The sequence below is a fragment of the Nocardia lasii genome (assembly GCF_042658545.1).
GTDB lineage: Bacteria > Actinomycetota > Actinomycetes > Mycobacteriales > Mycobacteriaceae > Nocardia > Nocardia lasii.
Map to the genome: position 1 here is coordinate 471,356 of NZ_JBHSQN010000001.1, position 104,347 is coordinate 575,702.

91 protein-coding genes, 5 tRNA genes and 1 pseudogene are annotated in these 104,347 nt (G+C 68.8%); 43 read left to right on the plus strand and 54 right to left on the minus strand.

What is annotated here, in order from left to right; genetic code table 11:
• Window positions 1–24 precede the first annotated feature (24 nt).
• The gene (locus ACFP3H_RS02105) at window positions 25–216 is read right to left on the minus strand and encodes a hypothetical protein (protein ID WP_378598645.1); all 192 of its coding nucleotides are present in this window, start codon (window positions 214–216) and stop codon (window positions 25–27) included.
• Between the two features lie 59 nt (window positions 217–275).
• Here ACFP3H_RS02105 and ACFP3H_RS02110 point away from each other — a divergent pair, with 59 nt between their 5' ends.
• The 3 genes from ACFP3H_RS02110 (at window position 276) to ACFP3H_RS02120 (ending at window position 3,326) form a co-directional block, all read left to right on the plus strand.
• Entirely contained in the window at window positions 276–2,567 is a 2,292-nt protein-coding gene (locus ACFP3H_RS02110) for a helicase-associated domain-containing protein (RefSeq protein ID WP_378598648.1), read from the plus strand.
• Window positions 2,568–2,643: 76 nt separating this feature from the next.
• Complete coding sequence (locus ACFP3H_RS02115; RefSeq protein ID WP_378598651.1) at window positions 2,644–2,901, plus strand: FitA-like ribbon-helix-helix domain-containing protein; 258 nt, start codon at window positions 2,644–2,646, stop codon at window positions 2,899–2,901.
• A complete protein-coding gene (locus tag ACFP3H_RS02120; RefSeq protein WP_378598654.1) occupies window positions 2,898–3,326 on the plus strand; it encodes a type II toxin-antitoxin system VapC family toxin in 429 nt (142 codons plus the stop codon). The genes ACFP3H_RS02115 and ACFP3H_RS02120 overlap by 4 nt, the downstream gene beginning before the upstream one ends.
• 5 nt (window positions 3,327–3,331) lie before the next feature.
• Here the strand turns inward: ACFP3H_RS02120 and ACFP3H_RS02125 are convergent, their stop codons facing one another.
• Window positions 3,332–3,835: an LppU/SCO3897 family protein gene (locus ACFP3H_RS02125; protein WP_378598657.1), complete on the minus strand. Its 504-nt coding sequence runs from the start codon at window positions 3,833–3,835 to the stop codon at window positions 3,332–3,334.
• A 76-nt stretch (window positions 3,836–3,911) separates the two neighbouring features.
• Between ACFP3H_RS02125 and ACFP3H_RS02130 the strand changes: the two genes are divergently transcribed.
• Complete coding sequence (locus tag ACFP3H_RS02130; protein WP_378598660.1) at window positions 3,912–4,757, plus strand: hypothetical protein; 846 nt, start codon at window positions 3,912–3,914, stop codon at window positions 4,755–4,757.
• Between the two features lies 1 nt (window position 4,758).
• Here the strand turns inward: ACFP3H_RS02130 and ACFP3H_RS02135 are convergent, their stop codons facing one another.
• From ACFP3H_RS02135 to ACFP3H_RS02145, 3 genes are all read right to left on the minus strand, one after another.
• On the minus strand, window positions 4,759–6,150 hold the full coding sequence (locus ACFP3H_RS02135) for a M1 family metallopeptidase (RefSeq protein WP_378598663.1): 1,392 nt from the start codon (window positions 6,148–6,150) through the stop codon (window positions 4,759–4,761).
• Window positions 6,151–6,216: 66 nt separating this feature from the next.
• Window positions 6,217–6,882 carry a DUF3239 domain-containing protein gene (locus ACFP3H_RS02140; RefSeq protein WP_378598665.1) on the minus strand — a complete coding sequence of 222 codons (666 nt, stop codon included), beginning with the start codon at window positions 6,880–6,882 and terminating at the stop codon, window positions 6,217–6,219.
• Between the two features lie 99 nt (window positions 6,883–6,981).
• Window positions 6,982–8,649, minus strand: coding sequence for a DNA repair helicase XPB (locus ACFP3H_RS02145; protein ID WP_378598668.1), 1,668 nt, complete (start codon window positions 8,647–8,649; stop codon window positions 6,982–6,984).
• 185 nt (window positions 8,650–8,834) lie between these two features.
• On the opposite strand from ACFP3H_RS02145, the gene ACFP3H_RS02150 reads away from it, so the two are divergent.
• Together ACFP3H_RS02150 and ACFP3H_RS02155 are read left to right on the plus strand one after the other, a co-directional pair.
• Window positions 8,835–9,479 (plus strand): LysE family translocator, encoded by a 645-nt coding sequence (locus ACFP3H_RS02150; protein ID WP_378598671.1) that lies wholly within the window; start codon window positions 8,835–8,837, stop codon window positions 9,477–9,479.
• A gap of 174 nt (window positions 9,480–9,653) precedes the next feature.
• Entirely contained in the window at window positions 9,654–10,247 is a 594-nt protein-coding gene (locus ACFP3H_RS02155) for a trimeric intracellular cation channel family protein (protein ID WP_417629255.1), read from the plus strand.
• 118 nt (window positions 10,248–10,365) lie between these two features.
• Here the strand turns inward: ACFP3H_RS02155 and ACFP3H_RS02160 are convergent, their stop codons facing one another.
• A complete protein-coding gene (locus tag ACFP3H_RS02160; RefSeq protein ID WP_378598677.1) occupies window positions 10,366–11,544 on the minus strand; it encodes a pyridoxal phosphate-dependent aminotransferase in 1,179 nt (392 codons plus the stop codon).
• 174 nt (window positions 11,545–11,718) lie between these two features.
• On the opposite strand from ACFP3H_RS02160, the gene ACFP3H_RS02165 reads away from it, so the two are divergent.
• On the plus strand, window positions 11,719–11,934 hold the full coding sequence (locus tag ACFP3H_RS02165) for a hypothetical protein (RefSeq protein WP_378598680.1): 216 nt from the start codon (window positions 11,719–11,721) through the stop codon (window positions 11,932–11,934).
• A 55-nt stretch (window positions 11,935–11,989) separates the two neighbouring features.
• Here the strand turns inward: ACFP3H_RS02165 and ACFP3H_RS02170 are convergent, their stop codons facing one another.
• Complete coding sequence (locus ACFP3H_RS02170) at window positions 11,990–12,892, minus strand: sigma factor (protein ID WP_378598682.1); 903 nt, start codon at window positions 12,890–12,892, stop codon at window positions 11,990–11,992.
• 163 nt (window positions 12,893–13,055) lie between these two features.
• Here ACFP3H_RS02170 and ACFP3H_RS02175 point away from each other — a divergent pair, with 163 nt between their 5' ends.
• Window positions 13,056–13,616, plus strand: a complete 561-nt coding sequence (locus tag ACFP3H_RS02175) for a GNAT family N-acetyltransferase (RefSeq protein WP_378598685.1) — start codon at window positions 13,056–13,058, stop codon at window positions 13,614–13,616.
• Window positions 13,617–13,680: 64 nt separating this feature from the next.
• Here the strand turns inward: ACFP3H_RS02175 and ACFP3H_RS02180 are convergent, their stop codons facing one another.
• From ACFP3H_RS02180 to ACFP3H_RS26300, 6 genes and pseudogenes are all read right to left on the minus strand, one after another.
• Complete coding sequence (locus ACFP3H_RS02180) at window positions 13,681–16,734, minus strand: ATP-dependent RNA helicase (RefSeq protein ID WP_378598688.1); 3,054 nt, start codon at window positions 16,732–16,734, stop codon at window positions 13,681–13,683.
• Between the two features lie 231 nt (window positions 16,735–16,965).
• The gene (locus ACFP3H_RS02185) at window positions 16,966–18,054 is read right to left on the minus strand and encodes a 3-deoxy-7-phosphoheptulonate synthase (RefSeq protein ID WP_378598691.1); all 1,089 of its coding nucleotides are present in this window, start codon (window positions 18,052–18,054) and stop codon (window positions 16,966–16,968) included.
• A gap of 277 nt (window positions 18,055–18,331) precedes the next feature.
• Window positions 18,332–18,802, minus strand: a complete 471-nt coding sequence (locus ACFP3H_RS02190) for a carboxymuconolactone decarboxylase family protein (protein ID WP_378598694.1) — start codon at window positions 18,800–18,802, stop codon at window positions 18,332–18,334.
• Between the two features lie 86 nt (window positions 18,803–18,888).
• On the minus strand, window positions 18,889–19,749 hold the full coding sequence (locus tag ACFP3H_RS02195) for an oxidoreductase (protein WP_378598697.1): 861 nt from the start codon (window positions 19,747–19,749) through the stop codon (window positions 18,889–18,891).
• Window positions 19,750–19,863: 114 nt separating this feature from the next.
• Window positions 19,864–23,313, minus strand: coding sequence for a non-ribosomal peptide synthetase (locus tag ACFP3H_RS02200; protein ID WP_417629256.1), 3,450 nt, complete (start codon window positions 23,311–23,313; stop codon window positions 19,864–19,866).
• Window positions 23,314–23,478: 165 nt separating this feature from the next.
• Window positions 23,479–23,685 (minus strand): annotated as a pseudogene (locus ACFP3H_RS26300) (phosphopantetheine-binding protein); the annotation flags it as partial.
• Between the two features lie 178 nt (window positions 23,686–23,863).
• Between ACFP3H_RS26300 and ACFP3H_RS02205 the strand changes: the two are divergent.
• Window positions 23,864–25,615, plus strand: a complete 1,752-nt coding sequence (locus ACFP3H_RS02205; protein WP_378598703.1) for a (2,3-dihydroxybenzoyl)adenylate synthase — start codon at window positions 23,864–23,866, stop codon at window positions 25,613–25,615.
• Between the two features lie 123 nt (window positions 25,616–25,738).
• On the opposite strand, the gene ACFP3H_RS02210 is transcribed toward ACFP3H_RS02205, so the two are convergent.
• Entirely contained in the window at window positions 25,739–26,995 is a 1,257-nt protein-coding gene (locus tag ACFP3H_RS02210; RefSeq protein WP_378598706.1) for a salicylate synthase, read from the minus strand.
• A gap of 105 nt (window positions 26,996–27,100) precedes the next feature.
• A complete protein-coding gene (locus ACFP3H_RS02215; RefSeq protein WP_378598709.1) occupies window positions 27,101–27,889 on the minus strand; it encodes a DUF2127 domain-containing protein in 789 nt (262 codons plus the stop codon).
• Between the two features lie 96 nt (window positions 27,890–27,985).
• Between ACFP3H_RS02215 and ACFP3H_RS02220 the strand changes: the two genes are divergently transcribed.
• From ACFP3H_RS02220 to ACFP3H_RS02230, 3 genes are all read left to right on the plus strand, one after another.
• Window positions 27,986–30,403 carry a glycerol-3-phosphate 1-O-acyltransferase gene (locus ACFP3H_RS02220; RefSeq protein ID WP_378598711.1) on the plus strand — a complete coding sequence of 806 codons (2,418 nt, stop codon included), beginning with the start codon at window positions 27,986–27,988 and terminating at the stop codon, window positions 30,401–30,403.
• Window positions 30,403–31,818, plus strand: a complete 1,416-nt coding sequence (locus ACFP3H_RS02225) for a 1-acylglycerol-3-phosphate O-acyltransferase (protein WP_378598714.1) — start codon at window positions 30,403–30,405, stop codon at window positions 31,816–31,818. The genes ACFP3H_RS02220 and ACFP3H_RS02225 overlap by 1 nt, the downstream gene beginning before the upstream one ends.
• A 69-nt stretch (window positions 31,819–31,887) precedes the next feature.
• Window positions 31,888–32,322 carry a DUF6069 family protein gene (locus ACFP3H_RS02230; protein ID WP_378598717.1) on the plus strand — a complete coding sequence of 145 codons (435 nt, stop codon included), beginning with the start codon at window positions 31,888–31,890 and terminating at the stop codon, window positions 32,320–32,322.
• 55 nt (window positions 32,323–32,377) lie between these two features.
• Here the strand turns inward: ACFP3H_RS02230 and ACFP3H_RS02235 are convergent, their stop codons facing one another.
• Together ACFP3H_RS02235 and ACFP3H_RS02240 are read right to left on the minus strand one after the other, a co-directional pair.
• Window positions 32,378–33,097 carry a polyprenol monophosphomannose synthase gene (locus tag ACFP3H_RS02235; RefSeq protein ID WP_378598720.1) on the minus strand — a complete coding sequence of 240 codons (720 nt, stop codon included), beginning with the start codon at window positions 33,095–33,097 and terminating at the stop codon, window positions 32,378–32,380.
• 121 nt (window positions 33,098–33,218) lie between these two features.
• A complete protein-coding gene (locus tag ACFP3H_RS02240; protein WP_378598723.1) occupies window positions 33,219–33,902 on the minus strand; it encodes a GAP family protein in 684 nt (227 codons plus the stop codon).
• 149 nt (window positions 33,903–34,051) lie between these two features.
• On the opposite strand from ACFP3H_RS02240, the gene ACFP3H_RS02245 reads away from it, so the two are divergent.
• From ACFP3H_RS02245 to ACFP3H_RS02255, 3 genes are read left to right on the plus strand one after another with little or no spacing between them, the layout of a single operon-like run.
• Complete coding sequence (locus tag ACFP3H_RS02245; protein ID WP_378598726.1) at window positions 34,052–34,369, plus strand: hypothetical protein; 318 nt, start codon at window positions 34,052–34,054, stop codon at window positions 34,367–34,369.
• Window positions 34,369–35,622, plus strand: a complete 1,254-nt coding sequence (locus tag ACFP3H_RS02250; protein ID WP_378598729.1) for a hypothetical protein — start codon at window positions 34,369–34,371, stop codon at window positions 35,620–35,622. The genes ACFP3H_RS02245 and ACFP3H_RS02250 overlap by 1 nt, the downstream gene beginning before the upstream one ends.
• A 9-nt stretch (window positions 35,623–35,631) precedes the next feature.
• Window positions 35,632–36,654, plus strand: coding sequence for a DUF8176 domain-containing protein (locus ACFP3H_RS02255; RefSeq protein WP_378598733.1), 1,023 nt, complete (start codon window positions 35,632–35,634; stop codon window positions 36,652–36,654).
• Between the two features lie 169 nt (window positions 36,655–36,823).
• Here the strand turns inward: ACFP3H_RS02255 and ACFP3H_RS02260 are convergent.
• Window positions 36,824–36,897 (minus strand) — tRNA-Asp (locus tag ACFP3H_RS02260).
• Window positions 36,898–37,042: 145 nt separating this feature from the next.
• Here ACFP3H_RS02260 and ACFP3H_RS02265 point away from each other — a divergent pair.
• From ACFP3H_RS02265 to ACFP3H_RS02285, 5 genes are all read left to right on the plus strand, one after another.
• Window positions 37,043–38,764, plus strand: a complete 1,722-nt coding sequence (locus tag ACFP3H_RS02265) for an AMP-binding protein (RefSeq protein ID WP_378598736.1) — start codon at window positions 37,043–37,045, stop codon at window positions 38,762–38,764.
• On the plus strand, window positions 38,761–41,946 hold the full coding sequence (locus tag ACFP3H_RS02270; RefSeq protein WP_378598739.1) for an acetyl-CoA carboxylase family protein: 3,186 nt from the start codon (window positions 38,761–38,763) through the stop codon (window positions 41,944–41,946). Before ACFP3H_RS02265 ends, ACFP3H_RS02270 begins: the two co-directional genes overlap by 4 nt.
• A gap of 137 nt (window positions 41,947–42,083) precedes the next feature.
• Window positions 42,084–43,481 (plus strand): MFS transporter, encoded by a 1,398-nt coding sequence (locus ACFP3H_RS02275; RefSeq protein WP_378598742.1) that lies wholly within the window; start codon window positions 42,084–42,086, stop codon window positions 43,479–43,481.
• 66 nt (window positions 43,482–43,547) lie between these two features.
• Window positions 43,548–44,756, plus strand: a complete 1,209-nt coding sequence (locus tag ACFP3H_RS02280) for an acyl-CoA dehydrogenase family protein (protein ID WP_378598745.1) — start codon at window positions 43,548–43,550, stop codon at window positions 44,754–44,756.
• 8 nt (window positions 44,757–44,764) lie between these two features.
• The gene (locus tag ACFP3H_RS02285) at window positions 44,765–45,445 is read left to right on the plus strand and encodes a TetR/AcrR family transcriptional regulator (RefSeq protein ID WP_378598748.1); all 681 of its coding nucleotides are present in this window, start codon (window positions 44,765–44,767) and stop codon (window positions 45,443–45,445) included.
• A gap of 16 nt (window positions 45,446–45,461) precedes the next feature.
• Here ACFP3H_RS02285 and ACFP3H_RS02290 read toward each other — a convergent pair.
• From ACFP3H_RS02290 to ACFP3H_RS02305, 4 genes are all read right to left on the minus strand, one after another.
• A tRNA-Phe gene (locus ACFP3H_RS02290) sits at window positions 45,462–45,535 on the minus strand.
• Window positions 45,536–45,565: 30 nt separating this feature from the next.
• Window positions 45,566–45,639: transfer RNA gene (locus tag ACFP3H_RS02295), tRNA-Asp, on the minus strand.
• 41 nt (window positions 45,640–45,680) lie between these two features.
• A tRNA-Glu gene (locus ACFP3H_RS02300) sits at window positions 45,681–45,753 on the minus strand.
• Between the two features lie 91 nt (window positions 45,754–45,844).
• Window positions 45,845–46,516, minus strand: a complete 672-nt coding sequence (locus ACFP3H_RS02305; RefSeq protein WP_378598751.1) for a TetR family transcriptional regulator — start codon at window positions 46,514–46,516, stop codon at window positions 45,845–45,847.
• A gap of 627 nt (window positions 46,517–47,143) precedes the next feature.
• On the opposite strand from ACFP3H_RS02305, the gene ACFP3H_RS02310 reads away from it, so the two are divergent.
• From ACFP3H_RS02310 to ACFP3H_RS02320, 3 genes are all read left to right on the plus strand, one after another.
• Window positions 47,144–47,219: transfer RNA gene (locus tag ACFP3H_RS02310), tRNA-Lys, on the plus strand.
• A gap of 136 nt (window positions 47,220–47,355) precedes the next feature.
• The gene (locus ACFP3H_RS02315) at window positions 47,356–47,961 is read left to right on the plus strand and encodes a DUF937 domain-containing protein (protein ID WP_378598754.1); all 606 of its coding nucleotides are present in this window, start codon (window positions 47,356–47,358) and stop codon (window positions 47,959–47,961) included.
• A gap of 229 nt (window positions 47,962–48,190) precedes the next feature.
• Window positions 48,191–49,147 (plus strand): acyl-ACP desaturase, encoded by a 957-nt coding sequence (locus ACFP3H_RS02320; RefSeq protein WP_378598757.1) that lies wholly within the window; start codon window positions 48,191–48,193, stop codon window positions 49,145–49,147.
• Window positions 49,148–49,201: 54 nt separating this feature from the next.
• Here the strand turns inward: ACFP3H_RS02320 and ACFP3H_RS02325 are convergent, their stop codons facing one another.
• On the minus strand, window positions 49,202–49,780 hold the full coding sequence (locus ACFP3H_RS02325) for a hypothetical protein (RefSeq protein ID WP_378598760.1): 579 nt from the start codon (window positions 49,778–49,780) through the stop codon (window positions 49,202–49,204).
• Between the two features lie 238 nt (window positions 49,781–50,018).
• Here ACFP3H_RS02325 and dusB point away from each other — a divergent pair, with 238 nt between their 5' ends.
• The 3 genes from dusB (at window position 50,019) to phoU (ending at window position 54,138) form a co-directional block, all read left to right on the plus strand.
• Entirely contained in the window at window positions 50,019–51,140 is a 1,122-nt protein-coding gene (gene dusB, locus ACFP3H_RS02330) for a tRNA dihydrouridine synthase DusB (RefSeq protein ID WP_378599615.1), read from the plus strand.
• 121 nt (window positions 51,141–51,261) lie between these two features.
• Window positions 51,262–53,382, plus strand: coding sequence for an LCP family glycopolymer transferase (locus ACFP3H_RS02335; RefSeq protein WP_378598764.1), 2,121 nt, complete (start codon window positions 51,262–51,264; stop codon window positions 53,380–53,382).
• A gap of 90 nt (window positions 53,383–53,472) precedes the next feature.
• On the plus strand, window positions 53,473–54,138 hold the full coding sequence (phoU, locus tag ACFP3H_RS02340) for a phosphate signaling complex protein PhoU (protein WP_378598767.1): 666 nt from the start codon (window positions 53,473–53,475) through the stop codon (window positions 54,136–54,138).
• Between the two features lie 120 nt (window positions 54,139–54,258).
• Here phoU and pstB read toward each other — a convergent pair whose 3' ends face one another.
• The 6 genes from pstB to ACFP3H_RS02370 form a co-directional block, all read right to left on the minus strand.
• Window positions 54,259–55,035 (minus strand): phosphate ABC transporter ATP-binding protein PstB, encoded by a 777-nt coding sequence (pstB, locus tag ACFP3H_RS02345; RefSeq protein WP_378598770.1) that lies wholly within the window; start codon window positions 55,033–55,035, stop codon window positions 54,259–54,261.
• 20 nt (window positions 55,036–55,055) lie between these two features.
• The gene (pstA, locus tag ACFP3H_RS02350; protein WP_378598772.1) at window positions 55,056–55,961 is read right to left on the minus strand and encodes a phosphate ABC transporter permease PstA; all 906 of its coding nucleotides are present in this window, start codon (window positions 55,959–55,961) and stop codon (window positions 55,056–55,058) included.
• Window positions 55,961–56,932, minus strand: a complete 972-nt coding sequence (gene pstC / locus ACFP3H_RS02355) for a phosphate ABC transporter permease subunit PstC (protein WP_378598775.1) — start codon at window positions 56,930–56,932, stop codon at window positions 55,961–55,963. Before pstC ends, pstA begins: the two co-directional genes overlap by 1 nt.
• Before the next feature lie 91 nt (window positions 56,933–57,023).
• A complete protein-coding gene (gene pstS / locus ACFP3H_RS02360) occupies window positions 57,024–58,133 on the minus strand; it encodes a phosphate ABC transporter substrate-binding protein PstS (protein ID WP_378598778.1) in 1,110 nt (369 codons plus the stop codon).
• 292 nt (window positions 58,134–58,425) lie between these two features.
• Window positions 58,426–59,334 (minus strand): mycothiol synthase, encoded by a 909-nt coding sequence (gene mshD, locus ACFP3H_RS02365; RefSeq protein WP_378598781.1) that lies wholly within the window; start codon window positions 59,332–59,334, stop codon window positions 58,426–58,428.
• 4 nt (window positions 59,335–59,338) lie between these two features.
• Window positions 59,339–60,100: a winged helix-turn-helix transcriptional regulator gene (locus tag ACFP3H_RS02370; RefSeq protein WP_378598784.1), complete on the minus strand. Its 762-nt coding sequence runs from the start codon at window positions 60,098–60,100 to the stop codon at window positions 59,339–59,341.
• 220 nt (window positions 60,101–60,320) lie between these two features.
• Here ACFP3H_RS02370 and ACFP3H_RS02375 point away from each other — a divergent pair, with 220 nt between their 5' ends.
• The 6 genes from ACFP3H_RS02375 (at window position 60,321) to ACFP3H_RS02400 (ending at window position 64,377) form a co-directional block, all read left to right on the plus strand.
• The gene (locus tag ACFP3H_RS02375) at window positions 60,321–61,166 is read left to right on the plus strand and encodes an LmeA family phospholipid-binding protein (RefSeq protein WP_378598787.1); all 846 of its coding nucleotides are present in this window, start codon (window positions 60,321–60,323) and stop codon (window positions 61,164–61,166) included.
• On the plus strand, window positions 61,163–61,597 hold the full coding sequence (locus ACFP3H_RS02380) for a thioredoxin family protein (RefSeq protein WP_378598789.1): 435 nt from the start codon (window positions 61,163–61,165) through the stop codon (window positions 61,595–61,597). The genes ACFP3H_RS02375 and ACFP3H_RS02380 overlap by 4 nt, the downstream gene beginning before the upstream one ends.
• Before the next feature lie 257 nt (window positions 61,598–61,854).
• On the plus strand, window positions 61,855–62,328 hold the full coding sequence (locus ACFP3H_RS02385) for a DUF4395 domain-containing protein (protein ID WP_378598792.1): 474 nt from the start codon (window positions 61,855–61,857) through the stop codon (window positions 62,326–62,328).
• A 32-nt stretch (window positions 62,329–62,360) separates the two neighbouring features.
• On the plus strand, window positions 62,361–63,194 hold the full coding sequence (locus ACFP3H_RS02390; protein ID WP_378598795.1) for a sulfurtransferase: 834 nt from the start codon (window positions 62,361–62,363) through the stop codon (window positions 63,192–63,194).
• A gap of 5 nt (window positions 63,195–63,199) precedes the next feature.
• Window positions 63,200–63,505, plus strand: coding sequence for a DUF1416 domain-containing protein (locus ACFP3H_RS02395; RefSeq protein ID WP_101464578.1), 306 nt, complete (start codon window positions 63,200–63,202; stop codon window positions 63,503–63,505).
• 179 nt (window positions 63,506–63,684) lie between these two features.
• On the plus strand, window positions 63,685–64,377 hold the full coding sequence (locus tag ACFP3H_RS02400; protein ID WP_378598798.1) for a heme-binding beta-barrel domain-containing protein: 693 nt from the start codon (window positions 63,685–63,687) through the stop codon (window positions 64,375–64,377).
• A gap of 72 nt (window positions 64,378–64,449) precedes the next feature.
• On the opposite strand, the gene ACFP3H_RS02405 is transcribed toward ACFP3H_RS02400, so the two are convergent.
• Window positions 64,450–64,692 carry a hypothetical protein gene (locus ACFP3H_RS02405; RefSeq protein WP_378598801.1) on the minus strand — a complete coding sequence of 81 codons (243 nt, stop codon included), beginning with the start codon at window positions 64,690–64,692 and terminating at the stop codon, window positions 64,450–64,452.
• A 400-nt stretch (window positions 64,693–65,092) separates the two neighbouring features.
• Here ACFP3H_RS02405 and ACFP3H_RS02410 point away from each other — a divergent pair, with 400 nt between their 5' ends.
• Window positions 65,093–65,368 (plus strand): FitA-like ribbon-helix-helix domain-containing protein, encoded by a 276-nt coding sequence (locus ACFP3H_RS02410; RefSeq protein WP_378598804.1) that lies wholly within the window; start codon window positions 65,093–65,095, stop codon window positions 65,366–65,368.
• 69 nt (window positions 65,369–65,437) lie between these two features.
• On the opposite strand, the gene ACFP3H_RS02415 is transcribed toward ACFP3H_RS02410, so the two are convergent.
• The 5 genes from ACFP3H_RS02415 to ACFP3H_RS02435 form a co-directional block, all read right to left on the minus strand.
• Window positions 65,438–67,126, minus strand: coding sequence for an ATP-binding cassette domain-containing protein (locus tag ACFP3H_RS02415; RefSeq protein WP_378599622.1), 1,689 nt, complete (start codon window positions 67,124–67,126; stop codon window positions 65,438–65,440).
• A 176-nt stretch (window positions 67,127–67,302) separates the two neighbouring features.
• Window positions 67,303–69,174, minus strand: a complete 1,872-nt coding sequence (cydD, locus tag ACFP3H_RS02420; RefSeq protein WP_378599625.1) for a thiol reductant ABC exporter subunit CydD — start codon at window positions 69,172–69,174, stop codon at window positions 67,303–67,305.
• Between the two features lie 126 nt (window positions 69,175–69,300).
• Entirely contained in the window at window positions 69,301–70,329 is a 1,029-nt protein-coding gene (cydB, locus tag ACFP3H_RS02425) for a cytochrome d ubiquinol oxidase subunit II (protein ID WP_378598807.1), read from the minus strand.
• 9 nt (window positions 70,330–70,338) lie between these two features.
• Window positions 70,339–71,784 carry a cytochrome ubiquinol oxidase subunit I gene (locus ACFP3H_RS02430; protein WP_378598810.1) on the minus strand — a complete coding sequence of 482 codons (1,446 nt, stop codon included), beginning with the start codon at window positions 71,782–71,784 and terminating at the stop codon, window positions 70,339–70,341.
• Between the two features lie 126 nt (window positions 71,785–71,910).
• A complete protein-coding gene (locus ACFP3H_RS02435) occupies window positions 71,911–72,816 on the minus strand; it encodes an aminodeoxychorismate lyase (RefSeq protein ID WP_378598813.1) in 906 nt (301 codons plus the stop codon).
• A gap of 122 nt (window positions 72,817–72,938) precedes the next feature.
• On the opposite strand from ACFP3H_RS02435, the gene ygfZ reads away from it, so the two are divergent.
• From ygfZ to ACFP3H_RS02455, 4 genes are all read left to right on the plus strand, one after another.
• A complete protein-coding gene (gene ygfZ / locus ACFP3H_RS02440; RefSeq protein ID WP_378598816.1) occupies window positions 72,939–74,045 on the plus strand; it encodes a CAF17-like 4Fe-4S cluster assembly/insertion protein YgfZ in 1,107 nt (368 codons plus the stop codon).
• Between the two features lie 211 nt (window positions 74,046–74,256).
• Window positions 74,257–74,940 (plus strand): MOSC domain-containing protein, encoded by a 684-nt coding sequence (locus ACFP3H_RS02445; RefSeq protein ID WP_378598819.1) that lies wholly within the window; start codon window positions 74,257–74,259, stop codon window positions 74,938–74,940.
• Between the two features lie 67 nt (window positions 74,941–75,007).
• Complete coding sequence (locus tag ACFP3H_RS02450) at window positions 75,008–75,958, plus strand: asparaginase (protein ID WP_378598822.1); 951 nt, start codon at window positions 75,008–75,010, stop codon at window positions 75,956–75,958.
• Window positions 75,959–76,133: 175 nt separating this feature from the next.
• On the plus strand, window positions 76,134–76,361 hold the full coding sequence (locus ACFP3H_RS02455; RefSeq protein WP_378598824.1) for a DUF3073 domain-containing protein: 228 nt from the start codon (window positions 76,134–76,136) through the stop codon (window positions 76,359–76,361).
• 235 nt (window positions 76,362–76,596) lie between these two features.
• Here ACFP3H_RS02455 and purM read toward each other — a convergent pair whose 3' ends face one another.
• The 6 genes from purM to purF all read right to left on the minus strand — a co-directional run bounded on the left by purM (window position 76,597) and on the right by purF (window position 84,940).
• Complete coding sequence (gene purM / locus ACFP3H_RS02460; protein WP_378598827.1) at window positions 76,597–77,673, minus strand: phosphoribosylformylglycinamidine cyclo-ligase; 1,077 nt, start codon at window positions 77,671–77,673, stop codon at window positions 76,597–76,599.
• A 163-nt stretch (window positions 77,674–77,836) separates the two neighbouring features.
• Window positions 77,837–79,492: an ABC transporter ATP-binding protein gene (locus tag ACFP3H_RS02465; RefSeq protein WP_378598829.1), complete on the minus strand. Its 1,656-nt coding sequence runs from the start codon at window positions 79,490–79,492 to the stop codon at window positions 77,837–77,839.
• Window positions 79,485–80,426, minus strand: a complete 942-nt coding sequence (locus ACFP3H_RS02470; RefSeq protein WP_378598831.1) for an ABC transporter permease — start codon at window positions 80,424–80,426, stop codon at window positions 79,485–79,487. The genes ACFP3H_RS02465 and ACFP3H_RS02470 overlap by 8 nt, the downstream gene beginning before the upstream one ends.
• On the minus strand, window positions 80,426–81,466 hold the full coding sequence (locus ACFP3H_RS02475) for an ABC transporter permease (RefSeq protein WP_378599628.1): 1,041 nt from the start codon (window positions 81,464–81,466) through the stop codon (window positions 80,426–80,428). The genes ACFP3H_RS02470 and ACFP3H_RS02475 overlap by 1 nt, the downstream gene beginning before the upstream one ends.
• 53 nt (window positions 81,467–81,519) lie before the next feature.
• A complete protein-coding gene (locus ACFP3H_RS02480; RefSeq protein WP_378598834.1) occupies window positions 81,520–83,127 on the minus strand; it encodes an ABC transporter substrate-binding protein in 1,608 nt (535 codons plus the stop codon).
• 232 nt (window positions 83,128–83,359) lie between these two features.
• A complete protein-coding gene (gene purF / locus ACFP3H_RS02485) occupies window positions 83,360–84,940 on the minus strand; it encodes an amidophosphoribosyltransferase (protein ID WP_378598837.1) in 1,581 nt (526 codons plus the stop codon).
• Window positions 84,941–85,210: 270 nt separating this feature from the next.
• On the opposite strand from purF, the gene ACFP3H_RS02490 reads away from it, so the two are divergent.
• Window positions 85,211–86,488, plus strand: a complete 1,278-nt coding sequence (locus tag ACFP3H_RS02490) for a YhgE/Pip domain-containing protein (RefSeq protein ID WP_378598840.1) — start codon at window positions 85,211–85,213, stop codon at window positions 86,486–86,488.
• A gap of 5 nt (window positions 86,489–86,493) precedes the next feature.
• Here ACFP3H_RS02490 and ACFP3H_RS02495 read toward each other — a convergent pair whose 3' ends face one another.
• Genes ACFP3H_RS02495 through ACFP3H_RS02505 form a run of 3 tightly spaced genes read right to left on the minus strand, consistent with a single transcriptional unit; the run spans window position 86,494 to window position 89,250 of the window.
• A complete protein-coding gene (locus ACFP3H_RS02495; RefSeq protein WP_378598843.1) occupies window positions 86,494–86,889 on the minus strand; it encodes a sterol carrier family protein in 396 nt (131 codons plus the stop codon).
• Between the two features lie 10 nt (window positions 86,890–86,899).
• On the minus strand, window positions 86,900–87,523 hold the full coding sequence (locus ACFP3H_RS02500) for a CPBP family intramembrane glutamic endopeptidase (protein ID WP_378598846.1): 624 nt from the start codon (window positions 87,521–87,523) through the stop codon (window positions 86,900–86,902).
• A complete protein-coding gene (locus ACFP3H_RS02505; RefSeq protein ID WP_378598849.1) occupies window positions 87,520–89,250 on the minus strand; it encodes an alpha/beta hydrolase in 1,731 nt (576 codons plus the stop codon). Before ACFP3H_RS02505 ends, ACFP3H_RS02500 begins: the two co-directional genes overlap by 4 nt.
• A 141-nt stretch (window positions 89,251–89,391) precedes the next feature.
• On the opposite strand from ACFP3H_RS02505, the gene ACFP3H_RS02510 reads away from it, so the two are divergent.
• Window positions 89,392–89,682 carry a YiaA/YiaB family inner membrane protein gene (locus ACFP3H_RS02510; RefSeq protein WP_378598852.1) on the plus strand — a complete coding sequence of 97 codons (291 nt, stop codon included), beginning with the start codon at window positions 89,392–89,394 and terminating at the stop codon, window positions 89,680–89,682.
• 48 nt (window positions 89,683–89,730) lie between these two features.
• Here ACFP3H_RS02510 and ACFP3H_RS02515 read toward each other — a convergent pair whose 3' ends face one another.
• Together ACFP3H_RS02515 and purL are read right to left on the minus strand one after the other, a co-directional pair.
• The gene (locus ACFP3H_RS02515; RefSeq protein WP_378598855.1) at window positions 89,731–91,425 is read right to left on the minus strand and encodes an alpha/beta hydrolase; all 1,695 of its coding nucleotides are present in this window, start codon (window positions 91,423–91,425) and stop codon (window positions 89,731–89,733) included.
• A gap of 142 nt (window positions 91,426–91,567) precedes the next feature.
• The gene (gene purL / locus ACFP3H_RS02520; RefSeq protein WP_378598858.1) at window positions 91,568–93,862 is read right to left on the minus strand and encodes a phosphoribosylformylglycinamidine synthase subunit PurL; all 2,295 of its coding nucleotides are present in this window, start codon (window positions 93,860–93,862) and stop codon (window positions 91,568–91,570) included.
• 161 nt (window positions 93,863–94,023) lie between these two features.
• On the opposite strand from purL, the gene ACFP3H_RS02525 reads away from it, so the two are divergent.
• The gene (locus tag ACFP3H_RS02525) at window positions 94,024–95,277 is read left to right on the plus strand and encodes a glycosyltransferase 87 family protein (RefSeq protein WP_378598862.1); all 1,254 of its coding nucleotides are present in this window, start codon (window positions 94,024–94,026) and stop codon (window positions 95,275–95,277) included.
• Window positions 95,278–95,524: 247 nt separating this feature from the next.
• On the opposite strand, the gene ACFP3H_RS02530 is transcribed toward ACFP3H_RS02525, so the two are convergent.
• Window positions 95,525–96,817 carry a M18 family aminopeptidase gene (locus ACFP3H_RS02530; RefSeq protein WP_378598865.1) on the minus strand — a complete coding sequence of 431 codons (1,293 nt, stop codon included), beginning with the start codon at window positions 96,815–96,817 and terminating at the stop codon, window positions 95,525–95,527.
• A 44-nt stretch (window positions 96,818–96,861) separates the two neighbouring features.
• A complete protein-coding gene (locus ACFP3H_RS02535) occupies window positions 96,862–97,299 on the minus strand; it encodes a MarR family winged helix-turn-helix transcriptional regulator (protein WP_378598868.1) in 438 nt (145 codons plus the stop codon).
• Window positions 97,300–97,365: 66 nt separating this feature from the next.
• Here ACFP3H_RS02535 and ACFP3H_RS02540 point away from each other — a divergent pair, with 66 nt between their 5' ends.
• Window positions 97,366–98,439 carry a substrate-binding domain-containing protein gene (locus ACFP3H_RS02540; protein ID WP_378598871.1) on the plus strand — a complete coding sequence of 358 codons (1,074 nt, stop codon included), beginning with the start codon at window positions 97,366–97,368 and terminating at the stop codon, window positions 98,437–98,439.
• A 2-nt stretch (window positions 98,440–98,441) separates the two neighbouring features.
• On the opposite strand, the gene purQ is transcribed toward ACFP3H_RS02540, so the two are convergent.
• The gene (gene purQ, locus ACFP3H_RS02545) at window positions 98,442–99,119 is read right to left on the minus strand and encodes a phosphoribosylformylglycinamidine synthase subunit PurQ (protein WP_378598874.1); all 678 of its coding nucleotides are present in this window, start codon (window positions 99,117–99,119) and stop codon (window positions 98,442–98,444) included.
• Complete coding sequence (gene purS, locus ACFP3H_RS02550; protein WP_218718741.1) at window positions 99,116–99,352, minus strand: phosphoribosylformylglycinamidine synthase subunit PurS; 237 nt, start codon at window positions 99,350–99,352, stop codon at window positions 99,116–99,118. Before purS ends, purQ begins: the two co-directional genes overlap by 4 nt.
• Before the next feature lie 148 nt (window positions 99,353–99,500).
• On the opposite strand from purS, the gene ACFP3H_RS02555 reads away from it, so the two are divergent.
• A complete protein-coding gene (locus ACFP3H_RS02555; RefSeq protein WP_378598879.1) occupies window positions 99,501–100,145 on the plus strand; it encodes an MBL fold metallo-hydrolase in 645 nt (214 codons plus the stop codon).
• A 19-nt stretch (window positions 100,146–100,164) separates the two neighbouring features.
• On the opposite strand, the gene ACFP3H_RS02560 is transcribed toward ACFP3H_RS02555, so the two are convergent.
• The 4 genes from ACFP3H_RS02560 to ACFP3H_RS02575 form a co-directional block, all read right to left on the minus strand.
• Complete coding sequence (locus tag ACFP3H_RS02560) at window positions 100,165–100,812, minus strand: hypothetical protein (protein ID WP_378598882.1); 648 nt, start codon at window positions 100,810–100,812, stop codon at window positions 100,165–100,167.
• Between the two features lie 159 nt (window positions 100,813–100,971).
• Window positions 100,972–102,318, minus strand: coding sequence for a dipeptidase (locus ACFP3H_RS02565; protein WP_378598885.1), 1,347 nt, complete (start codon window positions 102,316–102,318; stop codon window positions 100,972–100,974).
• A gap of 10 nt (window positions 102,319–102,328) precedes the next feature.
• On the minus strand, window positions 102,329–102,766 hold the full coding sequence (locus ACFP3H_RS02570; protein WP_378598888.1) for a hypothetical protein: 438 nt from the start codon (window positions 102,764–102,766) through the stop codon (window positions 102,329–102,331).
• Complete coding sequence (locus ACFP3H_RS02575; protein ID WP_378598891.1) at window positions 102,763–104,121, minus strand: APC family permease; 1,359 nt, start codon at window positions 104,119–104,121, stop codon at window positions 102,763–102,765. Before ACFP3H_RS02575 ends, ACFP3H_RS02570 begins: the two co-directional genes overlap by 4 nt.
• Between ACFP3H_RS02575 and ACFP3H_RS02580 the strand changes: the two genes are divergently transcribed.
• The coding region (locus tag ACFP3H_RS02580; RefSeq protein ID WP_378598894.1) for a hypothetical protein at window positions 104,114–104,347 on the plus strand (234 nt) is incomplete at its 3' end. The two genes, ACFP3H_RS02575 and ACFP3H_RS02580, sit on opposite strands and share 8 nt — an antisense overlap.

The window sequence follows — 104,347 nt, forward strand, 5'->3', positions numbered from 1 at the left end:
GGGCTCTTGTTTTTCTCGTCCGAATTACACCCGGTTGATAACGGTGTGCGGGTGCACGTACGGCAGCGTTGCGGCCGGGACGGGAAACACGGTGTCCTCGCCGTAGGGCGAGAGGTTACCGGCGCGGGTCGACGACAGTTCGGTCACGGCGTGCTCGCCTTCGGCCACATCGGGCCAGCCGTTGTCGACGTAGGGTTTCTTCGATTTGTTCACCACGCGCTCATTCTGGCATATGGGTGCCCTGTGGCGACCGGCGCCGCAGTAGGCTCGATCGGATGATCGCGACGGACTCTCTCGCCGATTGGCTCGGTGCGCGCACCGATGCCCAGCTGGTGAAATTGCTGCAGTTGCGGCCCGACCTGGCGGTGCCGCTGCCCGCGTCGATGTCGGTGCTCGCGGTGCGGGCCCAGCAGCGCGCGTCGGTGTTGCGCGCCGCCGATGATCTGGACACGTTGGAGTTCGCGATCATCGAGGCGCTCGCCGCGAACGCCGACGCCCGCACGCTCGGCACCGAGCGCGATCACCTCACGCGCACCACCCTGCACGCGCTGCTCGAGGATCGGGTCACCAAGACCGCGTTCACCGCGGCGCTGAATCGGCTGTTCGATCGGGCGCTGGTCTGGCAGAGCGGGGACGCCCTTGACCTGACACCCAGTGCCGCCGAAGCGCTCCCGTGGCCGTTGGGCGCCACCACGGCGCTGCCCGACGCGCTCACCGAGCCGGAGGTGGGCGTCGCGCTGGCCAAGGCGAGTCCGCCCGAGCGCGCGCTGCTGGACAAGCTCGCCGCCACCGGCCCGCGCGGTCGCACCCGAGATGCCGCGCCCGGCACCGACCCCGCGCGCCCGGTCCCCCGGTTGCTGGCCGCTCGGCTGTTGCAGTGGGTCGACGACGAGACCGTGGAGTTGCCGGTCACGGTGGGGCAGGTGTTGCGCGGCGAACCCGTCACCGACCCGCACGCGCTGGCCCCGCCCAAGCCAACGCTGACCAAGAACGCGGCCGCGGAGGTGAATGCCGTCGGCGCGGGTGAGGTGGGCGAATTGTTGCGCGACGCCACCGATCTGCTCGACGCGCTCGGCCGACTCCCCGCGCCCGCCCTGCGCGCGGGCGGACTCGGGGTGCGCGAACTGCGCAGGCTCACCAAGCAGACCGGCATCGACGAACAGCGCACCGGCCTGCTCCTCGAACTCCTCGCCGCCGCGAAACTCGTCGAGAAGGGTCTGCCGGAGCCGACTCCCGATCTCGACTCCACCGACGACTTCTGGGCACCCACCCCGGCCGCCGACGCGTGGCTCGACGCCTCGCCCGCGACCCGCTGGGTGACCCTGGCGCAGGCGTGGCTCGAGCTGGATCGGATGCCGTGGATGATCGGGCTGCGCGACGCGGCCGACAAGCCGATCGCGGCGCTGTCGGCGGAGTTGCGGGTGCCGCACGCGGTGCGCGACCGGCTCTCGATTCTGGGGTTGCTCGCCGAGTACCCGACGGGGACCGCGGTGTCGCCCGCCGATATCGGCAAACTGCTGGCCTGGCGAATGCCGCGCCGCCGCAGGCACTTCCGACTCGAAGCCGTCACCGCGACGCTGGCCGAAGCGGCGGTGGTGGGCCTGCTCGGTCGCGGCGCGCTCGACTCCGCCGCTCGGGCGCTGTTGCACGGGTCGATCGCCGACGCGGAGTCGGAAATGGCCGCGGCGCTGCCGAAACCGGTCGACCATGTGCTCGTCCAGGCGGATCTGACCGTGATCGCGCCCGGTCCGCTCGTGCCCGAGCTGCGTGCCAAGATCGCCCTGGTCGCCGATGTCGAATCCGCCGGTGCGGCAACGGTTTACCGGGTCAGCGACGCGTCCGTGCGCCGGGCGCTCGACGCGGGCCTCACCGCGGCCGAACTGCACGCCCTGTTCGCCACCCACTCGCGCACGCCGGTGCCGCAGTCGCTGACCTATCTCATCGACGATGTCGCCCGCCGCCACGGCCAACTCCGGGTGGGTATGGCCCAGTCGTTCCTGCGCAGCGACGATCCCGCCCTGCTCGCCCAGGTCCTCGCGGCCCCCGTCGCCGAGACCCTGGCCCTGCGCGCGATCGCCCCCACCGTGGCGATCGCCCTCGCGCCCCTGGCCGAGATGCTCGACCAACTCCGCAAGGCGGGCTTCGCGCCCGCGGGCGAGGATTCCGGCGGCACGATCGTCGACCTGCGCCCTCGCGGCGCCCGCATCACGGTCCGCCCCCTGGCCCGCAGGCCCTACCGCCCCACCCCGCCCAGCGAGGACCAGCTCGTCGGCCTGGTCACCGAACTCCGCGCGGGCGAACGCGCGGCGGGCGCGCGCACCGGCCAGTCCGTCCGCACCGACGGCACCCGAACCGGCACCGCCGCCACCCTGGCCCTGCTCCAGCTCGCGGCCCGCGTCGGCCGCCCGGTCAACATCGGCTACGTCGACGCCCAGGGCGTAGCCAGCCAACGCGTCGTCGAACCCCTGCGCGTAGGCAACGGCCAACTCGACGCCGTAGACCCCATCAGCGGCGCCACCCGCCACTTCACCCTCCACCGCATCGCATCGGTGGCACTACTCGACTGAACCCGGCCGGATCGCAGTTGATATCACAGTTCGACACATGACATCATTGATATCAACTTCGAGGAGTTGATGGCAGATGAAGAATGTGACGATCCGAAATCTGAGCGACGAGGTCCATCGCGCGATCCGTCAGCGCGCCGCGACCCACGGACGCAGTGTCGAAGCCGAGATGCGCGCGATTCTCGCCGAGGCGGTACAGCCGGCCGAGCGGGTCAAGCTCGGCACCCTGCTCGCGAGCGTCATCAGCGAGGAGAACAGGCTCACCGACGACGAGCGGGCCACCTACTTCGGCCGTGACGAGACGCCCGCCGAACCCATGGCGTTCGACCGGTGATCATCCTCGATACCAACGTCATCAGCGAACCGACCACCAAGGCGCCGGATCAGCGCGTCATCGAGTGGCTCGACGCCCAATCCACCGACACCCTGTTCCTGTCGGCGGTGACCGTCGGAGAACTCCGATTCGGCATCGCGGCGATGCCACTCGGCCGTCGTCGCGACGAGTTCACCATTTGGCTAGAGGACTACACCGTGCCGGCGTTCGCCGACCGCGTCCTGCCCTATGACCTGGCTGCGGCCGCCGAGTACGGGCGGCTCATGGCGCGTGCCCGCGCCACCGGGCACGCTATCGCCGCCGCTGACGGCATGATCGCCGCTACCGCCGCTGCCGCGGGGTTCGCCGTCGCTACCCGCGACACCGCACCGTTCGAAGCTGCCGGGATCCCCACCATCGACCCATGGCGTCGGGCCGGGTCGTAGCTCGTTTACGGCCTGGCCATGCAGAAGGTGGTCTTCGGGTCGAGGACGGTCCGGTACATCGTCGCGTCCGACTCGCACAGCAGTTCGTCGGTCTCGCCGTCGATGCGCTTGACCACCTTGAACGTGGCCTCGGGCGCGGTGCAGGCCACCGCTTCGGCGGGGCGCTTGCCGGCGTCGGCGTAACAGGTGTCCTGGGCGAAGTTGGGGGCGAGGCACAGTGTGGTGTTCGCGTCGCCGACGCTGCCGGTGAATACCGAGTTGTCGGCCGCGCAGTCGGCGCCGACCTGCACGATCCGGTAGTTCGATGTCGCCGCCGAGCAGTCCCCGACCGTGGCCCGCATCGCGTCGGCGGTGTTGTCACTGACCTCCACGCACGAGCCCGCCGCGACCGCCGACGCCGACGCCGCGGTGTCGTCCGACGAGCACGCCGCCAGCGCACCGACCAGCGCGAAGGCCGCCACCGGCCCGAGGACGATCCGCGCCAACAGTCGCTTCTCTGGGAAAATCACTGAAAACCTCACTCACCGAACAATTCAGGCGAACAGAACCCCCGGTGACGATACCCAACGTGGTTACGATCACAAGATGACCCTCGACGACGTCGCAGGCGAGCTCTACAGCCTCGACCCCGGCGACTTCGTGGCCACCCGCGCCGAACGCGCCGCGCGGGCCCGCGCCGAGGGCGACCGCGACCTCGCCAAGGCCATCACCGCCCTGCGCAAGCCCACCATCGCCGCCTGGACGGTGAATCTGCTGGCCCGCCACGCCCCGGCGGAGATCACCGCGCTGCTCGATCTCGGCGCCGCCCTGCGCTCGGCCCAACGCCAACTCTCCGGCGACAAGCTGCGCACCCTGGGCACCCGACGCCAACAGGTCGTCACCGCGATGACCAAGCGCGCCGCCGAACTGGCCGCCGAGCACGACCGCCCGGCCGGTGAGCAGGTGCTGCGCGAGGTCGGCCAGACCCTCACCGCGGCACTGGCCGATCCCGAGGTCGCCGACCAGGTTCGCGCCGGGGTGCTGTCGTCCACCGTCACCTACGACGGATTCGGCCCGGCCGGGTTGGTCGCCATCACCGGCGGCAAGGCGGCCCCGAAGAAGCAGGCACCGCGCGCGAGCACGTCCGAGAAGAACGCACAACGCGAGGCTGAAGCACGCAAGGAACTCGACGACGCGGAATCCGGGCTCGCGACCGCCCGCGCCGAGCGCGATGCCGCCGAAGCCGCTGCCGCGCAAGCCAAGTCCGATCTCGACGCGATCGAGACCAAGATCGCTGACCTGCGTGCCGAACTCGAACACGCCGAACAGCAACGCCACTTCGCCCACACCGCCGAGCACCGCGCCCGCACCGAATTCACCGCCGCCCGAAGCCAATTCGACCGCATGCTGAAATGGGTGGAACGCTTGCGCACCCGCCTCGAAGACGACTGACTCAGCCCGCCAAGGTCCCCGGATAGAGGAAGGCGTCACGCGGAGCCCTTGTGCCGTCCAACCATTCGGCCAGGAAGTCCTTCAGCGGCATGGACGTTCGGGTCTGGAGGAACTCCCGAAACTGCGGCATCGAGGCGTTCCCCGCGCGGTGCGCGTTCACGAAATCCTTGACGGCGCCGAAGAACACGTCCTCGCCGATCAGTTTGCGCAGGGCGTGCAGGAACAGCGGTCCCCGGTAGTAGACCGAGGTGAACTCGGCACCCGATCCCGGATCGGCGAGCGCGATCTTCCAGAACTTGGCATTGTCGAGCTGTTCGGCGATCTGCTCGCGGTAGGCGGCATCGATATCGGCCCCCTCCATCCGTTCGGGCCACAGATAATCGGCGGTGTAGCTGGCGAAGCACTCGTTGAGGCAGATGTCGGACCACTGCCGCACCGACATGCTGTCGCCCCACCACTGGTGGGCCTGCTCGTGCACGACGGTGTTGAGATCGGCCCACGGCGCGTAGACGGGGCGGGTCTGGGTTTCCAGCGAGAACGGCAACTTCGCGTCGAGGTAGATCCCGCCCGCGGTGTCGAACGGGTAAGGCCCGTAGAGGTTTTCGAGGAAGTCGAGGATCTCGGGAACCCGCCGCTCGTCCTCGCGATGGTCGTCGGACCCCGGCGCGAACGCGCTGAGCACCGGGGTTCCGTCGGCCCGCCGCTGCTCGAGGAAGGTGAACCGGTCGATGGCCACGGTGGTGAGGTAGCCGATCGTGGGTTGGCGGGTCTCCCAGGTGGTGAACAGTCGGCCCTCGCGCACCACGTGTTCGGTGCGGACGCCGGTCGAGGCGACCTCCCACTCGGCGGGCACGTCGGCGTGCAGGGTGAAGGTGGCCTTGTCCGCGGGGGTGTCGTTGAGCGGGTACCAGGTGCTCGCGCTGTGCGGCTCGCCGAGCGCGAACGCGCCGCCGCCCGCCGCGTGCGTCCAGCCCTCGCCGTCGGTGTCGACGGTCTCGCCCGCGTAGTCGACGACGACGCGCATCGGCAGTCCCGGCAGCAGCGGCAGCAGCGGGGTGATCACCAGTTCGTGCTCGCCGTCGCGGGCGAAGCCGGCAGGTTGGCCGTTGATGGTCGCCATCAGGATCGGCGGTCCGCTGTAGTCGAGGTTGAACTGGGCCAGCGGTTGGGTGGCGCGGGCATCGATGCGGGCGGTGCCGCGCAGGTGACGGGTCGCGGGTTCGTAGTCGATCGAGATGTCGTAGTGGGTGACGTCGTAGCCGCCGTTGCCGTCGAGTGGGTAGTACGGGTCACCCAGTCCCGGCGCGCCGATCTCGGTCGAATCCGCCGCTGCCGGTGGGATTTCCAGCGCTGTCAGCGCGAGAACCACGCACAGCCCGGCCGACCATCGCATGGGTGGGGACACCTTTCATCGACCGGATTCACACACAGGACGCGACCATCGTCGCAGTCGCGTGGTTCAGCCCAGGTCGGAGGGCAGGTGCTGGGGGTCGAGCAGCAGTCGTTTGGTGGGGGTGCGCTTGACGCGCGCGGCCAGTGCCAGGTTCTGCGCGAGCAGGCTCCACTCGGCTTCGGCGATGGCCTCGCGAGCGCGCTCGATCACGGCGTCGTCGCGGGTGCCCCAGGCGATCGGCATCGCGGTGACCAGCTGCCAGCGTTCGCCGACCTGGCGCGGGGCCCGATCCGTGCGCACCGCCACCGCGGGCACCCGCTCGCCCGGCTGCGGGCTGTGACCGGGCAGTGCGCGCACCTTGCGGGTGATCAGCGCCCAACTGCGCACCGGGGCGGCCGGTTCGGCGATATCGACCAGTGCCAGCAGCACGATCCCGCGCGGATCGGCGTCGCTGACCACCGCGGGGACCAGCACCCCGTCCTGGTACAGCTTCTCGATGCTCGACCGGTGCGGCGTCCACAGCGCCACCCACAGCGCGATCACCGCGACGAGCACACAGACCCCCGCGAGCAGGAAACCCCACGCCTGCCCGCTCCACACCAGGGCGGCGGTGGCCGCGATGGCGAGCCCGGCTACCAGCAGGGCGACCAGGCGTAACCGGCGTAACCCGGTGAAGGTCTCGTTGACCGCATGAGCGTGTTCACGGTCGACCACGAATTCGAAGCGGCGCACGCCTTCCTTCCTAGCACAAGTTGCGGAGGGATTGCCTCCACTTATTTGCCGAGAGGTAGCTTCTCCGCACGGTACCTCGCGACGACCTGGACACCGGTCCTACACGCCGTCGCCGATGGGCGGACCGAGCAGGTCGTCGGCATCGACTATGCGGTAGGCATACCCCTGTTCGGCCAGAAAACGCTGCCGGTGGGCGGCGTACTCGGCGTCGAGGGTGTCGCGCGCGACCACGGAGTAGAAGTGCGCCTGGCCGCCGTCCTGCTTGGGGCGCAGCAGTCGACCGAGCCGCTGGGCCTCTTCCTGGCGGGATCCGAAGGTGCCCGAAACCTGCACCGCCACCGAGGCTTCCGGGAGATCGATGGAGAAGTTGGCGACCTTGCTCACCACCAGCACCGGGATCTCCCCGGACCGGAAGGCGTCGAACAGGGTTTCGCGCTCCTTGTTCCTGGTGGCGCCGGTGATCACGGGGGCGTTCAGGTCGATGCCCAGTTCCTCGAGCTGGTCGAGGTAGGCGCCGATCACCAGGGTGGGCGCGCCGGGGTGGCGGGCCAGGATGGACTCGACCACCGGGATCTTGGTGCGGGCGGTGGAGCAGAGCTTGTAGCGTTCCTCCGGCTCGGCCGTGGCGTAGGCCATGCGCTCGGCGTCGGTGAGCGTGACCCGCACCTCCACGCAGTCGGCGGGCGCGATCCAGCCCTGCGCCTCGATGTCCTTCCACGGCGCGTCGTAGCGCTTCGGGCCGATCAGGGAGAACACGTCGCCCTCGCGGCCGTCCTCGCGGACCAGGGTGGCGGTGAGGCCGAGGCGGCGACGCGATTGCAGGTCGGCGGTCATCCGGAAGACCGGCGCGGGCAGCAGGTGCACCTCGTCGTAGATCACCAGGCCCCAGTCGCGGCTGTCGAAGAGTTCGAGGTGCTTGTACTCGCCCTTCGATTTGCGGGTGATGACCTGGTAGGTGGCGATGGTGACCGGGCGGATCTCCTTGCGCTCGCCGGAGTACTCGCCGATCTCGTCCTCGGTGAGGGTGGTGCGCGCGAGCAGCTCACGCCGCCACTGCCTGCCCGCCACGGTATTGGTGACCAGGATCAACGTGGTGGCCTTGGCCTTGGCCATCGCGGCCGCGCCGACCATCGTCTTGCCCGCACCGCACGGCAGCACCACCACGCCCGAACCGCCCGCCCAGAACGAGTCGGCGGCCATCTCCTGGTAGTCGCGCAGGTGCCACTTGCCCTCGGTGTAGTCCAGGCCGATGTCGTGCGCCTCGCCGTCGACGTAGCCGGCCAGGTCCTCGGCGGGCCAGCCGATCTTCAACAGCATCTGCTTGATGTGACCGCGCTCGGACGGGTGCACGATCACGGTGTCGTCGTCGACGCGGGCGCCGAGCATGGGCGCGATCTTCTTGTGCCGCAACACTTCCTCGAGCACCGCGCGATCCAGACTCACCAGGCTCAACCCGTGCGCGGGGTGCTTGACCAGCTGCAACCGGCCGTAGCGGCCCATCGTGTCGACGATGTCGACCAGCAGCGGCTGCGGCACCGCGTAGCGGGAGAAACTCACCAGCGCGTCGACGACCTGCTCGGCGTCGTGACCGGCCGCGCGCGCGTTCCACAGCGCCAGCGGGGTGATCCGGTAGGTGTGCACGTGTTCGGGCGCGCGCTCCAACTCCGCGAACGGCGCGATCGCCTGCCGCGCGTTCCCCGCCAACTCGTGGTCGACCTCGAGCAGCAGGGTCTTGTCGCTCTGCACAATCAACGGACCGTCGGTCACACGTGCTCCTGTGTTCATCGGCGCCTGGGAGGTTCAGCGGCCCTATCTATGGTACGGACCGGCACCGACACGATCCGAACGGTGAACCGGCGCCGCGGCCGCCGGGGTCGCGGTGCGCACCCACCGGTCCAGCAGGTGCTGACTGGACCGCGACAGGGCGGGTGTGACCGGGTCAGACTCGGTGAATGGTGCAGACGACGGCGGTTCTCGGGGTCGGTGCGGCGGCGCTGGGGATGGTGCTGACGCCGGGGCCGAACATGATGTATCTGGTCTCGCGGACGGTCGCGCAGGGGCGGCGGGCGGGGTTGATCTCGCTGCTGGGGGTGGCAGCCGGGTTCGGGGTGTATCTGATCGCGGCGGCGGCGGGGATCACGGCGGTGTTCGCGGTGGTGCCGGGCCTGTACACGGCGATCAAGCTGGCCGGGGCGGCGTATCTGCTGTGGTTGGCCTGGCAGGCCGTTCGACCGGGCGGGGTGTCGGTGTTCGCGCCCGCCGAGCTTCCGCACGATCCCGCGCGGCGGCTGTTCACGATGGGGTTGGCGACGAACCTGCTCAACCCGAAGATCGCGATCATGTACATGGCGCTGATCCCCCAGTTCGTCGATCCGGCGCGCGGTGCGCTGTGGTTGCAGAGTCTGTCGCTGGGGGCGATTCAGATCACCGTCGCGCTCACGGTCAACGCGCTGATCGTGCTCGGCGCGGCGGGGCTGGCGGGGTTCCTCACCGCGCGGCCGCTGTGGCTGCGCACCCAGCGTTATCTGATGGGGACGGCGCTGGGCGCCATCGCGGTTCTGCTCGCTACCGACAAGGCCCGCCCGAGCCCCGCCTGAGCCGTGGTAAGCCAGTACCCCACGGGTCTAGTGTCCCGACTTGAGCGCACCAGCGCTCCGAAGGCTAAGGAGCGGGCGGTGAGTGTTGGGGTGTTGGCGGCGGCCTTGGTGGCCGCGCCCTCGGTGACCGAGTTGGATTCGGCGGTGACCGCGGTGCATCGGGGCGGCGAGCTGATGGGGGTGATCTCGTTCGCCGCGTCGGGGGCGCTGGTCGCCGTGCGCAAGCGGCTCGATCTGTTCGGGATGGTGGTGCTGGCGTGTGCGACCGCGCTGGGCGGCGGAATCGTGCGCGACCTGCTGATCGGCCGCACTCCCCCGGCCGCGTTCACCGACCTCACCTATCTATCCGCGTCGATCGTGACCGCGCTGATCCTGTACTTCATCGCGCCGTCGCGCCGACTCACCAAGGGCCCCTTGGAGATCGCCGACGCGATCGGCCTCGGCCTGTTCTGCGTGACCGGCACGGTGATCGCTTCCTCGGCGGGCGTGGGCGCCCCCACCGCCGCCCTGCTCGGTATGACCACCGCCATCGGCGGCGGGGTGATCCGCGACGTGCTCAGCGGCGAGGTCCCCAGTGTCCTACGCCCCGACCAGGACCTCTACGCCATCCCCGCCCTCTTCGGCGCGGCCGCCACCGCCACCCTGCTGCACTTCGACGTCTACGCCGCCTGGACCGGCCTGCTCGCCGCCGCGGGCGCGGTGGGATTCCGCCTGCTGGCCCGTCACTACCAGTGGCACGCCCCACTGGCCCGCCACGCCCGCGACTGATCCGCGCGATCATCCGTGGCCGGCCCCGGCCGCGCGGTCCGTCCATCGGGCAACGCGGTTCGGATCGACGCGCGCGGCGACCTGGGTGGTCGCGGCCAGATCGGCAACAGCGAGCCGCTCAGTGGGTCGATCCCCCGGCGCGCAGGCGACGGATTCCCTCATCGATCGTCTCGTCGCGCTTGCTGAAGGTGAAGCGCACCAGGTGTTTCCAGTCCTCGGGGTGGTCGGCGAAGGCGCTCACGGGGACCGCCGCGACGCCGAGGCGGGCCGGGAGTTCGCGGCAGAAGGTGAGGCCGTCGTCGGCGCCGAGGGGGCGGATGTCAGCGCACACGAAATAGCCGCCGAAGCTGTCGGCCACCCGGAATCCGGTGTCGCGCAAGGCAGCCGAGAGGCGGGTGCGCTTGTCGGCCAGGCCGTCGCGCTGGGCCAGCACCCAGTCCGATTCCTCGTTGATCGCCGCCGCGACGGCGGGCTGGAACGGTCCGCCGCCGACGAAGGTGAGGAACTGCTTGGCCGCGAGGACCGCGTCGAGCAGCGGCGCGGGCGCGCACGCCCAGCCGATCTTCCAGCCGGTCACGTTGAAAGTCTTTGCCGCACTGGACACCACGATGGTGCGCTCGCGCATGCCCGGCAGCGTGGAGATGCTGATGTGCTCGGTGCCGTCGTAGACGAGGTGCTCGTAGACCTCGTCGGTCAACACCACCAGATCGTGTTCGATGGCCAGTTCCGCGATCGCGGTGAGGTCGGCGCGGTCGAGCACGGACCCGGTGGGGTTGTGCGGTGAATTCACCACCAGCATGCGGGTTTTCGGGGTGATCGCGGCGCGCAGGCTGTCCAGGTCGAGCACGAAACGGTCGCCGTCGGGGACCAGGCGGGCGGTGCGTCGGCGCGCACCGGCCAGCGCGACGGCGGCGGAATACGAGTCGTAGTACGGCTCGATCAGCACCACTTCCCGATCGGCCTCGACCAGGCCGAGTACGGCCGCGCTGATCGCCTCGGTGGCGCCGACGGTCACCAGAATCTCGGTGGCCGGGTCGTAGGCGGTGCCGTAGCGGCGGGCGCGGTCGTCGGCGACGGCCTGCCGCAGCACCGGCATCCCGCGACCGGGCGGGTACTGGTTGAGCCCGTCGGCGATGGCGGCCTGGGCGACCTCGAGCATGCGGGCCGGGCCGTCGGTGTCGGGGAAGCCCTGGCCGAGATTGACCGCGTGGTGGCGGACGGCGAGTTCGGTCATCTCGGCGAAGATGGTCGATCCGAACGGGCGCAGACGGGCGACAGTGGGCGACTCGAGCGACATACCCGCAGCGTATCCCACCGATCGACAGCGTTGCCGAACGATAGCGAACACGCATGTTTCACAAACGTTTTCCCATGTTGACCTGCACTATTGTGCGTTGACCCAACCTCAGCTAGCCTCGCCGTGTTCTACCTCACACACCACACTGACGTGGTATATCGAAAGGGGCGCTCGATGGCCTCACCTCTGCTCGATTTCATCTCGCAACCGGCTGCGTCGGAGGTAGCCGGTTCGGCCCTGCGGTTCATCCATGATCATCTCGTCGGCAGCCCGATCGTCGACTGGTTCACGGGTTCGGCGACGCCGGACAACAACATGGGTTCCTCGACCGGCGATTTCAATCTCGGATCGTCGACCGGCAACCACAATTTCGGGTCCACCTACCCGTAAACACGCGGCATCCGCGAATCGGACCACGGTTACGACTGTGGTCCGATTCGCTGTCTCAGGGGCGGGCGCCGGAGAGTTTGCGCGGGTTGGCGAAATCGTAGACGGCCCTGATCATGTCGTCTTCGACGGTGAAGCCGAGGATTCGCACGGGGCGTCCGAACGGGGAGTTCGGGTCCAGGGAGATCAGGCCCGATCGGCCGTTCACCGCGACCAGGGCGAATTCCAGGCCGGGGGTCAGGTCGTGTTCGCGCCAGCGGGCGATCAACAGGTCGGCGACGGGCTGCTGTCCCTCGACGGCGACGCCGGTCTCGGTGCCCGAATCGACGGTGAAGCTCGCGCGGGGGTGTACGGTCGCGACGACGGCGGCGGGATCATCGGCAGCCAGTGCCGCGAGAAGGCGCCCCAGGGTTCGATCGTGCTCATCGCCTGCGACGGGTTCGGCAACCTCGGCCGACCGCGCCTGTGCCACGAATTCGCTTGCGGCGTCGGCGGATACACCGAGAATCTCGGCGATGCGGTCGAACGCCATACCCAGCATGTCGTGCAGCACCAGCGCCACGCGCTGCGGCGGGGTGAGGGCATCGAGGCCCACCATCGCCGCCAATCGACTGCCGTCAGCGCCGACCAACGCATCCAGCTCGCGCGGCCTACCCGCCACCGAGACGATCGGTTCAGGAAGCCACTGCCCCGCATAGGTTTCCCGGCGGGTGGCCGCATTGCGCAGGTGATCGAGGCAGATCCCGCTGACCTCGCCCACCAGCCACACGGACAGCTCGTCGATCTCCGACTGGTGCACGCCCGCCAGGTGCAGCCAGCTCTCCTGCACCGCTTCCTCGGCGTCGCCGACGCTTCCGGTGAGCCGGTAGGCGACCGAAAGCAGGTGTGTTCGATGCGATGCGAACAAGTCGGCGAGTAAGGGGGAGACCATCGGGGCGAATCCTACGGACGAGGTGGTCACACCCCGCATCATGGGTCCGCGATGTCGCGCTCATCGCCGGCCGACGCGGTGATCGGCCTGACGGATCCGCGGTTTCGTCCGGGCTGGGCGGTACGACGGCGGCGGTGCTCGGCGCCGCGAAAACCCATCGTGGGATGGGGTGGCGAGGTGTCAGGATGGCCTGATGTACGAGCACACGCTCACCGACGGCACCCTCTGGCTCACCCGCCCGACCGGCGCCGATATCGACCGCATCGTCGAGTGCTGTCAGGACCCGGATGTGCAGCGCTGGACCACGATTCCCGTCCCGTATCAGCGCGGCGACGCCGAGGATTTCCTCGATCGTGTGGTGGCGCCCAGCTGGGCCGACAACACGCCGGTCTGGGCGATTCGCACCGTCGAGGGCGGGCAGGTCGACGGGATGATCGCCCTGCACGCGCGCGGACCCGGCACCTGCGAGATCGGCTTCTGGCTCACCCCCGACCACCGTGGGCGCGGGCTGATGTCGCGCGCGATCGCCCTGGTCTGCGAGTTCGGTTTCGCCCCCGACGGATTGGCACTCGAGCGGATCACCTGGCGCGCGATCGTCGGCAACCACCCCTCGGCCGGTGCCGTCCGCCGCAACGGTTTCCACTACGAGGGCCTCGGCCGCTCGGCGGGAATCCAACGGGGCGAGCGGGTCGACGAATGGTTCGCCGCCCGCCTGCGCACCGACCCCGCCGAGCCGACCACCTGGCCGAGCTGATCAGTTGATCACCAGGCACCGGTGGCTTTTCCACTCGGGCGATGTTTGCGTGGTTGCCTGGTGATCAACTGTCCAGTCGGGTGGCGCGGCGGGCGGTGCCTCGGTGGGCGGGGATGGTGGTGGGGTCCTCGGGCCAGGCGTGTTTGGGGTATCGGCCGCGGAGGTCGGCGCGGACCTGGGGCCAGCCGTTGCGCCAGAAGGACGGGAGGTCGGCGGTGACGGCGACGGGGCGTTGGGCCGGGGAGAGCAGGTGCAGCAGGATCGGGGCGCGGCCGTCGGCGAGGGTGGGCGGGTCGGTCCAGCCGAAGATCTCCTGGACCTTGACCGCGAGAACGGGCTGGTCGGCGGAGTAGTCGACGCGCACGCGGCTGCCGGAGGGGACTTCGAGGCGTTCCGGGGCCAGCTCGTCGAAGCGGGCGGCGGTTGGCCACGGGAGTAGGCGGCGCAGGGCGGTGCCCGCGTCGATGCGGGCGAGGTCGGATCGGCGGCGGGCGGTGGAAAGCTCTGGACCGAGCCAGGTGTCGAGGTTGTCGAGGAGGGTCTCGTCGTCGACGGCGGGCCAGGGTTCGCCGAGGGTCCGGTGCAGGAAGTCGAGTCGTTGACGCAAGGTGCGGGCATCGTCGGTCCAGCGCAGCAGATCCAAGCCTTCGGTCCGAAGTCCCTGCCGCACAGCCTGTTCCACCAGTGCCGGATCGGGATCGCGAAGTCCCTTCTCCGACAGGATGATCGCGCCCAACCGCTCCACCCGCCGAGCCACCACCTCCCCGCCGTCCCAGCGCACCTCCTCGCCCACGAACACCAGCCCCGGCGCGGCTTCCCGCGCGAGCTCCTCATCAGCGATGGCCGCCAACCGAATCCGCCCCTCGGCCCGCCCCGGCTCCCGATCGGCGACCGCCACCGCCAACCACTCCGCCGCCGCCAGCCCCGACCCCGGCGGCAACGTCACGGCTGTCCCACCCGCCATCAGATACGTCGACGACCCACTCGCCCGCCGCCGCGCCAACCGCTCCGGCTGCGCCAACGCGATCAACAAGGCCGCGGCACCCCACTCATCAACACCCGATACGCCGATCTGTCCACCCGTGTCACCCGACCTGTTTCCGTCGCCCGCTGAGCCGCGACGTCCACGTTCCAGCGACGCGCCATCGCCTGCACCGACACCCGACTGACTTCGACGTCCACGTTCCAGCGACGCGCCATCGCCTATGTCGGCACCCGACCGACTTCGACGGTCGTCGCGGCGGTCAACTCCCCGGATCGGACGATCATCGACACCAGCCTTCTCCGGGTGATCGCGGCCGACCTCCTCCGAGCTCGCAGTGTCGGCCGAGCGGTCGAGGCGGGAGGTCGAGGCGGCGAGGAGGCGGGTCAGGCGCTGTACTTCGCGGGTCCAGCGGGGTGGGCGTTCGGTGCGGAGAGTGCGCAGGGCGGCGGTCGCGTCGATGCCGGGGGCGAGGGTGTCGTCGTCCATCAGGGCCACCATTTCGGCGGCGGCTTTCGGGCCGAGGCGGGCGGCGCCGTCGAGGAGGGCGCGTGCCAGGCGGGGGTGCAGGCCGAGGGCGGCCATGGCTTTGCCGCGCGGGGTGATGTGGTCGGTGGCGTCGAGGGCGCCGAGGGTGCGCAGGACCGCGCGGGCCGCGGCGAGGCCGCCCGCGGGCGGGGCGTCCCACCAGGCGAGGCCGGTGCCGTCGGGGGTGCCCCAGCACGCCAATTCCAGTGCGAGGCCGGTCAGTTCGGCGGTGCGGATCTCCGGCTCGGGGTAGGCGGGCAGGGTTTGGTGCTCGTATTCGGGCCAGCAGCGCCACACTCGACCGGGCGCTTCTCGCCCCGCACGGCCCGCGCGCTGATCGGCGACAGCGGCCGAAACACGCACTGTCGCAAGGCCGGACAGGCCGCGGCGGTGATCGACGCGCGAGACTCGGGACAGTCCCGAATCCACGACCGCGCGCACACCGGGAACGGTCAGACTGGATTCGGCCACCGCCGTGGACAAGACGACCCGGCGCCGCACCCCCGGCCGAAGCGCCCCGTCCTGTGCCGCGCTCGCCAATCTCCCGTGCAGCGGAATCACATCGACGTCATCGAGGTCGCGCAGCAGTCCCGCCGTCCGATTGATCTCGCCGACCCCGGGCAGAAAGACCAGCACATCCCCCTCGGTGGCGACCAGCGCACCACGAACAGCCCGCGCGACCTGCGCTTCGACCCGCTCCCGAGGAAGCGCGGGCACGTAATCGACCTCGACCGGAAACGTCCGCCCACGCACTTCCAACACCGGGGCCGACCCCGGCACGGGCGCCGAGTCACCGTTACGCGACACCACCGGATGCTCCCCCACCACACGACCGTCCGCCACGACCCGATCACCGGCCGCCACCAGCTCGTCCGCAGCCACCGGCTCGTCCACAACCACCGGATCACCCCCCGACACCGGCTCGTCCCCCGCGACCCGATCGCCAGCCGCCACCAGCTCGTCCGCAGCCACCGGCTCGTCCACAACCACCGGATCACCCCCCGACACCGGACCGTCCCCCGCGACCCGATCGCCAGCCGCCACCAGCTCGCCAGCTGCTACCGAATCGTCTGCTGCTGTGCGCTCCCCTGATCCGAGCAAAACCGCGAGGCGCCCCGACGCGACGGTCGCCGAGGTGGCGAGCACCCGCAGGTCAGGTCGCAATCCGGACCGCGCGTCCAGTAGCAATGCCAGCAGCAGATCAGCGTCCAGGTGTCGCTCGTGGCATTCGTCGAGTACCACCGTGCTCACCCCGGCCAGTTCGGGATCGCTCTGCAACCGCCGCACCAGCAGGCCCGAGGTCACCACCTCGATCCGTGTCCGCGGGCCGACCTTGCGATCCCCGCGCACGGAGTACCCGACGCTCTCCCCGACCTTCTCCCCCAGCAACCCGGCCATCCGAGCGGCCGCCGCCCGAGCCGCCAACCGCCGCGGCTCCGCCACCACGACCCGCCCCGAAAACCCCGCCGCCAGCGCCAACGGCACCAACGTCGTCTTCCCGGTCCCCGGCGGCGCGACGAGCACCGCGACACCACGCTCAGCCAACACCGCCACGATCCGGTCCAGCTCGGACCGCACAGGAAGTTCAGGAAGTTCGGGAAGTCTCATCACCAACCAGTCTGCCGCAGTCGAACCTGCGCGAAAATCGCGCCCAGCACGTGGATACCCGCCCACCCCTCGCGTAGTGCTGGGTCTCTTCTCGCCCGGCCCACTCCAACCTGGACAGTTGATCACCACGCTCTGGTGGCGTCAGTTTCGCCCGATAGCGCCATGAGAGCGTGGTGATCAATCGACCAAAAAGCGGGCCCCGGGTGTCGGGGCCCGCTTGGCGGGGTGGGGTCAGGCGCGGCGCTGGGCTACGGCTTCGGCGAGGCGGTCGAGTTGGGTGGCGGTGGTGGTCCAGTCGAGGCACGCGTCGGTGATGGACTGGCCGTAGGTGAGGTCGTCGGACTTGCCGAGGGTGAGGTCCTGGCGGCCCGCGACCAGGAACGACTCGAGCATGACGCCGACCACGCCCTGTTCGCCGGCGGCGATGCGGTCGGCGATGTCGGTGACCACGTCGACCTGCTTGTTGTGGTCCTTGTTGCTGTTGCCGTGGCTGGCATCGATGACCAGGCGCTGGGCGAGCGAGGACTTCTCGAGGCGCAGCTTGGCTTCGGCGCAGGAGGCGGCGTCGAAGTTGGTGCCGTTGCTGCCGCCGCGCAGGATCACGTGGCAGTCGGGGTTGCCGGTGGTGCGGATCAGGGCGGCGCGACCGTCGAGGTCGGTGCCGGGGAAGACGTGGCTGGCGGCGGCGGCGCGCACACCGTCGACCGCGACCTGCACGTCACCGTCGGTGCCGTTCTTGATGCCGACCGGCATGGACAGCGCGCTCGACAGCTGGCGGTGCACCTGGCTGGCGGCGGTGCGGGCACCGATCGCGCCGTAGGAGACCATGTCGGCGATGTACTGCGGGGTGATCGGGTCGAGGAACTCGCACGCGACCGGCAGACCGAGGGCGGTGATGTCGACGAGGACCTTGCGGCCGATGCCGAGGCCGGTGTTCACGTCGAACGAGCCGTCCAGGTGCGGGTCGTTGATCAGACCCTTCCAGCCCAGCGTGGTGCGCGGCTTCTCGAAGTACACGCGCATCACCACGTGCAGGCGATCGCTGAGTTCCTCGGCCTTGGCGGCCAGCTTGCGCGCGTAGTCCAGCGCGGCGACCGGGTCGTGCACCGAGCACGGGCCGACGATCACCATGAGGCGGTCGTCGTCGCCGTTGAGCACGTCGACGGTGGCCTTGCGGCCGGTTCGCACGGTGTCGGCGAGGGCGTCGGTGAGGGGGTGAACCAGGCGGACCTCGGCGGGCGAGCGCAACGGGCTCACACTCAGCGTGCGCTGGTCGTCGAGGTCGGAGTGCCGCGAGTCAACATCGGCTGCGGTGGTCATGAATGTGGGTCCTTTTCGGTTGAAGGCCGACCCACGGATATCGCTACCGTCGAGCCGGTCGTTAATCCGGCTCGAGGTGGAGGAAGTCAGCGCGCAGGGTCGCAGACCGGCCCACCCAGGGCCGGATAGCTAAACCAGAAATATGCGCGCTGCATGCCGTGGACTGTACCACCGGTGAAACGTCACACGGTCAGCCATGGTTGCCCGGAGTGTGGACCGTCACATCCGAGGCCACCCCGCCGACGGGTTCGCGGCGGGGTGTCGGCGCCGGTCTCGCTCAGCCCCACTGGCCGGGAACGTAGTCGCCGGCGGGGGTGTGGGCGATGGCGTTGAGGCGGTTCCAGGCGTTGATCATCGCGATGGCGGCGATGAGGGCGGCGATCTGGTCGTCGTCGTAGTGCTTGCGGACCTGGGCGAAGGTCTCGTCGCTGACCTGGCCGCCGTCGGCGCTGCGGGTCGCTTCCTCGGTGAGGGCCAACGCCGCGCGTTCGGGCTCGGTGAAGACGTTGGTCTCGCGCCAGGCGGCGACCAGGTTGATCCGCACCGAGGTCTCGCCCGCGTGGGCCGCGTCCTTGGTGTGCATGTCGACGCAGTAGCTGCAACCGTTGATCTGCGAGGCCCGGATCTTCACCAGTTCGTGAGTGGACTTGGGCAGCGGGGACCCGTCGATCACCTTGGCCGCCGTCGCCATCCGCTTGGTGAAGCTGGCGGTGATGGCGTTGCCGTAGAGGTCGAATCGCGCCTGCATGATGTCTCCTTCGTTGTGGGTACACAGTGATGACGAAGGAGCCGCGCGCGGTGTGACATCGGCGCTCGTGACGCCGGTCACCCCGCTCAGATCAGGCCGCAGAGTTTCTCGGAGAGCTCCCACAGTTCGGCCGCGACCGCGCGATCGCGGGCGGCGCCGGAACTGCTCGCGCGGGCGGGCTTGCCGCGCAGGCCGAGGAAACCGTCGGGACCGTAATACGCGCCGGGTTCGACGGCGGCGGTGGCGGCGAACAGGGTGGGCAGCGCGCCCTCCTCGGCGCTCTGGGCGAACACGCGATTGCCCAGCCACATGACCGCGTCCTGGATGGACTCGGTGTGCGACATGAGTTCGGTGGCGGCGTAGCCGGGGTGCGCGGCCACCGAGATCACCGCCGAACCCTCACCGGCCAGGCGCCGCTGGAGTTCGTGGGCGAAGCTCAGATTGGCGAGTTTGGACTGGCCGTAGGCGAGCCAGCGGTCGTAGCGACGCTGCTCCCAGTTGGGGTCGGCGAGGTCGAGCCTGCCGATGCGGTGGGCGACGCTCGCCACCGTCACCACCCGGTCGGTGACGCGGTCGAGCAGCAGGTTGGTGAGCGCGAAATGGCCGAGATGGTTGGTGCCGAACTGCATTTCGAAACCGTCGGCGGTGCGGCGCAGGGGTAGCGCCATCACGCCCGCGTTGTTGATCAGCACGTCGACGCGCTCGATCGAGTCGGTGAAGGCGCGCACCGAGTTCAGGTCGGCCAGGTCGAGTGCCCGGACTTCGGCGCCGGGCAGCCCGTCGGCCACCCGCTCGGCCTTGGCGGTGTCGCGACAGGCCAGGATCACGCGCGCGCCCGCCCGCGACAGCGCACGGGCGGTCACCGCGCCGAGCCCACTGTTGGCACCGGTGACGATGATCGTGCGGCCGGTCTGGTCGGGCAGGTCAGCGGTGGTCCACGTACTCACCGGCCGCAGTCTAATGGCGTGCGGACAATACGCGAATCGACAAGGGGCGGTGGGGCGTTCGACCTGGCGCGGACATCCCTTTCGCACGCGTGGCTCGGCCGCGTCGAGTCGGCATCAGGACTGGGCGAGGATCTCCTCGTCGGTCATGGCCGCCACTTCCAGGTACATCGCGGCGACGACATCGAGCCTGCCGGTCGCGCCGGATTCGTTCTCCCTGAATAGCATTCGGGACGCGAGGCCCTCGATGGTGCGGGCGGTGAACAGGTCGGCGACGACGGTGTCGGGGGCATCGAGCCATTCGCGGATGCGGGCGACGGCGGTGGTCGCGAGGACCGAATCGCCACCGAGAGCGAAGAAGTCGTCGGTGACGCCGATTCGTTCGGTGGCGAGCACCTCGCCGACGACCGAGGCCAGTGCGCGTTCGAGGTCGGTGCGCGGTTCGACGAATTCGACTGCGGTCTCGTCCTTTTCGAGGACAGCGCGGATGGCCTTGCGGTCGGGCTTGGCGTTCGAGGTGAGCGGGAGTTCGGGCAGGATCTCGAGGCGGGTGGGGACCATGTAGGTCGGGACCAGCTCGGCGGTCGCGGCCAGGACGGCGTCGACGTGCAGGGTGGCGTCGGGGGTCGGCACCACCAGGGCGACCAGCTTGGGCGCGACCGTGCCGACCACCGCGGCGACGGCGTGGCGGACGCCGGGGACGGCGCGCAGGGCGCTCTCCACCTCGCCGAGTTCGACGCGGTAGCCCCGGATCTTGACCTGATGGTCGGCGCGGCCGAGGAATTCCAGGCCGCCGTCGGGCAGGTAGCGGGCCAGGTCGCCGGTGCGGTACCAGCGCAGGCCCTCGTGGGTGACGAAGCGGTCGGCGGTGCGTTCGGGGTCCTTGCGGTAGCCGGCGGCCACGCCGTCCCCACCGATCCACAGTTCGCCGCTGACCCAGTCGGGGCAGTCGTTGCCCGCCGGGCCGACCACGCGGCAGCGCACATTGCGCAGGGGGGTGCCATAGGGGACGGCGGTCCACTCGGCGGGGACCCGCGCGTCGACGACCTCGCAGAGGGTGGAGTGGATGGCGGTTTCGGTGGCGCCGCCGAGGCCAGCGAAGCGGCTGTTCGGGGCGATGGCGGCGAGGCGGCCCGGAAGCGCGGTGTCGACCCAGTCGCCGCCGAGGATCACCGTGCGCAGCGTGGGCAGCGGGGTGTGCTGGGCTGCGGTGAGGAGCATATCGAGCAGGCTCGGGACGCAGTTCAGGAGCGAAATGCCGTGGTGGGTAATGAGTTCCACCCAGGCGGCGGGTTCGGCGCGCCGGACGTCGTCGACGGCGACCACCGCGCCGCCTGCCGCGAGCAAGCCGAAGATGTCGTAGACCGAGAGGTCGAACTCGAGGGCCGACAGGGCCAGCGCGCGGTCGGCCGGGCCGAGGGCGAAGCGTTCGTTGAGGTCGTCGATGGTGTTCATGGCGGCGCGGTGCGGGACCTCGACACCCTTGGGCTTGCCGGTGGAACCGGAGGTGAACAGCACGTAGGCGATGTTCTCGGGATCGCCGAAGATCGGGCGTGCCAACGGGTTCGGGAAGGTGCGGGCTTCGGCGAGGTCGATCGCGCGGACGTGCGGGATCTCGGCACCGCCGACGGTGAGGACGGCGACCGCGTCGGCGATGCTGAGGATTTCGGCGCGGCGGGCGGCGGGTTGATCGAAGCCGATGGGCACGTAGACCGCGCCCGCCGCGAGGACGCCGAGGACCGCGACGATCTGATCGGGGCCCTTCGGAAGTTGCACGGCGACCGAATCACCCGGTGCCACACCGGCTTCGCGGAGAGCACCCGCGACCGCGAGGGCGTCGGCGGCGAGTTCGCCGTAGGTGAGTTCACCGGTGGTGTCCCAAAGCACCGCCGGCGCAGACGGATTCGTCGCGGCGTTCGCGAAGAACCCGGTGTGCAGCAGTGTGGTGCTGGTCGGGCCCGAGGTGGCATTCACGCGGGCCCGAGTGGCCGCCTGCTCCACCGGGATTCGCACGCCCGCCTCGGCCTGCCACCCCGCGCCGCCGGTCGACCCGTCGGAGCTGTGGCCGCCCAGGCGTTCGATCGCCTCGATGTAGCGGGTGAACATGGCGTCGACCATGCCCGGAGGGAAGGCGGATTCGCGGATGTCCCAGTTGAGGAGCAGGCCGCCGCGGACCTCGGTGATCTGGGCGTCGAGCAGGACCTGGGGGCCCTGGGAGATGATCCAGACCGGGTCGCCGAAGGTGTCGGTGACGATGTCGGGGAACAGTTCGCCCAGGTTGAGGGCACTGGTGTAGACGATGGGGGCCAGCACCGGTTCGCCGCGATGACGGCCGAGGTCGCGCAGGATCTCCAGGCCGGAGTAGGCGGAGTGGGCGCCCGCCTCGTGCAGGCGCTGCTGAAGGGCGCGGGCGCGGTCGGCGACGGTGGCGGGCTCGGTGACGTCGACCTCGAGCAGGACCGAGGAGGTGAAGTCGCCGACCACACCGTCGACCTGCGGGTGCACGGGTTCGCGGTGGAACAGCGGCAGATTCAACAGGAACCGACGCTGCGCCGACCACCCGCCGATGGTCTCGGCGAACACCGACGCCAACGCCATCGCCGGGGTGATCCCGCGCGCATGAGCGGCATCGAAGACCTGCGCCTTGGCCTGCGGGGAGAGCCAGCGGTGCAGGCGGATCGTGCGGGTGGGATCCGAATTGTGCGGGGCCTGCGGGAGCTCCGGGGCGCCGGGGAGTTCGTTCAGTCGGTGCTGCCACCAGGCCCGATCGCGGGCCCACTCGTCGGCGATCGCGGTGCGAGACGGGGTCGGGTCGGCCACGTTGGCTCGTTCGGCCGGATTGCCTTGGCTGGCCGCGTTGCCCAGGTCGGCCGCGTTGGCTCGTTCGGCCGGATTCCCTTGACCGGCCACGTTGCCCAGGTCGGCCACGTTGGCTCGGTCAGCCGGATTGCCTTGACCGGCCGCATTGCCCCGGTCTGCCGCACTTCCTCGGTCGGCCGGACCGGCGTCGCCGGACGAGCCGGTTTTCGGGAGGTCGGTCAGGTACTGGCGGAAGGTGTAGTCCTGGGGGTGGAGTTGGGCGCCGTGGTAGAGGCGGGCGAGGTCGGTGATGAGGATGCGGTAGCTCATCGCGTCGGCGGCGAGCATGTCGACGTCGAGGTGCAGGCGGGAGCGGCCGTCGGCGAGGCGGGTGAGCGCGATGTCGATCACCTGGCCGTCCTCGACCGCCATGCGCTGGTGGGTGCGCGCGGTCCGCAGCTCTTCGAGTCGCTGTTCGACTTCCGCCGCGGACGCCTCGCGCAGGTCGGTGACGCTGAAGACCGGGCGACCCGGCCGGTCGAGGGTCTGCTGGGTGCCGTCGGGCAGGAACCGCGTGCGCAGCATGGGATGACGGCGCACCAGCTGCTCGACCGCCCGCTCGAGCCGCTCCGGATACACCTCGTCCCCGTCGAACTCGACATACAGGTGCGCCGCCACCCCACCCAACTCCTGCGCATCGGACCGCCCGATCCAGTACGCGTGCTGCATGGGGGCAAGCGCGAACGGCGTGCCATCGTCGGGAACGATCTCGGCAGCGGCGGCGGCGGTCGGGGCGGCGGCGGTCGGGGCGGCGGCGGTCGGGGCGGCGGCGGAAGTGCCGGTCGAAGTGGCGCTGGGGGTGGCAGTGGGGGGCTGGTTCGTGGGGAGGGATTCGGGGTTGGATCCGTTGAGGAGGGCGTGCCAGGCGTTGACGGTGGGGTGGGCGGCCAGGAGGGCGAAGTTGACGGCGATGCCGCGTTTGCGCCAGGCGCCGGCGAGTTTCATGGTGCGGATGGAGTCGAGGCCGAGTTGGATGAGGTCGTCGGCGTCGGCGATGGTGTCGGGGGCGAGGTCGAGGTGGCGGGCGATCGCGGCGCGGATCTCGGCGCGGTCGATCCCGCCGGTGGGTGCTGTCTCCATCTGCCGATCACTCCTTGCTCGCCGCCCATCCCGGACGGATTCGGTACTGCCCGGCGGCAGCCTACTCCATTGAGATAGGGTTGCCTAACCTACCCAGGTTACCCGTGGCCGGGGCAGATCGAGGCCCCCGGGCCGAAAACCCGCGGCACCAGCCGCTGATAAGCACAGTGAGGTAGTCGTGACGTCGACAGCAACAGGTCATCGCGAGGGCTACGTCCCGTTCCCGGAGGACGCGGCCCGCGCATACCGCGCCGCCGGTTACTGGGCCGGACGCACCCTCGGCGAACTCCTGCGCGACACGGCGAGCACCCACCCGCACCGGCCGGCCGTGCTCGACGACACCGGCGCCACGACCTACACCGAACTCGACGCCGCCGCCGACCGGATGGCGCACGGCCTGCTCGCCCTCGGCATCGAGCCCGGCGACCGCGTGATCGTGCAGCTGCCCAACATCCCCGAGTTCGCGACCACCCTGTTCGGCCTGCTGCGCGCCGGCATCATCCCGGTGCTCACCCTGCCCGCCCACCGCCGCGCCGAGATCGAGCACCTGGCCACTCTCGCCGGCGCGGTCGCCTACCTGATCCCCGACCGCCTCGGCGACTTCGACTACCGCGAACTCGCCACCACCGTCTCCGCCGCCGTCCCGAGCCTGCGCCACGTACTCGTCGCAGGCGATCCCGGGACATTCGCCGCATCCGACACCGCTCCGCACTCCGCCGACGCCACCCCGAACCCGCACCCGCACTCGCACTCGCACTCGCACTCGCACTCGCACTCGACGGACGACAGCACCGCCGACATCAGCGACCATGGCTCAGCGGTCTTTCTAGCCCTGGATTCGATTGCCCGCGAAGGCGATTCACTCCCGGACATCGACCCCGCCGACATCGCCGTGATGCTCGTCTCCGGCGGCACCACCGGCCTGCCGAAACTCATCGCCCGCACCCACGACGACTACGCCTACAACGCCACCGCGAGCGCCGAGGTCTGCGGGCTCACCGCCGATGACGTCTATCTCGCGACCCTGCCCGCCGCCCACAACTTCCCCCTGGCCTGTCCGGGCATCCTCGGCACCGTGGCCACCGGCGGGGCGATCGCGTTCGCGTTGGATCCGAGTCCGGAGGCCGCGTTCGCCGCGATCGAGAAGCACGGTGTCACGGTGACGGCCGTGGTTCCGCCGCTGGCCCAATTGTGGAGTGCGGCAGTGGATTGGGAGGACGCGGAGCTGGGTTCGCTGCGTCTGTTGCAGGTGGGCGGGGCGCGGTTGGCCGAGGTGAACGCGCGAGAGGTGGAGCCCGCGTTGGCGTGCCGATTGCAGCAGGTGTTCGGGATGGCGGAGGGGCTGTTGAACTTCACGCGCCTCGACGACACCGACGAGCTGGTGTGCACCACCCAGGGTCGGCCCCTGTCCCCCGCCGACGAACTGCGCATCGTCGACGCCGAGGGCAACGATGTGGCACCGGGTGAGGAGGGCGAACTGCTCACCCGCGGCCCGTACACCCTGCGCGGGTATTACCGTGCGCCCGAACACAATGCGCGCGCCTTCACCGCCGACGGTTTCTACCGCAGCGGCGACCTGGTCCGCCAGCTGCCCAGCGGCCACCTGGTCGTGAGCGGCCGGATCAAGGACGTGATCAACCGCGGCGGCGAGAACATCTCCTGCGACGAACTCGAGGAGCACCTGCTCGCCCACCCGGCCGTGCGCCACGCGGCGGCGGTCGGTCTGCCGGATGCCTCGCTCGGCGAAAAGGCTTGCGTCGTCCTGGTTGTCACCGGCGAGCTGCCGACCCTGGCCGAGATCAAGACCTACCTCACCGAACGCGGCCTGGCCACCTACAAGCTGCCCGATGTCATCCGCCGGGCGGATTCGCTCCCGATCACCGCCGTGGGCAAGATCGACAAGAAGGCGCTACGCGCGGGCCTCGCCTGACCAAGCACAAGGTGGCAGGATCGTGCGATCTCCCGCGATTCGCACCCGAAAATGCCCTCAACGGCTGACGATCGCACGAAAATGCCACCTCGATCCCCTTCGAGGTGGCATTTTCGTAGCGGCTCAGGCTTCGACCACGTAAGGCGCGACGCTGCCGAGCTTTTCGCAGGTCTCCTCGAACTCGCGCTCGGGGCGTGACTGTCCGACGATCCCGGCCCCGGCGCGCAGCCACGCGCCCTCGCCGGTCTGGTAGATCGCCCGCAGCACCAGCGTCGCCTCGAGCGCGCCGGTCGGCGAAACACACACCACCGCACCGGAGTACAGCCCGCGCGGGTCGTGGTCGTTGCGGAACACCGAGTCGACGCCCGCGCGCTTGGGGATGCCGGAGGCGGTCACCGAGGGGAACAGCACCTCGAGCGCGTCCCAGGCCGTGCGGTCCGGCGCCAGGGTGCCGCGCACGGTGGAGGCCAGGTGCTGCACGCTGCCGCGCTCGCGCACGGCCATGAAGTCCGAGACCGCCGAGGTCCCGGGCACGGCCACCGCGGCGATCTCGGCGAAGGAGGTCTGCACCGAGATGGCGTGCTCGACAATCTCTTTCGGGTCGGCGAGCAGGTCAGCGCGGGCGGCGTCATCGGCTTCGACGCCGAGGCCGAAGGCGCGGGTGCCCGCGAGCGGTTCGGTGGTCACGACGCGGTCGTCGTCGACCGAGGCCACCAGTTCGGGGCTGAAGCCGGCCGCTTCCAGGCCGCCCAGGCGCAGCAGGAACGAGCGCGCCGGGGTGTTGTTGGCGCGGCCGAGGCGGTAGGTGGCGGGCACGTCGACCGCGAACGGCAGCGAGACCTTCCGCGACAGGATCACCTTCTGGTAAGCGCCGGAACGGATCTCGGCGACGGCACCGGCCACGCGGGCGGCGTAGTCGGTGGGATCGATGCGCACGTCCACCGGCGTCGACACCGGCAGCGGGACACCCTGCGAGGCCGCGATCAGGTCGTGGATGTCGCACGCCTCGCTCGGGGTGGCACCACTGATCCGCACGCCGGAGGCGTCGATGCGCACCTCGATGCGCGGGATCATCAAGTGCGCCAACGGGGTCCGCTGGTTCAGGTACTTGGTCGCGGCCAGCGAGTACGCGCAGAACTCGAACCCGATCCAGCCGTAGGCCTTACGACCGCCCAGCGCCAGCTCGGCCAGTGCCGCGTCGATGACCCGGGCGGGGCTGCCGGTCCACGCGCGCGCGGTGGTGCGCCCGCTCCAGTCGATGCGCAGTTCGCCCGCGTCGAGTTCCACGCTGCCGAGCGGGTCGGCCGCGAACACCCATTCGCCGGGCTGCTCGTACATCACGTACTCGCCGAATCTCTCGGCGGCGGCCAGAGAGGCCATCGCTGCCGCAGGGTCGGTCACATACTCCACCCGTACGGGCTGTTCCGTCGACGACAACGATCCTCCAAGGTAAAGCAGACCTAACTTTCCGTGGTTAGGTTAGCATTACCTCCCCGATTGATCACCCCGGCCGTCGGATTCCTTCGCCACCGCCGCCCGCTCCACGCTGAGCAAGCTGGCCTCGTCGTGTTCGCGCCGATACGCCGCCCACCCGCCGCGCACCCCGAACAACCGCTTGCGCCACACCAACCACACCACCGCCGCCAGATTGATCAGCAGCACCACCACCTTGGTGATCGTGACCCGCTCGACCAGCTCGTAGATCTCGAGCGGCAGGAACACACTCGTCGCGATCACCGACAGGTACTCGCCCCAGCGCTTGGACAGCCACAGCCCCACCGCCTCGACGAAGTGCAGCGCCGCGTACCAGAACAGGAAGATCGCGATGAGCAGCAGCGAGGTCGACGACAGCGAGAACAGATCGTCGGCCCAGTTCACCACGTGGGAGTGATCCAGATTCCAGCCGACCTGGTTCGCGAACGGTTCCAGCAGCGGCATATCGCGCAGGAAACTCTCGCGCAGACTCCCCTGGGTGGACCGGAATCGCATAACCAGGATCGCGCCCGCCAGCATGAGCAGACCGTGCAGACCGCGGTCGAGGGCGAGCAGTTTCAGGATCCACCGGTCGCGCAGCAGCTGTCCGCGCGGCACTTCCGGCGCCTCGTCGGCGGGCCCTGACCCGATCGGCGAGCCCGGCACGAAGGTCCCGCAGCGCAGGCACCGCCACGCCGTACCGGCGACCGTGTCCACGTGCAGCCGCTCGCGCAGTTTCGGCTCGTCGGGGGCATAGGTGTAGTGACCGTGCAGGCTACAGGTGCGCAGAGCCCAGTCCATCCGGCGAGCTTAAGCGCGGCCCCACGCCGCACCCGAACAACGCGCGGTAACACCGAGTTCGATGCGCCGAACCGAAACTGCGGCTTGAATGGAGAGATGATCGACAACGGTGGGCGGCGCGGCCCGCAGGCGGACTCGGTGGTTGCCCTGGTCGACGCGGCCTCCGGCGTCGAACGCGCAGTGATCGGCGAGTGGATCGCCCAGGGTGGACTCAACGCCGAGATCGACTCGACGGCGCCGGTGACCCAACTCGACCTCGACGCCAAGGCCATCACCAAACGCCTGGTGGGCCGCCACGACGACCCGCTGGTCGTGCCGGTGCGGGTGCTGTGGCTGCCGCCCGAACGCGACGGCGTGCGCCGGGTGACCTTCGCCGACATGGCGATGCTCACCAACCCGCGCAAGCCCAACCGGCTCGTGCAGCGCCGGTTGCTGCGCACCGAACCCGACCGGCACCGGGTGCTCGTCGGCGCGCCCGCGCGGCTCAGCGCGCTGCGCACCAACAACCCGGAGGCGGCGGCGCTGCTGCGCGCGGGCTCGGCCGACCCGTTCGCCCGCGCGGTGGTGCGCGCGGCGGTGGTGGCCCTGGAACGCGCCGAACGCACCGTGATCGGCGACCGCTACAAGGTGCCCCAGCTGGTGGCCGAGGAAATCCTCGACACCCCCGAATTCCTGCGCAAGCTCGACTACATCGCCGAGGAGACCGGCGTCGAACCCGACCAGGTGTATCGCAGCGCCGAGAAGGCCCTGCGCGAGCTGGTGGCGGCGCAGAGCAGGCTGGTCTCGGACCTGTTCACCCAGGCCATGCGGCCGGTGCACGCCTCCACCTGGAAGGTCGACACCGACCTGCGCGGCCTGGACGCCCTGCGCTCGCTCAACCGCAAGCACCCGCTGGTGTTCCTGCCCTCGCACCGCTCCTATGTCGATGCCTTCGTCCTCGGAGACGTACTGGCGCGCAACGACTTTCCGCCCAATCACGTAATCGGCGGAGCGAACCTGAACTTCTGGCCGATGGGGCCGATCGCGCGGCGCACGGGCACCGTGTTCATCCGGCGCAGCTTCGGCGACGACGAGGTGTACAAGGCGGTGGTCGAGGAGTATTTCGCGTATCTGCTGGCCAAGCGCTTCAACATGGAGTGGTACTTCGAGGGTGGGCGCACCAGAACCGGCAAGCTGCGACCGCCGCGCTACGGGTTGTTGAATTACCTTGCGGCGGCGGTGCGTTCGCGTCGGGTCGACGATGTGATGCTGGTGCCGGTCTCGATCACCTACGAGCGACTCAACGAGCTGGGCGCGATGGCCAGCGAGCAGGCCGGCGGGAAGAAGAAGCCGGAGGGTATCGGCTGGCTGGCCAGATATGTTCGTCTGCAACAGCATTCGGCCGGACGGGTGTATGTGCGGTTCGGCGAACCGATTTCGGCCCGGGAACGACTCGGCGTGCACGGCGACCCGCTCGATCAGCGACCGGTGACCATCCCGCTGCGCGACACCGAGACGGGGTCGACGAGTGTGCCCGACGAGACGGCACTCGCCGACGCCGAACACAAAGCGGTGCAGCGCTTGGCCTTCGACGTCGCGGTCGGCATCAACGAGGTCACCCCGATCACCGTGAACGCGCTGGTCACCCTGGCCCTGCTCGGCGTGCACGAGCGGGCGCTGACCCTCGGACAGGTCCGCACCGTGCTCGACCCGGTGCTGGCCTACATCGCCCAGCGCAAACTGCCCGCCGGTGAGCTGTCAAAACTGCGCGACGAGCAGGGCCTGCGCGTGGTGCTCGAGCAGCTCGCGCTCGCGGGCGTGGTCACGGTGTACAGCGGCGGGCTGGAACCGGTTTACGCGATCGAACCCGGCACCCACCTCGAGGCCGCGTTCTACCGCAACAGCGCGGTGCACTGGTTCGTCAACCGCGCCATCCTGGAACTGGCGGCCCTGACCGCCGTGGAACAGCCCGGCGACGACCCGCTGCGCTCGGCGTGGAAGGCGGCGTTCGCGCTGCGCGACCTGCTCAAATTCGAGTTCTTCTTCCCGGAACGGCAGGAGTTCGCCGAGCAGATCATCGAGGAGGTGCGCATCATCGTCCCCGAATGGGACGAGCACACCCCCGACGAGCGCCTCGATCGCCAATTCCTCGGCGCGGTCACCGATTCCGGGTTCGTGATGGCGCACCGCGTGCTGCGCTCGTTCTTCGACGCGCAGCTGGTGGTGGCCGAGCGGCTGGTCGCGCGGCCCACCGACGCGGTGATCGACCGCAAGGAGTTCATCGACGAGTGCGTGGCGGTGGGTAAGCAGATGCTGTTGCAGCAGCGGTTGCACAGCCCGGAATCGGTCTCGACCGAGTTGTTCACCAGCGCCTGGAAATTGGCCGACAACCACGGCCTCGTCGCGCCCGCGGCCGAGGGCGCGGCGGCCGAATTGATCGAGAAGCGGCAGGCTTTCGCCGATCAGCTGCGTGATCTCGGCGAACGCATCGGGCGCGCGGCCTCGCTCGACCCGTCGAACCGGAATTCGATCTGATGGGCACCCTCGCCGACGCCACCGCCGCCATCCGCTCGGGACCGCAGGGGCCGCAGGTCGTCGCCGTGTTCGACTTCGGCGGCACCGTGGTCGACGGGCTGCCCCGGCAGGGCGCGGCGCGCAAGATCCTGCGGCCGGGGGACGTGCGGGTGGCCACGCTGCTCGGCGGGATCCAGCGCGGCGGCAGCGACGGGGATTACGGGCGGTTCCTCCAGGCCGTCGAGCGGACGTGGGCGGGGGTGCCGGAGACCGAGCTGGCCGGGCTGGGTCGACGGGCGTTCAGCAAGGAGGTGTACGGGCGGCTGTTCCCCGAGGCGTGGCAGCTGGTGCGCGCGCACCAATTGGCCGGGCACACAGTGGTTCTCGTCAGTGAGCTGACGTGGTATCAGGTGCAGCCCGCGGCCGAGCGGCTCGGGATCGAGGCCGTGCTGTGCACCGAACTCGCGGTCGAGGACGGGATTCTGACCGGGCACCCGCGGGGCGTTCCGCTCTGGCGCGCCGGAAAGGCCGCCGCCGTCGTCGAATTCGCGGCCGGTCGTGAGATCGGGTACGTCTACGCCGACAGCGTCACCGATCTGCCGCTGCTGGCGCTGGGCGAGCGCTCGACCGTCATCGACCCCGATCCGACCCTGGCCGAGATCGCCGCCGACAACGGTTGGCACACACTGACTTTCCGCCTGCGTCGCGCGCCGCGCCCGCTCGACTACCTGCGCACCATCGCCGGTTTCGTCGGACTCGTCGGTGGCGCGCTGGTCGGGGTGCTGCGCAAGTCCTACACCCGCGACCGGCAGGCCATGGCCGACGCGCTCATGCACGACGCCACCACCGCCACGCTGCGCGCCATCGACGTGCGCTTGCGCGTGGTGGGCGCCGAGAACGCCCGTGCGCCGAGGCCCGCGGTGTTCCTGTTCAACCACCAGAGCCAGTTCGACGTGATCATCGTGCCCAAGGTCCTCGACGGCGCGGTGACCGGAATCGGCAAGAAGGAACTCGCCAATCACCCGCTGTTCGGGCCGCTGATGCGGTTCGTCGGCGTCACCTTCATCGACCGCTCCGATACCGAACGCGCGAAAGCCGCGCTGGCGCCGGTGGTCTCGACCCTGCGCGAAGGGCTGTCGATCGCGGTGGCGCCGGAGGGCACGCGCTCGTTCACCCCCGGCGTCGCGCCGTTCAAGAAGGGCGCGTTCCACATCGCCATCCAGGCGGGCGTGCCGGTGATCCCGGTGGTGCTGCGCAATGCGGGCGAAATCGCCTGGCGGGATTCGGCTATCGCGCGATCGGGCGTGGTGGACGTGGCGATTCTGCCGCCGATCGACGTGTCCGGCTGGGACCCCGCGAACATGGACGCCGAGGTCGAGGGGGTGCGCGCGCTGTTCGAGGAGACGTTGCTGCACTGGCCCTCGGATATTCCCTGAGCGCAGGGCTTGACCTCAACTATTGTTTGGGTTCGATGATGGTCTCACCACCGAGTGAGGGAGACCATCATGACCACCACCACCGCTTCCACCCCGTACACCGTTCCCGCGCTGCGTCGTCCCGTCGCCGTGCTGGGCGCCGTCGCCGCCGCCGTCGTCGTGAACCTGATCGTCTGGGCCATCGGCGCCGCCGCGGGCGGCTCGTTCATCGCGATCGAGAAGGGCGAGGCCATGGACGTCGCGCCCGGCGGGGTGGTCATCATGTCGGCCGTGCCGTTGCTGATCGGCCTGACCGTGGCCGTGCTGGTGTCCTACCTGTGGACCGGCGTGCTGCGCACCGCCGCCGTGATCGGCTCGCTGCTGTCGCTGGCGACCATCGGCCTGACCGTGGCCACCGACTTCGACGCGGCCTCCACCGTCGCGCTGTCGGTGATGCACGTGACGCTGGTGCCGATCATCGTGATCGCCCTGGAAGGGGTCCGCCGCGGCATCGCGGCCGAATGAGCCCCACACACAGCGAAGGCCCCGCCGAAGCATCGGCGGGGCCTTCGCGCGAGTGTCAGACCGAGCGGCCGAACAGCAGCTTCCACGGCATGAGCGCCGACTCGAGCTGCACCTTCAGGCTCATCTTCGACGCGCCGACCGTGCGCTCCTCGAAGCGGATCGGCACCTCGGCGATCGTGTAGCCCTTCTTGATCGCGCGGTAGTTCATCTCGACCTGGAACGAGTACCCGTTGCTGCGGATCGAGGCCACCTCGATCGCGCGCAGGGTGTCGGCCTTCCACGCCTTGAAACCGGCGGTCGCGTCCTTCACGCCGAGGCGCAGGATCAGGTTCACGTAGAAGTTGGCCCAGGCCGAGAGGGCCTTGCGGTACCACTTCCACTCCTCGGCGGTGGAACCACCGGGAACATAGCGCGACCCGAGCGCGACACCGACATCGTCGGAGCTCAGCTTCTCGAGCATCGCCGGGATCACCTCGGCGGGATGCGACAGGTCGGCATCCATCTGGATCACCACGTCGGCGCCCTGCGCGAGCGCCTCGGTGATCCCCGCGATGTAGGCGCGACCGAGGCCGTCCTTCTCGGTGCGGTGCAGCACGTTCACCACATTCGGCAGTTCCGCCGCCAACTTGTCGGCCACATCGCCCGTGCCGTCGGGTGAATTGTCGTCCACCACCAGCACATGCAGATCAGGCACCTGCAGCGCCGTCAGCCGCTCGACCGCCACCGGCAGATTTTCCCGCTCGTTGTAGGTCGGCACAACAACGGTAACCCTCAAGGGTCGCCCTCCCTGCTCACCTGGAAAGCTCGGGCCCAGGTTACGGGCACGCAAGCTACGTCATCGATTCGTTATGACGGTACTCGATACCCCTGACGCTTTCCTGAGCGGCCGGGGGCGCTCACCACAGTTGGCTGCCGTGCACCAGCGCGTCGACCACCAGCGCGGCCCCGATCACGACGAAGAGCACGCGCACCACCGGCGGCCCGTAGCGGGTGATACCCCGCACGAGCAGGCGATACACCCGACGCGTGCGCGGAGTCCGGCGCAGGGCCAGTGCCAGCACGAGCAGCGGCAGGACCAGCGCGATCGCGCAGTAGGCGGCGATCAGCAGCGGCCAACCCACCGGCAGCGGCCGTTGCGAGGCGAGGATGGCGAGCGCGGCCAGATACGGCACCGAGGTGGGCACCTTCGCCAGACCCAGAGTGAAACCGATCACTCCCATGAGCCAGGGGTGTTGACGGACCGGTTCCACCCAGCGACCACCGACCGTCGAGGAGGTCCCGACCGGCAGCGCGGCGACCGCGATCAACACCAGCCCGATCGCCAGTTCGCCCCAGTACCGCAGGGCGGGCGTGAGCTCGAAATCGAACAGGCGAACCAGGAAATCCAGGCCGAGCACCGTGCACACGCCGAAGGCCAGCGACACCGCGAAGACCCCGGCCAGGAAGCTGAGCACGCCCGACAGCGGCGAACGGCGGGTCAGCCTGGCATCGGCGACCACGGCCGTGGTGATCGCCACCAGCAGCACGTCGAGTGCGTCGAGCAGGGCGAGCCCGAGCATCGTGAGGATCGCGGCAGCCATATCGGAGATGAGGCTACTCGTCCGACGGTGCCGGACCGGCGAAGGCGACGGCGTCCATCTGGTGCGGAGTCGCCCGTAAACGGCGCCGGATGGTTACGCTTTCGGGACCGGCTTCGGCCGGGAACCGCGATCGTGAAGGGGTAGGCATCGTGGCAGAAATGTCTTTCGACCCGTCAGCGCTCGACGCGTATCAGCGTGCGGCGGCCCGGGTTTCCGAACTTCTCGGCACCGCCGCCGAGCACACCACCGTCGCCGCAGGTGTCGACCTGTCCGGGCTCGGAGTATTGGGGCGCGAGTTCGCCGTCGCGTGGACGCGGGCAGCGAGCGAGCACGCGTCGACTTTGAACACGGCGGGCAACCTGGTCACCGCCTATCAGGACATTCTGGCCCGGTTCGGGGCCGAGGTGACCGGGATCGACACCGGGGTGGCGCGGCAGCTGCGCGCGGTCGAGGGCGAGGTGGCGTGATGCGAACCAAGTCGCTGGTCACCGACACGACCATCAGCACCACTACCCAGGCCGAGGCAGAGGCGAAGATCGCGCCGGTGATCGCGCTGCTCGAGGTGCCGCTGCTGGAACTGCGGAAATCGTTGGGCAGCAATACCTCCGCCGACCCCGATGCCGCGGTGGTCTCGGCGTTGAGCACGGCCACCGCCGCCACCACCGCGACCGAGGACCCGCACCGGCTCGGGCTCTACGCGCTCGAGTCGACCGAGACCGCGGCGCCCGCGACCCCGGCGCTGCGGCGCACCGCGACCGAAGTGTCGGCGGCGGCGGATCGGGGCTCGACGCTGAGTGCTGTTCTCGGCAAGGCGTATTCGACCCAGGCCACCGCCGCGGCGAAGGTCGAGGCGATCATCGCCGACTTCCGGGCCAAGGCGAAGGCGGCCGCGCCGGCGGTGAACGAGAACAACCTCGACGCGGTCGTCGCGCTGGCCGAGGAGGCCATCTCCGAGGCGGTCTCGGTGGTCGGCAAAGCCAGCACCGAGATGGATCAGCACACCCGCGACACCAGCGGGCTCACCAGTGATCTCGGCGGGACCAACGGGGTGACGGTGCCGGTCGGGGCGACCGAGGTGGCGCCGGGGGTCTATGTGCTCGGGACCGGCGGGAGCGAGACCTCCTCGTGGAAGGACGACGACGAGGACCTCGACCCGGCGACGGCCGCGCAGATCGCGCTACAGGAGGCGCTGATCGACGGTGGCGTATCGCTGGGGACGGCGGCGATCGATGCCGGGGTGACGTTCGGGACGCACCTGATCGACAAGATCGCCGAGGTGGCGATGCACGGGATCGACAAGGGCGCGGAGCTGGCGACCACCGGGATCGATACGCTCGCGGCGAATGTCACGGGGACCGAGGGCACGTCGACCGCTCCCGCTACCAGCACTCCTTCGACCACGGCGCCCGCGACCAATGGTGGTGGGACCGGGGCGAATTCGGGGATGCCGTTCGCCGGGACCAACCCCGGCGGCGGGGGCACGAACGGTGGTGCTTCGGTGAAACCGGAGACCCCGGCACCGGCGGCTCCCGTGCCGTCGAACCAGACACCGAAAGTCGAACAGCCCCAACAGACTCCGAGTACACCGGCACCCGCGCAGCAGCCGATGCAGGGCGGCGTCGTACCACCAGCCGCGCGGCCCCAGCAGGACCAGGAGACCGAAAAGCCCTCCACCGCACCCAAACACGGCCAACCGGGAGTCGTCCCGGCGCCCGCCTAGGGACCGCGCATGGACAACCCGTTCGGTGCCTACTTCTCGTCGCCGGACGCCGCGCCGTCCGGCCGACACCGCCCGCAGAGCAAACGGCGGCGCAGGCGGCGGCGCGAAGCCGAACCACAGACCATCGGCACCAACCCCGAGATCTGGCCGCCGCCGGACCCCGAGCCGTTCGACGACGCGCCCGTCCGGCCCACCCACGTGGAGCCGGTCTACCGCGACCGCGCCGATGACGACGGGTTCACCGGCGACTGGAACGACTGGACCGGCACCGAGATGCCCGCCGAGCCCCGCCGCGACGACGACATCGACTGGAACGACTGGGCCACCGCCACGGCCACCGAGCAGAGCGGCGACCACGTGGAGATGCCGGTGCTACCGCGCCTCAAGGACTTCGGCGGCGGCGGCAAGATCGCGCGCCGCCCGCGCAAGAACTACGACGACGAACGCTACGACGACGGCACCGGCCGCGCGAAGGCGGCGGCCGCGATCAAGGGCGTGGTCGGCGCGGTCTTCTTCGTCGTCATCCTCGGCCTGGCCGCCACCATCTTCCTCGGCCCCGCCGACCAGGACACCACCACCGGCGCGACCGTATCCAGCACGCGCACAACGACATCCACCGCCGTCGGCCCGCTCCCCGCACACGCGCTGTCGGGCTGCGAATCCTTCCGCACCCCCTCGATCACCATCAGCGCCGAACACGGCGACACCACCAGCCCGCAGAGCGCCATCCTCGGCTTCGAATACAGCTACTACGTCGACCGCGACGCCACCAAGGCCCGCAGCTTCGTCACCGACGACGCCCACGTAGGCGACCACGCCGCCCTCGCCGCCGGCATCGCCACCCTGCCCCCCGACGTCAAATACTGCGTCCACATCACCAAAGCCGACACCGCCGACCCCACCCTCTGGAACGTCACCATCCACCAGCGCTGGCCCGGCGACGACACCACCGAGAAAATCGACCAGCTCATGCGCACCACCGAGATCTCCCCCGGCCGCCACCGCATCACCAGCATCGACCACCGCATCTGAGCGGACGAACGCATCTGAGCGGAACGCAAAAAGGTCCCCCGCACCAGGATCGGTGTGGGGGACTTTTCTTGCGACCCTGACGGGACTCGAACCCGCGACAACTCCCATGTTGCCCACGCACTTCACGTCACACTTCAAATGTGAGGTGAGTATGCCCGAAACGTACTTGCGACCCTGACGGGACTCGAACCCGCGACCTCCGCCGTGACAGGGCGGCGCGCTAACCAACTGCGCTACAGGGCCTTGATTGCTTTCAGTTTCGAGACTGTACCCGAGGTGGGCGCGGAAGGCACATCGTGGGCGGCGAATCAATTATTGACTTTGACGTCAACTTCAAACATGCTGTGATGACGCACACATGTGGGCTACCACTGGAATGGATTCGCGCATGACCGCAGAACTCGCCACAGCCGCACTCGACGCCGCGCTCGCGCAGGTCAGAGCATGTCAGCAGGCCGCGTGGCCGCACCAGGTGCCGCGCACGCCGCAGTATCCGATCGAGTCGATGGCGCTGGTCGACTATCTCCGCCACTGGGCGAGCGAGCGGCCTGAGACGGTCGCCATCGGTTTCTACGGGCGCGACATCAGCTACGCCGAATACGACGAACTGTCCGACCGGTTCGCCGGGTGGCTGCTCGCCGAGGGAGTCGTGGCGGGCGACCGGGTGGGGGTGTTCCTGAGCAACTGTCCGCAGTTCCTGATCGCCATGCTCGGGATCCTGAAGGTGGGCGCGGTGCACGTACCGATCAATCCGCTGTTCCGGGCGCACGAGTTGCGGCACGAACTCGTCGACGCGGGGGTGAGCGTGCTGCTCGCCCAGGACGACCTCGCGGCGCTGGTCGAGGAGGTGCGCGGGCAGACGCCGGTGCGGTCGGTCGCGGTCACCGGGCTGGGCGACATGCTGACCGAGGAGCCCCCGGTGCCGGTGCCGTTCGGCACCTCGGGTGACACCGACTGGCAGCGAATCCTCGAAAGCCCGCGCGCCCCAGCGCAACCCATCGATCCCGACGCACTGGCCGCCCTGAACTACACCGGCGGCACCACCGGAATGCCCAAGGGCTGCGAGCACACCCAACGCCACATGGTCTACACCGCCGCCACCGCCACCCTCGGCAACGGCTACCAGGTCGGCGAACCGATGGTGGCCCTGAACTTCCTGCCGGTGTTCTGGATCGCCGGGGAGGACTTCGGAATCCTGTTGCCCCTGGTCAACGGCGGCACGGTGGTGTTGATGAACCGCTGGGAGGCGGGCACGGCGCTCGCACTGCTCGGCCGCTACCGGGTCACCACCGTGGTCGCGATGGTCGACAACTACCTGGAACTGCTGAACCACCCCGCCTTCGACCCGAAAGACCTGACAGCGCTGGAGAATTCGACCGGGGTCTCCTTCGTCGTCAAACTCAGCCCCGACATCCGCGAACAGTGGCGCGCGGCAACCGGACTCGTCCTGCGCGAGACCAGCTACGGCATGACCGAGACGCACACGGCCGACACCTTCACCCTCGGCTTCCAGCACGGGGACTACGACCTACACCAGGACCCGGTGTACTGCGGCCTGCCGGTGCCCGGCACCGACATCCTCATCGTCGACGAGGCGGGCGCGCCGGTGCCGATGGGCCAGGAGGGCCAGATCATCGTGCGCAGCCCGTCGATCCTCACCGGGTACCACGGCAATCCCGAGGCCGGCGCCGCGACCGTGCGCGAGGGCTGGTTGCAGACCGGCGACCTCGGCAAGTTCGACCAGCACGGCGCCCTGCAATACCTGGCACGAAACAAGGAGATGATCAAGGTCAACGGGATGAGCGTGTTCCCTGCCGAGGTCGAATCGCTGCTGATGCTGCACCCGAGGGTGCGCGCGGCGGGCGTGGTCCCCAAACCCGACGCGCGCCGCGGCCAGGTACCGCTGGCCTTCGTCCAACTGACCCCCGGCGACGCGTTCGCACCCGCCGAGCTGCGGGCGTGGGCGGCGGCGAACATGGCCACCTACAAGGTCCCCGAGATCACCGTTGTCGACGCCCTGCCGATGACCGCCACCGGCAAGATCCGCAAGGGCGAACTGTTCACCATGACCGAGCGCATCGTCGCGGCGGAATCCGAGGCCACACTGTGAAACTGCTGATCGCCAACCGCGGCGAGATCGCCCTGCGCGTGCTCCGCACCGCCGCCGAACTCGGCATCGACACCGTGGCGGTTTACGCCACCGACGACGCCGACAACCCGAACGTGCACGCCGCCGACGAGGCCATCGCCCTGACCGGCGCCGGCCCGGCCGCCTACCTCGACCACGTCGCGATCCTGGCCGCCGCCAAGGAATCCGGCGCCGACCTGATCCATCCCGGGTACGGATTCCTCAGCGAGAACGCCGAATTCGCGCGGGCGTGCGCGGCGAACGGGGTGCGGTTCGTCGGGCCCGATCCGAGCGTGCTCGACCTGTTCGGGGACAAGTCCTCGGCCCGGCGCACCGCCGTCGCCGCCGGGGTGCCGGTGCTGCCCGCGACCGAGGGGGCGAGCACCGTCGAGCAGGTGGCGGCGTTCTTCGCCGCGCAACCGGGCCCGATCATGATCAAGGCGCTGGCCGGTGGCGGCGGGCGCGGGATGCGGGTGGTGCGTGCGGCCGAGCAGTTGGCCGATTCCTACCGGCAGTGCGCCGCGGAGGCCCAGCTCGGCTTCGGGGATCCGGCGGTGTTCGCGGAGAAGCTGCTCGAGCACGCACGGCACATCGAGGTGCAGGTCGTGGCCGCGGGGACGCGGGCGATGGCGCTCGGGGATCGCGATTGCAGTGTGCAGCGCCGACATCAGAAGCTGCTCGAAATTGCACCGGCGCAGGGCCTTTCGGAGTCGCTGCGACGGGACCTGCACGGGTGCGCGGCACGGCTGTGCGCGGAGGTCGGGTACAGCGGGCTGGCGACTGTCGAATTCCTGGTCGCCGGTGCGGAATTCGTGTTCCTCGAGGTGAATCCGCGGATCCAGGTGGAGCACACCGTCACCGAGGAGGTCACCGGGACCGATCTCGTGGCCGTGCAACTCGCGATCGCGAGCGGGAAGTCGTTCGACGAGCTCGCGCTACCGCCCGGAATCTGTTCGGACGGAACGGACACCGACGGCACCCTCGCCGCCGCCGACGGCATCGCGATCCAGGCCCGCGTGAACATGGAGACCATGGCGGCCGACGGCTCCGCCGTGCCGACCGCGGGCACCCTCACCACCTTCGCCCCGCCCACCGGCCCCGGCATCCGCGTCGACACCTTCGGCAGGCCCGGACTGACCCCGAGCCCGCGCTACGACTCCCTGCTCGCCAAGGTGATCGTCCGTACGCGGGGCGATTTCCCCACTGCCGCACGGAAAGCCGCGACCGCGCTGGGCGAGTTCGGGATCGAGGGCATCGGTACCAATATCGCGTTCCTGCGAGAGGTGCTGGCCGACACCGACTTCCGATCGGGCGTCGTGACCACCGGCTACCTGGGCGAGAAGCTCCCCTCGCTGGTCGCCCGCGTTCCCGCGCCGACCAGCACCGCCGCCGCCGTCGAGCTGTATCCGGGCCAGGAGGCCGTGCGGGCGCAGCTGGCGGGCACGGTGGTCGACGTGGTCGAGGAGGGCGTCGACGTGGCGGCGGGCGGACAGCTCGTCGTGCTCGAGGCGATGAAGATGCAGCACGTGGTCGCCCTCGCGACGGCCGCGCGGACGGTGCGCGTCCTGGTGCGACCGGGGCAGGTGGTGGCGCCCGGCGACCCGCTGGTGATCGTCTCCCCCACCGGCGCCGAGAACGACGACCACGGCCTGATCGACCTGGACCCGGATCGAATCCGCGCCGACGTCGAGGAGATCCGTGATCGCCATCGCGTGACCCGCGACGAAGCCCGCCCCGACGCGATCGCCAAGCGGCACAGGCTCGGTCGACGCACCGCGCGGGAGAACATCGCCGATCTGGTCGACCCGGGCAGCTTCGTCGAATACGGCGCCCTCGCACTGGCCGCCCAGCGCAGCAGGCACTCCGAAGAACACCTGATCGCCAACACGCCCGCCGACGGTCTGATCACCGGCCTGGCCACCATCGGCGCCGACCGGTTCGACAAGGCCGACGCGGTGGTCGTCTCCTACGACTACACCGTCCTGGCAGGCACCCAGGGCAAGAACAACCACGCCAAGACCGACCGCGCCTTCGAACTGGCCGCCCGCAAACAGATCCCGGTCGTGCTGTTCGCCGAGGGCGGCGGCGGTCGACCCGGCGATACCGACTGGCACGGCATGGGTTTGGACGTGCCCACCTTCCGCGCGCTCGGGGCCCTGCGCGGGCAGGTGCCGCTGGTGACGATCGTGTCGGGCCGCTGCTTCGCCGGCAACGCGGCGCTGGCGGGGGTGTGCGACGTGATCATCGCGACCCCCGACGCGAATATCGGCATGGGCGGACCGGCCATGATCGAGGGCGGCGGGCTCGGCACCTTCCGGCCCGAGGACATCGGACCGATCGACGTCCAGCGCCGCAACGGCGTGGTCGACCTGGTGGCCCGCGACGAAGCGCACGCGGTGGAACTGGCCAAGCAGTACCTCGGCTATTTCCGGGGCGCCCTGCCCGACTACGAGGCGCCCGACGCCCGGCTGGCCCGACACGTCATCCCGGAGAATCGCTTGCGGGCCTATGACATTCACCGCGCGATCGAGGCGATCGTCGATGTCGGGTCGGTGCTGGAACTGCGACCGGACTACGGCGTCGGCATCGTCACCGCGCTGGTCCGGGTCGAGGGCCGCCCCTTCGGCCTGGTGGCCAACAGCAGCCACCATCTCGGCGGCGCCATCGACGCCGACGCGGCCGACAAGATGGGCGAATTCCTCACGCTGTGTGACTCTTTCGGCCTGCCGGTCGTATCACTGTGCGATACACCGGGTTTCATGGTCGGGCCCGAGGCCGAGAAGGACGCGACCGTGCGCCGGTTCGGCAAGCTGTTCGTGCTCGGCGCCGCCCTGCGTGTCCCCTTCGGCACCGTCATCCTGCGCAAGGGCTACGGTCTCGGCGCGATGGCCATGGCGGCCGGGCACTTTCGCGCGCCCAGCTTCACCGTCGCGTGGCCGACCGGCGAGATCGGGCCGATGGGGTTGGAGGGCGCGGTGCGCCTCGGCTTCCGCAAGGAGCTCGCCGCGGTGGACGATCCGGTGGCCAGGGAGCAGCTGTTCGACCAGCTGCTCGCCGCCGCCTATCAGCAGGGCAAAGCACTGACCGCCGCCACCGGATTCGAGCTCGACGACGTGATCGACCCAGCGCAGACCCGCGCCTGGATTCGCACCCTCAGCCCGTAATCCCCCTTGATTCATTTTCGCTATCCGTGTGATTGACATTACATCGAGGGTCCCGCACACTAAGCAAGCGCTCATTCACTTGAAGTTGACGTCAACTACAGTTCGTTCAGCTTTGCGGATCCACCGAGGAGTTCCCGATGCAAGAATCCGGCCGACTGCCAGGCAGCGACGCCACGCTGGCCCCACCGAACACCCAGACCACCGCGCAGAAGCGGGCCCACCGCAAACTGCTCGCCGCGGGCCTGGTCGGCAGCTCCATCGAGTGGTACGACTTCTTCCTCTACGGCACCGCCGCCGCACTGGTGTTCCCGCACGTGTTCTTCCCCGACGCCTCGGCGCTGATGGGCACGCTGCTCTCGTTCAGCACCTTCTGGGCCGGCTTCGTCGCCCGGCCGATCGGCGGCGTGCTCGCCGGACACTTCGGTGACCGCTACGGCCGCAAACCGGTGGTCGTGGTCTGCCTGCTCGCCATGGGCGTGGCGACCTTCCTGATCGGCTGCCTGCCCAGCACCGGCTCGATCGGCATCCTCGCGCCCATCCTGCTGGTGACCCTGCGCTTCGTCCAGGGCATCGCCTGCGGTGGCCAGTGGGGCGGAATCGTGCTGCTACTCACCGAATCCGCGGGCCCGAAGAAGCGCGGCTTCGCCGGCACCTTCGGACAGATGGGCGTGCCGCTGGGCCTGATCCTGGGCAACCTCGTCTTCCTGGCCGCCACCGCGGCACTGTCGACCGACGCGTTCCTCAGCTGGGGCTGGCGGGTGCCGTTCCTGGCCAGCGCGCTGCTGTTCCCGGTCGTGCTCTACATCCACACCCGCGTCGAGGACTCCCCCGAATTCCGCGAACTCCAGGCCGAGACCGCCAAGAAGAAGGCGCCCGCCGTCGCCCAGGCCCCGCTGGCCGAGGCGATCAAGGGCCACTGGCGCACCATCCTGCTCGGCTGCGGTCTGCTGGCCGCCACCAACTCGCTGTTCTACGTGAGCATCGCCGGCCTGCTCAGCTACGGCACCGCCGAACTCGGCATGAACCGCAACGCGCTGCTGGCCATTTCGCTGATCTCCTCCGCGCTGCTCACCGGCGTCATCCTGTGGGCAGGCTCGCTGTCGGACCGGATCGGGCGCAGGCCGCTGATCCTGCTCGGCGGCGCGGGCATGGCGCTGTGGGCGTTCCCGTTCTTCGGGCTGGTCAACACCGCCAGCATCGCGGCCGTGTTCCTCGCGGTGGCGGTGGGCTCGCTGCTCCAAGCCCTCACCTACGGGCCGCTGGCCGCGTTCATGGGTGAGCTGTTCGCCCCGCGCGTGCGCTACTCCGGCGCCTCGCTGGCCTACCAGCTCGCCGCCATCACCATCAGCGGCGGCACCCCGTTCATCATGACCGCCATCATCGCCAATACCGGTTCCACCACCGGTGTTTCGGTGTTCCTGATGGCCATGGGCCTGATCACCGTGTTCAGCGCGTGGAAGCTGCGCGAGACCAACCCGCCCGCCGTCCGCAACGACCCCGACGCCATCCCCGGCGCCTACCTCTACCAGTCCTGACCCTTGCCCTCGCCGCGGCGCGCGATCGCGCGCCGCGGCAGTGCCTTTCGATCACCGGGAGCAGCCATGTTCGACCTCACCGACCGCGCCAAGAAGTACCAGGAGGACCTCCTCGACTTCATGGACGTCCACGTCTATCCGGCCGAAGCCGTCTACGACGAGCAGATGCGCGCCTCCGGTGACCCGCATTTTCAGCCGCCCATCCTCGAGGAACTCAAGGTCGAGGCCAAGCGGCGCGGACTGTGGAACCTGTTCCACCCGCACCCCGGACGTGGGCCCGGCCTGACCAACCTCGAGTACGCGCCGCTCGCCGAGATCATGGGCCGCAGCCACCTCGCCCCCGAAGCGTGCAACTGCAACGCCCCCGACACCGGCAACATGGAAGTGCTCGAGCTGTTCGGGACCGAGGAGCACCGGGAGAAATACCTCAAACCCCTGCTCGACGGGACGATGGCCTCGGCCTTCGCGATGACCGAACCGCGAGTGGCCAGCTCCGACGCCACCAATATCGAACTGTCGATGGTGCGCGACGGCGACGAATACGTCCTCAACGGCCGAAAGTGGTTCGCCACCAACGCCTTGCACAAGAACTGCCGGGTGCTGATCGTGATGGGCAAGACCGATCCCGACGCCGCGCCACACCGCCAACAGTCGATGCTGGTGGTGCCCATCGACGCGCCCGGCATCACGCTGCTGCGCGGGCTGCCGGTATTCGGGTACCAGGAACGCGAAGGCCACGCCGAGATCGACTTCGCCGACGTGCGCGTGCCCGTCACCGACGTACTCAAAGGCGAGGGCGAGGGATTCGCGATCAGCCAGGCCCGGCTCGGACCGGGCCGCATCCACCACTGCATGCGCAGCATCGGCATGGCCGAACGGGCACTCGAAATGCTGTGCACGCGGGCGCTGTCGCGGGTCACCTTCGGCAAACCGGTGGCGGAGAACTCCAATATCGGCGACTGGATCGCCGAGGCGCGCATCGAGATCGAGATGATCCGACTGCTCACCCTCAAGGCCGCCTACCTGATGGACACCGTCGGCAACAAGGAGGCGCGCACCGAGATCGCCGCGATCAAGGTGGCCGCGCCCAACATCGCGCTGAAGATCATCGACCGGGCCATCCAGGTACACGGCGCCGCGGGAGTCACCGACGACTACCCGCTCGCCTTCGCCTGGGCCCACCTGCGCACCCTGCGCCTGGCCGACGGACCCGACGAAGTGCACAAGCGGGCCATCGCCCGCCAGGAACTTCGCAAATACCAGAGCCGTATATAACTACAACCATGGAACACACCGACAGCGAGGGCGCGCTGCCCTCCATGGCACGCACCTCGCTGTTGCGCGAACTCCCCACCACCGCGCGCGGACTGCGCACCCGCGACGCGCTGATCGCGGCCGGTCGCACAGTGTTCGAACGGCTCGGCTACCTCGACACCCGGCTCATCGACATCACCCAGGAAGCCAACTGCTCCTCCGGCACCTTCTACACCTATTTCGCCAGCAAAGAGGAAATCCTCGCGGCGATCCTGGAACGCGCCCAAGAGGACATGATGCACCCGGGCACCCCGCACGTGGCCGACACCGACGACCCCGCCACGATCATCGAAGCCGCCAACCTCGCCTACTTCCAGGCCTACGCGCGCAACGCGAAACTCATGGCGCTGCTCGAACAGGTCGCCCAGATCGACCCCGAATTCGGCAGACTGCGCCGCGACCGCGCCGACGCGTTCGTCCGACGCAACGCCCGCGGCATCGCCGACCTGCAACGACGCGGCCTGGCCGACCCCGAACTCGACCCGGTGCTGACCTCGCGGGCGCTGTCGAACATGGTGAGCCGGATGGCGTTCAGCTACTTCGTCACCGGTGACCGGGAACTACCGATGGAACAGGTGGTGGCCACCCTGACGCGACTGTGGACCAACGCCCTGCGGATGGAAACGAAAAACCCCCGCACCAGGATCTGATGCAGGGGCTGTGCTGTGGCCAGAGCCGGGATCGAACCGGCGACCTACCGCTTTTCAGGCGGTCGCTCGTACCAACTGAGCTACCTGGCCGGAAGTACCGGATTGCTCTGGTACTACTTGCGACCCTGACGGGACTCGAACCCGCGACCTCCGCCGTGACAGGGCGGCGCGCTAACCAACTGCGCCACAGGGCCTTGCTTTTCGTGCAGTACTGCTAGACACAGTCCGAAGACTGTACCCCCTACGGGATTCGAACCCGCGCTACCGCCTTGAAAGGGCGGCGTCCTAGGCCGCTAGACGAAGGGGGCTCGTTCCGAATCTCTCCGGGGCGGCTTCAACGTTTCCGTTGGGAGCTCGCATAGCTTATGACAGGTGCGCCGAGAGTTCCAAATCGCCTGGTCAGGCGCCCAAACCGAGGTCGTCCAGGCGTGCCGAAGCGCGCCAACCCTCCGTGCGGAAGCTCTGGATCCACAGCGGGGTGGCCATCGCCTCCACGATAACCTCGAGCACCTCGGCGAAACGGGCGCGCATATCGGCGGCCGAACCGGTGGCGATGGGGTCGACCAGATAGCGCTGTCCGGCCAGGGCCGCGGACAGGGTGCGGGTGAAACGGTCGGGGTCGGCGTCGGCGCGCAGCTGGCCGTCGGTGATCGCGCGCACCGCGAGCACCCGGGTGGCGCGGCCGACGATGCGACCGCCACTGTTGCCCGCGTCGCGGTGGAAGTCGGGTTCGATCACCAGGCGATACTCGGCCTGGACGATGGTGTCGTGCTCGAGCCGCAGCGCGATCTCGTCGACCATGCCGTGCAGCACGTCGAGCGGGCCCAGGTCGGCGCGCGCGAGCCAGCGCTCGGCGCAGACCCGGTAGCGCTCGACCGCGGTCTCGAGCACCGCGCGCGCCAGATCCTCCTTCGAGTCGAAGTGGAAGTACATCGCCCCCTTGGTGGCCCGCGAGCCTTCCAGAATGCGGTTGAGCGATGCCGCGGCATATCCGCTCTTACCGAACTCGACGGCCGCGGACTTGATAATCGCCGCGCGTGTCCGGCGCGCCCGCTCTTGCTGCCGTGCCATGCTCGAAACGCCTCCGAACCTTCTCGTGACCGCCGGCCAATTACCGACCGTTGGTACGAATTGTGGTTTTAATTCAAACTTTCGGTATGAAAAACTCGCAGTGCCACACGCGGGGGCTCCGCGACCGGTGAGAACCGCCTCCTCCTGCGGTAACGACAACCCCTGCACCGGCCGCTCACGCACCCATCGCGAGCCACCGGGCACTACCCATCGTCGACGAATTACGAAACCCGCCCACCCCGCTCCGACGCCACGGAAAACGCGGCACCGGTGATTGTTTCGAAATTCACCAGGCGATCACCGTACCCGTATTCACGAGCCGACACGCAGCGAACGGGGCACCTATCCGAACATCCGGTCCGGTTATCCCGATCACTACCGAAGCTATGAATTTCGCACTCGCACAGCACAGTTGACGACCCCGCGGATAACCGCGAAGTCGGCCCCACGGTCGCCGGACCGAGGGCCCCGGTGGAGGACTCCATCGCTACTGCACCCCTGCTTGTCGAAAGATGTTGCGATACAACAGCATTCGAGTCATATACGCAAGCGGTAGAGCGCCGGGGACCCGGTGGTCGGACCCACTATTCGGTCTCCGGGCACACCGTCGGCTAGACTCCGCTGCGCGCCCCTTTAGCTCAGTTGGTAGAGCTGGTGACTTTTAATCACTAGGTCGTAGGTTCGAGTCCTACAGGGGGCACCACCACCACCCACCGTGACCAGCGTCACGTGGCGACGCGCCCAGCGCAGACTCCGCCGAAACAGCCTGTTTCCCGGTCGATTCCCCTAGCCTGAGCGCGACCCGGAGCGACCGGGCACCTTTACGTAAGCGGAGTGAGATGACTTCCTTCGACGATCTGCTCGCCCAGGTCCCGATCGCCCAGATCGCCGACAAGCTCGGCGTCGACCAGGCCACCGCCACGACCGCCGTGCAGGCCGCACTGCCCACCCTGCTCGGCGGACTGCGGGTCAACGCCACCCAACCGCAGGGCGAGGCGTCCCTGCTCGGCGCGCTCGGCGACCACGGCGGGCTCGTCGGCGCCGCGGGCGCGGTGGACCTGACTCAGGTCGATGTCACCGACGGCGAGAAGATCGTCGACAAGGTCTTCGGTGACGAGAAGAACACCGTCATCAGCGCGCTCGGCGCGACCGGCGGCACCGGCGGCAACGACCTGATCGCCCAGCTGCTACCGATCCTGGCCCCGATCCTGCTCGCCTACCTGGCCAAGCAGCTCACCGGCGGCACCGTCGCCGCGCCCGCGCCCGCCCCGGCTCCCGCGCCCGCCCCGGCCTCGGGCGGGGTCCTCGGCGACCTGCTGGGCGGCCTGCTCGGCGGCAGCGGCAACAGCGGCGGCATCGGCGGCGCGATCGGCGACGCGCTGGCCAAGAACGCGGGCGGCGCGCTGGGCAGTGTGCTCGGCGGCCTGCTCGGCGGGAAGCGCTGAGCGTCACCCCGCGTCCTCGCTAACGTCACGCGGCCCGCAGCGATAGTCCCTATGCTGCGGGCCGAACGCCTAGACTCGTCAGCACGACCACGAGCCTCACCGCGAGTTGTGGCATTGCTCAACATCGACGGAAAAGCGCTCTGTTGCGTTTCGCATCACACCTACGGTGCCGTAAGGTATGGCCGCATCGCGACGTTCGACCGCAAGCACGACAGCGAAGGGTTTTTACATGGCAAGGGATCTGACTCAACTCGAACTGCTCACGGAGTTGGAGCCGGTTGCCGAGGAAAACGTCAACCGGCACCTGTCACTGGCCAAGGAATGGCATCCGCACGACTACGTCCCGTGGGACGAGGGCCGCAACTTCGCCGCCATGGGCGGCATCGACTGGGATCCTGAGCAGTCCAAGCTCAACGAGGTCGCCAAGGCGGCCATGATCACCAACCTGCTCACCGAGGACAATCTGCCGTCCTACCACCGTGAGATCGCCGAGAACTTCTCCCAGGACGGCGCCTGGGGCACCTGGGTCGGTCGCTGGACCGCCGAGGAGAACCGCCACGGCATCGTGATGCGCGACTACCTCGTGGTCACCCGCGGCGTGGATCCGGTCGCCCTCGAAGAGGCGCGCATGATCCACATGACCAACGGCTTCGCCTCCCCCACCGAGGTCGACGCCGGCTTCCTGCACTCGGTCGCCTACGTGACCTTCCAGGAACTGGCCACCCGGGTGAGCCACCGCAACACCGGCAAGGTGTGCGACGACCCGATCGCCGACCGCATGCTCCAGCGCGTCGCGGCCGACGAGAACCTGCACATGATCTTCTACCGCAACCTGTGCGGCGCGGCACTGGACCTGAGCCCCGACCAGGCGATCGAAGCCATCTCGCTGATCGTCGAGAACTTCCAGATGCCGGGCGCGGGCATGCCCAACTTCCGCCGCAACGGCGTCCTGATGGCCAAGCACGGCATCTACGACCTGCGCCAGCACCTCGAAGAGGTCGTGCAGCCGGTGCTCAAGAAGTGGAACGTCTTCGAGCGCACCGACTTCACCGCCCGCGGCGAGGCCACCCGCGAACGGCTGGCCGGCTTCCTCGACAAGCTCGGCGAGGACGTGCTCAAGTTCGAGGAGCAGCGCGACCGCATGCTCGCCCGCGAGGCCAAGAAGCGCGAACTGGCCAGCGTCTAGACCACACGACGAAGCCGCCCACCGAGACTCCGGTGGGCGGCTTCGCTGTGTGTCCTACTTGATCGGCAGGCCGTCGGTGCTGCCGACGTCGGTGATCTGCCAGTCCTTCCCGGCGTCGACGGTGATCTGGTAGGTCACCGTGTTGCGCAGGCCGTCGGGATTCTGGGCGTTGGTGGTGCTCACGTCGACGAAGGCCGCGACCTTGTAGACCGAGCCGTCCTGCGAGAGCACCTTCGCCGTGATCGGCGCGGCGGTGGAGGTCCACTTCAGCGGGATGATGATCTGCTCGAGCTTGGCGCCGGTGGCGTCGAACTTGCTCGCCAGTTCCGGCGAGGTACCGGCCTTGAGCTTGGCGACCCAGGCGTTGACGTCGGTGTAGTTCAGCGACGCCGAGCCGACCGAGTAGTCCAGGGCGATCTGCTCGGCCTTGGCGTTGTCGGCGGCCTGGTCGCGCATCTCGGAGACCTCCGACCGCGCCGAGACCAGCAGCGCGCCGAGCACGATCGCCACGATCGCCAGCACCGCGATCACGGCACCGCCGATCAGCGACGAGACACGAACGGCGACGGTGCCCTTACCGGACTCCGCGGGGGTTTTCGTGAGGTCGGGGGCGCCTTCGGTGCTTTCGGCCATGGGGGGTCTTCTCCGATTACGTGGGAACAGCGCACCGCCGAGGCGACGATGCGGGCAGGCTAAGGCTACTGACCGCACGGCACTGCTACGGACACGACGTAGCAGGTAAACGGTATCGACCCGGTCGCGGTCACCGCGGTGACCCGCGGCGCAGCCGTTCGGACGCGAGATCGATCACATCGGACCGGATGCGACAATCACCGATGTGACTACCACGATGCCCACGGCGCCCTCGGCGCTGCGGATCGGGCCCTACCCGGTCGATCCGCCGGTGGTGCTCGCGCCGATGGCGGGCATCACCAACCGCGCCTTCCGGCGCCTGTGCCGCGAGTTCGGCAGCGCCACCTCGATCTATGTGTGCGAGATGATCACCGCCCGCGCGGTCGTCGAGCGCAACGAGAAGACGCTGCACATGATGTCGTTCGACGCCGACGAGCACCCGCGCTCGATGCAGCTCTACGGCGTCGACCCCAAGACCCTCGGCGAGGCCGTGCGGATCATCGTCGGCGAGGGCTGGGCCGACCACATCGACCTCAACCTCGGCTGCCCGGTGCGCAAGGTGACCAAGCTCGGCGGCGGCTCCGCGCTGCCCTACAAGCGCAGGCTGTTCGCCAATATCGTGCGCGAGATGGTCTCGGCGGCCGAACCCGCGGGCGTTCCGGTGACCTTCAAGTTCCGCATCGGCATCGACGACGAGCACCACACCTACCTCGACACCGGCCGCATCGCCGAAGCCGAGGGCGCCGCCGCCGTGGCGCTGCACGCGCGCACCGCGGCCCAGCTGTACTCCGGCGCGGCCGACTGGTCGGCCATCGCCCGGCTCAAGGAGGCCGTGACCAGCATCCCGGTGCTCGGCAACGGCGACATCTTCACCGCCGACGACGCGCTGCGCATGATGCGCGAGACCGGCTGCGACGGCGTGGTCGTCGGACGCGGCTGCCTGGGACGGCCGTGGCTGTTCGCCGAACTCAGCGCGGCCCTGCGCGGCGAACCGATCCCCGAGGGGCCGACACTCGGCCGCGTCGGCGAGATCCTGGTGCGCCACGCCACCCTGCTCACCGAACACGACGGTGAGGACAAGGCGATGCGCGACATCCGCAAGCACATGGCCTGGTACCTGATGGGCTTCCCGGTCGGCTCGCAGCTGCGGCGCAGTTTCGCCACGGTCTCGCGGCTGGACCAGATCGCCGAACTGGTCGCCCAGCTCGACCCGAACGTGCCGTTCCCCACCGACGCGCTCGGCCCGCGCGGCCGTCAGGGCTCGCCGCAGACCAAGGTCGTGCTGCCGGAAGGGTGGCTCGACGACCCCGAGGACGACACCGTTCCGACGGCGGCCGATGTGATGCACAGCGGCGGCTGATTCGCGTTGGGGTGGCCAGCCGTGGCGGAATCGTTATCATTGCGGGATCGCTCGACTCCGGTTCGATCGGAGCCGGGCGATGACGCGCACGCTGCGCCAGATAGAGAAGTGAGGTTCGTTGGTGGGTGACGATCGGCGCGGGCGTACGCCCCGACCCGGAAATCGCGCCCCCTGGGAGCGGTACGCGACGGGTGAACCCACCGAACAACCCGAAACCGGCTCGCGTCGTTCCCGGCACGCGGACACCTCCGCCGACCCCTCGGCCGCCCCGCTGACGGTCGCCGATCTGGTGAACCGGGTCGACAGCGAACGCACCCGCCGCGGCCGTCGCGCCGCCACCGAGGGCGCCGAACCCAGCTCGCGCGCCGGTCGCCGCGCTCGCGAACAGGCGCCGCGCCCGACCGCGCGGCCCGAGGTCTCCCCGCGCACCGACGGCTCGCCCGTGGTCGACGACATCGCTGGAACCGCGCCGCATCGCGCCGAATCCCCCGCCGATCGGACCGTCACCACGGCACTGCCCACCCAGGCCAGGCAGAACCCGGCCGAGCCCGCGCAGAAGCCCGCCGCGCCGAAGAAGGAATCGGCGCGTCCGGCCGTGCCCGCCCGCCGCGTAGCCGACGCGCACGACCCGGCCACCGACATCCTGCCCACCGTCACGGGCGTCCCCGCGCCCGAGCGGGCACGCCCGACCAAGACCGCGACCCCCGCGCGCGCGACCACCGCGCCGCGCTCGTCGAACCGGCGCAGCAAGCAGGCCCGCATGGCGGGGCGGGTCGCGGCGACCTTCGTCGCGGTGCTCTCCCTGGTGATCACCGGCGGCGGCTGGAGCTACCTGCAGGCCACCAACAACAGCTTCACCCAGGTCGACGCGCTCGGCGGCGGCTCCACCGACGACATCCTCGACGGTGACATGCAGCTCGGTGACGAGAACTACCTGATCGTCGGCACCGACACCCGCGCGGGCGTGAACGCGAACATGGGCGCGGGCAACGCCATCGACACCGAGGGCGCCCGCGCCGACACCGCGATGCTGGTGCACGTCCCCAAGAACCGCTCGCGGGTGGTGGTCGTGTCCTTCCCGCGCGACCTCGACGTGACCCGCCCGCTGTGCTCGGGCTGGGACAACGAGAAGGCCACCTACACCGACCAGAAGTTCCCGCCCTTCATCGGCGACAAGCTCAACGCCGTCTACGCCCTCGGCGGCCCCAAGTGCCTGGTCGACGTGATCCGCAAGATGTCGGGTCTGACCATCGGCCACTTCATCGGCATCGACTTCGCCGGGTTCGAGGCCATGGTCAACGAGATCGGCGGCGTCGAGGTGTGCTCGACCAAGCCGATCATCGACGGCGTGCTCGGCCCGGTCCTCGAGACCTCGGGCAAGCAGCGGGTCGACGGCGAGACCGCGCTCAACTACGTGCGCGCCCGCCACGTCGTCGGCGAGGAACGCAGCGACTACGACCGGATCAACCGCCAGCAGCGTTTCCTCGCGTCGCTGCTGCGCGGTGCGCTGTCGAGCAAGGTGCTGTTCGATCCGGGCAAGCTCAACGGATTCATCCAGGCGTTCACCGCGCACACCTTCGTCGACAAGGTGACCCCGCAGGACCTGCTGCTGCTCGGCCGTTCGCTGCAGAAGATGGACGCGGGCGCGGTGACGTTCCTGACCATCCCGACCGCGGGCACCACCACCTACGGCAACGAGATCCCGCGCGAGTCCGATATCAAGGCCATCTTCCGCGCGGTCATCGACGACCAGCCGCTGCCCGGCGAGACCAAGGCCCCCGAGATCGAGAGTTCCGCGCCGAGCCCGGCGCCGGTCGCGCCCAAGCAGTACGCGGTCGCGCCGAGCACCACCTCGCTGCTGCTGTCCAACGGTTCGGGCTCGGCGGGCGCGGCGCGCACCGTCGCCTCCAAGCTCGGCTACCAGGGCTTCGGGATCTACAGCGTCGGCAACTACTCCGGCGGCACCTCGCCGACCTCCAAGATCCGCTTCGCCGAGGGCATGGAAGCCGAGGCCGCGACCGTGGCCAGCACCATCCCCGGCGCGGTGCTCGAGCAGGCCAACGAGCTCGGCAGCATCATCGAAGTGGTGGTCGGGGCCGATTTCGCGGGCATGGTGCGCACCGCGACGCCGGTCGGCGAGGAACTGCCGAACGTGCCGATGGGCGAGCCGCACAGCGCCGCGCCGGTCGCGCTGCCCTCCGACCTCGAGCACATGAACGCCGCCGACGACACCTGCAAGTGAGCACCGCTGCTGACCTGCCATGACACTGCCACGCGCCATTAACCCACTGTTGGGTGACAGGTATTCCGGTACCCACTAGGGTCTGCAATCATGCGTGTCATCTACAACGAGCAAATGGCCGATCTCGCCAATCTCCTCGGCGAGATGGCCGGTCTCGCCGGCCAAGCCATGGAGCGGGCCACCCAGTCGCTGCTGCAGGCCGATCTGGCACTGGCCGAGCAGGTCATCGGCGAGCAGGATCGGATCTCGGTGATGATCGCCGAGGCCGAGGAGCGAGCCTTCGCGCTGCTGGCCCTGCAGGCCCCCGTCGCCGGCGACCTGCGCCAGGTCGTCAGCGCGATCCAGATCGTCGGCGACGTGAACCGGATGGGCGCGCTGGCCCTGCACGTGGCCAAGGTGACGCGCCGCCGTCACCCCGCCCACGCGCTGCCCGAGTCGGTCAACGGCTACTTCGCCGAGATGGGCCGCATCGCGGTGAGCATGGGCGCGGCCGCCAAGGAGGTGCTCGAGACCCGCGATCCCGAACGCGCCGCCCAGCTCAACCAGGACGACGAGGCGATGGACGACCTGCACCGTCACCTGTTCACCCTGCTGATGGACCGCGACTGGCAGTACGGCGTCGCGCCGGCCGTCGACGTGACCCTGCTGGGCCGCTACTACGAGCGCTTCGCCGACCACGCCGTGGAGATCGGCCGCCGCGTGATCTTCCTCGTCACCGGCGTCCTGCCCACCGACGAGGATCTCGAAACCAGCTGAGCAGCATCCACCGAACTCCCCGCGCTCGCACCTGAGCGCGGGGAGTTCTGCGTTCGGAAGCCGTTGTCCCCCAACGAAAAAGGCCCGTGCGCCATGCACGGGCCTTTCGCGGTCTACTACCTATCCGAAGCGGCCGGAGATGTAATCCTCGGTGGCGCGCTGGGTGGGGTTGGAGAAGATCTTCTCGGTGTCGTCGATCTCGATCAGCCGGCCGGGCTTGCCCTGCGCCTCGAGGTTGAAGAAACCGGTCTGGTCACTCACACGAGCGGCCTGCTGCATGTTGTGGGTGACGATGACGATCGTGAACTCCTTCTTGAGCTCGGTGATCAGGTCCTCGATCGCCAGCGTGGAGATCGGGTCAAGGGCCGAACACGGCTCGTCCATCAGCAGCACGTCGGGCGAGACCGCGATCGCGCGGGCGATGCACAGACGCTGCTGCTGACCACCGGACAGACCGCCGCCGGGCTTGTCGAGGCGGTCCTTGACCTCGTTCCAGAGGTTGGCGCCCTTGAGCGAGCGCTCGGCGACCTCGTCGAGTTCCTTCTTGTTGCGCACGCCCTGCAGCTTGAGCCCGGCCACCACGTTGTCCTTGATCGACATGGTGGGGAACGGGTTCGGCCGCTGGAACACCATGCCGATGGTGCGCCGCACGCCCACCGGGTCGATGGCCGAGCCGTAGATGTCCTCGCCGTCGAGCAGCACGGCACCTTCGACCCGGGCGTTCGGGGTCACCTCGTGCATGCGGTTGAGCGAGCGCAGCACCGTGGACTTGCCGCAGCCGGAAGGACCGATGAAGGCGGTGACGCTACGGGGCAGCACGGTCAGTTCCACATTCGACACGGCGTGGAAGCTGCCGTAGTAGATGTTGAGATCTTTGACGTCGATCCGCTTGGCCATGGGAGTTCTTCCGTTCGCTTCTATCGGTTCCGGGTGAGCAGCTTGTTGACGCCGGCGGCAGCCAGGTACAGCACCGCGATCATCAGGATCAGCGTGAGCGCCGCACCCCAGACACGTTCGCGGCCCGCGGCCTCCGGGTTGGCCAGCTCCTGGTAGATCAGCAGCGGCAGCGACGCCATGTTGCCGTCGAAGATGTTCTGGTTGATCGACTTCGAGTAACCGACCAGCACCAGCACCGGCGCCGTCTCGCCCATCACGCGGGCCAGTGCCAGCAGGATGCCGCTGATCATGCCGGGCGCGGCGGTGGGGATGACGATGCGCAGGATGGTCTTCCACTTCGGCACGCCGAGCGCGTAGGAGGCCTCACGCAGCTCGTCGGGCACCAGCTTGAGCATTTCCTCGGTGCTGCGCACCACCACCGGCAGCATCAGCAGCACCAGGGCCAGCGACACCGCGAAGGAGCTCTGCGGCATGCCGAGGGTGGCGATCCACAGCGCGAAGATGAACAGCGCGGCCACGATCGAGGGCACACCGGCGAGGATGTCGACCATGAAGGTGGTGACCTTCGCCAGTCGTCCGCGCCCGTATTCGACCAGGTAGACCGCGGCCATGATGCCCAGCGGCACCGCGATGATCGAGGCCACCGCGGCCTGCACGATGGTGCCGTAGATGGCGTGGTAGACGCCGCCGCCGGTCTGCTCGGGCAGGATGCCCTTCTGCGAGTTGAACCACCAGTCCGACGAGATGATCGCGGTGAAACCCTTGCTGACCACCAGACCCAGCACCCACACCAGCGGGACGAGGGCGATGAGGAAGCACAGGGTGACCACGACGGTGGCCAGGTTGTTCTTGATCCGCCTCGCCGCACTGACATTGCGGAAGGTGGGTGCCTTGACAGGCTTGTCCAGGGTCGTCGAGGTGGTCATCAGCCGTTCACCTTTCCACCGGAGGCCAGGCGGGCCAGCGCGTTGACGACGAAGGTCAGCGCGAACAGAACGAAGCCCGCGGCGATGTAGGCGCCGGTCGGCAGGGGCGAGCTGAACTCCGAGGCCGCCGAGGCGATCTTGGAGGCGAAGGTGTAGCCGCCGTCGAACAGCGACCAGGTGCCGGCGTTGGTGGCCGTGCGCAGCACGACCAGCACCGCGATGGTCTCACCGAGCGCGCGGCCGAGGCCGAGCATGGAACCGGCGATCACACCGCTGCGGCCGTAGGGCAGCACGGTCATCCGCACGACTTCCCACTTGGTGGCGCCGAGGGCCTGGGCGGCCTCGATGTGGGCGCGCGGGGTGAGCGCGAACACCTCGCGGGCCACCGAGGTGATGATCGGCAGGATCATCACCGCGAGCACGACGCCCGCGGTGAAGATGGTGCCGCCGCCGGCGATCGAGACGTTGCCGTCGGAGAACAGGAAGAACCAGCCCAGGTTCTTGTTCAGGAATTCCTGCACCGGCGCGATCTGCGGCGCCAGCACCAGGAATCCCCAGAGGCCGAACACGATCGAGGGCACCGCGGCGAGCAGGTCGATCAGCATCGTGAACGGCTTGCCCAGCCGCGACGGGGCGTAGTGCGTCAGGAACAGCGCGATGCCGACGCCGATCGGCACCGCGACGATCAGCGCGAACACCGAGCTCAAGACCGTGACCATGAACAGGTCACGGATGCCGAAGCGCAGGTCGTTGGCATCACCGGTCGAGAACTCGGTGCTGGTGAAGAAGTTGACGTTGTCGGCCATGAGCGAGGGGACCGCGCGGATGAGCAGGAACAGCGCGATCAACGCGATGGCCGCGACGATCGTCGCGCCCGCCGCAGTCGCCAGCCAGCGGAAGATCGTCTCGGCGTTCAGGCGGCCGGGACGACCCCCGTCGGGGGCCTTGTCGAATTTCGGTTCGGTCGGCATATTCGCAGTATCTCCGGCCGCCCGTGGGCCCGTCGAATTCGACGAGCCCACCGCGGTCACCTCGGGGTGCATGGTCATGGCCAGGGTGCGATCAGGAGATGGCGTTGATCGCGGTGGTCAGCTTGGTCTTGAACGCGTCGGGCAGCGGCACGTAGCCTGCCTCGGTCAGACCCTCCTGGCCGTTGGTGACGGCCGAGGTCAGGAAGGCCTTGACGGCCTTGCTGGTGTCGGCGTCGGCGTACTTGGAGCACACGACCTCGTAGGTGGCCATGACGATCGGGTACGAACCGGCGACGGTCGGCTTGTAGAACGAGCTGGTGTCGAGGATGAGGTCGTTGCCCTCGCCCTTGACCTTCACGCCGTCGATGGCCTTGGCGGCGGAATCGGCCGAGAGCTTGACCGGGTCCTTGCTCGCGGAGGTGATGATCTGCGAGATGGACAGGTTCTGCGCCTTGGCGAAGGACCACTCGTTGTAGGTGACCGAGTTCTTGGTGCTCTTGATGGCGGCCGAGGTGCCCTCGTTGCCCTTGGCACCCTCACCGACGCCACCGTTGAAGGTCTTGCCGCCGCCCTTGCCCCACGCGCCGTCGGAGGCGGCGTCGAGGTAGAGCTGGAAGTTGTCGGTGGTGCCCGACTCGTCGGAGCGGAAGATCACGGCGATCTTCTCCGAGGGGAGCGTGGCGTTGGGGTTGAGCGCCTTGATCTCGGGGGCATCCCAGGTGGCGACGGAGCCGTTGAACACCTTGGCGGCGGTCGGGCCGTCGAGCACCAGGTCGGTGACGCCGTCGACGTTGTAGGTGATGGCGATCGGGCCGAAGACGGTCGGCAGGTTCCACGCGGGGGCGCCACAACGCTCGGCGGCCTTGGCGGGCTCTTCCTTCTTGGAGCTCAGCGCCGAGTCGGAGCCACCGAAGTCGGTCTGGCCGCCGATGAACTCGTTCACGCCCGCGCCGGAGCCGCTGGAGGTGTAGTTCAGGGTGAAGCCGTCGCAGTTGGCCTCGTAGGCCGCGACGAAACGCTCCATGGCGTTCTTCTGCGAGGACGCGCCGGATGCCTTGAGCGCCTTCTTGCCTCCGCAGTCCACGCTGGTGTTGGCGGCGGTGCCACCGGCAGTGGTGTTCTCGTCACTGCCACAGGCCGCCAGGGTCATGGCGCCCACGGCGAAGACGCCGACCAGGGCACTGGTGCGCTTGAAGTTCACTGTTCCTCCGACAAAGCTGGGGTGTCTCGCTCGGTCCCTCACCGGCCCGAGCGAGGCGATGTGGTGCGATCCGGGATTGCGCGCACCAGGCGACGACTCTGCCGCCCAGAAGTAACGTAAGGTCGCCCGGTTGACAGTTGGCCCGATGTGGGTTAACGGAGAATGAACAGACCCTCGCGATCCGGACAGCGAAGCTGACGTTTGCCCCAGTTTTACTCGCCGGTACCCGATCGACCCCGCGATATTCAGCCGGGCAACGGAATTCACCCGACCGGTGTGAGCTCGCTCGCAGTCAGGGCAGCGCGTACGCGACGTCGATGTGCGCGGGGGTGAAACCCAGCTTCGTGTAGGTGTTCACCGCGGCGGCGTTGTCGGCCTCGGTGTAGAGCAGGGCCTCGGTGGAGCCGGTGGCGCGCAGGTGGCGCAGACCGAACAGGGTGAGCAGTCGGCCCAGCCCACGGCCCTGGGCGGCCGGGTCGACGCCGACCACGTACACCTCGCCCGCCGGGGCGGCGTCGGGGTGCTGCTTGGTCCAGTGGAAGCCGAGCAGGCGGTCGAGGTCGTCGGTGTCGAACGCCTGGAACAGGCCGTTGCCGTCGAACCAGGACTCGGCGATCCTGGCTTCGATATCGCGCTCGGTCCAGCCGCCCTGTTCGGGGTGCCAGGAGAACGCGGCGTTGTTCACGCGCAGCAGTTCGGCGTGATCGGTGGGGCCCGCGTAGGTGCGGATCATCAGGCCGTCGGGAAAATCGAGTTCCGGTAGCTCCGGGTTAGCCAGTGAGCGCCGCATCTGCCACAGCTCGCGCGCCGTGCGCAGTCCGAGACCCGCCGCCAGCGCCTTGGCGGCGGGCAGATCGCCGTGCGCCCAGACCCGCGCGCCCGGCCCACCCTCGGCGAGCGCGGCGCGAACCAGATCGGTGCCGATGCCGACACCGCGCACCGAGGGATCGACGGCGACCTCCGCCATCGCGGAGTGTTCGTCATGTGCCGCAACAAGATTCGCGTACCCGACGAGCTCGCCCGCCCGCTCGGCCAGCAAATGTCCGGTTGCCCCGTCGGCCTCGGCCAACGACAGCACCGCCTGCTCGGAAACCGGGGCGACGCCGTCCTCGGCCTTGGCCCGCGCCAGCAGCTCGCGCACGCGCGCCACCATCGCGGGCTCGACCCGATCGGTCCAGCTCAGGGTTGCTGCGTCCGACATCGCGCTACTGGGCGGTGCCGTTGAGCGGGGCGAAGGAGTCGTCGCCGTCGACATCCTCGTCGACGAAGGTCACCACCTCGCCCTTGGCCGCGGGCGTGCGCGCCGGGCGCACCGCCTTGTAACCGACATTGCGCACGGTGCCGATCAGCGACTCGTACTCGGTGCCGAGCTTGGCGCGCAGGCGTCGCACGTGCACGTCGACGGTGCGGGTGCCACCGAAGAAGTCGTAGCCCCAGACCTCCTGCAGCAGCTGCGCGCGGGTGAACACCCGGCCCGCGTGCTGCGCGAGGTACTTGAGCAGCTCGAACTCCTTGTAGGTGAGGTCGAGGGGACGACCGCGCAGCCGCGCGGTGTAGGTGCCCTCGTCGATCACCAGCTCACCCAGGGTGATCTTGCCGGTGTTCTCCGGACTCGCGACCCCGCCGTTGCGCCCGACCAGCAGGCGCAGCCGGGCATCGAGCTCGGCAGGCCCGGTACCGGGCAGCAGGATGTCGTCCAGGCCCCAATCGGCGTTGACCGCCACCAGGCCGCCCTCGGTCAGGACCGCCACCACCGGCACCGACGACCCGGTGCTGCCGAGTAGTCGGCACAGGCCGCGCGCGGCGGCCAGATCGGTTCTGGCGTCGACCAGTGCCACATCGGCACTACTCGCCTCCAGCAGGGACGACACCTCGGTCGGCGCGGGCCGGACGTTGTGCGCGAGCAGCGTCAACGACGGTAGGACCGCATCGGGGTTGGGGTCGGAGGTCAGTAGGAGCAGCTCCATGGGGCTCTCCTCCTATCTCGTTGCTCCGCGGACGACAGCAGCCGCGTAGCTACGTCGCCGAAACACAGGTTAAGTCGTGTGCAACATTAGCGCCTCTACAGCCACGACCTCGCAACACGGAGTCCATTTTGTGTCTTTGGTCGCGTGCCATCGCGCTCGCGCACCGTCTTCGGGGTGCGACGATGGAGCCTTCGCGGCCCCGGCCGCTAGTCTCAGCCCTATGCGGAAGCTGATTGTCGGGCTGTTGTGCCTGGCCGGATTGGCGGTGGTCATCGATTTCGGCGCCGCCGCCTACTCGGAGTACCACGTCTCCCGGCAGTTGCGGGCCGGCGCCGACCTGTCGGCCGACCCGGAAGTCACCTTCCACGGTTTCCCCTTCGCCGCGCAGGCGATGAGCGGGCGCTACGACGAGGTGACCATCCGCGCGCGCGGCGTTCGACCCGACATCCCCGGCGAGATCGGCATCGAGGCCACCCTGCAGGGCCTGCACGCGCCGGTCGGTCAGCTGCTCGACGGCGCGGCCCGCAATGTGCAGGTCGACCGGGTCGACGCCAGGATGCGCATCGAACCCACCGAGCTCGGCAAGCTCTTCGGCATCCCCGACCTGCAGGTCCACACCCGTCCCGCGGACAAGTCCGACGGCACCGGCGGTTCCGGCGGCTCCGGCATGACCACCGCGGGCGCGCTGGTGCTCACCGGCACCCTGGCCACCGCCCCGAACGGGCGCGTCCTCGGCGCGGGCGTCGTCCCCACCGGCAGCAGCACCCGGGTGCCCGTGCAGGTGCAGGCCGACCTGCTGCTCGACGGCGACAAGGTCCGCATCCAGGCCACCGGCTTCTACCGGGACAAGGACGACGGCCCCGGCGACGCGACCACCGACCCCCGCACCGAGATCCCCGAGGCCGATCGCGCCGCGGTGCTCGCGCGCTTCAGTCGTACGATCGATACCAAGGAGTTGCCGTTCGGTGTCGCGCCGAGCGAGGTGTCGGCACTCGGCGGCCAGATCGTCGTCGAGGGTGTCGGCCGCAACGTCACCATCGACCTGGACCGATTGCAACAGCCATGATCGAGCTCGTCATTCTCGCCGTCGTCATCGCGGCCGCCGTCGCCCTCGGCCTGTTCCTCTCGCGCAGGCAGGGCCAGGTCCGCCCGGCCACGCTCGACCCGGAGACCGCGCAGCGCACCCGCCTGCTCGACGCGGCCGGCGTCACCGGTTCCACGCCCGCGGTGCTGCACTTCTCGGCCGACTGGTGCGGCCCGTGCGACGCGGTCCGCCGCGTGGTCGCCGGGGTCACCGCCGAATTGTCCGATTCCCCGAATGCCCCGCGCGACATCGAGATCGACATCGACGCCGACCCCGCGCTGGCCCGCGAACTCAACGTCCTGTCGCTGCCGACCACCTTCGTCTTCGACGCCGAGGGCAAGGAACGCTTCCGCATCTCCGGCGTCCCCAAGTCCGGGGATCTGCGCACCGCGTTGGAATCGCTGCGAGTGTAAACACGGGGGCCCGAGACATTCTCCGGTGCGACCGGGTAAACTCTGTCTCGTGCAAACCGACCACGAGCTGATGCTCACCCGACGCCGCACAGTTGACCTGTGTCGCCTCGGTGGTTGTTGCTGCCTGTGCCGCTGATCGGTCGGCTTCTCTCCCGAGATTCCTGACGCCGACCTGTGCCCACCGTCCGAGCGATCCTCTAGATCCCACGGTGACCTGGCAGTTTCCCCTGACTCTTCTCAGCGCAGGAGTTCGCACAATGACCACTTCCCCTTCCGGATCCGCACCGCGCGTCGATGTGCGCGGGCCGCGGTTCGTCGCCTGGATCACCACCGGTGTCCTGGTTCTGGTGCTGATCACCGCCGCCTTCTCCCCCGGCCTCGCCGCGATCCTGATCGGCCTGCAGGCCGTCGTCTTCGCGATCGGCGCCCTCGGCGGCCCCGCCAAGCACCCTTACGGCCGGATCTACGCCGCGCTCGTCGCGCCGCGCAACGGTCCGACCACCGAAACCGAGCCCGTGCCGCCGCTGCGTTTCGCGCAACTGCTCGGCTTCGGGTTCGCGGCGGTATCCCTGCTGGGCTTCGCGCTCGGCTCCTCGATCGTCGGCGCGGTGTTCGCCGGCTTCGCCCTGTTCGCGGCGTTTCTCAACGCGGCGTTCGGGGTTTGCCTCGGCTGCCAGATCTATCCTCTGGTTGCCCGCCTTCGCCGGCCTCCGGCTCCGGCACCGAACTGACCCTCCTGCACGTCATCTCTGAAAGGAACAACATGGCTCGCTCCGATGTCCTGGTCTCCGTTGACTGGGCCGAAGAGAACCTCAACGCCCCCGGCGTCGTCTTCGTCGAGGTCGACGAGGACACCTCCGCCTACGAGGGTGGCCACATCGAAGGCGCCGTTCGCCTCGACTGGAAGACCGACCTGCAGGATCAGGTTCGTCGCGACTTCGTGAACCAGGAGCAGTTCTCCGATCTGCTCTCGGCGCGCGGCATCGGCAACGACGACACCGTGGTGCTCTACGGCGGCAACAACAACTGGTTCGCCGCCTACGCGTACTGGTACTTCAAGCTCTACGGCCACAACGACGTCAAGCTGCTCGACGGTGGCCGCAAGAAGTGGGAGCTCGACGGTCGTCCGCTCTCGCGTGACGCCGTCTCGCGTCCGGCCACCCAGTACAAGGCGTCCGCGCCCGACCTGAGCATCCGCGCCTTCCGCGACGAGGTCATCGCCGCCATCGGCACCAAGAACCTGGTCGACGTGCGCAGCCCCGACGAGTTCTCGGGCAAGATCCTCGCGCCCGCGCACCTGCCGCAGGAGCAGAGCCAGCGTCCCGGCCACATCCCCAGCGCGATCAACGTGCCGTGGTCCAAGGCCGCGAACGAGGACGGCACCTTCCGCAGCGACGCCGAGCTGGCCGAGCTGTACAAGGACGCGGGCCTGGACGGCGAGAAGGAGACCATCGCCTACTGCCGCATCGGCGAGCGTTCCTCGCACACCTGGTTCGTGCTGCAGGAGCTGCTCGGCCACCAGAACGTCAAGAACTACGACGGCAGCTGGACCGAGTACGGTTCGCTCGTCGGTGCCCCTATCGAGTTGGGAGAGTAAGACATATGTGTGCAGCACCTACCCAGGGTCAGGCCATTCCGGCAGGCGTCGACGTGGAGAAGGAAACGGTCATCACCGGCCGTGTCCTGAGCACCGACGGCCAGCCCGTCGGCGGCGCGTTCGTGCGTCTGCTCGACGGCAACGGTGACTTCACCGCCGAGGTCGTGGCCTCCGGCACCGGTGATTTCCGCTTCTTCGCCGCGCCGGGTTCGTGGACCCTGCGCGCGCTGAGCTCGTCGGGCAACGGCTCGGCCGAGATCAGCCCCGAGGGCGCGGGCATCCACTCGGTCGACGTCGCGGTCGCCAAGTAAGAAGCTCACAACGGCCCTGGTAGTTCCTGTGCGGGAACTACCAGGGCCGTTTTCGTATCTGTTGCGCGGAGTCGCTAGACTTCCGGTGTGGTCCTCTTCTTCGAGATACTCCTGGTGGCCGTGTCGATCCTCATCGGCTGGTTCGGCCTTTACGTCTTCTACCGGCTCTTCACCGAGTCATGAGCGGGCTCGCGAGCGAAGGTACCGACCCGGCCGAGCGAGCGAGTGACGAGCAAGGCGCTCCGGCCGAGCGTCGCAGTGGTGACGAGGCGGTCAATGTCGCCGCTGAACGGGCGAAGGAGACCGGCGCCCGCAACATTCCGGTCCTGCCGGGTCTCCCCCTGCCCGAAGACACAGCCAATCTGCGTCTGGGCCCCGATCTGAACCACGCCATGCTGGCGCTGCTGCCGCTGGTCGGTGTGTGGCGCGGCGAGGGCGAGGGCAATCACCCCACCGAGGGCGATTACCACTTCGGTCAGCAGATCATCGTGTCCCACGACGGCGGCGACTACCTGATCTGGCAATCCCAGACCTGGAAACTCGACACCGAGGGCAACTACACCGGCCCCGACCTGCGCGAGAGCGGTTACTGGCGGGTCGGCGGCGAGGGCACCGACGAACTGATCGAGCTCCTGCTCACCCACAGCAACGGCGTCATCGAGCTGTACTACGGCAAGGCCCGCAACCAGTCCTCCTGGGAACTGGCCACCGACGTCTCCATCCGCAGCACCTCCGGCGTGGTGGTCGGCGGCGCCAAACGCCTCTACGGCATCGTCGAAAACGGCGACCTGGCCTACGTGGAAGAACGAGTAGACCCCGACGGCGCCCTGGTCCCCCGCCTCTCCGCCCGCCTGACCCGCTACATCGGCTGAGCCACCCCCAACCCGCCGAGGTCCGCCCACTACCGCAGTGGGCGGACCTTTCGCGTTCCCCCCGGCACGCCGCTAGCGAACAGCCTCACGCATCCGTTGGCCCCAGGCGCGCGTTCGCGGGAACAGGCGCAGCAGCCACGACAGCGCCACGGCGACAAGCAGCAGATGCGCCCACGCTTCCAGCAGCACCCGTGGTGCGACAGCGAGCACGCACACGAGCGCCACGAGCACGAGCACCGCGAACAGCCCCCACCGCCCCTGATCCCAGACCTCGAACGCCCCCAGTACGGCCCCGCCACCGACAACGACCACCACCAGAAACAGCGGAAGACCCCACCGCCCGTCCCACAAGTCCACCCAGCCCGTCACACACACCTCCGCTATCTCCCGCCGACGCTACCTCCCGCGACTACGCCCGCCGAAACAGGAGCGACCCCCGAGCCATACCGTCGCGTTCGGTGAACGCGGTGGTCCCGGTCGGATCGTCCGGGGGCTCGGGGGTCGGGTACCTGCTTGGGATTCGCTCTCAGCACCGCTGGGGGATTCCCGCAGTGGAGCTGCTAGCGAGCAGCCACCTCACGCATCCGTTGAACATACATTCTTCAGACCACCTCCTCTCTTGTGTACTGAAGAATCTAGCCCTGCCAGATGTGGTCGGCAACGGAATTAATTGCGACCCTGACCTGCGCGTATGCGATTCAGCTAGCATCGGCCCATGACAGCCGTGACTATTCGCGACGTTCCAGAAGATGTCCTCGTCGCGGTGAAGAAACATGCGACTCAGGCTGGCCAGTCCTTGCCGGCCTACCTGCTGGACCTGCTCAGGCGCGATGCCGCTGACGTGTGCACCGACCGATCCCCTGATGTTCCCGGTGAGACCCGCGGCGAACGCGCGATCCGCCGTGCCCGTGGCAGGATTACGACCCCCGAGACTCGCGGCCTGTCCACCGACCAACTCATGAACCCGGCCGGTTACTCACGCCTGGAGTAGACCGGAAACCAGCCGGCGGCGGATTCCACCCGCTCGGGGGCATCGATTCTCAACACTGTTTCTTCGATTCTAGGTTCCGGCGGCGTCGATGGTGACGATCGTGTCGGCGTGGTGGTCCGGTGGGAGTTGGTGGGTGACTACGACGACGGTGCGGTCGGGGGTGACGAGGCCGCTGTTGGTGTCGAGGAGGTCGCGGAGGAGTTGGTCGCCTTCGGTGGCGGAGAGGTGTTCGGTGGGTTCGTCGAGGAGGAGGGTGTGGGCGGGGGAGATGAGGGCTCGGGCCAGGAGGAGGCGGCGGCGTTGGCCGCCGGAGACTGCGGCCGCGCCTGCGGCGAGGGGGGTGTGGATGCCGTTGGGGAGGGAGTCCAGCCAGTCGGTGAGACCTACTGCGCGCAGGGCACTTTCGGCTTCTTCGGCGGTGAGGTCGCCGCGGGCCACGCGGAGGTTTTCCAGGATCGACGTACCGAACAGGTGGGCGTCTTCCGCGAAGAACGTGACGCCGTCGCGGGGGGTGTCGAACAACCCGGCCCACTGCATCAGCAAGGTCGTCTTACCGGCTCCGCTGGGTCCCACCACGACCACCCGTCGTCCCTCCGGTAGTTCCGGCTCGCCGTTGCCGGGGTACTTCCCGCCGAGATCGGCGGGGGTGGTGGCGGTCTTCAGGCTTTGGAGGCGGTGGAGGGCCGCGCGGGAGGTGGTGAGGGTGGTGGCGGCGGCGGGCAGAGCGGCTACCGCTTCGAAGGCGGAGAGAGGGACCAGGACGAGGATGGTGAGGGCCATGGGGGTCATGCCGCCGGGGAGGCCGCCGGTCGGACCGTAGGCGGCGACGCCGACGAGCAGGGCGCCGAACGCGCTGACGCCGATGGACAGCGGGGTCGCCGCGGCCGCCCACGCGCTACGCGAGGCCGCCGAATCCTCCGCCGCCACCGCGCGCTGGGATGCCTTGTCCGCCACCGTGATCGCCGCGTCGAGTCGACCGGCGACGCGCAGTTCGGCGGCGTGATCCAACACCGTCACCGCCTCGGCCGTGAACTCGGCCCGATCCACCCGACCAGCCCGCTCGGCCTCTCGCGCGGCCACCGCCGACAACCACGGCGCGAGGATCCCCGAAACCCCCAGCGCCACAGCGAGAATCACCGCGGCCGTCGGCGAGATGATCGCGATCATCCCCACCGCCGCCAGCGACAACACGATCGCCACCGCCACGGGCACCAGCACGCGAACGACCACGGCCCCGAGATCATCGATATCGGTGCCGATCCGAACGAGCACGTCCCCCCGCCGCAACGCACGACCAGGCGCCGTGTCCGGACCGGTCCGACCATCCCCGGGCGTCACCTCCGGGCTACCGACCACCGAGTTGTCCCCAACCGTGACGGCGGCGGGCACGTCACCCTCGGGTACAGCACGCTTCCGCACCGAGTTCCCCGGGGACGTGCCGACATTGCGCTCCCGCCACCACCAGACGTCGGACTGGGCGAGGGTGCGGTAGACCGTGGTGCGGGCGTTGGTCATCGCGCGCAGGGCTACATCGTGGGTGGCGAGTCGTTCGAGGTAGCGGCACAGTCCGCGCGAGATGCCCAGTGCCCGCACCGCGACGACGGCGACGCTCAGATCCAGCACGGGCGGCATCTGCCACGCGCGGGCGATCAACCAGGCGGCCAGCGCGGCCAGCCCGAGCCCGCTGCCGAGTGCGGCGACACCCCAGGCGATGGCGATCAGGACGCGTCCGGGTGAGAGTTCCAGCAGTCGCCACATCTCGCGCAGGTCCCGCACCACACCTCGAAGACCCGAACCGCTGGGGTTCTGCCCGCGTGGATCGTGACCGGCTGCCCGACCGCTGTCCGCCCGACGCGCGTCACCATCGCTCGACCGATCCGATCCCGACCCCTCGTCACGCACCACGCCCACTCGATCGTGCCCGTCCACGACGCTCACGAGACCACCTCCGGCTCGGTTCGATCGGCACGTTCCTCAACCCCCGCGACCACCTGCACCACCACATCCGCCACCGCCAGAATCGTCGGCCGATGGGCGACAACCACCACCGTCGCCCCACGATCGGCCAACACCCGCAGCGTGGTGAGCACGCGTTGCTCGCTCTCGGGGTCGAGGTGGGCGGTGGGTTCGTCGAGCAGCAGGACCTGGCGGTGGGCGGCGAGGACGCGGGTGAGGGCGAGGCGTTGGCGTTGGCCGAGGGAAAGGCCGGTGCCGTGCTGTCCGACGGTGGTGTCCCATCCGTCGGGAAGTTCCGCGAGTACCTGGTCGAATCCTGTTGCGACACTCATGAATTCGAGCTCGTCGGCGGACACCGCACTGAGCAACTCCACGTTCTCGCGCAATGTCCCGGGAACCAGCACCGGCCGCTGCGGCAGCCACGCGACCCGACTCCACCAGCTGTCCGGGTCGAGCTCGCGCACATCGACTCCGTCGACGAGAACCTGCCCCGCGTCAGGTTCGATCAACCCCAGAATCGCCTGCACCGCAGTCGATTTCCCACACCCGTTCGGTCCGGTCAACACCGTCACCGACCCCGGCGCCAACTCCGCCGTGAGCCGATCCGGCGCCGTCCCCGTTCGGGCGGCAACACTCAAGCCGCGCACCATGATTCGCGAGGACTCCCCGCCGCGCCGAACGGACTCGGGCACTCGAACATCTCCGCCGCGCCCGCCCGGTACCGCATCATCGGCGCGCGCGACCGCCCCAGCCCCACGACGATCCCCGTCGACCGAGGATCCACGCACACCCGCCGCCCCCTTCCCGGCACCGATATCCACGCCCTCGCCGACAGGCGCCGACCCGTCCCGCCCATCACGCTCCGGCTCCAACACCGCGAATGCCCGCTGCGCCGCCACCATCCCGTCCTGCGCCGCATGGAACTTCTCCCCCACCACCCGCAGCGGCCAGTACACCTCCGGCGCCAGAATCAACGCGACGAGCCCGTTGTAGAGCAGCATCTCCCCGAACACCAACCGCAACCCGATGGCCACCGCGATGATCGCCACACTCAACGTGGCGAGCCCTTCGAGCACCATCGAGGACAGGAACGCGATCCGCAGCGCCCGCATGGTGCGCTGACGTAGCGAATCCCCGAGCGCCCGCACCTGTTTCACCATCGATGGCCCGTCGGCCCCCTCGCGTCCGAGCGCGCGCAAGGTGGGCATGCCGGCGAAGAGATCGAGGATCTGGTCCGACAGGCGGGTGGTCGCGGCGAGTGTCGCCTCGGCACGCCCCTGGGTGAGCAACCCGATGAGCACCATGAAGATCGGGATCAACGGCACCGTGATCACCGCGATCAGCGCCGAGGTCGGATCGTGCAGGGCGATGACCACCAGCACGACCGGGGGCACCAGGCAGGCCAGCAGCAGCGCGGGCAGGTACCCGGTGAACCACCCGCGCAACCCGCTGAGCCCGTTGCCGACGACCACCGCGAGCTCGGTGCGTCGCGCGTCGAGCTCGCGTGGCGGCAGTTGCGCGCCCGCCCGCAGCACCGCGGTCTCGAGTTCGGCGACCACCGCGCTGCCCGCCCGATGCGCCAACCGCGCCTGCCACCAGCTCGCCAGCCCCCGCACCGCGACGGCGATGCCGAGCGCGACCAGTTCGGCCGTCCACGCGCCGAGTTCGCGCTTGTTCGGATCGGTGATGACCCCGGCGAGCACCCGTCCGATCATGATCGCCATCACCACGATGGTCCCCGTGATCACCAACGCCAAGGCGATGGCGACCACGAGGTGCGGCCGGGCCGTGCGCGCGTACCGCCACAGTCGCGGATCGATCGGTCCGCGCCTGACCCGTGCCTGACCCACCTCGTCGCCCGCGACCGGGGCGGCGGCGTTCGGCGTCAGTCCCGCTTCATCCTGCGATACATCTTGCGACACAGCGCGTCCGACCTTTCGCGAGCACTTCCGACGAGACGAGGCCGACCTTGTGGCTCAGCCTTTACCGCTCAGCGGCAAACCCACCGGCGGCGGAATCTGTTCGACCCGAATCCGCTGCCGGAAGACCCAGTAGGTCCACCCCTGATACATCAGCACGACCGGCGTCGCGATCACCGCCGCCCAGCTCATCACCTTCAACGTATACGGCGAGGACGACGCGTTGTAGATGGTGAGGTCGTAGAGCGGGTCGATGGTCGAGGGCAGCACGTTCGGGAACATCGAACCGACGATCAGCACGGTCAGCGACATCACCGTGACGGTCGTGCCGACGAAGGCCCACCCGTCGCGTCCGGCCAGATTCGACAGTGCGGCGAGCGCGAGTCCGAGCACCGCTGTCGCGAGCAGAATCCAGGTCCACTCCGCGCCGTAGGCGAGTTGGGTCCACAGTCCGAATCCACCCACCACCGCGACGGTGGGGATCACCAGCGACCGGGCGGTCCGCAGCGCGTCGACGCGCAGGTCACCGGCGGTCTTGAGCACCAGGAACACCGCGCCGTGCAGGGCGAACAGCACGGCGGTGGCGAGTCCGCCGAGCAGCGCGTACGGGCTGAGCAGGTCCCCGACCGAACCCACCAGTTGTTTCTCGGCGTTCAACGGCACCCCGCGCACCATGTTCGCGAACACCCACCCCCACACCAGCGCCGGAATCCACGACCCGATCCCGATGCCGATATCGCACCAGACCCGCCAGGTCGGGTCGTTGATCTTGCCCCGGTACTCGATCGCGCACACCCGCAGGATCAACGCGACGAGCAGCAGCAACAGGGCCAGGTAGAACCCGGAGAACATGCTCGCGTACCACTCGGGAAAGGCCGCGAACAGCGCGCCGGCGGCGGTGATCAGCCACACCTCGTTGCCGTCCCACACCGGCCCGATGGTGTTGAGCACGGCGCGCCTGCGCGTATCGGACCGCCGCCCGAGAATCGGCATCAACATGCCGACGCCGAAGTCGAATCCCTCCAGCACGAAGTAGCCGGTGAACAGGACGCCGATGAGCAGGAACCAGAACTCTTGCAGACCCATCGTCGGCTCCTAGTACGCGAAGGAAAGTTGGTCGTTGTCCGGGGTTTCGGCGGGTTTGTGCTCGTCGGGTCCGGCGATCACGTAGCGCCGCATGAGGTAGCACCACACCACCGCCAGCGCGCCGTAGAGCACCGTGAACACCGCCAGCGAGAACAGCACCGTCGTCGCCGAGTGCTCCGAGACGGCCTGCTGGACCGTCATGCGAATGTTCGGGTCGCCGGTGGGATTGGGCACCACCGCCCAGGGCTGGCGCCCCATCTCGGTGAACACCCATCCCGAACTGTTCGCCAGGAACGGCGTGGGGATCGCGAGCAGGCTCAGCCAGGAGAACCAGCGTTGATCGGGCACCCGACCGCCGCGCGTCACCCAGAAGCCGGCCAGCAGCAACAGCACCGATCCGCCCGCGAGTCCGATCATGGCGCGGAAGGACCAGTAGGTGACGAAGAGGTTGGGCCGGTAGTCACCGATCCCGTAGTGCTCGTTGTACGACTTCTGAAGGTCGACAACACCTTCCAGCGTCACCCCGGTGAACTTCCCCTCGGCGAGGAAGGGCAGCACGTAGGGCACTTCGAGCACGTGGATCACGCTGTCGCAGTTGTTGTGGGTGCCGACGGTGAGGATGGAGAAGTCGGGGTCGGTCGCGGTGTGGCACAACGATTCCGCCGAGGCCATCTTCATCGGCTGCTGTTCGAACATCAGCTTGCCCTGGATGTCGCCCGTGAAGATCAGGGCCGCACCGGATATCGCGACGACCACCAGCGAGGCGCGACCCACCGGACGCCACATCGTCCGCGCCGCTTCGACTTTCGCCGGATCGCCACTGCGCGCGCTGCGCACCATCCACCAGCCCGCGATGCCCGCCACGAAGGTCGCCGCGGTGAGGAAGGCGCCCGCGACCACGTGGGGGAAGGCGGCCAGGGTGGTGTTGTTGGTCAGCAGCGCCCAAATGCTTTCCAGCTCAGCCCGTTCGGTCTCAGGGTTGTAGCGGGCGCCGACCGGATGCTGCATGAACGAGTTGGCGGCGACGATGAAGTACGCCGAGGCGTTCACTCCGATCGCGACGATCCAGATCGTGGCCAGGTGCACCAGGCGCGGTAGTCGCGTCCACCCGAAGATCCACAGGCCGATGAACGTCGACTCCATGAAGAACGCGATCAGCGCCTCCAAAGCCAGTGGGGCGCCGAAGACATCGCCGATGAAGCGGGAGTACTCGCTCCAGTTCATGCCGAACTGGAATTCCTGCACGATGCCCGTGGCGACGCCGAGGGCGAAGTTGATCAGGAACAGCTTGCCGAAGAATTTGGTGAGCCGGTACCAGCGTTCGTCGCCGGTGACCACCCAGGCGGTCTGCATCATCGCGATGAGTGGTGCGAGCCCGATGGTCAGTGGAACGAACAGGAAGTGGTAGACGGTCGTGATCCCGAACTGCCACCGCGAGACGTCAAGGGTGTCCATCCGACCTCCACCGATCTACTACGACAACTTGTAGTAGATGCTACGCGGAGCACGCCCCCGAGCAAGGGTGACAACCGCCACGGGCGGTGTTACCGCAGAGGCACGCCCACCCGTGCCCCCGCGCGGTCACCAGTCGCCGATGGTCCCCGGCCGGTCGATGCCGAGGTCGACCATGTCGATGATCTCCTGAGCATTGTCGGGTGCGGACAGGCGAATACCGTCGAGCTGATTCACCCGGGCGGCCAAGGTCACACTCGACAGCAGCCAGATGCTGTCACAGTCGAAAAGGTCTGCGGTGAACAGTGTTCGATATTTACACTCCCACCCCGCCTTCTCGGCCACGTTGTAGAGCGCGCGCTGCGTAACCCCCGGCAGCACACCACTTTTCGCCGGCGGAGTGATGAGTTCCTTTCCGCGCGCGATCACCACGGTCGAACGCGGACCCTCGAGCACCTTGTGTTCGGTGCTGTGAAATATCACATCGTCGGCACCCATCCGACGCGCGAATCGCAGCGCCGCCATATTGGTCGCGTACGACAGCGTCTTCGCGCCGAGCAACTGCCACGGCGCCGACTGCGCGAGATCCACCGAGATGCCGCGCGCCAGCGACATCACCTTCACACCCTCCGCCCGCACGGTCGCGACCCGCGCCGGCACCGGCGAGACCAGCACGTACGCGGTCGGTTGCGGCTCCTGCGGCGCCAGTTCCGAACGGGGCGCGTCGAATTCGGAGTCGCGGCCGCGGGTGTAGATCAACCGCAGCATCGCCTCCTCGTCGGAGCCCCATTCCTTCACCGCCAGCTCCACCGCCGAGCGCCAGCGCGACAGCCCCGGCTCCGGTAGTTCCAACGCCTGCGCCGAACGACGCAGCCGCGCCAGATGAAATTCCAGCGCCGTCGCGACACCGTCGCGGACCAAAATAGTTTCGAATACTCCATCGCCGCGCAATGCGCCGATGTCGTCGGCATACAGCGACGGAACGTTCGCGTCGGCGACCGTCCCGTCGAGTGTCACAAGAACCCGTTCTCCCATGCGCCGAGCGTAGGCGTTATCGGTCCGTTATGCCTACGGCTGCACCGAATCGGACACGCGACTCGCGCGACGGCGCGGCCCAGGTGCGGCGCGCATCGACGGACGCGCCTACAGTGGGTGTCGTGTCACAGGTCGTCGCTCCCAGTCCTGTTCTCCATACTCCGGGTGCCGTCGCGGGTGTTCCCGATACTCCCGACGCCGCGGTCGCCTGGCATTACGGTGATCCGTTCGGTGAACAGAAAGCTGCCGTAGAGCGGGTCGCGGTCGTGGATCGCTCCCATCGATTCGTCGCGACCATCACCGGCGCCGAACGCCTGAGCTGGCTGCACACCATCACCAGCCAGCACGTCGCCACGCTGCCCGACGGGCGCAGCGCCGAAAGCCTCGACCTCGATCTCAACGGTCGGATCCTGCACCACTTCGTGCTCACCGACCTCGACGGCACCGTCTGGCTCGACACCGAAGCCGACCGTGGCGCCGAACTGCTGGCGTTTCTCCAGAAGATGGTCTTCTGGGCCGACGCCAAACCCGAGGCCGCGCCCGAACACGCCGTGCTGAGCCTGCTCGGCCCCCGGGTGGATACCCTCCTCGACACCCTCGGCCTGACCGAACTGCCCGAGACCTACGCCGCCCACGGACTGCCCGGCGGCGGCTTCCTGCGCGCGATGCCCGACGGCTCCTTCGACCTCGTGATCCCCCGCGCCGGCCTGTCGGACTGGTGGAGCAAGCTCACGAACGCCGGGGCCGCACCGGCGGGCATGTGGGCCTACGAGGCGCTGCGGGTGGCGGCCCTGCGCCCCCGCATCGGCATCGACACCGACGAACGCACCATCCCGCACGAGGCCCGCTGGATCGGCGGCACCGAGGAATACGGCGCCGTCCACCTGAACAAGGGCTGCTATCGCGGGCAGGAGACGGTCGCCCGCGTCCACAACCTCGGCAAGCCGCCCCGCAATCTCGTCCTGCTGCACCTGGACGGCTCGGCCGACGAACGCCCCGTCACCGGCGACGACGTGACGGCGGGCGGCCGCACGGTCGGCCGCCTCGGCACCGTCGTCGACCACTACGAACTCGGCCCGATCGCACTGGCCCTGGTCAAACGCTCGGTCCCCGCGAACACCGAACTGGTGGTCGGCACCATGGCCGCCGCCATCGACCCCGACTCGGTCCCGGCCGATGACACCGTCCAGGCGGGTCGCGCCGCAGTCGACCGGTTGCGTGGCCGGTGATCGGACGTACCGGGCAGGCCGACGCGGTGAGCCCGTCGGGATCGTGGCTCGGCGGCCGCACGTCCCCAGAGGGCCACTCAGCGGCGAGCCGCACGTCCCCGGTGGGCCGATCGGCGGCCGGCCGCACATCCCCGTCGAGCCACTCGGCGACCAGCCGCACGTCCCCGTCGGGCCGATCGGCCGCCAGCCGCACGTCCCCGGCGAGTCCGCGATGAACCCCCCGATCCAGCGCGTCGGCGACACCGGCCGCGTCGAGGCCGTGTGCGTCGTACACGCCGAGATCGAGGTGCGCACCCGCGTCGGCCGCACCGCCATCGACAAGCGCCCGGTCGACGGTCGAATCCCCGTAGCCGCCCTCGGCCTGGCCGGCGACCACGTCTGCGACACCACCAACCACGGCGGCCTCGACCAGGCCGTCTACGCCTACGCCGAGGAAGACGCCCGCCGCTGGGCCGAGGAACTCGACCGCGACCTCCCCGCGGGCTGGTTCGGCGAGAATCTGCGCCTGACCGGCCTGCCGGTGAGCGACGCGGTGCTCGGCGCGCACTGGGCCATCGGCGACACGCTGCTCGAAGTGAGCGCGCCCCGCGTCCCGTGCTCGACCTTCCAGCAGTGGTCCGGCGAGCCGCGCTGGGTCAAGCGCTTCGCCCTTCGCTCCGATACCGGCGCCTACTTCCGCGTGCTCACCGAGGGCACGATCGGCGCGGGCGACGAGGTCCGTGTCGTCTACGTCCCCGCACACGGCATCACCGTGCGCGACCTGTTCACCGGCGCCGACCCGGCCCTGCTCGAACGCCTGCGCACCGAGGAGCCGACCATCTCGGCCGACGTACGGAGGCAGATCGACCGCCACGCCCGAACCCCCACCACCGTCGAATTCGGGGTCGGCGCGTGACCGGCCCGATGCCGACCTCCGGCGCTCGACCGTCGTCCGCCGCCCGAACCCGTTCGAGGAGGACAGCGTGAGCGTCGAACTGGTCGAAGTGGTCCGTTCCGGTTTCCGGGAGTGCGTGCACCGCGGTTCGGTGGTCGTGCTCGACCCCTTCGGCACCCCCACCGTCGAACTCGGCGAGGTCCACGTCCCGATCTTCCCGCGCTCCACCAACAAGCCGATGCAGGCGCTGACCCTGCTGCGCAACGGTTTCGACCCGGTCGACGACGACGAACTCGCCATCGCCACCGCCTCGCACTTCGGCGAGCCCGACCACGTCGCGCTGGTCCGGCGCCTGCTCGACCGCTACGGCTTCACCCCGGCGGACCTGGCCTGCCCGCCGGACCTGCCGTTCGAGGAACACGCCCGCGCCGCCGCGCTCACCGGTTCGGGCCGGAGTCCGCTGTACATGAACTGTTCGGGCAAACACGCGGCGATGCTGGCGACCTGCGCGATCAACGACTGGCCCACCACCGGGTATCTCGATCTCGACCACCCACTCCAGCAAGCGGTCCTGGCCACCGTCGCCGACGTCACCGGCGAACCGGAAACCGATCTGGGCATCGACGGCTGCGGCCTGCCGATCGTGCCCGTGTCGCTGGTCAATCTCGCGCGCGCCTTCGCCGGGTTCACCACGGCCGAGCCCGGCACCGCGCCGCGCCGGATCGCCGATGCCGTTCGAGCGAATCCGCGAGTGATTTCGGGCACGAGCGGCCCGGATCTTCTGGCCATGTCGGCGACCCCCGGACTGTTCTGCAAGATCGGCGCGGACGGTGTCCACGCGGGCGCGCTGCCCGATGGACGGGCCTTCGCGTACAAGATCGAAGACGGTCACGATCGGGCCCGGATGCCGCTGACGCTGGCGATATTGCGCGAACTCGGCGTCGAGTGGACCGATGAGCACACCGCGCTGGCGGCCACCGCGGTGCTCGGCGGCGACGCCAGAGTCGGCGTCGTTCGGGCGATTCCGGGGGTCTTCTGAGACCGGGCGGTCTGGGCGAAGAAGGGGCAAACCGAGGCGCTTCGACAGGTCTTCACCCACTCCTGGGAGCGCGACGGTCTGACACACGCTAAAGTGTCTGTCAGGAAGAGTATTAATTCGAACGGGGCCGCCAACAAACCCCAGGCCGCCCCGCAGTGACGCGAGGGGGTCAGCCATGGGCCGTGGCCGGGCTAAGGCAAAGCAGACCAAAGTCGCACGTGAGCTCAAGTACAGCTCCGCGCCGACCGACTTCGCGAGCCTTCAGCGCGAGCTGTCGGATAGCGATGCTTCGCCCTACTCCCAACCCAGGAGTAGTGCAGTGCTGTCCGATGAGCACGATGCGGACGAGTCGTCGTCTCGGTGGAACGACGAGGACGACGGCTACGACAGCTGGCGCCGCTGACCCAGTGGCGGCAAGCTCGCAGTAGCAGCGAATACCTGAATACACGTCCGAGCGTCCTGTGCACACACAGGACGCTCGTCGTGTTGGTCGCCTCGTGAGCCCCGACCGCCCCGAGCCGACCCAGAGGGCGAACCCTCTCCCGATGGGGTAACCGTCGGCCGGGCCGGGCAAACCCCCACAGACACGTGAGCCGGGTCGCAGACAGCTGCGACCCGGCTCCGTGCGTGGAAAGAGATCAGAACCTGGGGTGATCGCCCAGCAGCACCGCGCGCTCGGCGTCGACGTCGGCGGCCTTCTTGACCTGACCCAGTGTCCAGCAGTCGATGTGGCGGGCGGTGAGCACCGCCAGCGCGCGATCGGCGTCCTCGGGCGCCACGATGGCGACCATGCCGACGCCCATGTTGAACGTCTTCTCCATCTCGACGCGCTCCACGCGACCGCGCTGGGCGATCAGCTTGAACACCGGCGCCGGGTTCCAGGTGCCGCGGTCCAGCTCGGCCACCAGGCCGGCGGGCAGCACGCGCGCCAGGTTGGCCGCCAGGCCGCCGCCGGTGACGTGCGAGAAGGTGCGCACATCGGTTTCGGCGATCAGGGCCAGGCAGTCCTTGGCGTAGATGCGGGTCGGCTCGAGCAGTTCCTCGCCGAGGGTGCGGCCGAATTCCTCGACGTAGCCGGTGAGCGACATGCGGTCGATGTCGAGCAGCACCTTGCGCGCGAGGCTGTAGCCGTTGGAGTGCAGGCCCGAGGAGCCCATGGCGATCACGACGTCGCCGGGACGCACCCGGTCGGGTCCGAGGACCGCGTCGGCCTCGACCACGCCGACGCCGGTGGCCGACAGGTCGTAGTCGTCGGGGTCCATCAGGCCGGGGTGTTCGGCGGTCTCGCCGCCGAGCAGCGCGCAACCGGCCTTGATGCAGCCTTCGGCGATGCCGGAGACGATCTCGGCGACCTTCTCCGGGATGACCTTGCCGATGGCGATGTAGTCCTGCAGGAACAGCGGCTCGGCGCCACAGACCACCAGGTCGTCGACGACCATGGCGACCAGGTCGAGCCCGACGGTGTCGTGCTTGTCCAGTGCCTGGGCGATGGCGATCTTGGTGCCGACGCCGTCGGTGGAGGCGGCGAGCAGCGGTTCCCGGTATCCGCCCTTGAGCGCGAACAGCCCGGCGAAGCCGCCGATGCCGCCCTGCACCTCGGGTCGGCTGGCCTTCCTGGCCAATGGTCCGAACAATTCGACGGCGCGGTCACCGGCTTCGATGCTCACGCCCGCCGCAGCGTAGGAAGCGCCTGCACCAGCGTTTTGTTCAGTCATTGTGGGGGAAAGCTCCAAACCGAATCGGCGGATAGATGCCTAGTAACTCTAACAGCGCGCCGGAATGCCCTGATGACACCCGGACTCCACCCTCGACGCGTGCGTCGAGGGTGGAGTCGGTGTCAGGACCGAGACCGCGAAACCGGGTGTCGGGCCTGGTTGTTCACCTCGCCGGTGCGGTGGCGAGGGTGGCGGTGCGGCGGCGACGCTGTTCGACCGGGTCGGGCACCGGGACGGCGGCGACCAGACGGCGGGTGTACTCGTGCTGCGGGTTGCGCAGGATCTGTTCGTTGTCGCCTTCCTCGACGCAGGCGCCCTGGCGCAGGACCATGATCCGGTCCGCGAGTTGGTCGACCACGGCGAGGTCGTGGCTGATGAACAGGCACGCCCACCCGCATTCGCCCTGGAGTTCGGCGAACAGTTCGAGCACGGCCGCCTGGACCGACACGTCGAGGGCGCTGGTCGGTTCGTCGGCGACGAGCAGGTCCGGGTCAAGGACCAGTGCCCGCGCGAGGCTGGCCCGCTGCCGCTGTCCGCCCGACAGTTCGTGCGGGTAGCGGTTCTCGGTGCCCGCGGGCAGATGGACGTCGTCGAGCAGGTGTCGCACGCGCGCGCGGATGCTCGCCTTGTCGCCGACGCCGTGTACCACGAGCGGTTCGGCCACGCACTCGCCGACGGTCAGGCGCGGGTTCAGCGAGCCCGCGGGGTCCTGGAACACGAACCCGAACCGCCGCCGGATCGGGCGCAGCTTGCGCTGGGACAGGTCCGCGATGTCCTGCCCGCGGATCAGCACGTGCCCGGCCGAGGGCCGTTGCAGCGCGGCCACGCACCGCCCGATGGTCGACTTGCCCGACCCCGACTCGCCGACCAGGCCGAGGGTCTCCCCCGGCCGGATCTGGAAACTCACCCCGTCGACCGCACGGAACGCGGGCCGCCCGAACGGTCCGGGGAACGTGACGACGAGGTCCCGCACGTCCAACACCGGTTCGGCGGTCCGGTCGATCGTCGGCCGTGTGGTGGTCGACGCCCCGAGGTGCGGCACCGCGTCGAGCAGGGCCCGGGTGTAGTCGGCCTTCGGGCTGGCGAACAGCTCGTGCACCGGCGCCTGCTCGACCACCTCGCCCGCCCGCATCACCACGACGCGGTCGGCCAGGTCGGCCACCACCCCCATGTTGTGGGTGATCAGCACGATCGCGCTGCCGAGCCGGTCGCGCAGATCCCGCAGCAGTTCCAGGATCTCGGCCTGCACGGTCACGTCGAGCGCGGTGGTCGGCTCGTCGGCGATGATCACCTTCGGCTCGCACGAGATGGCGATCGCGATCATCACGCGCTGCTTCTGCCCGCCGGAGAGCTGATGCGGGTAGTAGTCGACCCGCTGTTCCGGATCGGGCAGTCCCACGGAGCGCAGCAGCTCGATGGCCTTGGCCTTGGCCGCTTTTCGGCTCATGTCGCTGTGCGCGCGCAGGGCTTCGCAGATCTGGAACCCGACGGTGAACAGCGGGTCCAGTGCCCGCGCCGGCTCCTGGAACACCATCGACACCTCGCCGCCGCGCAGGGCGGTGAGCTGTCGTTCGGTCATCGAGGTGACCGGCCGGTCGCCGATGGTGACCAGCCCGCGCACCGACGCCGAGTGCGGCAGCAGGCCGATCGCGGTGCGCGAGCTCACCGACTTGCCCGAGCCGGACTCGCCGACGATGGCGAGCACCTCGCCGGGGAACACCTCGTAGGAGACGTCGCGGACGGCGTGCACCGGTCCGCTGTCGGTCGAGAAGGTGACCGACAGGCCCGACACGGCCAGCGCGGCGGTCTTGTCACTCATCGACGGTCTCCTTCGAGGTGGCCGCGCGCCGCGTGCGCAGCAGCGGGTTGAGGGTTTCGTCGAGGCTCTCGCCGACCAGCGTCATCCCGAGCACGACCAGCACGATCGCGATGCCGGGGAAGATCGAGGTCCACCAGATGCCGTTGGAGACATCGTTGAGCGCCTTGTTGAGGTCGTAACCCCATTCGGCGGCCTGGGTCGGCTCGATGCCGAACCCGAGGAAGCCGAGCGCCGCCAGGGTGAGGATGGCGTCGGCGGCGTTGATGGTGACGATCACCGGCAGCGAGCCGGTCACGTTGGACAGGATGTGGCGGAACATGATCCGCGTGGTCGAGGCACCGGTGACCCGGGCGGCGTCCACGTACGGTTCGGTCTTGACCGCCACGGTGGCATTGCGCACCACCCGGAAGTACTGCGGCACATAGACAACCGTGATCGCGATGGCCGCCGACAGCATTCCGCCGAGACTGCTCGACGTGCCGCCGGCGACGACGATCGAGACCACGATGGCCAGCAGCAACGAGGGAAACGCGTAGATGGCGTCCATGATCAGCACCAGGGTCCGGTCGACCCAGCGCCCCAGGTACCCCGACAGCAACCCCAGCGGCACCCCGACCAGCAGCGACAGGGTCACCGAGATCGCGATCACCAGCAGCGCGGTGCGCGCGCCGAACAGCACCCGCGAGAACACGTCCTCGCTGCGCACCGAGGTGCCGAACCAGTGTTCGGCCGATGGTCCCTGCTGCGGCACGAAAGCCACACCGTCAGCGGAGTTCTGGGCCAGACCGTAGGGCGCGAGCAGCGGCGCGAAGGCCGCCACCAGCACGAATCCCGCGACCAACACCAGCCCGGTGATGAGCGTGACCCGTTGCAGCCCACCGGTTTTCGAGAGCAGATCGGCGCCGGGTAGGCGCCGCTTCACGGCGGTGGTCATCAGAACCTCACCCTCGGGTCGATCAGCGCGACGATGGCGTCGACGACGAAGCTCATCACCGCGACGACCACCGCGATGAACGCCACGATGCCCTGCACCGCGATGAAGTCCCGCGCGCGCAGGTACTCGGCGAGCTGATAGCCCAAGCCCTTCCATTCGAACGTGGTCTCGGTGAGCACCGCGCCGCCGAGCATCATGGCGATGCACATGCCCATCACCGTGATGATCGGGATGAGCGCGTTGCGCACCGCGTGCCTGCCGGTGACCACCCGCGCGGACAACCCGCGCGCCCGTGCCGCCTCGACGAAATCGCTGCGCAGGGTCTGGATGAGGTTCACCCGCACCAGTCGCAGGAAGATGCCGCCGGTGAGCAATCCGAGCGCCACTGCGGGCAGTACCGCGTGTTGGAGCACGTCGAGCACATAGGACGGCTCGCCGTAGAGGATCGCGTCGACGATCAGGATGTTGGTCTTCGGCGAGACGTGGTGCAGCGCCAGTTCGACGTGCGTACTGGCCCGACCGCCGACCGGGAACCAGCCCAGCCACACCGAGAAGATCAACTTGAGCAGCATGCCGACGAAGAACACCGGCGCCGCGTAGGCGAGCACCGCGGAGAACCGCAGGAACGCGTCCGAGGGCGAATCCCGATGTGTCGCGGCGTATCTGCCCAGCGGAACACCGACCGCGAACGCGACGAGCAGACCCCAGAACACCAGCTCGAACGTGGCGGCGCCGTAGGTGATGACCACCTGGCTGATCGCCTCGTTGTCCTGTGTGCGCCCGAAGTCACCGCGGGCGAACCCGGACAGATACTCCCAATATTGCGTCAGGATCGGCCGATTGAGCCCGGCCGCCTCCTTGCGTTCCTCGATCTGGGCCTGGGTCAGCCGACCACCCATGGCCGCGCTGATCGGGTCACCGATCACCCGCATCAGAAAGAACACCACCGTCACCAGCAACCACGCGGTCGGCAGAATCAGCAGCAGCCGAATCAGCAGGTACCGCAGCAAAGCCACCTGGCGGGAACCCCCGCCGCGCATCCACCCGAAACGCCGCGCCCGGACCGGTGATCCGGGCGCGGCGGCAACGTCACTCACTTGCTCAGAACCGTGAACCGGAACTTGAAGGAGCCGTCGAGGGTCTCATCGACACCGGAGACGCCCGGCGTCGACACCGCGACCTGCTTGCCCGAGAGCAGCGGCAGGGTCGGCAGGAAGTTCTGCGCCAGATCCGTCTGGACCTTCTTCAGGATCTCGACGCGCTTGGCCGGGTCTGCTTCGGTGGCCTCGGCGGTGAGCTGCGCGCTGATGCCGGGGTTCTCGAAGTGCGACTGCAGGAAGTTGTTCGGCGCGAAGAACGGCGTCAGGTAGTTGTCGGCGTCCGGGAAGTCCGGGAACCAGCCGAGCTGGTACAGCGGGTAGCCGTCGGTGGCCCGCTCCTTCTGGTAGGTGACCCATTCGGTGGACTGCAGGTTCACCTTGAACAGACCCGAGGCCTCGAGCTGGGACTTCACCGCGGCGTACTCCTCCGAGGAGCTCGAGCCGTAGTGGTCGGGGTTGTACTGCAGGTTCAGCGTCACCGGGGTGGCGACGCCGGCGTCGGCCAGGAACTTCGCGGCCGCCGCCTTGTCGGGCTTGGCGCCGTAGATGTCCTTGAGCGGCTCGGCCGCACCGGCCATTCCGGCGGGCACGAAGCCGTAGGCGGGCTGGAAGGTGCCCTTGTACACACCGGTCGCCAGGGCCTCACGGTCCACCGAGGACGCGATCGCCTTGCGCACGGCCAGCTTCTGCTCGGGGGTCTCGCCGGGCATGGTGTTGAGGTTGAACACGATGTAGCGCAGTTCGCCGCCGGGGCCGTCGGTGACCTTCACCTTGGAGTCGGCGCGCAGCGAGTCGATGTCGGTGGGCGTGAACGAGCGGTAGCCGACGTCGATGGCGCCCTTCTGCAGGTCCAGCTTCAGGTTGTCGGAGGTGGCGTAGTACTTGGTCGAGACCTTGGTGTTCTTCGGGGTGCCGAGGATGCCCTGGTAGTCGCCGTTGGCCTGGTATTCGACCAGCTTGTTCTTGTCGTAGCTCGCGATCGTGTACGGGCCGGAGTAGCCCTTGGCGGCGACGACTTCCTCGTCGGTGGCGACCCGGTCGGCCGGGAACACCTTCTCGTCGACGATCGGACCGGCCTGGGTGGGCAGCACCGCCGGGAAGGTCTGGTCGTTGGCGACCTTGAGCGTGAACGCGACGGTGAGGTCGTCGACCAGATCGGTCTTGTCGAGATTGCCGAGCAGCGAGGCGGGACCGTTGGCGTCGTTGATCGAGACCATGCGATCGAAGGAGAACTTTACGCTCTTGGCGGTCAGCGGGTTGCCGTTGGCGAATTTCAGGCCCGGCTTGATCGTGCAGGTGTAGACCGTCGGCGCGGTGAATGCACACTTCTCGGCCGCGTCCGGTGCGGGTGTGGTGTCGCCCGGCGCGAAATTCAGCAGGTAGGAATAGATCTGGTTCTCCACCAGCAGCGACCCGTTGTCGTAGGCCGCGGCCGGGTCGAGCGAGAAGATCTTGTCGGTGGTGCCGACTACCAGGCCCGCTCCCGAACCGCCCTCATCGGTGCGACCGGAGCCGCAACCCGCCAACGCGGCCGCGACGGCCGCCGAAATACCCACTGCGGCAATTTGTTTCGCACGCGTGTTCTGTGTCTTCTTTGCCATCAGGTCCCATTCTCGAACGCCGTACATCATCCGGATCACGGATGCGATAACGAGGGACCGTACAGGTGAACCATTACCGGCCAGTTTCAAACGAGCCGAAATATTTCAGGCAGGTAATGAACTATATTTACGAAAGTGGTGAACAAATATTACTAAATAGCAAAACGTACCCCGCGCGCGAAAAGGGCCGCCCAGGGTTTATCCTGGACGGCCCTTTCGGTAATTCCTCGCGCTACGGGCGGCTCAACGCGTCGACGTTGACGTTCTCGCCCAGCAGCTTCGCCTCGGCCTTGCCCGAGAGCATCCCCTCGAGGACGTTCTTGCCGATGGCGGCCTCGGTCGGCAGCTCGATCGGGTAGTCGCCGGTGAAGCACGCCGTGCACAGTCGCGAGGCGGGCTGCTCGGTGGCCGCGATCATGCCCTCGGTGGAGACGTAACCGAGGGTGTCGGCGCCGATCGAGCGACGCACGTTCTCGACCATGTCGGCGTAGCTGTCGTCGGCGCCGGTGCCGTTGGCGATCAACTCCGCGCGCGAGGCGAAGTCGATGCCGTAGAAGCAGGGCCACTTCACCGGCGGCGAGGCGATGCGCACGTGGATCTCGAGCGCCCCGGCCTCACGCAGCATGCGGATCAGCGCGCGCTGGGTGTTGCCGCGCACGATCGAGTCGTCGACGACGATGAGCCGCTTGCCGCGGATCACTTCCTTCAACGGGTTGAGCTTGAGCCGGATGCCGAGCTGACGGATCGTCTGGCTGGGCTGGATGAAGGTGCGGCCCACATAGGCGTTCTTCATCAGACCCTGGCCGTAGGGAATCCCGGAGCCCTGGGCGTAGCCGACCGCGGCCGGCGTGCCCGACTCGGGCACCGGGATCACCAGGTCGGCCTCGACCGGATGCTCCTTGGCCAGCTTGCGGCCGATCTCCACGCGGGTGGAGTGCACCGAACGCCCGGCGATCGTGGTGTCGGGGCGCGCCAGGTACACGTACTCGAACACGCACCCCTTGGGTTCGGGGTTGGCGAAGCGCATGGAGCGCACGCCGTCGGAGTCGATGGCCAGCAGTTCGCCGGGCTCGATCTCGCGGACGAACGAGGCGCCGACGATATCGAGCGCGGCGGTCTCGGAGGCGACCACCCACCCGCGATCGAGGCGACCCAGCACCAGCGGGCGCACGCCGTGCGGGTCACGCGCGGCGTAGAGGGTGTGCTCGTCCATGAAGGTGAGGCAGAACGCGCCGCGCAGTTGCGGCAGCAACTCCATCGCCGCGGCTTCGATGCTCGAGTCGGCCGAGGCGTGCGCGAGCAGCGCGGTGACGATGTCGGAGTCGGAGGTGGCGCCGGTCATCTGCGGGCGACCGTCGATCACCCCGGCGCCGATCAGGCCGAGTTCGCGTGCGCGACCGGCCAATTCGGCGGTGTTGACCAGGTTGCCGTTGTGGCCCAGCGCCAGGCCGGAACCCACGGAGGTGGTGCGGAAGATCGGCTGCGCGTTCTCCCAGGTGACACCACCGGTCGTGGAGTAGCGACAGTGGCCGACGGCGATATGGCCGGGCATGGCGGCCAGGGTCTGCTCGTCGAAGACCTGGGAGACCAGGCCGAGATCCTTGAAGACCAGGATCTGCGAACCGTCGGAAACGGCGATACCGGCCGCTTCCTGGCCACGGTGTTGCAGCGCGTACAGGCCGTAGTAGGTGAGCTTGGCCACGTCCTCGTCGGGAGCCCAGACGCCGAAGACGCCACACTCCTCGCGAGGTTCGTGTTCGATCTCGTCGGGGGTAGTGGACGTTGGCACGATCGTCGGATCGATGTCGGTCACCGTTTGCTCCCTGTTCGGGCGGGCTGGGGGCACCAGTCAGTCTACGGGTCCTGGGCAACTCGGAGAACGTCCGCTCGCATACCGGTGGCGAACACCGGCTCGATGGCGGCCGAATCATGGCCTTCTGCTGTTACCGTGCCGGTTGTGACCACGGACGACAGTGCGAACGAACAGGCCGGTCGGACCGCTTCGGAGGGTTCCAACGCCGAATCGGAGCCGGGGAATTCCGCTCGACCTGGCACCGGCAGAGCGAGATCGGCCACACGTGAGATGCAGCGGGGCGAATTCCTGCGCATGATCCTGCGCCCGACCGTCGTGCTCACCATTCTCACCGCCCTGCTCGGGGTCATGTACCTGGACTATGTGGCCGATCCCGAGGGCAACCTGCACGGGTTCCCGATCGCGGTGGTGAACCTCGACGTGGGCGACGTCACCGGCACGGGCACCCCGGTCGACTTCGGCAAGCAGGTCACCGACGCGCTGGTCGAGGGCATTCCGAAGGACAAGGTGGACCTGCGGGTCATCGGGATCACCGAGTCCGAGCGGCAGCTGCGCAACGGCGACATCTACGGCGCGATCATCATCCCCGGCGACTTCAGCAAACGGCTGGGCATTCTGGGCGCCGGTTCGGTGGTGGCCGGTCAGATGGAACGTCCGGTGATCACCCTGCAGACCAACCCGCGCCTTGGCGCGTTCGGCACCCAGATCACCCAGCAGATCGGTCAGCAGGCACTCACCGAGGTCGACAAGCAGGTCGGCATCCAGCTCACCGATCAGGTGAAGGCGACGCTGGCGCAGACTCCGCCCGGCGCCCCCGCCCCCGAGGTCTCCGGGGCGGCCATGCTGACCCTGCAGCAGCCCATCGACATCGTCTCCTCGGAGTTCCGTCCGCTGCCCAAGGGCACCGGGCAGGGTCTCACCGCGTTCTTCTACGCGCTGTTACTGCTGCTCGCGGGCATGATCGGCGCGATGATCGTGCACACCATGACCGACGCGCACCTGGGTTTCGTGCCCAACGAGTTCGGTCCGATCTACATCCACCACGAGCCGCTGAAGATCACCCGCGTGGGCACCCTGCTGGTCAAATGGGTGATCATGGTGGTGGTGTCGCTCGTTGTCGCGCTGGTCTACATCCTGGTCGCGGCCGCGCTGAACATGCCGATCGGCAATCCCCTGAGCCTGTACCTGTTCTCGGTGCTGTGCCTGATCGCCTGCGGCTGGACCGGCCTGACCATGCTCGCCGTCTTCGGCACCCCCGGCCTGCTGATCAACATGATCCTGTTCGTCGTGCTCGGCCTGCCCTCCTCCGGCGGCACCGTCCCCATCGAAGCCACCCCCAAGTACCTCACCTGGCTCGCCGAATTCGAACCGATGCACCAGGTCTACCTGGGCGTCCGCTCGATCCTCTACTTCGACTCCAACTTCGACGCGGGCCTGGGCCGAGGCACCTTCATGGCCCTGATCGGCATAGTCTTCGCCGTCATCCTCGGCCTGTCCGTCACCCGCTACTACGACAACAAGGGCCTACACCGCAGAAACCTGCACTGACCGGATCAGGGGCGCGGCAGCGGCACGATCGGTAGCCACGCCGCGACCTCGATCGCGCGTGAGCCCGAGGCGGAGAGTTTTCCCGAGTCGACGGCCGTCTCGAAGTCGAGCAGGCCGGTGGCCAGGAGCAGCCAGGTGCGGGGGTCGGTTTCGACGACGTTCGGGGGATTTCCGCGCGTATGCCGTGGGCCCTCGATGCACTGCACCGCCACGAACGGGGGGACGCGGACCTCGACCGAATGGCCCGGGGCGCTGCTCGCGAGGGCGCGGGCCGTGCCGCGGACGGCGGCGGCGATCTCGGGGCGAGCGGGGGTCGTGGCGTCGGAGTCGGTGAGCCATTCCGCCACGCGCAATACCGCCGCTCGTACCTGTGCGGGGTCCACCGCGTTTCGACCAGCCATGGCCGTCAGGCTACCGACCGCTCCCGACACGTCCCGCCACCCAGCGGGCGGCGGTGGGGGCAAGGGCGGCGCCGACGTTGAGGGCGAGGTGGAGTAGAGCGGGGGCGGTGGCGCTGTCGGAGCGGCGGCGGAGTTCGGAGAAGGCGAGGCCGGCCAGGGTGGTGGCGAGCAGGGTGGGTGGGAGCGGGTCGCCCGCGGCTTTCGCCGGGTGGATGTGCCAGAGGCCGAAGTCGAGGGCGCTCAGGGCGGGGGCGGCGGGTACTTCGGTGAGCAGCGGGTCGAGGGTACCGCGGAAGATCGCCTCCTCGGCCAGGACGGTGCCAACGGGGATGTGCAGGGCGATCCATTCGAGGGTCGAGGTCTCCGGCGCGCGGACGGCGATTTCCAGCGGGAGTCGACGCAGCGAGGGAATCGACAGGGCGACAACGTAACCGGCGAGCACCACCGAAGCGCTCGCGAATCCCCAGCGGAATCCACTGGGCGACAACCAGTTCGGACTACCTCGGAACACCTTCGTGTAGCCCGCCGCGAAGGTGATGTTCGCGGCGGTCCGCCCACGCAGCGGAAGGTCGAGCGCGGGCAGCACCCGGTTGTTCCACAGCAGCGGAAGTACCAGCGCCACAAGCCGTCTCACTTGACCTCCCGCTCGTAGATCTCCGCCGATTCCACCGCCGCGCGAATACTCTCGACCGTCTCGGGATCGACCCCCGGCGGCGCCGCCACCGCCAACCACCCGTCCAACACCAGACTCCCGTACCGGTGCCCGTGCCCGTCCACCACACCCTGCGCGTTCGTCAGATCGGCCGTGACCTGCCAGAACGTCACGAACGGCGCCCACCGCATCTGCGTCGACACATCCGAACCGCGCGGCTCGCTCAACCAGTCTGGCCGGGTGAAGATCAGGTCCGCCGACCACCACACGATCGGGTCCGATGGGTGTTGCAGGTAGGCGATGCGCGGTTCCCGCCACGGCTCGGTACCGACGAAATCCGTTGCGTCATCGGCGAATCGAACGACGAGCCCGTCGGCGTACACCGGTGCCACCTCCGGCGAACCGGGATCGCGCCGGTCGACGAACTGCCGCCACAACCGATTCGAGTTCGGCGGCCCCACCCACAGCGCGCCGTCGACCTTCTCGCGCAGATCGGCCAGCCCGTCGAACGCCTCCTCCGAGCCCTGCGACCCCAGACTCTCCCCGTAGACGAACAGCTTCGGCCGGTGCCCCGCGGGCTGGGCCGACCACCGCTGGTACACCGCGTCGAACAGCTCCCGACTCGCCGCGGCCGCCTTCTCCCGGTCCGACAGGAACGACAGCACGCTGGGCAGATAGGAGAACTGCGTGGCCACGATCGCGGTGTCGCCGCCGTAGAGGTACTCCACGGCCCCCGCCGCCATCCCGTTCACCCACCCGGTCCCGGTGGTGGTGACCACCACCATGACCTCGCGGTCGAATGCCTTGGTGCGCTCCAACTCCGCCACCGCCAACTGCGCCGCGGTCTGGTCGCGACTCATCGACTCCAACCCCACATAGGCCCGAATCGGTTCGCGCGCGGGCTTTCCCGTCACCGCCGTGATGGCGGTCGAGCTCGGCCCGTTGGCCACGAACCAGCGCCCCTCGTACCCCAGCGTGTCCCACGCCGCCAGCGAGCCGGGACTGCCCGACCGCTCCGGCGCGACCGGCTGCACCGCGTACGAGGTGGTCCGGTCGTTGCGCACACTGAACGCCGAGTTCGCGACGGCGAAGAACGCCCGCGAGGCGACGCCGTTGAAGATCGTCACCGTGAACACCACCAGCACCAGCAACCCGGCCGCGGGCGCGACCTCGCGCGGCACCTTCACCCACCGGTTGAGCTGGCGGGCCAGCACCAACACCAGCACTCGCAGCGTCCGATAGGCCGCCACCACCGCCACCCCGACGGCCACGCTGAGCAGCCCGGTGCGCAGGTAGGCGGGGGTGGTGGTGCCCGCCATGCCCATCAGCGAGGTGATCTCGCGTTGCCAGCGCGCCGATTGCACCAGCATCAGCGCCGCGACCAGCGCGCACACCACCAGCACGGTCGCCTTGATCGCGTAGCGCACCCGATCCGACGGACCCGGAATGGGGATCCGCGCGCGCACCCACCGCCGGAACACCCACTCGAGCACACACCCGAGCCCGTACCCGATCGCGGCGTTGATCCCGCTGATCAGCCCCTGGAACAGCCAGTCGCGCGGCATCAGCGACGGCGTCACCGACAGCCCGAAGAACAGCGTGGCCAGCACCAGGCCGGGGTAGTTCAGGTCGACGACCCGCTCCACCCGCCGCACGATCACGGCGCCGCGCGCACGCAGCGTCGCGGAGGTGCTGGCGCGCTTGGACACCGCCCCAGTATGGCCGTCGGCACCGACAATCACCGGATTTGTGACCAGGGACCCGCTCACAACTAGGACTCACAAACTACGTAGCCCGCTCGAGTAGTTGTACGCGCGATCGCGAAGCCGCAGATCAGCACACTGGAAACCATGAGCGCAAACGCAACCAAGCCGAAGAACACCTCGGCCTACATGGCCCAGGCCGCGATCGCCTTCGCGGTCAGTCTGTTCGGGACCGGCGCCGGTATCGCCTACCTGCCGTTGGACGGCTGGCAGCGCGCGTTCCTGGCGATGTCGGGCCTGTTCCTGGTGACCAGTTGCTTCACCCTGGCCAAGGTCGTGCGCGACCAGCAGGAGACCCAGTCGGTGATCAGTCGCCTCGACGAGGCGCGCATCGAACAGCTGATCGCCGAACACAATCCGTTCAAACCGGTGTCGTGAGCGAACCGGGGCAGCCCCGATCGAGGGGTTCGGCGCTGCCCCGGTTCCTCACTTCAGCTGCCGTTCGGTGGCCGCGGATTCCTCGAGGTACGCCTTGATCCGGGTCGCCAATTCCGGTGTGTAGTCAGGTGGTTGGGCCACCGCGGCCCACGCGTCGGGCACCAGGTTGCCGTAGTTGTGCCCGTGCCCGTCCGAAACCGTCTGCGCGCGTGGCAGATCCGCCGCGACCTGCCAGAACGTGACGATCGGGTACCACGACATCGCCGGTGACACATCGGGTCCGCGTGGTTCACGCAACCAGTCGGGCCTGCCGAACAGCAGGTCCGGCGACCACCACACCACCGGGTCCGAGGCGTGCTGCAGGTAGACGATGCGCGGATCGTTCCAGGTCGGGGTCGGCTTGCCGAGTTGGTCGGCCGCCGCGGCGAAGCGCACCGAGAACCCGTCGGCGTAGATCGGGACGATCTCGGGGGTGCCGGGATCGCGCCGGGTCACGAACTCACCCCACAGCCGGTTGGAGTTGGGCGGGCCCACCCACAGCACCCCGTCGGTGCGGTTGCGGATGTCGGCCAGCCCGGAGAACGCGCCCTCCGACCCCTGCGAGCCGAGGCTCTCGCCGTAGACCAGCAGCTTGGGCCGGTTGTCCTCGGGCAGCGTGGACCAGCGGTCGTAGACCTTGTCGAACAGCATCCGGCCCATGTTCATCGACTTGTCCCGGTCGGACAGGAACGACAGCGCGCTGGGCAGATAGGAGTACTGGGTCGCCACCAGCGCGGTGTCGCCGTTGAACATCAGCTCGATGGATTCGGCGCTGGTCGAGTCGACCCAGCCGGTGCCGGTCGTGCTGATCACCACCAGCACTTCGCGTTCCCACGCCTTGGTGCGGTCGAGTTCGGCCACGGCCACATCGGTTTGCGGGCCGATGCCGTCGGCCGATTCCAGCCCCGCGTAGACCCGGATCGGTTCGCGCGCGGGCTTGCCGGTGACCTCGCTGATGGCGAGGGCGGTGGGCGCGTTCGCGACGAACCAGCGCCCTTCCGATCCCAGCGTGTCCCATTTCGCGAGCGAGTCGAGGCTGCCGGACCGTTCGGGCAGGGTCGGTTGCACCGCGTTCGGCGAGGTGTGGCTGTTGCGCGCGCTGAACGCCGAATTAGCCACGGCGAAAAAGCCTTTCGCCAGCACGCCGTTGAACAGCATGACCGCCAGGACCAGCACCACGATCACGCCGAGCGGTTTGGCCAGCGCCGTCGGAATCCGCACCCACTGGTTGAGTGCGCGGGTCACCGCCCGCACCACCCGCACCACCAGCCGCGAGATCCAGATCAGCAGGCCCACCACCAGCGCGCCGAGCAGCACCGTGCGCGTGTATCCGCCGTCGGAGACCGGTTCCATGCCCATCAGATCGGTGATCTGGCGCTGCCACTTCGAGGACTGCAGGCTCATCAGCACCGCGAAGACCAGGCACACCACCACGATCGCGCCCCGCAGCGCCACCAGCGTCCAACTCGGCCGCTTGGCCCACGCGGATTTCACCTGGTCGGGCCAGGTGATCTTGGGCAGTACCCACTTGCGCCAGGCCCAGGCCAGCAGGCAGCCGAGGCCGTAGCCGATGGTCGCGTTGATGCCGCTGACCAGGCCCTGGAAGAACCAGTCGCGCGGCAGCAGCGAGGGCGTCAGCGACAGCCCGAAGAACATCGTGGCGACGATCAGACCGGTGTAGTTGGGATGAAAAAACCTCTCCACCAGGTGAACAACCCTGACGAAGAGGTTCTCATGCGTGTCGTCGCGGTGCGCGCCGCTGTCGTGCGCGCCGTGAGCGCGCACTTCCGGCTGAGCAGCCGAGCTCGTTTCCTCTGTAGTCAAGCTCGACTCCTCATCGGTCAACTCACGCGGAATGTGCTCCGAACAGCTTAGGCAGGGTGCCCTCGAACGCCTCGCGCAATTCGGCGAGTGTCACCGAGAACTGTCCCTGCACCTCGACCGAGTCCGAACCCTGGTCGACCACGCCGATGCGCACCCACGGCAGCTGCCGCGCGTCGCACATCTTGGTGAAGCGGGTCTCCTCCGAGCGCGGCACCGCGACGAGCACGCGCCCGGCCGACTCGGAGAACAGCTGCACGAACGGGTCGCTGCCCTCGGGAAGCACGATGCGGCAACCGGTTTCGCCTGCCAGCGCGGCTTCGACGACGGTCTGGGCCAGCCCGCCCTCGGACAGGTCGTGCGCGGCGGAGATCATGCCGTCGCGCGACCCCGAGGTGAGCACCTCCGAGAGCAGCTGCTCGCGGGCGAAGTCGACCTTGGGCGGCACGCCACCGAGGTGATCGTGGGTGACCTGCGACCAGATCGAGCCGTCGAGCTCGTCGCGGGTGTCGCCGAGCAGGATCAGCGACTCGCCCGGCTCGAGGCCGAGGCCCGTGGGGATGCGGCGGTGCACGTCGTCGATCACGCCGAGCACGGCGACCACCGGCGTCGGCAGGATCGCGTCCTTGCCGGTCTGGTTGTAGAAGCTCACGTTGCCGCCGGTGACCGGAATGCCAAGGGCCGCACAGCCATCCGCGAGACCGCGCACGGCCTGCTGGAACTGCCACATCACGCCCGGATCCTCGGGCGAACCGAAGTTGAGGCAGTTGGACACGGCCTTGGGGGTGGCGCCGGTGGTGGCGACATTGCGGAAGGCCTCGGCCAGCGCCAGCTGCGCGCCGGTGTAGGGGTCGAGCTTGGTGTAGCGGCCCGAGGCGTCGGTGGCCAGGGCGATACCGCGACCGGTGACCTCGTCGACGCGGACCACGCCGGCGTCGGCGTGCTCGGCCAGCACGGTGTTGCCGCGCACGTAGCGGTCGTACTGCTCGGTGATCCACTTGCGGCTGCACAGCGCCGGGCTGGCGATCATCGTGAGCAGGGTCTCGCGCAGTTCGTCGCCGGTCTTCGGGCGGGTCAGCGCGGCGGTGGTGTCGGCGATCAGCGCGTCCTGCCAGTCCGGGCGCTGCACGGGGCGCTCGTAGACCGGGCCGTCGTGGGCGACGGTGCGCGGCGGCACGTCCACCACGGTCTCGCCGTGCCAGGTGATGACGAGGTGGTCGCCGTCGGTGACCTCACCGATGACGGTGGCCAGCACGTCGTGCTTCTTGCACACGGCCATGAACGCGTCCACGTTCTCGGGGGTGACGACCGCGCACATGCGCTCCTGCGACTCGCTCGACAGGATCTCGGCGGGGGTCATGTGCTTGGCGCGCAGCGGGACCTTGGTCAGGTCGATGTGCATGCCGCCGTCACCGGCCGCGGCGAGTTCGGATGTGGCACAGGACAGTCCGGCGCCGCCGAGGTCCTGGATGCCGACGACGAGACCGGCCGCGTACAGGTCGAGACAGCACTCGATGAGCACCTTCTCGGTGAACGGGTCGCCCACCTGCACGGCGGGCAGCTTCTTGCGCCCGGAGCCCGACTCGTCACCGGAGAAGGAGTCCGAGGCCAGCACGGACACGCCGCCGATGCCGTCGAGGCCGGTGCGCGCGCCGAACAGGATGATCTTGTTGCCCGCGCCGGAGGCGAAGGCCAGGTGCAGGTCTTCCACGCGCATCGCGCCCGCGCACAGCGCGTTCACCAGCGGGTTGCCCTGGTAGGAGGCGTCGAACACGGTCTCGCCGCCGACATTGGGCAGGCCCAGCGAGTTGCCGTAGCCGCCGACGCCGCGCACCACACCGTCGACCACGCGACGGGTATCGGGGGCATCAGCGGCGCCGAAACGCAGCTGGTCCATGACCGCGATCGGGCGCGCGCCCATCGCCATGATGTCGCGCACGATGCCGCCGACGCCGGTGGCCGCACCCTGGTAGGGCTCGACGTAGGACGGGTGGTTGTGCGATTCGACCTTGAAGGTGACGGCCCAGCCGTCGCCGATGTCGACCACACCGGCGTTCTCGCCGATGCCGGCCAGCATGGAGGCCTTCATCTCGTCGGTGGTGGTTTCACCGAAGTAGCGAAGGTGCACCTTGGAGGACTTGTAGGAGCAGTGCTCGCTCCACATCACCGAGTACATCGCCAGCTCGGCGTCGGTGGGCCGGCGGCCCAGAATCTCCTTGATGCGGGCGTACTCGTCGTCTTTGAGACCGAGTTCCTTGTACGGCTGCGGAGCATCCGGGGTGGCTGCGGCGGTGGCGACGGTGTCGACCTGCAGTGTCACGGGAGACCAGGGTCCTTTCGGCCGGGGGAACTTAATCGCAGAGTCTAATGGTTGCGACCACGACCTCCGACCCCCGGAGTGCCCTCGACCGGGGGCGGTGCGGATCCCCCGGTATTTCACACTGGCCGTTCGACCGAATGAGCACCCGTTATTCTGACGCCGTGAACGAAAGTCCGGGGGTTACCGAGCAGGTCGAGCCTGCTCCCGCACAGACCGAGCCGGACCGCGAGCGGCGTCGACTGACCGTCGCCATCGGATTGTTCGTGATCTCGGCCGCTGTCGCGCTGCTCGCGCACTGGTGGCACGGGTTCATCGACCTGCAGGTCTACCGCAACGGCGCCCGCGTCTGGCTCGACGGCGGTGACCTGTACGGGCCGATGCCGCCCGTCTACGGCCTCGGCCTGCCCTTCACCTACCCGCCGCTGGCCGCGATGTTCTTCGTCCCGCTGGCCCTGATGCCGCTGGTGGTGGCCGAGGTCGTGGTGCTGGCGACCTCGCTGGCCAGTCTCGGCATCGTGCTGTGGTTGGTGCTGATCCGGGTGCGCCCCGAGTTCGACCGCATCACCGTGCTCACCGTGGTGATCGCCGGCCTCGGCCTGGCCCAGTTCCTCGAACCGGTGCGCCAGACCTTCAACTTCGGCCAGATCAACCTGGTGCTGATGGCCGCGGTCGCGATCGACATCCTCGCGCGCAAGCCGCTGCTGCCGCGCGGGATGCTGATCGGGATCACGGTGTCGATCAAGCTGATCCCGGCCGGGTACCTGCTGTACTTCCTGCTGCGCCGCGACTGGAAGGCCGCGGCCACCATGGTCGCCTCGGCGGCGGGCGCGGTGGGGGTCGGCTTCCTGCTGTTCCCGCGTGACTCGGTCGAATACTGGTTCCACACCGTGTCCGACACCGGCCGCATCGGCACCCCGTACTTCGCGGGCAACCAGTCGATCAAGGGCACGCTGTTCCGGCTCGGCATGGACGAATCGCTGGCGACCGGGCTGTGGATCGGCCTGTCGGTGCTCACGGTCGCGCTGGCGGCGGTGTGGATGTACCGCCTGATCAACGCGGGCAACGAGGTGGCCGCGCTGCTGGTGAACGCCGCCGCGGTGCTGCTGGTCTCGCCGGTGTCGTGGTCGCACCACTGGGTCTGGGTGGCGCCCGCGCTGGTCGTGGCCGTGGCACTGGCCGACCGCCGCCGCTCGCCCGCGTTCACCGCCCTCGTCGCCGGGTTCACGCTGATGTTCATCATCGGCCCGCAGTGGCTGCTCCCCCACTCCGACGGCCAGGAACTCGACTGGACGTGGTGGCAGCAGATCATCGGCTCGAGCTACGTGTGGTCCACCTTCGCGGTGATCACCTACGCGGCGATCACCTACCGTCCGACCCGCAAGTCCGCCGACGCGAAGGGTCTCGTCGCGCACTGAGCGGGCCGGGCGCGACCGCAGCCGGCCCCGGCCGAAGTGGCGACGCCAACCGATGCACGGACCTGAGCGCTCGCGCATGACCGGGCGGTGCGACCTCGACCGAACCGTCGGCGGCCGCCCGGTGCACGGACCGTGCGGACGACTCCGTCGAGGTCTTCCGGGGTCAGGAAGGCCGCCGGCACCGAGGCGTAGGCGGCGTCCATCGGTGCGCGACACGTGGCGTCCGACGATCGTGACGCCCCGATCGTCAGTCGTCGGACTCCGGGGTCAGGAAGGCCGCCAGCGCCGAGGCGTAGGCGGGGACGTCGGCCGCGCCCATCAGTTCGCGACACGAGTGCATCGCCAGCTGGGGCGCCCCGACATCCACGGTCGAGATCCCGGTGCGGGCCGCCGTCATCGGTCCGATGGTCGACCCGCACGGCAGATCCGCCCGATGCACGTAGCGCTGTAGCGGCACCCCGGCCTGCGCGCACGCCAGCGCGAACGCTCCCGCCCCGGCCGCGTCGGTGGCGTAGCGCAGGTTCTGGTTCACCTTGAGCACCGGCCCACCGCCGACCTCGATGCGGTGCGCGGGCTCGTGCCGCTCCGGATAGTTCGGGTGCGTCGCGTGGGCCATATCGCCCGAGGCGACCACCGAACCGGCAAGCGCCGCAAGGTAATCCGCGCGCCCACCACCGCGGGCCAGCACGATCCGCTCGAGCACGGCGGGCAGCAGATCCGACTGCGCCCCGCGATCGGACTGGCTGCCGACCTCCTCGTGGTCGAACATCACCAGCACCGCCGTCGCCGCACCCGGCTCGTCGGCGGCGGCCAGAAACGCCTGGAGCCCGGCGTAGCAGGTGCCCTGATTGTCGAGTCGTGGCGCGCTCACCAGATCGCGGTCGCGCCCCACCAGCGTGCTCGGGGCGAGGTCGTGGGTCATGAGCTCCCAGCCGAGCACCGCGCCCCCGTCGACCCCGGCCCGGTCGGCCACGAAGTCGAGGAACGACACCGGCGCCTCACCGATCCCCCAGATCGCGTTCACGTGCCGCTGTGGGTCCAACGTCACCCCGCGCCGCTCCTCGGACAGGTGGATCGCCAACTGCGGCACCCGCAGGATCGGTTCGTCGATGCGCACCAGCACATCGCGCATCCGCGCGCCCTCGCGCACGCTCAACCGCCCGGACAGGCCGAGTTCCCGGTCGAGCCACGAGTTCAACCAGGCCCCGCCGTAGGGTTCGAGCCCGACCAGCTGCCAGCCGGCCATCGCCAGGTCGGGGTGCTGTTTCACCCGCAGATTGGGGCTGTCGGTATGCGCGCCGACCACCCGGAACGGGTCGGTGGGGGCGGCGTCGTAGTCGGCCCAGGCGATCAGCGAACCGCCGCGCACCACATAGTGTTTGCCTCCGGCGTCAGCCCAGGCCGAGGACTCGGTCAGGGGCGTGAACCCGTTGCCGTCGAGCTCGGCCGCCACCGTCGCGCACACGTGGAACGGTGAGGGCGAGGCATCGATGAAGGCGCACAATCCGCTGGCCGTGGCCGCTGTCAGAGAAACCGGCATCCTGCGATCCTAGGCACGATGCCGCGCGGGGGCATCCCCGTCGGCTAGTCGTCGAGGTCGGCGATCACCGCGAGCGCGGCCACCAGCTCGCCGTAGCGGCGTACGCCAAGGCGCGTGCGCAGTTGATCTTCGGCGAGTTTCTCCTGCGCGCGGATCTTGGTGGTGAGCTTGGCGCCGAGGCTGCTCAGCCCGATCAGGATCCGGCGACGATCGTCGGTCGCGGCGACCCGGAAGATCAGCCCGCGCTCGGCGAGCGCGTCCGCGTGCCGGGTGGCCGAGGACGGCGCCAGCCGCGCGTGGGCGGCCAGTTCCGACATGGTCATCCCGTCCTCGGTCGACAGTTGCGACAGGATCGCCCAGTGGTCGGCCGTGAGATTATGTTCCGACAGTGCCGATTCGAGTCGACACACCCAGGTGCGCTCCGCGGAACGTAACGCACCGTGCAGCGTGGAACAGCCACTTATGATGGACACCGATTGCATTCCAACCTGCCGAGACTTTCATTCGAACAGTCCTGTTCGCACTAGGCGATAGAGTACAGAATGCCGATGTTCGGTCAGAGCCGGGATGAAACGATCGACATTCTCTCGATCGTGCCCACGCAGGGCCCCGGTGGCATCATCGCACCGTCGTGTACCGCCGCGATTTCCCTGGCGGTAGACGAAATCAATAGCGGCACAGGAATTCTCGGCCGCGAAATTCGACTCACCACCATCGACGGCGGGCGCGAACCACACGAAGTGGCGGCCGAGATCTCGGCCTTGGTCGCCACCGGAATGGTCGGCGCGATCACCGGTTGGCACACCTCGGCCGTGCGCCGGGCGGTCGCCGAGGCCGTGGATTCGCGAGTGCCCTACCTCTACGCCACCGACCACGAGGGCCTGGGCGACGAACGTCCCGGCGTCCTGCTGGTCGGCGAACATCCCGACCACCAAACGGTTCCGGCGGCGGCCTGGATGACGCGCGAGTTGGGTATCCGCCGCTGGGCCATCATCGGCAACGACTACATCTGGCCCCGCCGCACCGCGCACGCCCTGCGCCGCTCCCTGTCCGACCCCTACGACATCATCGTCGAGCAGTACGTCCCCCTCGGCACCACCGATTTCGAGGACTTCCTCGACAACCCCGCCCTGCTGCTCGCCGACGCGGTCCTGATCCTGATGGTCGGCGCCGACACCGCCCGCTTCAACCGCCAGTTCGCCGCCACGGGCCTACCGGCCGTCATGCCCCGCCTGAGCCCCGCCGTAGACGAGAACGTCCTGCTGAGCGCGGGCCCCGCCGCCAACACCAACCTCTACGTGGCCTCGAGCTTCTTCCTCGACGACACCCCCGAAGGCCGAGCCCGCCACACCCGCTACCGCCACCACCAGGGCAGATTCGCCCCAGCCCTGACCACCTTCAGCAACTCCACCTACGAGGCGATCCACCTACTGAACACCCTGGCCACCACCGTAGGCACCCTCGACGTCCCCACCATCACCGCCGAACTCGCCGACGGCCTGCCCCTGGACGGACCGACCACCCGACGCGGCTTCCGCGGCAATCAGGCGGTGGGCCCGGCCCAGCTGGCCATGGCAGACGGCGTCGACTTCGACATCCTGTGCCGCCTGCCGGACCGCTGAGATCAGGCCTTGATCAGGCTGTCGAGCACCGAGTAGAAGATGCCGAGGCCGTCGTCGCTGGGGCCGGTGAGGGCCTCGGTGGCGTGTTCGGGGTGGGGCATCAGGCCGACGACGCGGCCGTTGGCCGAGGAGATGCCCGCGATGCCGCGCTGGGAGCCGTTGGGGTTGTCGCCGGAGTAGCGGAAGACCACGCGGCCCTCGCCCTCCAGCTCGTCGAGCACCTGCGTGGAGGCCTGGAAACGACCCTCGCCCGACTTCAGCGGCACCAGGATCTGGGCGCCGGGCTCGTAGCGGGAGGTCCACGCGGAGTCGGTGGACTCGACCGTGAGCCATTCGTCGCGGCAGATGAAGTGCAGGCCCTCGTTGCGGGTGAGCGCGCCCGGCAGCAGCCCGGCCTCGCACAGCACCTGGAAGCCGTTGCAGATGCCCAGCACGGGCATGCCCTGCCCGGCGGCCCGCACGACCTCGCCCATCACCGGCGCGAAGCGGGCGATGGCGCCGCAGCGCAGGTAGTCGCCGTAGGAGAACCCACCCGGCACGACGACCGCGTCGACACCCTTGAGATCGGCATCGGCATGCCACAGGCTCACGGCCTCGGCGCCGGCCAACCGGACCGCCCTGGCGGCATCGACATCGTCGAGCGTGCCGGGGAAAGTGATAACGCCGATCCGAGCGCTCATGAGACCCGAACGACCTTCCAGTCCTCGATCACCGTGTTCGCCAACAGCGCCTCGGCGATCTGCTCGAGCTCGGCATCGGACACGCTGTCGTCAACCTCCAACTCGAATCGCTTGCCCTGCCGCACATCCGAGATCCCGGCGAAACCCAGTCGCGGGAGCGCGCCGACGACGGCCTGCCCCTGGGGGTCCAGAATCTCGGCCTTCGGCATGACCTCGACCACGACTCGTGCCACGCGTTGCTCCTCATGTGGTGTGGGGGTTACTGCCGAAATCCTAGTTGACCCGGCCGTCATGCCCGCGTTCCGGGGTCACGGACGTGCCCTGCGTGGTCACGCTCCGCTACCTCCTCCGGGCCCGCCGGACGCGGCGCTAGCATCGGGTATGCGCATCGCCCACTTCGGCCATTCCTGCATCCTCGTGGAACTGCACGGCGTGACGGTGCTGTTCGATCCCGGCACCTTCGCGCACGGCTTCGAGGGCATCACCGGCCTCGACGCGATCGCGGTGACCCACCAGCACCCCGACCACATCGACCCGAACCGCATCGGCGCGCTCATCGAGAACAACCCCGGCGCCCGCCTGCTGTCGGACCCGCAGACCGCCCAGCAGCGCAGCGAGGGCTGGGAGCCGGTCTCGGCGGGTCAGGTCCTCGACATCGGCGACCTACAGATCACCGGTGGCGGCGGCAGGCACGCGGTGATCCACCCGGAGATCCCGGTGATCGACAACACCGTCTTCCAACTCGGCACCGCCAACGACCCCGCCCAGCTGGTCCACCCCGGCGACTCGCTGTGGGTGCCGCCGGTCCCGGTGGGCGTGTTGGCCATCCCGGCGGTGGCGCCGTGGATGCGGATCTGGGACACCGTCGACTACCTGCGCGCGGTCAACCCGCGCACCGCCGTGCCGATCCACTTCGGCATCGTCGAGCCGTCGGCGCAGGGCATCTACTTCGGTCGCCTGAGCGAAATGGCCCCGGCCGGAACGGAATTCCGTGTCATCGAACCCGAGGACCAGGGCCAGTTCTAGCTCGCGGCGTGGTGGCGGCTCATGGCGTGGGGATGACCGAGCCGAAGCTGCCCGATCCGCTGCTGCCGGTGCCGCTGCCGGACTCGCTGCTGCCGCCACCGCCGGAGGTGCAGCCGTCGACGACCAGTTTTTGCGGGGTGGGTAGCCGGTCCGCGGTGACCGGACCGGTCTTGACCCGGTAGTAGAGGGTCAGTTTGTTGTCCACGGGCGCAGGCGCGTCCGTCACCGCACGCAGATCGACGGCCCGCGTGGTCACCTCCCCGGCGGGCTGGGCATTGCGGTTGTAACCCACGGCGGGTGGGTTGAAAACCGGAACACCCTCGGCCACCCCCGAGGTCAGCGGCGGCGGGTCACCGACCCAGCGGGCGATCGGCCACGGAACTCCGCCCACCGCCCGCCACGGCGGCGGCATGTCCGCGACGGCTCCGGTGGCGTTCACCATCGCCGGGTCGTTCTCCTCCTCGAACCACCAATCAGGTTGGTAGTTGCGCGAATTGGTGTGGTTGGTCAGCGTGATGGTGAAGGAGCAGTTGGTGTGCGCCTCGCCTTGGATACTGATCCCACCGGTCTGCGCGGCGGCGGAACCGATGCCGGTCACCGTTGCGGCCACCACTATCCCGCTCGCGAACACGACACCGGCGCCCGCGCGAATCCATTCGTTGCTCATGAGCCACCTTCCGACGCGGCCACCACGACTTTCGCGCATGCCACCCCGCGCCGCGTCGATGAACCTATCCGCGTCGGCAAATCCCCGGCAAGCATCGACGATGCCAGCGCCGAATCGACGCACGACCGTGACCAGGCAATATTCCTCATCGGACGGTGCTCACGCCCGGTAGCTGGTCAGGAACAACGCCTCGGCCAGCGCCATGTGCTCGATCTCGCTGGGGTCCACGCTCTCGTTCGGCGCGTGGATCAGACACTGGGGTTCCTCCACGCCGATCAGCATGATCTCGGCCTTCGGGTAGGTGTCGTGGAAGACATTGCACAGCGGAATCGACCCGCCCTGCCCCTCGGTGGTGACCGCGCGCCCGTAGGCGGTCTCCATGGCCTTCGACAGCGCGTCGCGGGCGGACCCGTGTTCGGCGGCGACGAACGGCTCGCCGAGCGCCTCGAGTTCGATGTCGAGCTGCGCGTTCCACGGCAGATGCGCCCGCAGATGCTTTTCCAGCAGCTCATAGGCCGGTTTCGGTTGGGTGCCCGGCGGGATGCGCAGGTTGAGCCGGGCGCGGGCGCTGGGCTGGATCGCCGCCGAGGACCCCACCACGGCGGGCACGTCCATGCCGAGCACGGTCAGCGCGGGCCGCGACCACAGCATCTCCGAGACGGTGCCGCTGCCGAGCAGGTCCACCCCGTCGAGCACGCCCGCGTCGGCGCGGAAGTCCTTCGGCGGGTACTGCGCGCCGGTCCACTGCTGATTGTCGGTGAGACCGTCGATGGTGGTGTTGCCCTTGGCATCTCGCAGCGAGGACAGCAGGTGGATGATCGCGGCGAGCGCGTCGGGCGCGGGACCGCCGAACATGCCCGAATGTCGTGGTCCGTCCAGGGTTTTCACGGTGATCACCACGTTCACCAGTCCGCGCAGGGTCTGGGTGAAGGTCGGCACGCCGACGGCGAAGTTGCCGCAGTCGGCCACCAGGATCGCGTCCGCGGCCAGCAGGTCGGGATTGGCGACGACGAACTTCTCCAACCCGCCCGTGCCCTGCTCCTCCGACCCCTCCGAGACCACCTTGACCCCCACCGGGAAGTCCGGTCCGATCGCGCGCAGGGCGGTCAGGTGGGTGACGATATTGCCCTTGCAGTCGGCCGCGCCGCGCCCGTACCAGCGGCCGTCCTTGTCGGTCAGGGTCCACACCGGCGTCTTCCACGCGGCGTCGTCGAGGGGCGGTTGCACGTCGTAGTGGCAGTACAGCAGCACCGTCGGCGCTCCCGGCGGCGCGGGCTTGGACCCGATCACCGCCTTGCTCCCGTCGGGCGTCTCGTGCAGGCCGACCTCGAGCCCGACCGCGGTGAACGCGTCGGCCACCCAGTGCGCCGCCTCCGCGCACCCCGAGGGCGGGAACTCGCGCGGATTCGCCACGGACTTGAACGAAACCAGTTGGGTCAGATCCTTTTTCGCCTGTCCCATCAGATCGGAGACCTTGCCGCGCAGGGCGGTGACATCAGTGGTCATCGAGCACGCCTCAATTCGTAGTGTCGTCGAGCTTCAGGGTGTCGAGATGGTCGAGATAGGCCGACAACCGATCCGGGCAGTAGATCTGAATGGTCAGCGCCACCGCCTGCGCACTCTGATTCGGCGCGATCACCGGCCGCTGTCCCGGTCCAGCGGCGCCGTTGGTGATGGCGGCCTGATACCTGGCCTTGATCAGCGGATCGTCGGGGTTCTGGCAGGCCGAACCACCGTCCTCGCCGAGCGCGTTGGCGATCACGCTCGCGTCCGGCGCGGGCAGTCCCGCCTCGACGAGGCTGTCGTGCAGCTGTCGGGCCTTGGCGTCGACCTGGTCGCTGCGGCGGATCTCGGTGAAGGTGAACAGTCCGATCAGCATGAAGATGACCAGCAGCCCGGCGGCCGTGGCGTAGATCCAGTACCGCTTGTGGTCGGGGGCGTCTCCGGTGCTCATGCCTGTTCCTCCTTCGGCACGACGAATTTCCAACTGTCCCTGCGATTTCGATAGAACAGATAGGGAATCAGCAATCCGACCACGCCCATTCCGCCGCCGACGATCAACACGTAGACGGCCGGGCTGCCACTACCGAATTGCGAGGGCGGCACGAACCCGATGGCGAAGGCCGCGATCGAGGACAGCGCCCCGAGCCCGCACAGCGCGTACAGGGCAGGGGCCCGATATCCGCGCGGATGGTTCGGTTTGTCCTTGCGCAGTTTCGCCGCCGCCGCGAACATCAGCACATACATGATCAGATACACCTGGGTGGTGATCACCGACAGAATCCAATACGCGCTCGACACATTGGGAATGAGCGCGTAGAGCAGCGCGATGAAGGTGGTGAAAATGCCCTGGGCCACCAGCATGTTCTGCTGCACACCGTGTTTGTTGAGCTTGGTCAGAATCGGCGGCAGGTAACCCTCGCTGCGCCCGATCAGCAACAAACCCTTCGACGGTCCAGCCAGCCAGGTGAGCATGCCGCCCAAAGCCGCTGCCACCAAGGCGAATCCGATGATCGGGGTCAGGAATCCGACGCTGAAATGGTGGAAGAACGCGTCGAAAGCCTGCATCACGCCGGCGGTGAGACTCAAACTCGCCGCCGGGACCACCCAGCTGATCGCGAGCGCGGGCAGAATGAAGATCACCAGGACCAGTCCGACCGCGAGGAACATCGCCTTCGGATATTCCTTGCCCGGATTTCGCAACGAGGAGACGTGCACCGCGTTCATCTCCATGCCCGCGTAGGACAGGAAGTTGTTCACGATCAGCACCAGGCTGGCCAGGCCGGCCCAGGCGGGCAGCAGGTGGTCGGCGTCCATCGGCGCGGCCGAGTGGTTGCCCTGGCCGAGGAAGACCAGGCCGAGGATCACCAGCACGGCGCCGGGGATGAGGGTGCCGATCACCAGGCTCCAACTCGACAACCCGGCCACGGTCTTGGTGCCCTGCGAGGACACATAGACCCCGGCCCAGTAGATCGTGATGATCACGATCGCCACATACACGCCGTTGGAGGCCAGCGAGGGATGAATGATATAGGCGAAAGTGCTTGCCACATAAGCCAACAGGCTCGGATAGTAGAAAATGGTCATGGCGAATTGGCACCACACCGCGAGAAATCCCAGCGGTTTGCTCAGGCCGTCACTGACCCATTTGTACACGCCGCCTTCCCAGCCCGAGGCGAGTTCCGCGGCGACCAGCGAGGTCGGCATCAGGAACAGAATCGCGGGAATGATGTAGAGGAATACGCAGGCCAATCCGTACACGGCCATCGCCGGTGCTGATCGAAGACTGGCCACCGAGCTCGTGGTCATCAGCGCCAAGGTGATCCAGGACATATATTTCGTCGTCGTCGCGGCTTTCGTCGCGGAGCCCGTCATCAGCGCTGCCTCCTGCTGTGTCTACACAACTAGCGGAAACCACTCGATCAACTGCTCGAGAATAGTAGCCGCGTCGACACTGCCCCGGACGCGCGAAACTCCGGCCGATCGGGCACCGATGCCGGGCTTCGGCCGCCGCCGCGCGGTGATCGCCGATACG

Coding starts and splice junctions, on each gene's coding strand:
- ACFP3H_RS02240 (WP_378598723.1), bottom strand. CDS start 33,902: ATGGCTGCCGCGATCCTCACGATGCTCGGGCTCGCCCTGCTCGACGCA.
- pstC (WP_378598775.1), bottom strand. CDS start 56,932: ATGCCGACCGAACCGAAATTCGACAAGGCCCCCGACGGGGGTCGTCCC.
- phoU (WP_378598767.1), top strand. CDS start 53,473: ATGCGTGTCATCTACAACGAGCAAATGGCCGATCTCGCCAATCTCCTC.
- mshD (WP_378598781.1), bottom strand. CDS start 59,334: ATGTCGGACGCAGCAACCCTGAGCTGGACCGATCGGGTCGAGCCCGCG.
- ACFP3H_RS02565 (WP_378598885.1), bottom strand. CDS start 102,318: ATGACCACTGATGTCACCGCCCTGCGCGGCAAGGTCTCCGATCTGATG.
- ACFP3H_RS02220 (WP_378598711.1), top strand. CDS start 27,986: ATGATCGACAACGGTGGGCGGCGCGGCCCGCAGGCGGACTCGGTGGTT.
- ACFP3H_RS02255 (WP_378598733.1), top strand. CDS start 35,632: ATGGACAACCCGTTCGGTGCCTACTTCTCGTCGCCGGACGCCGCGCCG.
- ACFP3H_RS02135 (WP_378598663.1), bottom strand. CDS start 6,150: ATGCGATGGTCGGCCGGGCTGTGCGTGGTTCTCGCGCTGACAGCGCTG.
- ACFP3H_RS02110 (WP_378598648.1), top strand. CDS start 276: ATGATCGCGACGGACTCTCTCGCCGATTGGCTCGGTGCGCGCACCGAT.
- ACFP3H_RS02385 (WP_378598792.1), top strand. CDS start 61,855: ATGACCACTTCCCCTTCCGGATCCGCACCGCGCGTCGATGTGCGCGGG.
- ACFP3H_RS02225 (WP_378598714.1), top strand. CDS start 30,403: ATGGGCACCCTCGCCGACGCCACCGCCGCCATCCGCTCGGGACCGCAG.
- ACFP3H_RS02115 (WP_378598651.1), top strand. CDS start 2,644: ATGAAGAATGTGACGATCCGAAATCTGAGCGACGAGGTCCATCGCGCG.
- ACFP3H_RS02435 (WP_378598813.1), bottom strand. CDS start 72,816: ATGGGAGAACGGGTTCTTGTGACACTCGACGGGACGGTCGCCGACGCG.
- ACFP3H_RS02540 (WP_378598871.1), top strand. CDS start 97,366: ATGTTCGGTCAGAGCCGGGATGAAACGATCGACATTCTCTCGATCGTG.
- ACFP3H_RS02175 (WP_378598685.1), top strand. CDS start 13,056: ATGTACGAGCACACGCTCACCGACGGCACCCTCTGGCTCACCCGCCCG.
- ACFP3H_RS02285 (WP_378598748.1), top strand. CDS start 44,765: ATGGAACACACCGACAGCGAGGGCGCGCTGCCCTCCATGGCACGCACC.
- ACFP3H_RS02375 (WP_378598787.1), top strand. CDS start 60,321: ATGCGGAAGCTGATTGTCGGGCTGTTGTGCCTGGCCGGATTGGCGGTG.
- ACFP3H_RS02430 (WP_378598810.1), bottom strand. CDS start 71,784: ATGGACACCCTTGACGTCTCGCGGTGGCAGTTCGGGATCACGACCGTC.
- ACFP3H_RS02150 (WP_378598671.1), top strand. CDS start 8,835: ATGGTGCAGACGACGGCGGTTCTCGGGGTCGGTGCGGCGGCGCTGGGG.
- ACFP3H_RS02465 (WP_378598829.1), bottom strand. CDS start 79,492: ATGAGTGACAAGACCGCCGCGCTGGCCGTGTCGGGCCTGTCGGTCACC.
- ACFP3H_RS02280 (WP_378598745.1), top strand. CDS start 43,548: ATGTTCGACCTCACCGACCGCGCCAAGAAGTACCAGGAGGACCTCCTC.
- ACFP3H_RS02130 (WP_378598660.1), top strand. CDS start 3,912: ATGACCCTCGACGACGTCGCAGGCGAGCTCTACAGCCTCGACCCCGGC.
- ACFP3H_RS02530 (WP_378598865.1), bottom strand. CDS start 96,817: ATGCCGGTTTCTCTGACAGCGGCCACGGCCAGCGGATTGTGCGCCTTC.
- ACFP3H_RS02325 (WP_378598760.1), bottom strand. CDS start 49,780: ATGGCCGAAAGCACCGAAGGCGCCCCCGACCTCACGAAAACCCCCGCG.
- ACFP3H_RS02395 (WP_101464578.1), top strand. CDS start 63,200: ATGTGTGCAGCACCTACCCAGGGTCAGGCCATTCCGGCAGGCGTCGAC.
- cydB (WP_378598807.1), bottom strand. CDS start 70,329: ATGGGTCTGCAAGAGTTCTGGTTCCTGCTCATCGGCGTCCTGTTCACC.
- ACFP3H_RS02490 (WP_378598840.1), top strand. CDS start 85,211: ATGCAGCGGGGCGAATTCCTGCGCATGATCCTGCGCCCGACCGTCGTG.
- ACFP3H_RS02275 (WP_378598742.1), top strand. CDS start 42,084: ATGCAAGAATCCGGCCGACTGCCAGGCAGCGACGCCACGCTGGCCCCA.
- ACFP3H_RS02160 (WP_378598677.1), bottom strand. CDS start 11,544: ATGTCGCTCGAGTCGCCCACTGTCGCCCGTCTGCGCCCGTTCGGATCG.
- ACFP3H_RS02180 (WP_378598688.1), bottom strand. CDS start 16,734: ATGAGACTTCCCGAACTTCCTGAACTTCCTGTGCGGTCCGAGCTGGAC.
- ACFP3H_RS02535 (WP_378598868.1), bottom strand. CDS start 97,299: ATGCAATCGGTGTCCATCATAAGTGGCTGTTCCACGCTGCACGGTGCG.
- ACFP3H_RS02250 (WP_378598729.1), top strand. CDS start 34,369: ATGCGAACCAAGTCGCTGGTCACCGACACGACCATCAGCACCACTACC.
- ACFP3H_RS02495 (WP_378598843.1), bottom strand. CDS start 86,889: ATGGCTGGTCGAAACGCGGTGGACCCCGCACAGGTACGAGCGGCGGTA.
- ACFP3H_RS02510 (WP_378598852.1), top strand. CDS start 89,392: ATGAGCGCAAACGCAACCAAGCCGAAGAACACCTCGGCCTACATGGCC.
- ACFP3H_RS02380 (WP_378598789.1), top strand. CDS start 61,163: ATGATCGAGCTCGTCATTCTCGCCGTCGTCATCGCGGCCGCCGTCGCC.
- ACFP3H_RS02390 (WP_378598795.1), top strand. CDS start 62,361: ATGGCTCGCTCCGATGTCCTGGTCTCCGTTGACTGGGCCGAAGAGAAC.
- ACFP3H_RS02415 (WP_378599622.1), bottom strand. CDS start 67,126: ATGTGGCGACTGCTGGAACTCTCACCCGGACGCGTCCTGATCGCCATC.
- ACFP3H_RS02555 (WP_378598879.1), top strand. CDS start 99,501: ATGCGCATCGCCCACTTCGGCCATTCCTGCATCCTCGTGGAACTGCAC.
- ACFP3H_RS02190 (WP_378598694.1), bottom strand. CDS start 18,802: ATGCAGGCGCGATTCGACCTCTACGGCAACGCCATCACCGCCAGCTTC.
- pstA (WP_378598772.1), bottom strand. CDS start 55,961: ATGACCACCTCGACGACCCTGGACAAGCCTGTCAAGGCACCCACCTTC.
- ACFP3H_RS02305 (WP_378598751.1), bottom strand. CDS start 46,516: ATGGCACGGCAGCAAGAGCGGGCGCGCCGGACACGCGCGGCGATTATC.
- ACFP3H_RS02560 (WP_378598882.1), bottom strand. CDS start 100,812: ATGAGCAACGAATGGATTCGCGCGGGCGCCGGTGTCGTGTTCGCGAGC.
- ACFP3H_RS02480 (WP_378598834.1), bottom strand. CDS start 83,127: ATGGCAAAGAAGACACAGAACACGCGTGCGAAACAAATTGCCGCAGTG.
- ACFP3H_RS02455 (WP_378598824.1), top strand. CDS start 76,134: ATGGGCCGTGGCCGGGCTAAGGCAAAGCAGACCAAAGTCGCACGTGAG.
- ACFP3H_RS02230 (WP_378598717.1), top strand. CDS start 31,888: ATGACCACCACCACCGCTTCCACCCCGTACACCGTTCCCGCGCTGCGT.
- ACFP3H_RS02410 (WP_378598804.1), top strand. CDS start 65,093: ATGACAGCCGTGACTATTCGCGACGTTCCAGAAGATGTCCTCGTCGCG.
- purM (WP_378598827.1), bottom strand. CDS start 77,673: ATGACTGAACAAAACGCTGGTGCAGGCGCTTCCTACGCTGCGGCGGGC.
- pstB (WP_378598770.1), bottom strand. CDS start 55,035: ATGGCCAAGCGGATCGACGTCAAAGATCTCAACATCTACTACGGCAGC.
- ACFP3H_RS02470 (WP_378598831.1), bottom strand. CDS start 80,426: ATGACCACCGCCGTGAAGCGGCGCCTACCCGGCGCCGATCTGCTCTCG.
- ACFP3H_RS02445 (WP_378598819.1), top strand. CDS start 74,257: ATGAACCCCCCGATCCAGCGCGTCGGCGACACCGGCCGCGTCGAGGCC.
- ACFP3H_RS02165 (WP_378598680.1), top strand. CDS start 11,719: ATGGCCTCACCTCTGCTCGATTTCATCTCGCAACCGGCTGCGTCGGAG.
- ACFP3H_RS02320 (WP_378598757.1), top strand. CDS start 48,191: ATGGCAAGGGATCTGACTCAACTCGAACTGCTCACGGAGTTGGAGCCG.
- purQ (WP_378598874.1), bottom strand. CDS start 99,119: ATGAGCGCTCGGATCGGCGTTATCACTTTCCCCGGCACGCTCGACGAT.
- ACFP3H_RS02400 (WP_378598798.1), top strand. CDS start 63,685: ATGAGCGGGCTCGCGAGCGAAGGTACCGACCCGGCCGAGCGAGCGAGT.
- ACFP3H_RS02570 (WP_378598888.1), bottom strand. CDS start 102,766: ATGAGCACCGGAGACGCCCCCGACCACAAGCGGTACTGGATCTACGCC.
- ACFP3H_RS02185 (WP_378598691.1), bottom strand. CDS start 18,054: ATGACCACCGCAGCCGATGTTGACTCGCGGCACTCCGACCTCGACGAC.
- ACFP3H_RS02475 (WP_378599628.1), bottom strand. CDS start 81,466: ATGCGCGGCGGGGGTTCCCGCCAGGTGGCTTTGCTGCGGTACCTGCTG.
- ACFP3H_RS02210 (WP_378598706.1), bottom strand. CDS start 26,995: ATGGCCTCTCTGGCCGCCGCCGAGAGATTCGGCGAGTACGTGATGTAC.
- ACFP3H_RS02265 (WP_378598736.1), top strand. CDS start 37,043: ATGACCGCAGAACTCGCCACAGCCGCACTCGACGCCGCGCTCGCGCAG.
- ACFP3H_RS02370 (WP_378598784.1), bottom strand. CDS start 60,100: ATGGAGCTGCTCCTACTGACCTCCGACCCCAACCCCGATGCGGTCCTA.
- ACFP3H_RS02575 (WP_378598891.1), bottom strand. CDS start 104,121: ATGACCACGAGCTCGGTGGCCAGTCTTCGATCAGCACCGGCGATGGCC.
- ACFP3H_RS02155 (WP_417629255.1), top strand. CDS start 9,654: ATGGGGGTGATCTCGTTCGCCGCGTCGGGGGCGCTGGTCGCCGTGCGC.
- ACFP3H_RS02315 (WP_378598754.1), top strand. CDS start 47,356: ATGACTTCCTTCGACGATCTGCTCGCCCAGGTCCCGATCGCCCAGATC.
- ACFP3H_RS02215 (WP_378598709.1), bottom strand. CDS start 27,889: ATGGACTGGGCTCTGCGCACCTGTAGCCTGCACGGTCACTACACCTAT.